The following is a 115,343-nucleotide window of genomic DNA, read 5'->3' on the forward strand; positions in this document are numbered from 1 at the left end:
GTCTTCCTTGAGCTTCATGCGGCGCATCAGCTGGCTGTAGTCACGGCTACCGAGCAGGTCGATGAAGTCGGTGACCAGGCGCTGAGCTTCGCTCATCCAGGGTGTCGAGGCCGGCAGCTGGCGCAATTGCAGCAGCAGGCACTCACCCAGCGATCGGGCGCCGATGCCGGCGGGTTCGAACTGCTGGATGCGGTGCAATACCGCCTCGACCTCATCCAGCTCGATATCGAGCTCCGGGTCGAAGCCGGCGCAGATCTCGTCGAGCGTATCTTCGAGATAGCCTTGCTCGTTGATACTGTCGATCAGGGTGACTGCGATCAGGCGGTCGGTGTCGGACATCGGCGCCAGGTTCAGCTGCCACAACAGGTGGCTTTGCAGGCTCTCGCCGACCGAGGTACGGGTGGTGAAGTCCCACTCGTCGTCGTCATTGCTGGGGAGGCTGCTGGCGCTGGTCTGGTAGATGTCTTCCCAGGCCGTGTCGACCGGCAGCTCGTTGGGGATTCGTTCGGCCCATTCGCCATCTTCCAGGGTTTCCGCGCTGCTGCTGGTGGTTTCCTGGAAACTGTTGTCCTGGACTTCGGCGGCCGGTTTGTTCTCGGCGTTGTCCGCCATCGGGTCGCTGTTGTCGAAGTCGTCGCCGTCTTCCTGACGTTCGAGCATCGGGTTGGATTCCAGCGCTTCCTGGATTTCCTGCTGAAGGTCCAGGGTGGAGAGCTGAAGCAGACGGATGGCCTGTTGCAACTGCGGGGTCATCGTCAGTTGCTGGCCCATTTTTAGGACGAGCGATGGTTTCATGGCAGGGGCTTAATACCTTGTTCGCCGGCGCACATGCGCCATCCACTACGTAGGGCGCTTGGGCGCCGATTTTAAGCAAGTTATATGCCTGAAATTGCAGCGTTTGCCTAGAGCACTGTTACACTTAAGCCCGTCCCGGGCGTGTTCGCCAGTGCTCCGGGCAGGCCCAGGATCAGAGGCGGAACTCGTGGCCCAGGTAGACTTCCTTGACCAACTGGTTGGCCAGGATGGTCTCGGCATCGCCTTCGGCGATCAACTGGCCGTCGTTGACGATGTAGGCGGTCTCGCAGATGTCCAGCGTTTCACGAACGTTGTGGTCGGTGATCAGTACACCGATACCCTTGTTCTTGAGGTGATGGATGATCTGCTTGATGTCGCCCACGGAGATCGGGTCGACGCCGGCAAAAGGTTCGTCCAGCAGGATGAACTTGGGTGCGGTGGCCAGGGCGCGGGCGATTTCGACACGGCGGCGTTCGCCACCGGACAGGCTCATGCCCAGGTTGTCGCGGATGTGGCTGATGTGGAACTCCTGTAGCAGGCTTTCCAGCTCCTTGCGCCGGCCGTCGCGGTCGAGGTCCTTGCGGGTCTCGAGGATGGCCATGATGTTGTCGGCCACCGACAGCTTGCGGAAGATCGAGGCTTCCTGCGGCAGGTAGCCGATACCCGCTTGCGCGCGGCCATGCATGGGCTGGTGGCTGACGTCGAGGCTGTCGATCAGGACGCGGCCCTGATCCGCCTGGACCAGGCCTACGATCATGTAGAAGCAGGTGGTCTTGCCGGCGCCGTTGGGGCCGAGCAAGCCGACGATCTGGCCGCTGTCGATGGACAGGCTGACGTCGCGAACGACCTGCCTGCCCTTGTAGCTCTTGGCCAGGTGCTGGGCTTTGAGGGTTGCCATTTACTCGGCCTTTTTCTTCGGTTGAATGACCATGTCGATGCGCTGACGTGGTGCAGTCACATTGCCACCGCGACCGGCGGTCGCCACCTGAGTCTTGGTGTTGTAGACGATCTTCTCGCCTTCGGTGGTGTTGCCTTCGTTCTCGACCTTGGCGCGGTCGGTGAGGATCACCAAGTCTTTCTGCGCCTGGTACTGGATGGTCACGGCCCAACCTTTCATCTTGTCGGGTTTGGCGGCGCTCTGCTGCTGCTCGAAATAGGCCAGGTTGCCCACCGAGGTGACCACGTCGATGTCGCCGGAGGCGGCGCGGGTCATGGTCACGGTATTGCCTTTGATCATCATCGAACCTTGGGTGATGATCACATCGCCGGTATAGGTGGCCACGCCCTGCTTGTCGTCCAGGTGGGCGTTGTCCGCCTGGATGCGGATCGGCTGGTCACGATCGTTCGGCAGGGCGAAGGCGCTCGCGCTTCCCAGTGCAACGCCCAGGCTGAGCAGAAGGGGGATGGTTTTAACGAGCCTCATACTGTCCTCTTACGTTAGAGAGCAGGTCCATCCTGCCTTCTTTCAAATACGCTTTCATTCCTTTGCCCGTAGTCGTGCCACCGGCGCCGTCGATTCTAACGGCTTGCTCGGTCTGCGCATATTGCTTCTGCGGGAACACGGTCATGCGGGTGCTGGTAATGATGGTGTCGCGTTGCTTTTCATCGGTACGTGCCACGCGCACATCATCGATCAGTTCGACCTCGGTGCCGTCCGGGTTAACCTCGGCGCGTTTGCTCTGCACATGCCACGGGTACTCCGTGCCGCGGTACATGTGCAGGTCGGGCGTGGTCACCAGGGTGACTTCGCTGGCCTTGAGGTGTTCGACCTTGTCGGCGGTCATCTCGTACTGCAGCTTGCCGTCGGGCAGGAACTGCACGCTGTGGGCATTGATCGCGTAATAGTCAATGGCGCTTTCGTCGACCTGGGCGGTGGGCTGCTCGAGGAAGCTTTCCGGGCTGACGTTCCAGTAGCCGACGGCGGCCAGCACTGCGGCAATCACGCCGAACAGCACAACATTACGAAGTTTCTTGCTGAACATGGGCGGCCTTACAGGTAGTTGGCGTTGGCAGCGTCCAGGGTGCCCTGGGCCTGCATGATCAGTTCGCAGAACTCGCGGGCCGCACCTTCACCGCCGCGTGCCTGAGTCACGCCGTGGGCGTGCTGGCGAACGAACGGCGCGGCATTGGCCACCGCCATGCCCAGGCCCACGCGGCGGATTACCGGCAGGTCGGGCAGGTCGTCGCCAAGATAGGCGACCTGTTCATAGCTTAGGTTGAGTTCGGCGAGCAGACCGTCGAGCACCACCAGTTTGTCCTCGCGGCCCTGGAACAGGTGCGGGATGCCCAGGTTCTTCGCTCGGCGCTCGACCACGGGGGTCTTGCGCCCGCTGATGATCGCGGTGGTCACGCCCGAGGCCATGAGCATCTTGATGCCCTGGCCGTCGAGGGTGTTGAAGGTCTTGAACTCGCTGCCGTCCTCGAGGAAGTACAGGCGGCCGTCGGTGAGCACGCCGTCGATGTCGAATACCGCCAGCTTGATAGGTTTGCCGCGTTGCATGAGGTCCTGGTTCATTTACATCACTCCAGCGCGCAGCAGGTCATGCATGTTCAGGGCGCCGGTCGGGCGGTCGTCCCGGTCGACCACCACGAGTGCGCTGATCTTGTGGTCTTCCATGATCTTGAGCGCTTCGGCGGCGAGCATCTCGGCGCGGGCGGTCTTGCCATGCACGGTCATGACTTCGTCGATGAGGGTCTTGTGGATATCGATGCTGCGGTCGAGGCTGCGGCGCAGGTCGCCGTCAGTGAATACGCCGGCGAGCTTGCCGTCGCTTTCCAGGACAACGGTCATGCCCAGGCCCTTGCGGGACATCTCGAGCAGTGCATCCTTGAGCAGCGTGCCGCGTTGCACCTGTGGCAGTTCTTCACCCGCGTGCATCACGTTCTCGACCTTAAGCAGCAGGCGTCGGCCCAGCGCGCCACCCGGGTGCGAGAAAGCGAAATCCTCGGCGGTGAAGCCGCGGGCTTCCAGCAGGGCGATGGCCAGTGCGTCGCCCAGCACCAGTGCGGCGGTGGTGGAGGAGGTGGGGGCCAGGTTGAGCGGGCAGGCTTCCTGGGCAACACGGGCGTCGAGGTTGACTTCGGCCGCTTGCGCCAGAGGCGAGTCCGGGTTGCCGGTAAGGCTGATCATCTGGATACCCAGGCGCTTGATCAGCGGCAGCAGGGTGACGATCTCGGCGGTGCTGCCAGAGTTTGAGAGGGCAAGAATGACATCGTCACGGGTGATCATGCCCATGTCACCGTGGCTGGCCTCGGCCGGGTGCACGAAGAACGAAGGGGTGCCGGTGCTGGCGAGGGTGGCGGCGATCTTGTTGCCGATGTGCCCCGACTTGCCCATGCCGACCACCACGACGCGGCCCTTGCTGGCCAGGATCAGCTCACAAGCCTTGACGAAGTTGCCGTCGATACGGGCCAGCAGGCCCTCTACGGCCTCGAGTTCCAGGCGCAGGGTGCGCTGGGCGGAGTGGATCAGCTCGCTGGATTGGCTCATGTCGAAAACGCAATGCCTGATGAAAAGGCGGCGATTATAGCCGCAATGTGCGAAACGCTCATCCTTCGAATGTCACATATAGCTGTCAGAGCCCTGAATGGAACGTTTGACGCCCTTGGGAAGGGCCTGCCAGCGGTGCTATAGTTCGCCGCTATTCGGCCAGCCAGGGGTGCGTGTGCCTTCACGATGAAGGTGAACGTCCATGAGTGCGAGGCTGCACTAGCAAGGAGTCTAGATGAGTGTGGATAGCGCCTACGCGGTCGAGTTGAAGGGTGTCACCTTCAAGCGCGGTTCGCGCAGCATTTTCAGCAACGTGGACATACGTATTCCCCGCGGCAAGGTCACCGGCATCATGGGGCCTTCGGGGTGCGGCAAGACCACCTTGCTGCGCCTGATGGGCGCGCAGTTGCGCCCGACAGGCGGTGAGGTCTGGGTCAACGGGCAGAACCTGCCCGCGTTGTCGCGCAGCGACCTGTTCGACGCCCGCAAGCACATGGGCGTGCTGTTCCAGAGCGGCGCGCTGTTCACCGACCTCGATGTGTTCGAGAACGTCGCCTTTCCGCTGCGCGTACACACGCAGCTCTCGGACGAGATGATCCGTGACATCGTCCTGATGAAACTGCAGGCGGTGGGGTTGCGTGGCGCCATCGACCTGATGCCCGACGAGCTGTCCGGTGGCATGAAGCGCCGCGTGGCGCTGGCCCGTGCGATCGCCCTCGATCCACAGATCCTCATGTACGACGAACCGTTCGTCGGTCAGGATCCGATTGCCATGGGTGTGCTGGTCCGTCTTATCCGCCTGCTCAACGACGCCCTGGGGATCACCAGTATCGTGGTCTCCCATGACCTGGCGGAAACCGCCAGCATCGCCGACTACATCTATGTGGTGGGTGATGGCCAGGTGCTGGGGCAGGGTACGCCGGATGAGCTGATGGGCTCGGACAACCCACGTATCCGCCAGTTCATGAAGGGTGACCCGGACGGTCCGGTGCCATTCCATTTTCCTGCGCCTGACTATCGCGCCGATCTGCTGGGGGCGCGTTGATGCGCAGAAAATCCTTACTCGAACGTATCCGCCTGTTTGGCCGTTCGGCCATCGACGTGCTCGCGGTGCTGGGGCGTTCGTGCCTATTCCTGGGGCACGCGTTGAGCGGTCGCGGCGGCATTGGCGGTGGCTTCCAGTTGCTGGTCAAGCAGCTCTACTCGGTTGGCGTGCTGTCGTTGGCGATCATTGTCGTGTCCGGCGTGTTCATCGGCATGGTGCTGGCGCTGCAGGGCTACAGCATTCTCACCAAGTACGGCTCGGAGCAGGCCGTGGGGCAGATGGTTGCCCTGACGCTGCTGCGTGAGCTGGGGCCGGTGGTGACCGCCTTGCTGTTCGCCGGGCGTGCGGGTTCCGCGCTGACCGCGGAGATCGGCAACATGAAGTCCACCGAGCAGCTGTCGAGCCTGGAAATGATCGGTGTCGACCCGCTCAAGTACATCGTTGCACCGCGCCTGTGGGCTGGTTTCATCTCGCTGCCGTTGCTCGCGCTGATCTTCAGTGTGGTCGGCATCTGGGGCGGTTCGTGGGTCGCCGTCGATTGGCTGGGCGTCTACGAAGGCTCGTTCTGGGGCAACATGCAGAACAGCGTTTCTTTCAGCGACGACGTGATCAACGGGCTGATCAAGAGCCTGGTGTTCGCCTTCGTCGTTACCTGGATCGCCGTATTCCAGGGGTATGACTGCGAGCCCACTTCAGAAGGGATCAGCCGTGCCACCACCAAGACCGTGGTCTACGCCTCATTGGCAGTACTGGGTCTGGACTTTATTCTGACCGCCTTGATGTTTGGAGATTTCTGATGCAAAACCGCACCCTGGAAATCGGTGTCGGCCTGTTCCTCCTGGCCGGGATCCTGGCGCTGCTGCTGCTGGCCCTGCGTGTCAGCGGGCTGTCGGCCAGCCCGAGCAGCGACACGTACAAAGTTTATGCGTACTTCGACAATATCGCCGGTTTGACGGTCAGAGCCAAAGTGACCATGGCCGGTGTGACCATCGGCAAGGTCACGGCCATCGATCTGGACCGCGATTCGTATACCGGTCGCGTCACCTTGCAGTTGGACAAGCAGGTCGACAACCTGCCGACCGACTCCACGGCCTCGATCCTGACCGCAGGCCTGCTGGGCGAGAAGTACATCGGTATCAGCGTGGGCGGCGAAGACGCGGTTCTCAAGGATGGCAGCACCATTCACGACACCCAGTCGGCGCTGGTGCTGGAAGATCTGATCGGCAAGTTCCTGCTCAATTCCGTGGGCAAGGAACCGAAAGAAGCTCAACCGGCTAATTAAGGAGTTCCCATGATTTCGATCCTGCGACGTGGCCTGCTGGTGCTGTTGGCGGCCTTCCCCCTGCTGGCCCTGGCCGCGCCCGGGCAATCCGCCCGGGATGTCATCCAGGGCACCACCACTCAATTGCTGAGCGACCTCAAAACTAACAAAGAGCAGTACAAGGCCAACCCTGAGGCGTTCTACAAGGCGCTCAACGACAACCTCGGCCCGGTGGTCGATGCCGACGGCATCTCCAAGAGCATCATGACCGTCAAGTATTCGCGCAAGGCCACGCCTGAGCAGATGCAGCGCTTCCAGGAGAACTTCAAGCGCAGCCTGATGCAGTTCTACGGCAACGCGCTGCTGGAGTACAACAACCAGGGCATCGTCGTCGACCCAGCCAAGGCTGAGGATGGCGAGCGCACCAGTGTCGGCATGAAGATCACCGGCACCAACGGCGCGGTCTATCCAGTGCAGTACACCATGGAGAAGATCGGCGGCGAGTGGAAAGTGCGTAACGTCATTGTCAACGGCATCAACATCGGCAAACTGTTCCGCGACCAGTTCCAGGATGCGATGCAGCGCAACGGCAACAGTCTGGACAAGACCATCGATGGTTGGGCTGGCGAAGTGGCCAAGGCCAAGCAGACCGCCGACAACTCGCCGGACAAGGAAGTCAAATGAGCGATGCTGCAGTGAGCATGACCGAGCCTGGCGTCCTGCGCCTGGCCGGCGTGCTGGACTACCGCAGCGGCCCGACCCTGCGCAAGCAGGGCAAGGCGCTGATCATCGCCAGCGGTGAAGCTCGCCTGGTGCTTGACTGCACCGCGGTGGTGAAGTCAAGCAGCGTCGGCTTGTCGCTGCTGCTGGCCTTCATGCGTGACGCCCAGGCGGCCGGCAAGGCCTGCGAAGTGCGCGGCATGCCGGACGACATGCGGGAAATCGCCGAGGTTTATGACCTCGATGAGGTACTGGCGGGCTGATGGCCTGTCGCAAGGTGAGAGCCCCTCGGTCAGTGCGCCCCGTCTTGGGCTTCGCAGGCGAGGGGCTTTTTTGTATGATGGCCGACCCGCGCGCGTTGGGCGCCGATCGAGGTTGAGCATGCAGGCCGTAGAAGTCAAAAGCTTTCTGGAAGAGAAATTGCCGGGAACCCGGGTCGAAGTTGAAGGCGAAGGCTGCAACTTCCAGTTGAACGTGATCAGCGACGAGCTGGCCGGCCTGAGCCCGGTCAAGCGTCAGCAGGCGATCTATGCTCACCTCAATCCGTGGATCTCGAACGGCAGCATTCACGCGGTAACCATGAAATTCTTCAGCAGCGCAGCCTGGGCTGAGCGCACCTGAGCCAACTTGGCGGCGAGAGACGTATGGACAAACTGATTATCACTGGCGGCCCGCGCCTCGACGGCGAAATCCGCATTTCCGGCGCGAAGAACGCCGCATTGCCAATCCTGGCGGCGACCCTGCTGGCCGACGGTCCGGTCACCGTGGGCAACCTGCCACACCTGCATGACATCACCACCATGATCGAGCTGTTCGGTCGCATGGGCATCGAGCCTGTGATCGATGAGAAGCTCGCGGTGGAGATTGACCCGCGCACCATCAAGACCCTGGTGGCCCCGTACGAGCTGGTCAAGACCATGCGCGCCTCGATCCTGGTGCTAGGCCCGATGGTCGCCCGTTTCGGTGAGGCCGAAGTGGCCCTGCCAGGCGGTTGCGCCATTGGCTCGCGCCCAGTCGACCTGCACATCCGTGGCCTGGAAGCCATGGGTGCGAAGATCGAGGTCGAAGGTGGCTACATCAAGGCCAAGGCCCCGGAAGGCGGCCTGCGTGGCGCGCACTTCTTCTTCGATACCGTGAGCGTGACCGGTACCGAGAACATCATGATGGCTGCCGCGCTGGCCAAGGGGCGCAGCGTGCTGCAGAACGCCGCGCGCGAGCCGGAAGTGGTCGACCTGGCCAACTTCATCAATGCCATGGGCGGCAAGGTTCAGGGCGCCGGTACCGACACCATCACCATCGATGGCGTCGAGCGCCTGGCTTCGGCAACCTATCGCGTCATGCCCGACCGTATCGAGACCGGCACCTACCTGGTTGCCGCTGCCGTGACCGGTGGCCGCGTCAAGGTCAAGGATACCGATCCGACCATTCTCGAAGCCGTTCTGGAGAAGCTCAAGGAAGCGGGTGCCGACATCAACACCGGCGAAGACTGGATCGAGCTGGACATGCATGGCAAGCGGCCCAAGGCTGTCAACCTGCGTACCGCGCCGTACCCGGCGTTCCCCACCGACATGCAGGCGCAGTTCATCTCGCTCAACGCCATCGCCGAAGGCACTGGCGCGGTGATCGAGACCATCTTCGAAAACCGTTTCATGCACGTGTACGAGATGCACCGCATGGGCGCACAGATCCAGGTCGAGGGCAACACCGCCATCGTCACTGGCGTCAAGGCGCTCAAGGGCGCTCCAGTGATGGCCACCGACCTGCGCGCTTCCGCCAGCCTGGTGCTGTCGGCCCTGGTCGCTGAAGGTGACACGCTCATCGATCGCATCTACCACATCGACCGTGGTTACGAGTGCATCGAGGAAAAACTGCAGATGCTCGGCGCCAAGATCCGCCGCGTACCGGGCTAGTCTGTGACCGGCGCAGGGACGCGCCAGCCGAATCGTATGCGGTCGGGCCCATGGCCCGGCCGGCTATAGCTGCTTGAGGACCGACGTTTCCCATGTTGACCATCGCGCTATCCAAAGGCCGCATTCTCGACGACACCCTGCCGTTGCTGGCCGAAGCCGGCATCGTCCCCACCGAGAACCCGGACAAGAGCCGCAAGCTGATCATCCCCACCACGCAGGATGACGTACGCCTGCTCATCGTGCGTGCCACCGACGTACCAACTTACGTCGAGCATGGCGCCGCCGACCTCGGTGTGGCCGGCAAGGACGTGCTGATGGAATACGGCGGCCAGGGCCTTTACGAACCGCTGGACCTGCAGATCGCCCAGTGCAAGCTGATGACCGCTGGCGTGACGGGCGCGCCCGAGCCCAAGGGCCGCCTGCGCGTGGCCACCAAGTTCGTCAACGTAGCCAAGCGCTACTACGCCGAGCAGGGCCGCCAGGTCGATATCATCAAGCTGTACGGCTCGATGGAGCTGGCACCATTGATCAACCTCGCCGACAAGATCATCGATGTGGTCGACACCGGCAACACCCTGCGTGCCAACGGCCTCGAGCCGCAAGAACTGATCGCCACGATCAGCTCGCGCCTGGTGGTCAACAAGGCCTCCATGAAGATGCAGCACGCTCGTATCCAGAGCCTGATCGACACCCTGCGCAACGCCGTCGAATCACGACACCGCGGCTGACCTCTGCGCGCGACCTCCGCTGTCGCGCCCGTCTATCCGCGTCATAGCCAATTTTCTCAGGTGCCCGCGCGGATGGACTGGTAGCTTAGGGTGCCTGAGCATTCGCTAATAAATCGAGGCCCTCGCCATGACCGTGTCCACTGCAATTGCCCGTCTCAACGCCGCTGACCAGGATTTCGCCCGACATCTGGATCATCTGCTGAGCTGGGAAAGCGTGTCCGATGACGCGGTCAACCAGCGCGTGCTCGACATCATCAAGGCCGTGCGCGAGCGCGGTGACGCAGCGCTGGTGGAGTTCACCCAGCGTTTCGACGGTGTCGAAGCGACATCCATCGATGACCTGATCCTTGACCGTGCTCGCCTGGAGCTGGCCCTGACCCGCATCACACCGGTTCAGCGCGAAGCCCTGGAGAAGGCCGCCAACCGTGTGCGCATTTACCACGAGCGCCAGAAGCAGGACTCCTGGCAGTACACCGAGGCCGATGGCACCGTGCTGGGCCAGAAGGTCACGCCGCTGGACCGTGCCGGCCTGTACGTGCCGGGCGGCAAGGCGTCGTACCCATCGTCGGTGTTGATGAACGCCATTCCGGCGAAGGTTGCCGGTGTGTCCGAAGTGGTGATGGTGGTTCCGACGCCGCGTGGCGAGGTCAACGAGCTGGTGCTGGCCGCTGCCTGCATCGCCGGGGTTGATCGGGTCTTCACCGTCGGTGGCGCCCAGGCCGTCGCGGCCTTGGCCTATGGCACCGAGAGCGTGCCGCAGGTGGACAAGATCGTCGGCCCGGGCAATATCTATGTCGCCACCGCCAAGCGTCATGTGTTTGGCCAGGTCGGTATCGACATGATCGCCGGCCCGTCGGAGATTCTTGTCGTGTGCGATGGCCAGACCGATCCGGACTGGATCGCCATGGACCTGTTCTCCCAGGCCGAGCACGACGAGGATGCCCAGGCGATCCTGGTCAGCCCGGATGCCGCCTTCCTCGACCGTGTTGCCGCCAGCATCGAGAAACTGCTCCCAACCATGGAGCGTGCCGAGATCATCGAGAAGTCGATCAATGGCCGTGGCGCGCTGATCCAGGTGCGTGACATGCAGCAGGCGATCGAGGTGGCCAACCGCATCGCCCCCGAGCACCTGGAGCTGTCGGTGGCCGATCCGCAGGCCTGGCTGCCACAAATCCGCCATGCTGGCGCGATCTTCATGGGCCGCCACACCAGCGAGGCGCTGGGCGACTACTGCGCCGGCCCCAACCACGTGCTACCGACCTCCGGTACCGCACGGTTCTCTTCGCCGCTGGGTGTGTATGACTTCCAGAAGCGTTCGTCGATCATCTTCTGTTCCGAGCAAGGGGCATCCGAGCTGGGCCACACCGCGTCGGTGCTGGCCCGTGGCGAATCGCTGACTGCCCACGCGCGCAGCGCCGAATACCGCATCCTCAATGAGAAGGGGAACTGAGCATGAGTCGTTTCTGGAGTCCCTTCGTCAAGGACCTCGTCCCTTATGTACCCGGCGAGCAGCCCAAGCTGGCGCGGCTGGTCAAGCTCAATACCAACGAAAACCCTTATGGCCCGTCGCCCAGGGCGCTGCAGGCGATGCAGAGCGAGTTGAACGACAACCTGCGGCTGTATCCGGACCCGAATGGTGACCGGCTCAAGCAGGCGGTCGCCGAGTACTACGGGGTAACGCCGGCGCAGGTATTCGTCGGCAATGGCTCGGACGAGGTACTGGCGCACATCTTCCACGGCCTGTTCCAGCACGACCGTGGGCCGCTGTTGTTCCCGGACATCAGTTACAGTTTCTATCCGGTGTATTGCGGCCTGTACGGCATTGCTTTCGAGCAGGTGGCGCTGGATGAGCAGTTCCAGATCCAGGTCTCGGATTACAGTAAGCCCAATGCCGGGATCATTTTCCCCAACCCCAACGCGCCGACCGGGTGCCTGCTGCCACTTCAGGCGGTGGAGCAGCTGTTGCAGGCTAACCGTGATTCGGTGGTGGTGGTCGATGAGGCCTACATCGATTTCGGTGGCGAGACGGCCATCAGCCTGGTGGATCGTTATGACAACCTGCTGGTAACCCAGACCCTGTCCAAGTCACGCTCGCTCGCGGGGCTGCGGGTGGGGTTGGCGGTGGGGCATCCGGACCTGATCGAGGCGCTGGAGCGGATCAAGAACAGCTTCAACTCCTACCCGCTGGATCGCATGGCGATCGTGGGGGCGGCGGTGGCGTTCGAGGACCGTGAGTATTTCGACGAGACCTGCCGCAAGGTGATCGATAGCCGGGAGGTTTTGGTCGAGGCGTTAACCGCGCGCGGGTTCGAGGTGCTGCCTTCGGCGGCGAACTTCATCTTTGCCCGCCATCCTTCGCAGGATGCGGCGGGGATTGCGGCGCGGCTGCGGGAGCAGGGGGTGATTGTGCGGCACTTCAAGCAGGAACGAATTGCGCAGTTTCTGCGGATTACCATTGGGACGCCGGAGATGAACCAGGCCTTGCTTGATGCGCTTTAAGTTGTGCTTGGTTTGAGCGTTTGACTGAAGGGCGGGTTGGGGCGTATCTGGTTACGTTTCAACTCGCCCTTGTTGTTGTTGTTGTTGTTGTTGTTGTTGTTGTTGTTGTTGTTGGTTTTTCAAGCGGTGAGCATATCCATTTGCTGTAGGGACGTTGACTCACCTTTCCGCCCTTACGGCGGCCTACTTTGGTCTTGGCCAAAGTAGGCAAAGCCGCTCGCTCCATCATACGGCCCCTACGCTGCGCTCCGGGGTCCCTTCGCTCCGGCGCCTTCCGGGCCCGCGCGGCCTACGACTTGCTGCGCAAGTCTACATCTCGCGCCTTCGGCTAACGCCGAAGGGTGCTGCGCACCTGGCCCTCCAGACGCTTGCGCTCAGCCTCCTGAAGTCGCGAAGTTACGGGCGGCGCCTGGGCGGGCGCAGCTGTCGCTAGTTGACTGTTCTTGGCCTTGAGTGCGTATTCGCCGGCAAAGCCGGCTCCTACAGGACGGTGCACATTCCATTGTAGGAGCCGGCTTTGCCGGCGAACCAATGGTACATACACCCCATTCATTACAGAATGACATCTAGCTATCAAACCTCCCGCCCAGCTCGATGCGCCAATAACGTATAAATACAAGGCAACACAAACAACGTGAACAACGTCCCAACCGACATCCCCGTGGCAATCACGGTCCCGATATCGAACCGGCTCACCGCCCCCGCCCCAGTGGCCAGAATCAACGGCACCATGCCGAACACCATGGCCGCCGTGGTCATCAGCACCGGCCGCAAACGTATCGCCGCCGCTTCTTCGATCGCCTCACGAACGCCAAGCCCCTTTTCTTCACGCAGTTGGTTGGCAAACTCGACGATCAAGATCCCATGCTTGGTAATCAACCCGATCAACGTCACCAACCCCACCTGCGTGTAGATATTCATGCTGGAAACCCCAAGGAACAGCGGTACCAGCGCCCCGCAGATGGACAGCGGCACGGTCACCAGGATCACTAGCGGATCCCGGAAGCTTTCAAACTGCGCCGCCAGCACCAGGAAGATCATTGCCAACGCCAAACCGAACGTCACCCACAATGCACTGCCTTCCTGGACGAACTGCCGCGCCGTGCCCGCATAGTCCACCGCGAACCCCTCCGGCGCCTCTTCGCGGGCGATCGCGCGCACGGTTTCCAGCGCCTCGCCCATGCTGACCAGCGGCACCCCCTGGATGATCGCCGAGTTCAACTGCTGGAACTGGTTGAGCTGGCGAGGCCGAGCACGATCGCTGAGGGTGATAAGTGTCGACAGGGGCAATAGCTGACCCTGTTCGTTCTTCACGTAGTAGTTGTTCAGCCAACCCGGCGTGGCGCGATAGGCACGTTCAACCTGGGCGATCACTTTGTAGCTGCGGCCTTCCAGGGTGAAGCGGTTGATCTCCGCCTCGCCCAGCAAGGTGGCCAGAGTTCCGCCGAGGGTGTCCATCGACACGCCCATCTGCGCGGCCTTGGCGCGGTCGATATCGATCATCACCTCAGGTTTGTCGAACGCCAGGTCGATGTCGAGGAAGGCGAACTTGCCGGACGCTTGCGCACGCTCCTTGACCCGCTGGGCCACCTCCAGCAACGCCGTGTAGTCTCCGGCCGTGTTGATAACGAACTGGAAAGGCAAGCCTTCCCCGGTACCGGGCAAGGACGGTAGGTTGAAACCGAAGATCTGCAGGCCGCCGACCTCCTCGAGCTTGGCCTGGACCAACGGCAGCAGTTCCATCTGGGTACGATGCCGCTCGCTCCACGGCTTGAGCAGAAAGCCACCGATGCCGCTCTGCACGCCATTGAAACCGTTGATCTGGAACGACGAATAGTACTCGGGGAAGGTCTTGAACAGCGGTGTGAATTCGTCGGTGTAAGCGTTCAGGTAGTCCAGGTTCGCGGTTTGCGGCGAGTTGCTCATCATGAAGATCACGCCCTGGTCTTCATTGGGCGCCAGTTCGTTCTGGGTGAACTTGAGCAGCACCGGGATCAGGCACAGGATGATCACTGCGAACACCAGTACTACTGGCCGGCTGTTCAAAGTGCCGTGCAACAGGCGCTGGTAGCGCCCCTTCAGCTGTTCGAAGAGCACGTCCAGACGGTGGGCCAGGCCGCTGGGGCTCTGCTCGTGGCGCAGCAGCAGGGCGCACATCATCGGCGACAGCGTCAGGGCCACGACGCCCGAGATGATCACCGCGCCGGCCAACGTCAGCGCGAACTCCTTGAACAACGCGCCGGTCAGCCCGGTGAGAAAGCCGATGGGGGCGTAGACCGCAGCCAGGGTGATGGTCATCGACACCACCGGCAGGGCGATCTCACGGGCGCCTTCCAGCGCCGCTTCGCGGGGTGTCTTGCCCTCTTCGATATGGCGGTGGATGTTCTCCACCACGACGATGGCGTCGTCCACCACCAGGCCGATGGCCAACACCATGGCCAACAGGGTCAGCAGGTTCAGCGAATAACCCATCATCTGCATGAAGAACAGCACGCCGATCATCGACAGCGGGATGGTCACCACCGGGATCAGCACCGAGCGCAGCGCACCGAGGAACAGGAACACCACGACGATGACGATCAGCACCGCCTCGCCGAGGGTCTTGATCACTTCGTTGATGGAGGCCTGGATGAACAGGGTGGCGTCGTAGGCGATGGACACCTTGAGGCCCGCCGGCAACTGTTCTTCGAGTTGCGGCATGATCCGCCGCACTTCCTTGATCACCTGCAGCGGGTTGGCGGCGGGGGTGGCCTTGATACCGATGTACACCGACGGTGTGCCGTCGAACGAGCTGACCGTGTCGTAGTTTTCCGCGCCCATCTCGATGCGCGCCACGTCCCCCAGCAGTACCCGGCTGTCGCCTGTGGTCTTGACCGGCAGGGCGGCGAAAGCCTCGGCCGACTTGAGCTCGGTGGTGGCGTTGACGCTGGTGACCACGTACTGGCCTTTCACTTCGCCGGCAGCGGCGAGGAAGTTGTAGTGGCGCACGGCGTTGGTCACGTCCACCGCCGACAGGCCGAAACCAGCCAGTTTCACCGGGTCGATCCAGATGCGCATGGCGAACAGCTGGTTACCGAGGATCTGCGCCTCGGCCATGCCCGGTAGCGTCGCCAGCTTGGGCTGGATCACCCGTGACAGGTAGTCAGTGATCTGCGGGTTGCTCATTTCGTTGCTGTAGAAGCTGATGTACATCAGCGCCGAGGCGTCGGCCGCCTCCTTGCTCAGCACGGGATCCTCCGAGTCCTGGGGCAGCTTGTTGCGCACCTCGTTAGCCTTGGCCAGCAATTGGGTGAACAGGCGGTCGGTGTCGGCGCCGACGCGTGCGTAGACCGAGATCACCGAGAAGTTCTGCCGGCTCACCGAGGTCATGTAGTCGATACCATCGGCGCTGGCCAGGCTCTGCTGCAGCGGTTGGGTGATGTAGCCCTGGATGGTTTCGGCATTCGCCCCGGGGTAGGCGGTGGTCACTGTGATCAGGGCGTTCTCCATCTGCGGGTACTGGCGGATCTGCAGCTTGCTCCAGGCCTGCGCGCCCAGCAGCAGGATCAGCAGGCTGACCACGCAGGCCAGCACCGGGCGGCGGATGAACGGGTCAGTGAACGCCATGCCTGCCTCCTTCAGTGGGTGCCCGGCTTGAGCGCCTGCTCGCTGCTGATACGGATTGCCGCGCCGGGTGACAGCTTGAGCTGGCCGGCGGTGACCACCTGGTCGCCGGCCTGCAGCCCTTTGCTGACCACCACCCAGCCGTCGCGGCGTTCCCCGGTCTGCACGGTGCGCTGTTCAGCGATCAGCTGGGGCTGGCCCTCGCTGTCGTCCTGCGGCTTGCCATCCTCGCCTTGCTTGCGGCTGACCAGGTACACCGAATTGCCGTACAGGGTGTAGGTGATGGCGTTTTCCGGTACCACCACTTGCGGTTGTGGATCGGGTAGCAGCAACTGGAGGCTGGCGAACATGCCGGGCAGCAGCTTGCCGTCGGGGTTGGCGAGAGTGGCGCGAACCAACAGGTTGCGTGTGCTTTCCTCTACTTTCGGGTTGATCGCGCTGAGGCTGGCCGGGAAGGTCTGGCCGGGGTAGGCGGCAACCTGCACGAGCGCTTGCTGGCCGAGGCTCAGGTGGGGCAGGGCTTGCTCGGGCACGTTGAAGTCGACGTACAGGCTCGACAGGTCCTGAAGGGTGGCGATCACCGTGCCGCTGGCCAGGTAGGCGCCGACGTCCACCTGACGGATGCCGATGGTGCCGCTGAACGGGGCGCTGATGCTCTTCTTCGCCAGCGACGCCTTGAGTTGGTCGACCACCGCCTGGTTGCGCCGGTACTGGGTGGTCAGGCGGTCGAACTCGCCCCGGGAAATCGCCGAGTCGCCAACCAGCTGGCTGCCACGGCCGAAATCGACCTTGGCCAGGCTCAGGTCGGCCTGGGCGGTGCCCAGCAGGGCGGTCTCCTGTTCGCTGTCCAGTTGCAGTAGCAGTTGCCCGGCCTTCACCTGCTGGCCGGACTCAAAGTGCAGGGACTTTACCGTACCGGCCACTTCGAGGCTCAGTTCCACACCCTGGTAGGCCTTCAAGCTGCCGACGGCCGGCAGGCGCTCCTGCCATTGGCGCAGCTCGGCCTGGGCCGCGGCGACGCTGATGGGTGGCTTGGGGGCCGAGAACATTTGAACCTGCTTGTAGATGGAAAAGGCCTTGAAGCCCCCCAGGATCAGCACGATCAGCAGGACGACGGCCAACATGATCAGCATGCGGCGGCGCAGCATAGGTCCGGTTCCCTGGATGCGAGGTGGTTGTTCGTCGCGCACGACCACGGGCGATCCAGCCCACGTGCGATGGGGGAAAGTATTGTCGGTTTTTGCGAAAAGGGGAGGTTCGCCGGCAAGCCGGCTCCTACAGCTGCGGTAGGAGCCGGCTTGCCGGCGAACAGGGGTCAGGCCAGGTGCAGGTGGTTATCCCAGAACCCGGACGGCAGGTTCATCGGTTGCCCGGTCAGTTCCTGCTTGCGGCAATCGTAGAAGCGGCAACGCCCCTGCCCGGAGGTAACGACGAAGCCGTCCTTCACTGCCCCGACCCCCGCGCAATCGGGCATCGGTGCATCGAGCTTCACCGCGCCGCTGTCGAGGTCCCAGATGAACAGCCGGTTGGCCCGCGGCGCGGTCAGCGCCACCAGGCGCAGGTCACTGTGGATGGCGACGCTGGCGGTGTACTGGGCCATCGACTGCAACTGCCGCTCGGGCACAGGGAAGGCCTTGAACGGCTCGCCCGGGCGCTTGATCGCCAGCAGCTCGGCGGTTTCGTCGGAGGCGCCCATGAACTGCTGGCAGGCGGCGATGGTGCCGTCCGTGCCCACCGCCAGGTGGCGCACGCTGTTCATCTGCTGGGCCAGCGTTTCCTTGCTCAGCAGGGTGCCGTCGCGCTGCATCAACACCAGGCTCGGTTCCATGGCGTCGAGGTTCATCTCCACCCGGCTTTCGGCCTCGGTGCGGATGCCGCCGTTGGCCACCACCAGGGTTTCGCCGTCGGGCAGCCAGGCCAGTTCGTGGGGGCCGATGCCATGGGTCGGGAGCTCGCCGCTGTGCACCAGGCGCTCGCCTTCGAAGCGGTAGACACCGAGCACGCCACGACCTGGGTCAGTGGTGTCGTTCTCGGTGGTGTACAACCATTCGCCACTTTTGTGGATTACCGCGTGGCCGTAGAAGTGGCGGTTCGGTTGCGAGGTGATGGTCTGCAGCAGGCGGCCGTCGCGCAAGTCGACCAGGTAGCTTTCGGTACCAGGTCGGCGGGCGACGAACAGGGCGATGGGCTGTTCGGGGTGATTGATGATCGCGTGGCAACGCTGGGCCACCTGGGTGCTGAACACTTCGGTGCCGTCCAGGCGAAAGCCGACGGCATAGTGCCTGCCGTCGCCATCGTCGCGCGCCGAGAGCAGCAGGGGTTCGCTGCCTTTGTTGCGAAACAGGCTCCAGCCGCCCAGAGTGAGGGCGCTGAGCACTACGCTACCGAGTTTCAGGGCCTGGCGTCGCAGCATGATCAGTCACCGTCGTTGGCGTTGAAGCCCAGTTGAATGTTCAGCGCCTTGGCCAGGTCGCCTTCGTGCAGGCGGTGGACGGCGTTGAGATTGTCGTAGATCTGGTTGAGGGTCTGTTGGCCGGCGTCGTCGGCCAGCAGCTCGCCCAAGGTCTTCGGGTTGTCGGCAAGCGACTTGAGCGCTGTTGCGTAGGCGCCGTCGATCTTCTGCACCAGCGGCGCCTGGTCTTTGCCCAGCAGGCCGCGCAGGCCCTGGTTGTCGACCCCGACCCAGACGGTCTGGGCGGCCTTGAGCGAGGCTTCCAGGCTCTTGAGCGAGGAGTGGCTGCGCCAGGCTTCGGCCTGCAGCGGCTGTGGGATGCCCTTGCTCTGGCGGCCCATCGGTGCGCCAAGTTTCTTCTTCAGGGTGTCCAGGGCGGTGACCTGGGCGCGCAGCAGATCGGCGATCGCCTCGTGGGAGTCGGCGTAGCGCTGGTTGGGGAACTTGGTCATCTGCGACAGCATGCCGTCGGTGCTGTTCCAGCTCTTGAGGATCTCCTCGGCCAGGACCTTCTGGTGTTCGCCGATGGCGACCAGCAGCGGGCAGTAGCGTGCCTTCTGCTCTGCGCTGGCGACATCAGGCTTGCTGTCGAAGAGGATGTACTCGTAGGCCGACAGGCCGCGCACCACGACGCTGGCCTTGCCCAGCGATTCTGTATCGACCGGCTTGTCACCGTTGACCAGTTGCTCGACCTGGCGACCGACCAGGTTCTTCTTGTCCGGCCAGAACTGCACCTGCCAGGCGCGGTTGCCTTCGGCCAGCGGGCCGACCAGCAGCGGTTGCAGCTCGGCCCAGGCCTTCTGCGCGTTGAGGAAGTCGGCGCGGGCGGCCTCCAGCGAGCTTTTGCCCTCGCAATAAGCCAGGGCGCTGGCGGCCAGGGCGCGGTCGGCCTCGACCCAGCGGCTGTAGGTCGGCAGGATCACCTGCTTGGCGATGGCGGCCGAGGTCACGGCCTGCGGGTCCTGGGGCGAGCAGGCACCCAGGGCGAGTGCGGCGAGGCTGGTGAACAACAGTTTGGGACGGAACATGCCCGGCTCCTTGCGCGTTTAAAGTGAGTTCAGGAAGGCCAGCAGCGCGGCGCGCTGCTCGGCGTTGAAGGTCAATACCTGGTCGCGTGCCGCCTGGGCTTCGCCGCCATGCCAGAGCACGGCTTCGAGCAGGTTGCGGGCACGGCCGTCATGCAGGAACTGGGTGTGGCCGCTGACCGTCTCGGTCAGGCCGATACCCCACAGCGGTGGGGTGCGCCAGTCCTGGCCGTTGGCGGCGAATTCGGTGCGCTCGTCGGCCAGGCCTGGGCCCATGTCGTGCAGCAGCAGGTCGCTGTAGGGGCGGATTACCTGGTTGGCCAGTTCCGGCTCATGGGCATCTGCGGCGGTGGTGAATTGCGGGGTGTGGCAGCCCTGGCAACCCGCCTGGAAGAACAGGTTCTTGCCGGCCAGCACCTGGGGCGCGTCGACAGCGCGCCTGGCCGGCACACCCAGGTTGCGGGTGTAGAAGGTGACCAGGCGCAGGATGTTGTCGCTGACTTCCTTTTCGCCATCGGCACCATCGCCGTTGGGCGCGGCCAGGCAGTCGATCTGCGCCGGGGTGCAATCGTCGCTCGGTTTGAGCGTGCTGGTCAGGCCCATGTCGCCGGCGAACGCGTGCACGTTCTGCTGATTGACGTTGGGCTGCCCGGCCTTCCAACCGAAACGACCGACCACCGTCTTGCCCAGGGCGTCGTCCCAGACGCGGTTGGCGCGGCCACGGATGCCGTCGCGGTTACGGTCGTCGGGGTCTTCGTTGGCCAGGATGTCGGCCTCGGGAATGGCTTCGAGCAGGCCCAGGCCTATCATCGGTGGCGCCACCCGGGCCGAGAACCGGGTATCGGGGTGCATCGGGCCATAGCCGAGCTGGGTGATCTGCAGCGTGGGGCGGCGCAGTTCGACTTGATGACCGTCCTCGAAAGCCACGGTGTGGTTTTCATAGCTCACGCGCACCTTGCCCTCCGGCGCGACGCCGGGGATGGCCATGTCCTGTAGCTGGGTACCATAGACTGGCTCGGGGACCACGCCCAGGCGCTCGATCTCGCGGGCGAGGTACGGTTGGTCGGGGATCGACAGGCGCACCAGCATCGACACCGCATTGCTGTCACCAGGCTCGGGCGGATGGCCGCGGCCGTCGCGCACGTGGCAGTTCTGGCAGGCGTTGGTGTTGAACAACGGGCCGAGGCCGTCGCGGGCGGTGGTGGTGGAGGGGGCGATCACCCACGGGCTGCGGAAGAAGCTGTTGCCCACGGCGAAGTCCAGGCGCCGCTCGGGCGACAGGTTGGCCGAGGGCAGTGAGAAGGCGTTGCGGTCGTTGCGCTTTACCGTCGCCTTGCCGCCGGAGAGGGCTTCACCGGGCTCGGCCTGGGTGAAACGCGGGGCGTCGTCACAGGCGGCGAGGGTGAGGGCCAGTAGCAGGGGGCTTAGGCGGAGCAAGGACATCGACAATCCTGGGCATGGGCGAAAAACCGGCGTGCAAGCTTATCAGGCCGGTCGTTATTGAATAAGAGCAATTTGCAATTACTCGGATGAAAAGAATGTGAAATGCATACTGCGGATGCGAGACCTCTGTGGGAGCGGCTTCAGCCGCGATGCGGGCAGCGCGGTGCCAGGCACCCGCTTCGCGGGTGATCGCGGCTGAAGCCGCTCCTACAGAGGGCATGTCAGGTCAATGGGCAAATAAAAAAGGCGGCCCGAAGGCCGCCTCTTGTGAACCATGAACGCCGATCAGAACTCGTGATCAGCGGTGTCTGGGTTCAGGTTGTCGATCCCCAGCTTGCCGGCGGCCTGCTCAATCGCGCCGGTCTGCTTGACCAGCGAGGCGATGGCATCGCGCACGATCTGGTTGCCGGCGGTATTGTCGGCGGCGATCAGCTGGTCGTAGTGCTCGCCCTTGAGCGCGTGGTCGACCATCACCTGGATCTTCGCCTCGGTGGCTTCCAGGTCGGCCTTGAGCGTGGCGTCGGTGGCTGGGTCGACCTTGGCCACCAGCGACGACAGGCTCGGGCCGGTCAGCTTGCTGCCGTCGACACGGGTGTACTCGCCCAGGTAGACGTTGCGGATGCCCTTGGCGTCGTAGAAGTGCGAGTAGTGGGTGTTGTCGCTGAAACAGTCCTGCTCGTCTTCCGGCGAGTTGGCTTCCAGCGAGACTTTCATGCGCTCGCCCGCCAGCTCGCCCAGCGACAGGCTGCCCATGCCGAACAGCATCTTGCGCAGGCCATCGTTGACCGGGCCGTTCTCGAGGGTGGCGCGGTAGTTGTCGGCGACGTTCGGCGCCCAGTTGCCGACCATTTCCTCGAGGTCCTTGACCAGCAGCTGGGTGACTGCTTTCAGGTAGGCACGGCGACGGTCGTTGTGCCCGCCGGTGGCGCCCTTGCCTTCCAGGTAGTCGGAGGCCGGGCGGTTGCCCGCGCCTGGGCCGGTGCCGTTGAGGTCCTGGCCCCAGAGCAGGAACTCGATGGCGTGGTAGCCGGTGGCGACGTTGGCCTCGGAACCGCCCAGCTCGTTCAGGCTGGCCAGCTTCTCGGGGGTGATGTCCTTGACGTCGACCTTGTCCTCGCCGACCTGGATCTGGGTGTTGGCGATGATGTTGGCGCTGGCCGCCGGGTTGCCCAGGGCGTGCTCGTAGCTCTTGTCGACGTAGTCGATCAGGCCTTCGTCCAGGGGCCAGGCGTTCACCTGGCCTTCCCAGTCGTCGATGATGGTGTTGCCGAAGCGGAACGCCTCGCTTTGCAGGTAAGGGACGCGGGAAGCGGCCCAGGCCTCCTTGGCGGCCTTCAGGGTCTGGTCGTTGGGGGTGGCCAGGAAGGCGTCGACGGCGGTCTGCAGCTGCTTGGCGGTGCTCAGCGCGTCGCTGTACACGGCGTGGACCATTTCGGCGTAATGCTTGACCACGGCCTTGCCAGCGGCTTCATCGACAGCCCCTGGGGCCGCGGCGGTGGTGCTGGCGGCGGCAGGTGCCTGGGCTTGCGGAGCGGCGGCCTTGTCGTCCTTGCCTTCGCCGCAACCGGCGAGGGCGATGGCGATGGCCAGCAGACTGGCGGAGGCCAGAGGCATTCGAATCATTGTTGGTTTCCTGCGTCGTGTGGTTGGACCGTGCGCCGAGGCACGCGAAACCGTCACATCATGCGAAAGATTTGCATTTGCTGTAAAGGGGCGGGCGTGCATTTCATGCAAACGCCCGTTTGCGGGGCAGGGCCAATATCGACGGGGGTTACAGCACCGAGACCTGGTTACGCTGGGCCTGCTTGAGGAAGGCGGTCAGCTCGCGCGCCGACAACGGTTTGCTGTAATGGTAGCCCTGACCTTCGTGGCAGCCCTGGGCGATGATATAGCTCTCTTGTTCCGCCGTTTCCACGCCCTCGGCGATGACTTGCATGCCCAGGCTCTTGCCCAGCTGGATGATGGCGCGAACGATCGTAGCGTCGTCATCGTCGTCGAGCAGGTCCTGCACGAAACTCTTGTCGATCTTGATCTTGTCCAGCGGCAGCGACTTCAGGTAACTCAGCGAAGAGTAACCGGTGCCAAAGTCGTCGATGGCGATCAAGGCGCCCGAGCGGCGCAGGCTGAGCAGGTGCTGGGCGGCGGTGCTGATGTCTTCCATCAGGCCGGTCTCGGTGACCTCCAGCTCCAGGCTGCGCGGCGGCAGGCGGTAGGCCTGCAACAGGTTGTTGACCACCCGTGGCAGCTCGTTGTGGTGCAACTGCACGGTGGACAGGTTGACCGCCATGCGCAGCTCGCCGAAGCCCAGGTCGTGCCACTCGCGCAGTTGGCGGCAAGCCTGGTCGAGCACCCACTCGCCGATGCTGATGATGTTGCCGTTCTGCTCGGCCAGTGGGATGAACTGGTCAGGCGGTACCATGCCCAGCTCCGGGTGCTGCCAGCGCAGCAGCGCCTCTACCCCGACCACACGGTGGTCGCGGTAGCTGATCTGCGGTTGATAGACGAGGTACAGCTGGTTACGCGGCAGGGCTTCGCGCAGGTCCTTTTCCAGCTCGCGGCGGCGGCGCATCTCGCTGTCGACGCTGGCGATATAGAACTGGTAGCGGTTGCGCGAGCGGGCCTTGGCCAGGGTCATGGTCTGCTCGGCCTTCTGCAGCAGCTTCTCGGTGCTGTCGCCATCCTCGGGGAACAGGGTGATGCCGATGGTGGCGCGCAGGCGGATCTGCTGGTGGTCGAGGTCGAAGGGCGCTTCGAGGTCGTCGAGGATGCTCTGGGCCAGCTCGGCGGCTTCGTAGGGTTGTTCGATATTGGCCTGTACCAGGGCGAACTGGTCACCACCCAGGCGGGCCAGGGCGCCGAGGCGGCCGCTGTGGGCGCGCAGGCGGTCGGCCAGGGCCAGCAGCAATTGGTCACCCACCTGGTAGCTGAACTGCTCGTTGATGCCCTTGAAGTCGTCCAGCCCCACGCAGAGCACCGCGACCCGGCGTTGCAGGCGGCCACCGTCGACGAGGATCTTGTCCAGTTGCTGCTGCAGTTGCTGGCGATTGGGCAGGCCGGTGAGGAAATCGTACTGGGCCATGCGCTGCAGGCTGTTCTCGGCTTCATGGCGCAGGTGGGTATTGCGTTCGATCGAGGCCAGCAGCTGGTTGGCGGTGTTGACCCAGAGGCCCAGCTCGTTGCGTTCGTGGCCCTTGAGCTGCGGGATCTGGTGCTGGCTGGGGCGGTCGGGGTTTATCTGTGTCAGGTGGTCGATGATCTTCGACAGCGGCTTGGTCAGCAGCCAGTGGTACACCAGGTACAGCACCAGGCCCATGGCCAGCGCCCTGAGCACGCCGGAGGTGAAAATGATCACGGCGTTGATCAGGAAATCTTCGCCGTAGGAGGAGGTGTCGAGGGTGATGCTCAGGTCGCCGTAGTACTCGCTGTAGGGGCCGCGGCCGACCAACTGGGTGGTGTAGGTGCGTTCCTGGCCGAGGATGAGGTCGGTCAGCCAGCGCATGGACATGTCCTGCAGCGGCCTGGATTTTTCCGCCAGCATGGTTTCGTTGGGGTGGCCGATGGCGGCCATGCGTACCGACTCGTCCTGGAACAGGCCTTCCATCACCTGCATGCCCATTTCCCGGTCGAGGCTGTACACCGCTTGCGTCGACGGATCGCGGAACATGTCGAGGATGCGCTGTGCATCGTTGTTCACGGCCTGGCGTGTCTTGTAGGCGTCATAGACGATTTGCGCGCAGCTGAGAACGACCCCGACCGCCAACGCCGAGAGCAGCACCACCCTGAGCAACTTGACCGATAAGCTGTTCCGAAATTCCAGCTTCAATGGGGTTTCCTTAATCCATGCGCACGCCATTATTTTGCCATTAGTCATGGCAACAGACTATCGACCGATTACCAATTGCAGGTGCGCCCCGGAAGATGGAGCTGCCCTTGGCTCTGTATCGGTTGAGAAGGCATGCGACTTGAGTGCGCTGCATCAACTTTCCAGACGTTTGATGTTAGCGCGCTCTGCGTCTTGAGCAAGAGCGTCAGGGCAGGGCACAGCGATTTCTGTCGTGCCCACTGCAGGGGCCAGCCTTCCTGGCGATGCAAGGCGCAGCCTTGCCCGTGGGCCTGTTCGCCAACAAGGCTGGCTCCTTCCGGGGCGCAATAAAAAACCCGGCACGGGGCCGGGTCTTTTTGTTCAAGGCTGATTCAATCAGGCCTTGAAGGTCTTGCCTTCGAACTGCTCGGCAACGAACTTCCAGTTGACCAGGTTCCAGAACGCCTCGACGTACTTCGGACGCAGGTTGCGGTAGTCGATGTAGTAGGCGTGCTCCCAGACGTCGCAGGTCAGCAGCGGGGTGTCGCCGCTGGTCAGCGGGCAGCCGGCGCCGATGGTGCTGGCCAGGGCCAGGGAGCCGTCGGCTTTCTTCACCAGCCAGCCCCAGCCGGAACCGAAGGTGCCGACCGACGTCTTGGTGAACTCTTCCTTGAACTTGTCGAAGGAACCGAAGGCGGCGGTGATGGCGTCAGCCAGGGCGCCGGTCGGTTGGCCACCGGCGTTAGGTGCCAGGCAGTTCCAGTAGAAGGTGTGGTTCCAGACTTGAGCGGCGTTGTTGAAGATGCCGCCCGAAGAGCTCTTGACGATCTCTTCCAGGCTCTTGCCTTCGAATTCGGTGCCTGGGACCAGGTTGTTCAGGTTCACGACATAGGTGTTGTGGTGCTTGTCGTGGTGATACTCCAGGGTTTCCTTGGAGATGTGCGGCTGCAGGGCATCGTGGGCGTACGGCAGCGGCGGCAATTCAAAAGCCATGGTGGATCTCCTGATTCAGGTCTGTTTGCGGTTTGCGCAAGGCCGATCACGGGCGGCCCGATGAGCGTCGGCGAGTTTGTACTCTTTGCGACGCAAGGGCTGGATCATAGCACCGGCCCCGATGCATAACCACGCAACATCTATAGGGAATAGAGGTTCCAGAGCGGTTGGCCGGTGCCGACCAGCGGCCGGCACGGATAATCGTAGGAACCGGCTTGCCGGCGAAAGGGCCGCAAGGCAGCCCCGTGTCATCAGTTGAAGATCAACTGCGCCGCCACCGCGAACATCATCACCGCCACCATCAGGTCGAGCATCCGCCAGGTGGCCGGGCGTGCCAGCCAGGGCGCCAGCCATGCCGCGCCGATCGCCAGGGTCGAGAACCACACCAGCGAGGCGCTGGCGGCTCCCGCCACATAGGCGCCGGGCACAGCCTGCTGGGCGCCGAGCGAGCCGATCAGCAACACAGTGTCCAGATACACATGGGGGTTGAGCAGGGTCACTGCCAGGGCGCTGAGCAGCACCGCCCGGCGCGAACGCATGCCCTGGCCTTCCTGGTGTTGAAGGCTTTGTTTAGAAAAGGCGCTGCGCAATGCCTTGGCGCCGTACCAGATCAGGAACACCGCGCCGCCCCAGCGGGCGATGGCCAGCAAGGTCGGGTTGTGCGCCAGCACCGTGGCCAGGCCGAACACGCCGAGGGCTACCAGGATGGCGTCGCAGACGATGCACAGCGCCGCCACCGGCAGGTGATGTTCGCGGCGCAGGCTCTGCGCCAGGACGAAGGCGTTTTGCGCGCCGATGGCCATGATCAGCCCGAAAGCCACCAGCATGCCGTTCACATAGCTTTGCCACATAGCGGGAACACTCCACTGGCGCCGACGAAGCGCCGGCGCTGATTTACCTACAAAGATGTGGCCATTGTGGCGGGTGCGGATGTATAAGAAAAACCAATAAAGCTCATCCGTCATTAGGAATATCGATGTTCGATTACAAGCTGCTCGCCGCCCTGGCCGCGGTGATCGAGCAAGGCGGCTTCGAGCGCGCCGCCCAAGTGCTTGGGTTGTCGCAGTCGGCCATCTCGCAGCGCATCAAACTGCTTGAGGCGCGGGTCGGCCAGCCGGTGCTGGTGCGCGCGACGCCGCCGAGCCCAACCGAAGTCGGCCGCCAGTTGCTCAACCATGTGCAGCAGGTGCGCCTGCTTGAGCGCGACCTGCAGCGCCAGGTGCCGGCGCTGGACGAGGAGGGGATGCCCGAGCGTCTGCGCATCGCCCTCAATGCCGACAGCCTGGCGACCTGGTGGGCGGGCGCGGTGGGGGCTTTCTGCGCCGAGCAGCAGGTGCTGCTCGACCTGGTGGTCGAGGACCAGGATGTCGGTCTCAAGCGCATGCGCGCGGGCGAAGTAGCGGCCTGCCTGTGCGGCAGCGAGCGCCCGGTGGCCGGTGCGCGCAGCCTGCCGTTGGGGGCTATGCGCTATCGTGCCTTGGCCAGCCCGGCGTTCATGGCGCGCTACTTCCCCAAAGGTTTCGATGCCGGGCGCCTGGCCCGCACGCCGGCGATCGTGTTCGGCCCGGATGATTTCCTGCAGCATCGCTACCTGGCTTCGCTGGGTATCCAGGACGGTTTCCTGCACCACCTGTGCCCATCGTCCGAAGGCTTCCTGCGCATGACCGAGGCAGGTCTTGGCTGGGGCCTGGTGCCCGAACGCCAGGTGGCCGAGCAATTGGCGCGGGGGGCGCTGGTGGAAATTTGCAGCGATACCCCCATCGATGTGCCGCTGTACTGGCATCATTGGCGCAATGGCGGGCAACTGCTCGCCCAACTGACCGAACACCTGCGCCAGTCGGCGCGGAATTGGCTGGTGCCCTTGTAGGCACAGCTGGCGTCAACTGCATCTGAAATCTGGCAAGGCGGAGTCTTACATGCGAATTCTGGTCACCGGCGCGAGCGGCTTCATCGGCGGGCGCTTTGCGCGTTTCGCCCTGGAGCAGGGCCTGGAGGTACGGGTCAACGGTCGGCGGGCGGAGGGCGTGGAGCACCTGGTCAAGCGCGGGGCGCAGTTCATTCCCGGCGACCTGGGCGACGCCGAGCTGGCCCGGCGCCTGTGCCAGGGTGTCGACGCCGTGGTGCATTGCGCCGGGGCCGTAGGCAACTGGGGGCGCTACCAGGATTTCCACCAGGGCAACGTGGTGCTTACCGAGAACGTGGTCGAAGGCTGTATCAAGGAGCATGTGCGCCGGCTGGTGCACCTGTCGTCGCCGTCGATCTACTTCAATGGCCGTTCACGCCTGGATATCCGTGAGGACCAGGTGCCGCGACGTTTCCACGACCATTACGCATTGACCAAGCACCTCGCCGAACAGAAGGTGTTCGGTGCCCAGGAGTTCGGCCTCGAAGTGCTGGCGCTGCGCCCGCGATTCGTCACCGGGGCCGGGGACGCGAGCATTTTCCCACGGCTGATGCACATGCAGCGCAAGGGGCGGGTGGCGATCATCGGCAATGGCCTGAACAAGGTCGACTTCACCAGCGTGCACAACCTTAACGAAGCGCTGCTCAGCGCACTGTTCGCCGGGGACGAAGCCCTTGGCCAGGCCTACAACATCAGCAACGGCCAGCCGTTGCCGCTGTGGGACGTGGTGAACTACGTGATGCGCCAGATGCAGCTGCCCCAGGTCACCCGCTATCGTTCCTACGGCATGGCCTACAGTTTGGCCGCGCTCAACGAGGCGGCTTGCCTGCTCTGGCCCGGGCGTCCGCAGCCGACCCTGACGCGCACCGCGATGCAGGTGATGAGCACGGATTTCACCCTCGACATCAGCCGCGCCCGCCAGTACCTGGACTACCGGCCGAAAACCACCGTCTGGGCCGCGCTGGATGAATTTTGCACCTGGTGGAAGGCGCAACCGGGCAATCAGTGAACCTGGCGCCGGGATGATGGTCATCAGTGCGCCGCCCAGGCGGTTTATACTCATGCCTCTTTGCTACTACCGCGGTTGAATGCACCCATGCGTAATGACGCCCACGACGATTTCGACGATGTGCCCGCCCTGCGCGCCGGCACCCCTGATGACGATGAACTGCTGCCCGCTCATGTGGCGCGCAGCCGCCAGAAGGCCGCGCAACCGCGCAGCAATGGCCCTTTGTGGGCATTGCTGGGGGCTTCGTTCATTGCCCTGGCAGGGCTGGGCTGGTGGAGCTTCCAGCAGATCTCGCTGATGGAGCAGCAACTGGTGGCCACCCAGGAAAGCTTCGCCCGCATCAGCGAGGAAGCGGCGGGGCGCTTGCAGGCGATCAGCGGCAAGGTCGATGCCAGCGAATCGAACAGCACCACCGGCAGCGAGGCGCTGAAACTGCAGATCCGCCAGTTGCAGGCCAGCCTGGCCGAGCAGGGCAAGCAGCAGCAAGGCGTCGCCGGGCAAGCCGGTGACCTGGGCAAGCGCCTGGAGCAGGTGCTGGCCGATACCCGTGAGCAGCAGAAGGCGGTGACCGAACTGCAAGGCCAGTTGCAGGCGCAGTTGAAAGCGGTCAATGCCGAACTGGCGACGCTCAAGTCGGGCCAGGTCGACGGTGGCAAGCTGGATGATCAGCTCAAGAACTTGAACAGTGAAGTAGCGGCGCTGAGGAAACAGGGCAACCCGAGCGCCGCCATCGCCAGCCTGGAGCAGGATGTGCTGGTGCTCAAGAGCCAGGTCGACAACCGTCCGGCGCAGGCGTCCGGTGGCGCCTCGGTGCAGGAGTTCGATGCGTTTCGCGGGCAGATGACCCGTAACATCAACACGCTACAGAGCCAGATCCAGAACCTGCAGCAGCAGATCAATGCCCGGCCCTGACCGGTTGTTCGCCGGCAAGCCGGCTCCTACGCAGGAGCCGGCTTGCCGGCGAACAGGGTCTCACTCACATCCGCGGATAATCGATATACCCCACCGGCCCCTTGCCATAGAAGGTTTCCGGATGCGGCGCGTTGAGCGCAGCATCGGCGGCCAGGCGCGCCGGCAGGTCGGGGTTGGCGATGAACGGGATACCGAAGGCCACGGCATCGGCCTTGCCGGCGGCAAGGGCGGCGTTGGCGCTGGCCTTGTCGAAGCGCTCGTTGACGATGTACGGGCCACCGAAGGCCTGCTTGATCAGCGAGCCGATGCTGTCGTCAGCCTCTTTCTCCCGCGAGCAGATGAAGGCGATGCCGCGCTTGCCCAGTTCACGGGCCACATAGGTAAACGTTTCGGCGCGGTCCGCGTCGCCCATGTCATGGGCATCGGCGCGCGGTGCCAAATGCACGCCGACACGGCCTGGGCCCCATACTTCGATCACCGCGTCGGTCACCTCTAGCAACAGCCGGGCACGGTTCTCCAGCGAGCCGCCGTAGCGGTCGCTGCGCTGGTTGGTGCTGCTTTGCAGGAACTGGTCGAGCAGGTAGCCGTTGGCGCCATGGATCTCGACACCGTCGAAGCCCGCCGCCTTGGCGTTCTCGGCGCCGCTGCGGTAGGCCTCGACGATATCGGCGATTTCCTCGGTCTCCAGGGCGCGCGGGGTCGGGTAGTCGCTGAGCGGTCGCACCAGGCTCACATGGCCTTTTGGCTGGATCGCGCTGGGCGCCACCGGCAGCTCGCCGTTCAGGTAGGACGGGTGGGAAATCCGCCCGACATGCCACAGCTGCAGGAAGATGCGCCCGCCGGCCGCGTGGACGGCCTTGGTGACGTTGTGCCAGCCGTGCACCTGCTCGTCGTTCCAGATGCCAGGCGTGTCGGGGTAGCCGACGCCCATGGCGGTGACCGAGGTCGCCTCGCTGAGGATCAGCCCGGCGCTGGCGCGTTGCACGTAGTACTCGGCCATCAGCGCGTTGGGCACGCGGCCCTCGTCGGCGCGGCAGCGGGTCAGCGGGGCCATGATGATGCGGTTGGGCAGGTCGAGGTCGCCCAGGGTGATCGGGTCGAAGAGCGTAGTCATGTGCAAAGCCTCGCTTGAATCAGTGGGATACGGCGGCGTCGCCGCTGTCAGAGCTCTTGGCTCATCTGCTTGAGGAACGCCTGGATGGTGGCCTCGTTGCGTTTGAAGAAATGCCATTGGCCGACCTTCTGGCTGCTGATCAAGCCAGCGCGCTGCAGGGTGGCCAGGTGCGCGGAGACGGTCGACTGCGACAGGCCGCAGCGTTGGTCGATCTGCCCGGCGCAGACACCGTTGTCGGTGCTGTGCTGCTGATCGGGGAACTGCACCGCCGGGTCCTTCAGCCAGGCGAGGATTTCGCGCCGGACCGGGTGGGACAGGGCTTTTATGATTTCGTCGAGATCAATCGGCATGGCGGATTCTCAGGCTGCTTAACGGTATATCGCGATGAGGCGAAATATAAATCGATGGTTCGCGATATACAAATATGAAAGTGTTCTGAGTTGAGGCGTAATCGCTATATCGGGCCGTGACGATGGGGACTGGGCGAGTGCTAGACTGCCGCCATGAACTACCTCGCACACTTGCACCTTGGCGGCGATGCGCCGCAACAATTGCTTGGCAGCCTGTATGGCGATTTCGTCAAGGGCACGCTGGAGGGGCGATTCCCCCCTGTGCTGGAGGCGGCGATCCGGCTGCACCGGCAGATCGACAGCTACACCGACAGCCATCCCTTGGTGCTGGCGGCGCTGGCGCGTTTCCCCCGGGAGCGGCGGCGTTTTGCCGGGATCGTGCTGGACGTGTTCTTCGACCACTGCCTGGCGCGGCATTGGGGCGAGTATGCCGAACAGCCGCTGGCACAGTTCACCGGCGGCTTCTACAAGGTGCTGCTAGCCGAGCCGGAACTGCCAGGCCGGCTGGCGCGGATCGCGCCGTTCATGGCGGCGGATGACTGGCTGGGGGCTTATGGCGACTTCGCCATGCTGGAGCAAGTGTTCCAGGGCATCGCTCGGCGCCTGTCACGGCCGGAAGTGATGACGGGGATGATGGGCGAGGTGGAGCGGTTGTATACGCCGTTGCTGGCGGATTTTCGCGAGTTCTATCCGCAATTGCAGGCGTTCGCCGCGGCGAAGCGCTCCGAATCTCCGGCGAGCTCGTAGGAGCGGCTTCAGCCGCGATCACCGGCAAAGCCGGTGCCATCCCCCATGGTTGGTCACAGTTGCCTTTCAGGCCCGAAAATCAGATTTAACCTCTTTCGTGTAGTCCATTTCCCAAACATACTCCCACCGCCCTTTTTCCGTTGCGGTCGTTCTGGCACGGCTCTAGTCTCGGCGGGTCGCTTGAATCAGCGACCGGCTTTGACAGGCCGACTTCCAAGAGCAACTTCAACTGTTTCGCTTTTCATGGCGGCTGTATGTGGGGCACTTCGTGTGCGCCGGGGTTTTGCTCTTGCTGACCGGTCTGTCAACCCATGTACAGCTGCCACCCTCTTGTTTGACAGCAGACGGTGGTGGTCCCACTCATCAGCAAGAGGTAGTCATGTTAAAAATCGTCCCCGACCCTCCCCACAACCCTCACTCCCTTGAAGACACCCTCATCCAGGCCACCGAGTACGCCCTGTGCGCATTGACCGTGGCCTATCAGGCGGTACTGGCCCAGCCCAGGTCCCCGGCCACAATCCTGATGATGGTGTCGATGCACGAAGTCGAATCGCTGCGCGTGCTGCTCGAGTCGGCGTTGATCCAGGTGCAGATGCCGGCGCAGCCGCGGGTACTGCACTAGGCCCTGGCTAGCCCTGTTCGCCGACAAGCCGGCTCCTACGAAAAACGCCACGCTCCACCTGTAGGAGCCGGCTTGCCGGCGAAAGGGCCCGCCCAGGCCCCCACCACTTCAGGGAGAAAAACAATGACCACAGACGACACCACCCCCAACACCACCGCTGGCAAAACCAAGTTCTACCAAGGCGAAGGCCAGACCGCCCCGTTGTTCTGCATCGAACCCGGCATCCCTTGCCAGCATGCCCGCGAACAGGCCTCGGAACTGATGGGCTGCGTGCGCGACCTGACTATTGCCGGGATCATGGAGGAAAAGCCGCAACTGCTCTGGGCGTCGTACTATCTGAGTGCGCTGGCCAAGGCGCTGATGGATGATGCGGAGCTGGGTATGAGGCATTGAGGCAGGAACGGCTCGGTCTGGGTGTCTTGCAGCCAGTCGGGCTGGGTCGATCATGCAATGCATACATCGTGGGGCGGCAAGTGCCGCCCCTATTGTGCTGTTGTTTAGCCCACTGTGGCTGTGTTCGGATATCGTCTCAGAACTGCGTCGCCGACTGTTTGTGTAGATGCCGGCCAAGACGTCGCAACGGTGGTCAGTCTTGAACTTGCTAGGAATGAGAGTTCGGTCGGAAATTGCCAGATTTTAGCTCAGTACTTCCCGTATATTAACCTGGAAATGCTTGATTTAAATTAAGCATTTCCTTCGTTCATCTAGTTTCTTGGTGCTCGGGTTTTGGTGTGGCTTGGAATCGTTTGTAAAGTGCGGTTTTTAGTTTTCTATAGGGCTTCGGGGCGTCTTCTCTGTTTAAGGGGGAGCTCATGTCGCTTTCGGTTAATGTGCTGGTCACCATTCGAATTGCCAAGTGTTCATGCTCACCAGATTTATCAAGAGAGCTTTCTAGTGTTTCGATAAGATAAGCGCCTCGTGAGCAGGTTTCGTTAAACCTGATCACGTAATAGTCATCTATCGTCATTGCTCCTTCCTTTCGAGTTTCATCAAAGAAGAATTTTAGTGATCTTGATGCTGGCAGGTTCTTTATGAGTGTTGTCAATCTGGCGCGAGGCCCTATTTCGAATGCGTTGCCAATGGGGATTTTCTTATTGAAATATTGTTTATGGAGTATCCAGAGTGGGTTTTTTTTATGAAATATATCTATATAATTTTCATAGGAGTGAAAATCACAGGTCTCGCCAGTCAAGTAATATCCGGCATTCTCCAGTGTTTCCGGGGAGAAGTCGGAAACGCCAAGAAGTTCGGGTTTTTCTACGCAGCCATCGCGCAGAAAAATATCGACAAGTTCAAATAGTTCCATGATTCGCCTCATCGTGCAGGATTCGTTTTCGAAGCATGATGCTTATTCAAGATATCCCTGGTCTTAGCAAGTTCTTCCACTCTATTGGATTTCGGGTTGGCATCGATTCCGGCTTGGGCAGCAGATGCCATTTTCTTGACGTTGCTGGGCTCTTCAAGATACTCAACAATGCACTCGCATGCTTTTTTCCATTCACCAGGCTTCATGTTGCGAGTGGCTGGGTCAACCGGTACAAACTCAATACGCTCACCGGACGCATCGGGAGTCAACCCGATATGTCCTTTTTTGGGGAGGCCAGGGCCTTGGATGTTTACATGGACGCCTCGGTTCATCACATCCCCTCCAGCTGTGTTGCCCGTAACTTTGTGCTCGTTACGTTTGGCTAAGCCTAGCGGGTCGCACCATCCTATTGGGTTAGGTGAGTAAACATAAAGGTTAATACCTCCTGAATACTGAATGATGTCTTGATTTACGAAACGGCCTAGGTGGGGGTCATAGTATCGATAGCGGTTGTAGTGCAGCCCGGTCTCATGATCGTGGTATTGGCCCTGGAAGCGAAGCGGGTTGCTCAGGCCGTGCTGTTTGGCCCACGCCGAGCGCTCCTCCCTCACTTCACCCCACGCCTTGTACTGCCCTGCCCAAGCGATGTGGCCGTGCTCATCGGTCAGCTCCATCGGCGTGCCGAGGTGGTCGCAGTGGTACCAGGCAATCGCGTCGAACGCTTGTGGCTTCACCTCGGTATGCCACAACGGGTCCTGATCGAAGTCATATTCACGCTGACCCCAGTCCGGTTGCTTGTGCAAGCGGATCGGGCTCTTGTGCAGGGCCTGGGCGACCGGCACGAAGCTGCCCGGTTCGTACAGATAGTGCACGGTGCGACCGGTGTCGCCTTCGTCGCGTGGCGGTGAGCTCTCCCAGGCCAGGGTGTCGCCATCCCAGCCAAACAGGGTGAAGCCACAGCCGAGTTCACGTTGGCGCTTGGCCCGTTGCAGCTGGTTCCAGCCGGTGCCCGCTTCCGGGCGGTCCCAGAAGTGCGCCACCGAATGCTTGTGCAAACGCCGGCCCAGGGCGTCGTAGCTGTAGTCGACCTTGAGCTTATCGTCGTTGTAACTGGCCAGCCGGTCGAACAAGTCCCAGGTGAAGTGGGCATGGGCGCCGTTGTGCAGGCGGTGGATCAAATTGCCGCGTTCGTCGTAGCGGTAATGAGTACCCGCGTACTCGCGCAGCAGGTTGTCCATCAGCTTGTTACGCCGTGGATCGGCTTCCAGCGGGCGGTTCAGTTCCTGGGTTTTCTGGTCCAGCAGGTTACCGGCCGGGTCGAAGGCAAAGGTTTCCACGCCCAGGCGGCTGGTGGCCTTGAGCAGGCGACCGACCGGATCGTACTGGTACTCCAGCTGCCCACGACGGCTGTCGTGGATATTGGTCAGCTGGCCGGCGGCGTCATAGCGGTACTGACGCTTGAGCAGCGTGGACTGGCCGTCGTGGCTGCCCAACAACTGTTCCTGCAAGCGCCCGGCCGGGTCCCAGGCCTGGGTCTGCATCAGCTTATTGCCCTGATGCCGCACGGTTTCGCGGTGCAGGTCGTCGCGCTCGTAAGCCAGCATTTCGTGCTGGTCGAGGGTCATGCCGAGCAGGTGGCCGCTGCCGTAGGTCAGCCAGCTGACCTTGTGGCCGTCCGGACGGATCGTTGCAGTGCGCTGGTTGAGGGCGTCGTACTCGTGCTGCCATACCGCAACCATCGGCGTGCCGGTGGCCAAGTAATACTGGTGCTCGCGGGTCAGGTTACCGGCTTCATCGTGGAACCATTGCAGCTTGCTGGCGGCGTTGACGGCCTGGATCAACTGGTCGTTGCCGTCGTAGGCAAAGGTTTCGCTCTGGCTTTGGTTGCCCAGGCGGGCCGTGCGCTCACTCAATCGGCCCATGGGGTCGAAGGTCAGCTCGATACGGCGCTGGCCGACTTGGGTCGAGGCGAGGCGACCGCTGTACGGGTCGTACTGGTAACGGGTGACCAGGCCATCGAAGCCGGTTTCTTGCAGCAGTCGGCCGACCGGGTCGTAGAGGAAGGTGGCCTTGCTGGTGTTCTCGTTTTCCAGCCCGATCAAGCGGCCGAGCTTGTCCCAGCGGTAGTGCAAGGTGTGCTCATTGGCGTCGACGCGTTCGGCAAGCATCCCCGCAGCGGTATAGGACCAGGTGGTGCAGCGGTCGAGCGCGTCGACGTGGGCAGCAGGCGACCTTCGGCGTCGTAGTTGAAACGCTCCTCGGTCTTGTCCGGGTGGGTGACCTTGGCTAGCTGTCCGGCCTGGTACTCATAGGCGGTCTTGTTGTTGGCCGCGTCGGCGAATTCGGTCAGCTGGCCGAAGGCGTTGTACGTCCATTGGCTGGTTTTGCCGGAGCAGTCGGTGTACTCAAGCAACTGCCCGGCATCGTTGTAGGCCAGTGTCTTCTCGTTGCCCAGCGCATCCTTGATCGCCTTGACCAACCCGGCCGGGGTATAGGCGAACTCGGTCTTGTTGCCCAACGGGTCGACGCTCTCGACCAGGTTGCCGCGCTCGTCGTAGTCACGCTGCCACAAGCCCCCCTCGGCATCGCGCAGCTTGATCGGCTGGTCATGATCGTCGTAGGCGTAGTGCACCGTGCTGTGGTCGGCGCGGATGTGCTGCAGCAGGTTGCTGCGTTCATCGTAGGTGTAGCGGTCCTGGCTGCCGTCGGGGTGGACGTGGCGGATGACGTTCTTGCGTTCATCGCGGAATAGCCACTCCTCGCGGCCGTCCGGGTGGATCAGGCGGTAGGTGTAGCCGAGGGCGTCGTAGTAGTGCCAGGTTTCCTGGCCGTGGGCGTCGGTGACATAGGTCAGGCGGATGTTCGGGTCCCAGGCCAAGCGGGTCTCGAAGCTGCCGTCGTCGGCCCACTCGTGGATGGCCTTGGCCTGTGGGCCGCTGCCGTCCCATTCCAGGTTGATGCCGCGCCCGGTGCGGTCGGTGTAGCGGGTCACCAAGTGATGCTGGTACTGGTAGTGCCAGGCGGCGCCGTGCTCGTCCTGGGCGGCGATCAGGTCGCCTTGAGCGTCGTAGTGGTAGCCGCACAGCTGGCGCAGCGGCGTGCCGTCGACCACCTGCCACAGGCCCTGGATATGCCCATGGTCGTCGAGCAGGGTGCCCAGTTGCAGGTGGACTTTTTCGGGGTCGTTGTCGGAGTAGGTGTTGATGTCTGACAGCACCGGGCGGCCGTTGAATTGGTGCTCGTAGTGCAGCATTGCCCCGGCGCCACTGCGCAGCTGGATGTGCGTCAGGTAGAAGCGGTCACCCTGGCGGGCATAGGTTTCGCGGCGGTCCAGGCCACGTAGCACCACCAGTTGCTGCTCGGCGGTGCGTACCAGGCTGAGGTACTCGATCGGATCGTAGTGCGGCTTGCCGACCTTGGGCAGCGGGTAGTCGTGGCTGCGGCCGTCGCTGTCGTGGAACACCACGCCCTTGTCCACGACATCGAGGCAGGTGGTGAACTCGGTGATCCAGCGGACGCCGAGGCTGCCGTCGTCCAGCTTGGCCAGCCGCGAGTTGTACACCCGCGTCCAGTTGACCGGGAACGGCCCGGACAGACTGAAATCCTGATGGGCCAGCGTCTCGTCACCGAGCACATGGCCGATGCTGAAGCCGGTGCAGGCACACGGCCCGTTCTTCGCAGGCTTGGGCTGCTTGTTGGCGCGAACCTGGCTGCGTACCACCTCGGTCGGCCCTTCCGCATGAACATGCCGGGCCTGATGAGTAACGCCGGGGCGGATGGCGACGGCCATGCCTGGGCGGCGCGGGTTGGCCAGCACGGTCTCGAGCAGGCGGGTCAGCAGCCAGGCGATGCTGTTTTCCAGGCCGGCGCTGCCCAGCGCTTCCAGGCGCTGGGGCACGACCTTGGTCAGGTCTTCGAGGGTGCGGATCAGGGGACCCAACAGGGTGTCCAGTTCACCGCTGAAGTGTCGGGCGACGCTGTTGTAACCGTCCTTGAGGCTGCCCTCGGTGGCGTTGGCCAGGGCCGACAGGGCCAGGCGCCAGGCGTCGGTCTCCAGGGCTGAGTCGTACAGCGCCACCTGGGCCATCTGCGCGCGGGCCAGGCGGTGGCTGCTGGCGGCATCCAGGTCGCCACGGGCCGCAGAGTCAATGGTCTTGGCCAGGCTGCTGAACAACAGGCGTGCGGTGTCGGCGGCGGCACTGAGCATCGCCGGCAACTGGGCTAGGGCCTCGCGCACGTAGTGTTCCAGGGCGCCGCGGATATTGGCGTGCAGGTGGCCGTCGATGATCTCCAGGATCACCGCGCCGATGTGCGCGCCGGGGCGGCGGCGCAGGGTCTGGCGGGTCAGCTGCAGCACCGGGCGCAGCACCGTGCGGGCCCGGGATAGGCCAGGCGGATAGGGGACGATACCGATCAGGTTGATGCCCAGGCTGACCCACAGCAGCGGGTCGGGGGAAGGGTTTTCGACCAGTTCGAGGATGTCGATCAGCGCGTCCATGCAGGACAGGGCGTTGGCCATCACCGGCACACTTTCGGCGGCCTGGCGCAGCAGTTGCAGGTCGACCAGGCCGTAGCTGATTTCCTGCAGCCAGTGGTCGACGGACGCGGCGGCGGCGCCGAGGTCTTCGCTGAGGAGGGTGTCGAGGGGAGCGATGGCGATCTGGATTTCGCGCTCGCTGGGCGCGGGCGCGGCGGGTGTAGCAGACAAAGTGAAAGGGCCTTCCTAGGCGGGGGACGTTGAGGTCCCGGGTGGTCCGTGAGGGCGAAATGATACTAAGGCAGGGGCGGTCCGGCCATGGGGGAAACCCTGAGGGGGGTGTGGGAATGCTGAGGGGGCAGCAGGCCTGTGTAGGAGCGGCTTCAGCCGCGATGCAAGCGGCGCGGTGCCTGACACCCGCTTTGCGGGTGATCGCGGCTGAAGCCGCTCCTACAGAGGTCGCGCCGAATCCTGATGCTCAGGCGGCCTTGGCCTGCCGGCGGGGCTCGATCTCCTCGACGCCGAACAACGCCAACTGGATCGCCTGCTGCGCCTGGAACGCCAGCGCGGCGCGTTCTTTGCCCATGCTGCAGATCGGCGGTATCAGGTGGATCACCACCTCGCCCCGGTCATGCCCGAACAGGCGCATCAGGTGCGACACCAGATCGTCCTCGCCAATGAACGGCGCGATCAGGTCGGGCTCGCCCGCGCGCAGGTACTGGATCGCCACCGGCTGCAGCGGCGTGCCCTGGTCGATGGCCCCGGCCAGCAGCCGACCATGGAAGGTGCGCAGGCTGCGGCCATCGGTGGTGGTGCCTTCGGGGAAGATCAGCAGCGGACGAGCCTGCCCCAGCTGGCCAGCGATCTGCTCACGCAGGCGCTGGGCGTCGCCGCCGCCGCGGCGGATGAACAGCGTCCCGGCCTTCTCGGCCAGCCAGCCGGCCACCGGCCAGTGGCGCACCTCGGCCTTGGACAGGAACGACAACGGGGTGAGCATGCCGAGCAGGGGGATGTCGGTCCACGACACGTGGTTGCACACCCACAGCATCGGCCGTTGCGGCAGGGCACCGACCACGCGCACTTCGAAGGGCAGGGCGGCGACCAGGCGCCCCATGAACAGGCGGGTCCAGCGTTGGCGGCGTTCGGTGGAGGCGTTCAGCCCCAGGCGCTCGCCCAGGGCGATGCTGCTGGCCATGGCCAGGCCCAGTACCAGCACCAGGCACAGCCGCAGCAGGCGGGCACTGGCCCGCAGCCGCCGCATCAGACTGCCGCCTTGAAGTGGCGGGCGTAGCGCGGGCAGAGGTCGTCGCGCTTGAGCAGGATGAACACGTCGGCGACCTGGAAGTCCTCGTCCCAGCACGGCTCGCCGCAGATCTTCGCGCCCAGGCGCATGTAGGCCTTGAGCAGCGGCGGCATCTCGGCGATGACGTTGTTCGGCAGGGCCAGGGTGGGCAGCGGGTTCTTCGGCTCGGCGCGCAGGTGCTCGGTGCACAGGTAGCGCTCGCGCAGGCGCTGCATGATCGCGTGGGCCTGCACGCCGCCGTCCTGCATGGGGATGCTGGCGCAGCCCATCAGGTAGCTGTAGCGGCCTTCGTTGAGCACTTCGGCCAGTTCCCCCCAGAGCACGGCGATGGTACCGCCGTTGCGGTAAGCCGGGTCGACGCAGGTGCGGCCCAGTTCGAGGATTGGGCCTTGCAATTGCAGCAAGCCGTGCAGGCTGAACTCCTCTTCGCTGTAGAAGCGCCCCAGGCTGCTGGCGGCCTGGTGGTCGAGCAGGCGGGTGGTGGCGACCAACTGGCCGGTGGCCAGGTCGCGCACGCCGATGTGGCGGCAGTGGATGTCGTAGTCGTCCATGTCCAGGCCGTGTTCGGCGCCCTTGAGCTTGGCCTTGAATTCGGCGCTGAACACCTTGAAGCGCAGGGCCTGTGCTTCCTGCAGGGCCGCGGCGCCGACCAGGCGTTCGGCTTGCAGACGGCGTTCAGTGCTGTTGTCGCCAGAGCGAGCGATCCGAGTCATTGCGAGTCTCCATAAGCCAGCCAAAGGGTTGCGGCCGGTCGGCTTTGTTGTGCAAAGTCAGCCTAGGTACGCGTGGTGTCACCCCTGTGAATCTTTGGTGATGCTTGCGTGACACCCCTCCGCCAGCCCACAAGGAGCGCCCGATGGCCTGGTTGCAACGACTCAACGACCCCCTGCGCCTGCCCTTGGCAACGACTTTGGGCGAAACCTACACGGCCGTGCTCGAACGCCTTGGCGCGGTCGCCCCGTTCGAACTGGCGGTGCTCGGCGGGCGCGCGATGGCCACCCCGGGGCTGGCCTTCCTGCTCGGCTATCAGGCCGCGCTGCGGGTGCTATGGCCCAGCGCGCCGGCCAGCCTGGGCGCGTTGTGCGCCACCGAACGGCGCAGCGTGCGCCCGGCCGACATGCATACGCGGCTCGAGGGGCTGCGCCTGACCGGCAGCAAGGATTTCGTCACGGCCGGCCTGGAAGCTGAATGGTTGCTGGTGGCGGCGCGCAATGAAGGGCAGGGCGAGGCGCCGAGGCTGCAGCTGGCGGTGGTCTATCCGGGGGAGCACGGCGTCACACTTGAAGCCTTGCCGACGCTACCGTTGATGCCCGAGGTCGGCCACGGCCGGTTGTTGCTCAAGGACGCGGCGTGTGAACTGCTGGCCGGCGATGGCTGGGATGCCTACGTCAAACCTTTCCGTTCCCTTGAGGACCTCTATGTGCTCGCCGCCCTGGTGGGCTGGCTGCATGGCGTCGCGCAGGAGTGCGCGTGGCCTCAGGATTTGCGCCTGCGCCTGGTCAGCCTGCTTGCTGGCTGCGCCGAGGGCAGCCGGCAATGCCCCGACAGTGTTGCCTGTCACTTGTTGTTGGGCGGGTTGTTCGCCCAGTTCCAGGGGCTGCGTGGCGAGATCGACAAGGCCCTGGCGGCCGGCCCCGGGCACTGGGCGCAGCTGTGGCAGCGCGACCAGGGTGTGCTGGCGTTGGCCGCCGCCGCCCGCGACAAGCGCCTGGCCAAGGCCTGGACTGCCGCAGGATTGTCATGAATGCCTGAGAGGCTGGGTGATCCTTTGAACCAGGGCCGCAGTGTGGCCCATCGCGGCTGAAGCCGCTCCTACAGGGATCGCGCAAAACCTGTAGGGGGCGGCTTCAACCCCATGCAGGCGATCACCATGAAGGCTCTCTTGTTTGCCCTGGCCATGGCAGCAGGCCCGATCTGGGCCGAGGATTGGCCCACGGCACAGTGGCTGGTCGACGATGCCCGCCTCGATTGGCAGGCTGTCGACAACTACGCTTTCGCGCCACGCGATGCGGCGCGTGGCGGCATTCGTACCGATGCGCTGCTGATCATCCGCGATGGCCGCATCCTGCATGAGCGCTACGCGGCGCCGACCAGCGCCAACACCCCGCACCTGACCTGGTCGGTAAGCAAAAGTGTGCTGGCCACGCTCATGGGGGTGGCCTATGGCGAAGGACGCTTCCACCTGGATGACCCCGCAGCCCGCTACTATCCGGCCTTGCAGGCGTACCCCGGCCCGCGCATCGCCGATTTGCTGCACTGGGCCAGCGGCCTGGCCTGGCAGGAAGACTACGAATACGCGCCGCTGAAGTCGTCGGTCGTGGCCATGCTCTACACCCGAGGCCGTGGCGACATGGCAGGCTTCACCGCAGCGATGCCCGCCGAGAGCCCGCCAGGCAAGCGTTTCCGCTACTCCAGCGGTGATACCAACCTGCTGGCCGCGACCCTGCGCGGCATGCTCGAACCGGGCCGCTACGCCGACTACCCCTGGCAGGCCCTGTTCACGCCGCTGGGCATCACCAGCGCCGTGTGGGAGCGCGATGGGGCTGGCACCTACGTCGGCTCTTCCTACCTGTACCTGAGCGCCCGCGACCTGGCGCGCATCGGCCTACTGATGCAGCGTGAGGGGCGTTGGGCTGAGCGTCGGTTGTTGCCAGCGAGCTGGGTGGCGTTCAACCGAACCCTGTTCACGCTGGCCGAGTCTATCCCCGGCGAGGCCAATCCGGGGGGGCACTGGTGGCTGAACCTGCCGTTGCCTGGCCACCCTGCGCCATGGCCGGATGTGCCGGTCGATACCTTCGCCGCCCTCGGCCATTGGGGTCAGGCACTGTATGTGCTGCCGTCACAGAAGCTGGTGATCGTGCGTTACGCCGATGACCGCGATGGCAGCTTCAGCCACAACGAACTGCTCAAGCGGGTGTTGGCGGCCATGGCCGGGGAGGGGGCATGAAGCAGGCCTCGCTGGTCCTGCTGCTGGCGCTGCTGGGCTGGGGCTGGTATGAGCGCCAGGCGCTGATGGACTTTCCTGGCATCCTCTCGGCCTACTCTGCGAAAGAGTACTGTTCCTGCCGCTTCGTCATGGGCTTCGAGCAAACGTACTGCCGAGGCTATGTGAAGCAGTACCTGGCGCTCAGCCTGCTCGAGGAGGACGCCGCCCGTCGCCAGGTGACCGCCGAGGGCCTGGGTCGGCGCAACCAGGCGGCCTGGCAGGGCGCGCGCGAGGGTTGCCGCTTGCTGCCGTGAAATCGGGCAGGTAAGGTTGACGGCCTTGATTCACAGGATTTCACATGTTCAGAGCGTCCCGTCTGTTGCCCGCACTGCTGCTCGCCCTGTGCCTGCCTGCCCAAGCCAACTGGCACTTGGATGGCGAGTCCTCGCGGCTATCTTTCGTCACCGGCAAGAACGGCAATATCGCTGAGGTGAACCGCTTTTTGGTGCTGCACGGCAAGGTCGACCGCAAGGGCGGCGCCGAGGTGAGCATCGAAATGGACTCGATCAGCAGCGGTATCCCGCTGCGGGACGAGCGCATGCGCGATGGCCTGTTCGAGGTCGAGCGCTTCGCCGAAGGCAAGGTGCAGGCGCAGATCGACCTGCGCCCGATCAACGACCTGGCCAATGGCGCCCAGCTGGAATTGCGCCTGCCGGTGAGCGTCACCCTGCACGGTCAGACCCACGACTACAACACCCTGCTGCTGGCCACCCGCCTGGATGAGCGCCGTTTCCAGGTGGTCACGCTGGAGCCGCTGGTCCTGCGTGCCGCCGATTTCGGGCTGCTGCCAGGCCTGGAAAACCTGCGCAAGCTGGCCGGGCTCAAGTCGATCAACCCGTCGGTGCCGGTGAGCGCGGTACTGATCTTCACCGCCCGCTGATATGCCGGGGCCGGTCTTCCCCTGGCGGGATGGCAACCAGTTCGAGTTGCTGGTCGACGGCCCCGAGTTCTTTCCGTGCATGCTCCTGGCGATCACCCGCGCCGAATTCCAGGTCGACCTGGAGTTGTACCTGGTCGAGGGCGGGGCTTGTGCCGAGGCGGTGGTCGAGGCCCTGGAACAGGCGGCGCGGCGCGGCGTGCGGGTGCGCTGCCTGTTCGACGACTATGGTTCCCTGGCCTTTCCCAGCGTTCTGCGTGAGCGCCTGCTGGCGGCGGGCGTGCACCTGCGCTGGTACAACCGCCTGCGCTGGCGCCGGGGGCTGCGCAACCTCTACCGGGATCATCGCAAGTTGCTGTTGGTGGACGAGCGCTGGGCGGCGGTGGGCGGTACCGGCGTCACCGACGAGTTCTGGACGCCGGGCGAGGCCACCAGCGACTGGCACGAAGTGATGGTGCGCATGGAAGGGCCGGTGGTCACCGACTGGCAACTGCTGTTCGACCGCCAGTGGCACGCCAACCAGCGCCGCACCGCCTGGCGCCCGCCGGAGGGCTTTGGCCTGCCGCGCTTGCCCCAGGTGCCGGCCCAGGGCCAGGGTATGGGCCGGGTGGCCTATGCCGATGCGCGCCAGCACAAGGATATCCTGCACGCCCTGGTGCGCGCGCTGAACAGCGGTCAGCGGCGCATCTGGTTGGCCACCCCGTATTTCCTCCCCACCTTCAGCGTGCGCCGGTCCCTGCGCCGCGCCGCGCAGAAGGGTATCGATGTGCGTCTGCTGCTCACGGGGCCGCGCACTGACCACCCGGCGGTGCGCTATGCCGGCCATCGTTACTACCCGCGCTTGTTGCGTGCCGGGGTGCGGATCTTCGAGTACCAGCCGTGCTTCCTGCACTTGAAGATGGCGGTGGTGGACGACTGGGTGAGCATCGGTTCGTGCAACTTCGATCACTGGAACCTGCGCTTCAACCTCGAAGCCAACGTCGAGGCGCTCGACTCCTCGCTGACCGGCGCCGTGACGGCGAGCTTCGAACGGGACTTCGCCCTCAGCCAGGAGGTCGACCTGGCCCGCTGGCATGCCCGGCCTTTGTGGCGCCGCTTCCAGCAACGCCTGTGGGGCTGGCTCGACCGGGTGGTGGCCAACTGGCTGGACCGGCGCGACTAGCGACTTGCGGCGTATATCGCTTGTCGGTAAAGCGGTCTATCGTGCTGGGATTGTTCCCATGCAACGGAAGGAGTGGATGCGATGACGGCGAAGAAGATTCTCATGCTGGTGGGCGATTACGTCGAGGACTACGAGGCGATGGTACCGTTCCAGGCCCTGCGCATGGTTGGCCACACCGTGCATGCGGTGTGCCCGGAGAAGGTCGCGGGGCAGACCGTGCGCACCGCGATCCATGATTTCGAAGGCGAGCAGACCTACAGCGAGAAGCCCGGGCACAACTTCGCCCTGAACTTCGACTTCGTTCAGGTGCGGGCCGAAAGCTACGATGCACTGCTGATCCCGGGTGGACGGGCACCGGAGTATCTGCGCCTGGATGAGCGGGTGCTGGCGTTGGTCAGGGCCTTCGACAAGGCGGGCAAGCCCATAGCGGCGGTCTGCCACGGCGCGCAATTGTTGGCGGCGGCGGGGGTGCTGGAAGGACGTGAATGCAGTGCCTACCCAGCCTGCGCCCCGGAGGTACGCCTGGCGGGCGGGCGTTTCATTGATATCGCCGTGGACCAGGCCCACGTGGACGGTAACCTGGTTACCGCGCCTGCCTGGCCTGCGCATCCGGCGTGGCTGGCAGCGTTTCTGACGGTGATGGGGAGGATTCCGCGGTGATCGCATAGGGGCGGTGCTGACTTCCCCGTGCTGGGCCGGGCGACAGCGGTGATGGAGAAATACCTGTCGCGCAGGGAAAAGGGCATGGCCTGGAGCGGATGTTAGGGTCTTGATTCAGGCCCGGCTTGACCGAGCGCAACCTCCACATCGATCGAAAAGACCGCCCCGCATGGAAATCCGCCTGCTCCACGGCGCCGCCATCGCGCCTTACCTCGATGACCTCGCTCGTTTGCGCCTGACGGTGTTTCGCGAGTTTCCCTACTTGTATGGCAGCGTTGCCCAGGACGAAGTCGACACCCTGTCTTCCTACACCGAGTCCGGGCGCAGCCTGGTGGTGTTGGCGCTCGACGCAGGCCAGGTGGTGGGCGCGTCCTGCGGCCAGCCGCTGGTCGATGCCGCCGCCGAGCTGCAGCAACCATTCCTGGATCAAGGGCAGGACCCGAACTCGGTCTACTTCTTCGGTGAGTCGGCAGTGCTGCCGGCCTACCGGGGTCGGGGGCTGGGTGTGCGGTTCTTCATCGAACGCGAGTCCTACGCCCACAAGCTTGCCGAGTTCGACTATTGCGCGTTTTGCACGGTCGAGCGCCCTGCCGGGCACCCGCGTCGTCCATTGGACTACAGGCCCTTGCACGGTTTCTGGCGAAACCGCGGCTTTCTGCAGGCGCCGTCTTTGCGCACTTCCCTGCGTTGGCGCGACCTGGACGAGCAGGAGCAGTCCTCCAAGATCTTGTCCTTCTGGCTCAAGGCACTTCCGGTGTGAGGCGCAACCTGGGCGGTCGTTGAGGTGCGGAGAGTGGGCGAAAAAAAACCGCCCCATGAAGGGGCGGTTCCTTTTTTGTGCGAAAGCGCGGTTACTTCACTTCCACTGCCAGGCTTTGGGCGATCTTGCTTTGCCACAGCGCAGGGCCGGTGATGTGCACCGACTCACCCTTGCTGTCCACCGCGACGGTGACCGGCATGTCCTTCACTTCGAACTCGTAGATCGCTTCCATGCCCAGCTCGGCGAAGGCCAGGACCTTCGACTTGCGGATGGCCTGGGCCACCAGGTAGGCGGCGCCGCCGACGGCCATCAGGTACACGGCCTTGTTGTCCTTGATCGCCTCGATGGCGGTAGGGCCGCGCTCGGACTTGCCGATCATGCCCAGCAGGCCGGTCTGCTCGAGGATCTGGCGGGTGAACTTGTCCATGCGGGTGGCGGTGGTCGGGCCGGCAGGGCCTACCACTTCGTCACCGACCGGGTCGACCGGGCCGACGTAGTAGATGAAGCGGCCTTTGAGGTCGACCGGCAGCTCCTCGCCACGGTTGAGCATCTCGACCATGCGCTTGTGCGCGGCGTCGCGGCCGGTGAGCATCTTGCCGTTGAGCAGGATGGTCTCACCCGGTTTCCAGCTGGCGACTTCTTCCGGGGTGATGTCGTCCAGGTTGACGCGGCGGGCGCTCGGGCCGGCTTCCCAGACGATTTCCGGGTAGGCGTCCAGCGACGGCGCTTCCAGCTCGGCCGGGCCGGAACCATCGAGCACGAAGTGGGCGTGACGGGTGGCCGCGCAGTTGGGGATCATGCACACCGGCAACGAGGCGGCGTGGGTCGGGTAGTCCATGATCTTGACATCGAGCACGGTGGTCAGGCCGCCCAGGCCCTGGGCGCCGATGCCCAGCTGGTTGACCTTGTCGAACAGCTCCAGTCGGATCTCTTCCAGGCGGTTCTGCGGGCCACGGGCCTTCAGCTCATGGATGTCGATGGACTCCATCAACACTTCCTTGGCCATCACCGCGGCTTTCTCGGCGGTGCCGCCGATGCCGATGCCCAGCATGCCAGGCGGGCACCAGCCGGCGCCCATGGTCGGGACGGTCTTGAGCACCCAGTCGACGATCGAGTCGGACGGGTTGAGCATGGCCATCTTCGACTTGTTCTCGGAACCACCGCCTTTGGCAGCCACGTCGACTTCGACCTTGTCGCCAGGGACGATCGAGTAGTGGATGACTGCCGGGGTGTTGTCCTTGGTGTTCTTGCGGGCACCGGCCGGGTCGGCCAGGATCGAGGCGCGCAGGACGTTCTCGGGCAGGTTGTAGGCGCGGCGCACACCTTCGTTGATCATGTCGTCGACGCTCAGGGTGGCGCCGTCCCAGCGCACGTCCATACCGACGCGGATGAACACAGTGACGATGCCGGTATCCTGGCAGATCGGGCGGTGGCCGGTGGCGCACATGCGCGAGTTGATCAGGATCTGGGCGATGGAGTCGCGCGCGGCGGGCGACTCTTCACGCAGGTAGGCCTCGTGCATCGCCTGGATGAAGTCGACGGGGTGGTAGTACGAAATGAATTGCAGGGCGTCGGCGACGCTCTGAATCAGGTCGTCTTGCTTGATCACGGTCATGCAGCGCGCTCCTCTTAAAGACGGGAACATTCGAAAAGGCATTCCGACAGTGCACACCTGTATGTCAGGAACGCCTGGCAAGGCGCCGGCTGGTCGGGCCGGCACAAAAAAGGCGCGGCAGTATACCGTGACCCGCCGTGGGAAACACCTGCACGTGGTCTGGACCAAGGTCGGCAGGGCGCGGGCATCCTTCTTGCTGGCGCCGTAGAATGAGAACACCGCTGCCATCGGACGACACCAAACCCGTAGGGGCCGGCTTGTCGGCGAGCCGGTCTGGAAACCGCCCTCACCCTGGAGAACACATGCCTGAACTTTGCGTGGGCGAACACCGTTGGACGGTGTCGAGCGCCAGCAATCTGCTCGACGTGCTCAACGACGCGGGCTACGCCGTGCCCTACAGCTGCCGTGCCGGCAGTTGCCACGCCTGCCTGGTGCGTTGCCTGGATGGGCTGCCCGACGACGCCAAGCCCGAGGCGCTGGCGGTGGACAAGCGCGAGCAAGGCTGGCGGCTGGCCTGCCAGTGTTCGGTCAGCGGCGACCTGCGGGTGGTCTTGTTCGACCCGCAGCGTGACGGGTTGCCCGCATTGGTGCGTGAGTTGGCCTGGTTCGGCGATGTGCTGCGCCTGCGCCTGCAACCTGACAGGCCATTGCGCTACCAGGCCGGGCAGCACCTGGTGTTGTGGTGCGACGATGTCGCTCGGCCCTACTCATTGGCGAGCCTGCCTGGGGAGGAGGACTTCCTGGAGTTCCACATCGATTGCAGCCGTCCCGGTGCATTCTGCGACCGGGCCAGGCAGCTACAGGTGGGCGACGCGATGAGGCTTGGTGAATTGCGCGGTGGCGCATTGCACTATGACCCGGACTGGCACACGCGCCCGCTCTGGCTGCTGGCCGCGGGTACCGGGCTTGCGCCGTTGTGGGGCATCTTGCGCGAGGCGCTGCGCCAGGGGCATCAAGGGGGGATCAGGGTGATGCATGTGGCACGCGATCAGGCAGGGCACTACCTGGCCGAGCCGTTGTTGCACTTGGCGGGTGTGAGGGTCGAGTTGGTGTTGGCGGATCAGTTGGAAGACGCGTTGGCGACGTTGCGGCCGTCTTCACGACAAACGATGGCGCTGGTATGTGGGGCGCCGGGGCGGGTGGAACAGTTTGCGCGGCGGCTGTTCATTGCCGGGGTGCCGCGGAATCAGGTCTTGGCGGATGTCTTCACTGAACATGCCTGATGGCTTTCAGAGCGCCGTGCTGGCCGCTTCGCCGGCAAGCCGGCTCCTACAGGGGAGTATGCAACGTCCGTAGGAGCCGGCGTGCCGGCGAATGCCGGATCAACCGACCAGCGGATCACCCACGTGGAGGATCTTCATGCCGTTGGTGCCGCCGATGGTGTGGTAGCTGTCGCCCTTGGTCAGGATCACCCAGTCACCTTGTTCCACCAGCCCACGCTTGAGCAGTTCGTCGACGGCCGCCTGGCTCACCTTGTCGGCCGGCAGCGAGGCCGGGTCGAAGGCGATCGGGTAGACGCCGCGGAACATCGACGCGCGCGCCTGGGTGGCGCGGTGCGGCGACAGGGCGAAGATCGGCACGTGCGAACGCAGGCGCGACATGATCAGCGGGGTGTAGCCACTTTCAGTGAGGGCGATGATCGCCTTGACGCCTGGGAAGTGGTTGGCGGTGTACATGGCCGCCAAGGCGATGCTCTCGTCGCAGCGCTCGAAGGTGGTGTGCAGGCGGTGGCTGGACTTCTGGTTGGTCGGGTGCTTTTCAGCGCCCATGCAGATGCGCGCCATGGCCTGGACGGCTTCGATCGGGTAGGCACCGGCGGCGCTTTCAGCCGACAGCATTACCGCGTCGGTGTTATCGAGCACGGCGTTGGCCACGTCGGACACTTCGGCGCGGGTCGGCATGGGGTTCTGGATCATCGACTCCATCATCTGGGTCGCCACGATCACCGCCTTGTTGTTGCGACGGGCGTGCTGGATGATCTTCTTCTGGATACCGATCAGCTCGGCGTCGCCGATTTCCACACCCAGGTCGCCACGGGCCACCATCACGGCGTCGGAGGCGGCGATCAGGCCGTCCAGCGTCTCGTCATCGGCCACGGCTTCGGCGCGCTCGATCTTGGCCACCAGCCAGGCGCTACCGCCGGCTTCGTCGCGCAGCTTGCGGGCGTATTCCATGTCCTTGGCGTCACGGGGGAACGATACGGCCAGGTAGTCCAGGTCCATTTCCGCGGCCAGCTTGATGTCGGCCTTGTCTTTTTCGGTCAGGGCCGGTGCGGTCAGGCCGCCACCTTTGCGGTTGATGCCTTTGTGGTCAGACAGCGGGCCACCGACGATCACCACGCAGCGCAGGGCGTCCGCGGTAGCGGTCTCGACGCGCATGACCACGCGGCCGTCGTCGAGCAGCAGCTCGTCACCGACGCCGCAGTCCTTGACCAGGTCGGGGTAGTCGATGCCGACGATGTCCTGGTTGCCTTCGGTCAGCGGGTGGGCGGTGGAGAAGGTGAAGGTGTCACCGACTTTCAGTTCGATGCGCTTGTTGGCGAACTTGGCGATACGGATCTTCGGACCTTGCAGGTCACCCAGCAGCGCGACGTGGCGGCCGTTCTTGGCGGCGATGTCGCGGATCAGGCGGGCGCGGGCCTTGTGCTCGTCCGGCGTGCCGTGGGAGAAGTTCAGACGTGCCACGTCGAGGCCGGCGAGGATCAGCTGTTCGATCACTTCCGGCGAGTTGCTGGCGGGGCCAAGGGTGGCGACGATTTTGGTGCGGCGGATGGACATGCACAGACTCCTATAGTGAAGCGCAGCGAAAGGCTACTCCTGAATCTCGCTGTAGTCATTGTTCCGTTGCACTACCTGTGCACGCGTGTGGGTGGCGTTTGAACGGTCGAGGTATGCTTGCAAATGCCTGTGAAGATTTGTCGAGAAAGGCCGATACACTGCCATCAAAGGAGAATTCCCATGCGCACCCTGATCGTTTTGACCATGGCGGCCAGTGTCGTCGGCTGCACCCGCTGGTCCATGGACCATCACCTGAACAACGCCTACCGCGCTTACGACCGTGGCGACTGCTCGAAAGTGATGCTGGAGCTGTCGCAGGTCGACCGCACCAGCCGCGCCCGCCCGTTCATCCACCCGGAAGTGTCGCTGCTGCGCGGCCAGTGCCTGGAGCGCCAGAAGCTCTTCGTCGATGCGGCGCAGACGTATCAGTACCTGATCCAGCAGTATCCGCGCAACGAATACGCCTACCGTGCCCAGGCGCGCTTGCAGACGCTGGAGAAGCTGGGGCATTTGCGTGGCACGGAAGCGGCGGTGGCCAATCCGGTGAACTCTACACCTTGGCGTTAATGCCAAGGTTTCCATGATTTCATGTAAAGGGTGCCACCGACTGGGCTAATCTGTTAAACATGTTGTATCGATTATCGCCAGTACCTTGTCTTCCTGGCTCCAGGTACAGGAACGCGCTGCGACCATGTTCATCGAACGCCATATCCAACGCCATCAGCTCCCCTGCGTGCTCAAGGTTTTCAACCGCTTCACCGACCAGCAGATCGGTTACCTGGGCAACGCATCCGAAGATGGTCTGATGCTGATCAGCCAGCTACCGGTCCTGGTAGGGCCGGACTTCGAGCTGCAACTGCGCGTACCGCTGGCTGGCGGCGGTCTGCAGTTCATAAACCTCACCGCCAGTTGCCTGTGGTGCCGCGAAGATGAGACCCCCGGGCATTACGATGCCGGGTTCATGTTGCTGCAGGCCCCCCAGGAATATGATGAGTTCGTGCGCTCGTTGCGGGACTTCTTCAGCTTCCGCCCCATGAACGCTTCTGCCTGAACGCTGGCCCAGGCCCCGCACAGCCCGCTAGACTCTGGTCGACCTTGTTACAGGAAGACCCCGTGAGCTCCAGCATCTTCTGGCACGACTATGAAACCACCGGCATCAATCCGCGTTGCGACCGCCCACTGCAAATGGCCGGTGTGCGCACCGATCTCGACCTGAACGAGATCGAGGAGCCGATCAATCTCTACTGCCGCCCTTCGCAGGACATCCTTCCGCACCCGGCCGCCTGCCTGGTGACCTGTATCACGCCGCAACAACTGGCCAGCCAGGGGCTGTGCGAGGCGGAGTTCATGACGCGCGTGCACACCGAGTTGGCGCGCCCCGGTACCTGCGGTGCCGGCTACAACACCTTGCGCTTCGATGATGAAATTACCCGTTACAGTCTCTATCGTAACTTCTTCGACCCCTACGCCCGCGAGTGGCAAGGCGGCAACAGTCGCTGGGACCTGATCGACGTGGTGCGTACCGCCTACGCCTTGCGCCCCGAGGGAATCGTCTGGCCGCAGCAGGACGGGCGCACCAGCTTGCGCCTGGAGTTGCTCAGCAAGGCCAATGGCATCGAGCACGGCCATGCCCACGAAGCGCTTTCCGACGTGCGGGCAACCATCGCCCTGGCCCGCTTGATTCGTGATCGGCAACCGAAGTTGTATGACTGGCTGTTCCAGTTGCGCAGCAAACATAAAGTGATGGAGCAGATTCGTCTGTTGCAGCCTTTGCTGCATGTCTCCGGTCGTTTTTCGGCGGAGCGTAACTATATCGGTGTGGTGTTGCCGTTGGCCTGGCACCCGCGCAATCGCAACGCGCTGATTGTGTGTGACCTGGGTCAGGACAGCGCGCCGTTACTGAAGGAAAGTGCGCAAGTGTTGCGTCAGCGCTTGTACACGCGCCGTGAAGACATGGCCGACGGTGAATTACCGGTGCCGTTGAAGTTGGTGCATATCAATCGTTGCCCGGTCGTGGCCCCGTTATCGGTAATACGTGCCCAAGATCAGCAGCGGCTGGGGATCGATATGTCGACGTTGCAGTCGCATGCTGACCACCTGGCCAATCAGCAGGCGATCTGGCGCGACAAGCTGGATATCATTTATGAAGAAGAAGCCTTTGCCCCGGTGGAGGATCCAGAACAACAGCTGTATGACGGTTTCCTCGGGGATCGTGATCGGCGTTTATGCGAGCAAGTGCGAAGCGTGGATCCAGCTCAACTGGGCCAGGGGCACTGGATGTTCGATGATACGCGCCTGCCGGAATTACTGTTCCGCTACCGTGCGCGCAACTTTGCCGACACGCTTGATGAACAAGAGCTCGCGCGTTGGCATGGGTTCTGTCGGCAACGCCTGAGCGACCCGAAGTGGGGAGCACCCCATACACTCGGCGACTTCGAGGCGGCGTGCCAGAGCAGTTTGGCTAATGCCGACGAGGCCGGGTGTAAGGTGCTGGAGGCTTGGCAGGCCCATGCCGGGCAACTGAAAGTGCAGTTCCAGATCTGAATGCAATGGATAAACAAAAACGCCGGCAAATGCCGGCGTTTTTTATGTCGGAACTGAAGCGCGGTGCGCGAATCAGTCCAGCAGGGTGGCCCAGCTTTCGACGACGTCGCCGCCCCACTTGGCTTTCCACTCTTTCAGGGTCTTGTGGTTGCCGCCCTTGGTTTCAATGACCTCGCCATTGTGCGGGTTCTTGTACTGCTTGACCTTGCGCGCGCGCTTGGTAGTGGTGGTTTTGGCAGTACCGCGTGGCGCTTTGCTCAGTTTGCTTTCCGGATCGAGCAGGGCGATCACGTCGCGCAGGGACTTGGAGTATTCACCCATCAGGGTGCGCAGTTTGCCTTCGAACTCCAGCTCTTTCTTCAGCTTGTCGTCTTGCGACAGGTTGGCCAGGCGAGCTTGAAGTTCCTTGATGGCTTCTTCGGTGGCGCGGTATTCGTTGATCAGGGACATGGAACGTTCCTTAATTCGTGTGTAAAGGGACAGTGAGGGCAATAATAGACAGGCGATACTCGCAAGTAAACAATAAAAAAATATTGAATCAATTAATGATGGCGAGTGATAGCACTACTGTTAGGTTAAGAAAAATTTACATATTCATGCGGGACAGGGTCATCCCCCCGTAGAAAGAAGGGGGATGTCCTGCGTCGGCCGTGGAGTATGGCTGGCCCGCGCAGTGTGTCGATCGATACTGCGTTTTTCCCGGCGGCCCGCTAGAATGGGCCCTTTGCGAAGTTTCTGGAGTCTTTCTCATGCGCACCTATCGACTGGTGATTGCCTGCCCCGACCGTGTCGGCATCGTGGCAAAAGTCAGTAATTTCCTGGCCCTCTACAATGGCTGGATCAACGAGGCCAGCCACCACTCCGACGAACAGAGCGGCTGGTTCTTCATGCGCCATGAGATCCGCGCTGAATCCCTGCCGTTCGGTATCGAGGCTTTCCGCGAGGCCTTCGCGCCGATCGCCGAAGAGTTCTCCATGACCTGGCGTATCACCGATTCCGCGCAGAAGAAGCGCGTGGTGCTGATGGCCAGCCGTGAGTCTCATTGCCTGGCCGACCTGCTGCATCGTTGGCACACCAACGAGCTGGACTGCGAGATCCCTTGCGTGATCTCCAACCACAATGACCTGCGCAGCATGGTCGAGTGGCACGGTATTCCGTTCCACCATGTGCCGGTCGACCCGAAGGACAAGCAGCCGGCATTCGCCGAGGTTTCGCGCCTGGTTCAGGAACACGCGGCCGACGCCGTGGTGCTGGCGCGCTACATGCAGATTCTTCCGCCGCAGCTGTGCCAGGAATACGCGGAAAAGGTCATCAACATCCACCACAGTTTCCTGCCCTCGTTCGTCGGAGCCAAGCCTTACCATCAGGCGGCCCTGCGTGGCGTGAAACTGATCGGCGCGACGTGCCACTACGTCACCGAGGAGCTGGATGCCGGCCCGATCATCGAGCAGGACGTGGTGCGTGTGAGCCACGCCGACAGCATCGAGGACATGGTCCGCTTCGGGCGTGACGTGGAGAAGATGGTCCTGGCCCGCGGCCTGCGCTATCACCTGGAAGACCGTGTGCTGGTCCACGGCAACAAGACCGTCGTGTTCAACTGAGGCGAGAACTGGCCGATGGCAGACCCACGTGACAAGGCCGGTGCCGTGGCGCCGCCAACCGTGGGTGAGGGCTGCCTGGCCCGTTTCGACCCGGATGCATTGAGCGATGAGAATGGCACCGAGTTTCCTGGTGCCTGCGAACTGTGGAATGCGCTCAACCCGCCTGACGGCGCCGCCGCTCCAGCAGTGGACGCGCCAGCAGGCACACGAACACCGGCCCGCCGGCAAGCAGATAGAAATAGTAGGTAACTGCTCGCCAGATCAGGATCGCCGCGGCAGCCGTCGAGCTGCCCACCAGCGGTGTCAGCAGACTTGCCGATGTCAGCTCCGCCGCCCCGGCGCCGCCCGGTAGCAGGCTGAGCTGGCCAGCGCTGAGCGACAGCATCTGCACCAGGAAACTCGGGATCCACGCGAGGTCCGCTCCCAATCCCTTCACGACCAGGTACAGCACGCTGTAGCGCAGGCCCCAGTGCGCGCAGGTAAGGGCGAACACCAGCGCCAGGTCCCGCCTGGGCAGCCGCCAGGTGCTGGCCAGGGCGCGGATGAAGCGCAGCACCTTGCGTGCCCAGCGTCGCCGGCGCGATGCCGCCACGCCCAGTTGCTGCAGCAAGCGGCCGTTGCCACGCATCACTCGGTGTCTATGGCGCAGTAGCACGATAATCCCCGCCAACACCGTGCATAACAGCAAGGCGCTGCCCAGCAGCATGCTTTCCTGGCTATGGCCGAGGTTGTGAAGCAGGGCATAGCCGGCAATCGCCAGCATGGCGCAGAAGAAGAACACCAAGTCGTTCAACTGGTCCATGGCGAATACCGCGCCGCTGCGTGACGGGGCGATGCGCTCGCGTGACAGCAGTGCAATCAATGCCAGTGGCCCACCACTGCCGCCCGGGGTGGTGCAGATGGCAAATTCGGTCGCCATGACCACGCCCAGGCTGCGTATTCGCCCGACCTGCGCGGCTTGATCGCCGAGCAGCAGGCGCAGGCGAGTGGCATTGATGATCCAGCACAGGACGATCATGCCCAGCAACAGCGCCAGTAGCCCTGGCGCGAATGCCTGTAGGCGGGCCAGCAGCTCGCTGCCACCCAGTACTACCGGCACCAGTGCTGCCGTCAGCAGTGCCAGGGCCAGCCAGCCAAGGCGATTCAAGGGTTAACCTGGCGATCCAGCCAGGCGCTCTTGGTCAGCGGTTCACGGCCCTGCTCCAGAAGCTGGTGCAAGGTGTCGAGCCAATAGTTGCGCGAGCTTGAGTGGAGCATATCGACCGGATGCAGGCCCAGACGCAGGGTGTTGGCGTCGCGCCAGCGTCGGCATTGCCATTCGCTGACCATTCTCGACAGGCTTCGGCGCCAGGCGCTACGGGCGCTCCAGACCAGCCCGGGGGCTTCGAAGGCGGTGAAGTCGGGTAGGCGGTATAAGTGCCGGGGTGTGCTGGTGTAGCGCAGTGGCAACTGGCGCAGGGCGCGCCGGGTCCCTTCGCTCATCAGCCAGGCCGGCGCGACAAAACCGGCTAGCGGCCAACCTTGCCGTTCGAACACGGTCATCCCTGCCTCCAGCCTCTGGAGGGCGGCGGCCTGGTCAAGCCCATGGAACTCGCCCTCGTGGGTATAGAGGCGGCGCATGAAGTATTCGCCAGGCCCCCTGGGGGGCGGGCCGTCGTCGGCGTGGTAGTAACCGTGCAGTGCCAGTTCATCGCCGCGTGTCAGGCGGCGCTCGAGGAGGCGACAGAAGGTCGGTGAGCGGATCAACGGGTTTCGGTGGTGAAAGTCCGGTACCACCAACCAAGTCATGGGGACGCCACCCAGATGGTCGATGGATTGCACGAAGGCTTGATAAGCCGGCCAGGTTTCCGGCGCGATATCGTGCAGCACCAACATCAGGCTGCGCGCGCCTGCATGATGCTCAGCCATGGGCGCGTACTGGCGGCGGATGGCCAAGCACCGCTTGGTAGTGCAGCAGCAAGCCACTGACAACCGTGTCCCAGCTGTAGTGATGTTCGACATGGCGGCGGGCCTGTGCACCCAAGCTGCGGACATCGGCTTCGAACATTTCCTGTACCGCCCTGGCCATGGCTTGGCCGTCACTGGGGCGGCACAGTCGACCGCACTGTTCGTTGACGATTTCGCCAAACGCGCCGGCGCGCACGGCCACCACGGGCGTGGCGCTGGCCATGGCTTCGAGGATGACCAGGCCAAAGGTTTCCTGGTCTCCCGCGTGCACCAGCAGGTCGGCGCTGGCAAGCAGCCGGGCGACTTCGGGTGGTGGACAGAAATGGTCGATCACGCTGACGTTGTCCGGCACATTGACCGGCATGCTCGAGCCCACCAGCAGCAGGTGATAGTGGCGCCCGAGTGTACGCATGCATTCAAGCAGCACCGGCAGGTTCTTTTCCCGCGAGCCTCGTCCGGCGAACACCAGCAGGCGGCGGGTGTCGGGGATGCCCAGTTCGGCGCGCAGGCCTGGGTCGCAGCGCCTGGGATGGAACAGTTCGAGGTCCACGCCCAGGCGCTGCACATGCACATCATCGATACCAAGCCTGCGCAGCTTGTCGGCCATCACCTGGCTGGGGGCCAGGACCCGGTCGAAATGGCCGTAGAGCTTGCTCACATAAGCCTCGACATTGGGCATGAACCAGTTGCCCATGCGTTTGCTCACCAGCAATGGCAGGTCGGAGTGATAGAAACCGATCACCGGCACATCCAGCTTGCGCCGGGCCTCCAGGGCTGCCCAGGCGGTAAGGTAGGGATCACCCACTTCGATCAGGTCGGGACGCAAGCCCCGTAGCACATTGCACCAGGGGGCCAGGCGCAGCGGAAAACGATAGCCGTTGCCGAAGGGCAGGGGTGGGGCAGGGACATGGTAGACACCATTGTCATGGCCGGGGCTGGCACCGGGGATCAGCAGGCTGTGGCGTACGCCAGGCATGGCGTCAAGGCGGCGATGTTTGGCATCAAGATAGGTTCGCACGCCGCCGCTGGCTGGGGCGTAGAACATGGTGATGTCGGCGATGTGCACGATCTGCATCCCTCCGGGATCGTCCTCGGGTCTGTCATCGATCGGTATGGGCCGAAGATGACTCGCCTGAAGGTTGACCTTCTTGAAGGATAGTTTGTTCGATCGGGTTGTGGTGCTGCCCCTGAGGGGGCCAGCCTTGCCGGTTTCGCAGCAAGGCTGGCGTGGGGTCAGATGCGGAAACTGCCCACCAGTTGCTTCAGGCGCCCGGCCTGTTGCTCCAGGTCCGAGCACGCGCGCAGGGTGGCCTGCAGGTTCTCGACCCCTTCCTGGTTAAGCATGTTGATCTCGTTGATGTCCATGTTGATCGAATCGACCACGGCGGTCTGCTCCTCGGTGGCGGTGGCCACCGACTGGTTCATGCCGTCGATTTCGCCGATGCGCTGGGTGACGCTGCCCAGGCGTTCGCCGGCCTGGTTGGCGATGTCCATGCTGTCCTGGCTGTGGCGTTGGCTCTGCCCCATGGTGTCGACCGATTCGCGGGCCCCTACCTGCAGCTCCTCGATCATCTTCTGCACCTGTTGCGCTGACTCCTGGGTGCGGTGGGCGAGGTTGCGCACCTCGTCCGCCACTACGGCGAAACCACGCCCGGCTTCGCCGGCGCGAGCGGCCTCGATCGCGGCATTCAGTGCCAGCAGGTTGGTCTGCTGGGAGATGCTGGTGATCACTTCGAGGATCTGGCCGATGTTGACGGTCTTGTTGTTGAGCGTCTCGATATGCTCGCTCGACGTGACGATCAAATCCGACAGGCGATTCATCGCATCGATGTTGCGTTGCACCACCTGCTGGCCTTCCTCCGCCAGCAAGCGGGCGGAACTGGCATGTTGCGAGGCTTGGGCGGCGTTGCCGGCGATTTCCTGGGCGGCGGCACCGAGCTGGTTGATGGCGGCGGCGACGCTGTTGGTGCGGTTGGACTGTTCGTCGGAGTTGCTCATCGACGAGTTGGAGGCGCTGATCACCCGCAGGGCCACTTCGTTGACCTGCTCGGTGGCCGACGAGACTTCGCGGATCGAGCCGTGGATTCGCTCGACGAAGCGGTTGAAGGCGGTCCCGAGGATGCCGAACTCGTCGTGGTTGTGGATCTCCAGGCGACGGGTCAGGTCGCCTTCGCCCTCGGCGATGTTCGCCATGGCGCGGGTCATGGTGTGCAGTGGCTGCATCAGCACGCGGATCAGCAGGCCAAGCAGGGCGATGATGATCACCACCGCCACCAGGGTGGCGATCACCGCCGAGGTACGGAAGGTGCTGAGCATCGAGAAGGCCTTTTCCTTGTCTACCGACAGGCCGATGTACCAGTTGGCCGAAGGCAGGCCCTTGACCGGGGTGAAGGTGAGCAGGCGGGTCTGGCCGTTGAGCTCGACCTCGGTCAGGTCACCGGACAGGCGCGGGGTGTTCTGCGGGAACAGGTCCGACAGTGACTTCATCACCAGGTTCTTGTCCGGGTGCACCAGGATCTTGCCCTGGTCGTTGACCAGGAAGGCATAGCCCATGCCGCCGAAGTTCAGCGCGTTGATGATCTCCACCAGGCCGTCCAGGGCCAGGTCGCCGCCGACCACGCCGACCGAACGCGAGGCGGTGTTGACGATCGAGATGACCATCTTGTTGGTGGCCATGTCGATGTACGGTTCGGTGAGCATCGGCCCACTGGCGTTCAGGCCGTCCTTGTACCAAGGGCGTACACGCGGGTCATAGCCGTCAGGCATCTTGGTGTCCGGGCGTACGATGAAGGTACCGTCTGGTTGGCCCAGGTAGATGGTCAGGAAGCTCGAGGTCAGGGCGTTCTGGCCGAGCAGGGCGCCGGCGTTCTGTGGGTTCTGGGCGAGGTTCTGGGCGACGTTCTCGACCAGCTTGATACGCCCTTCGAACAGGTTACGGATATTGGTGGACGTGGACTCGCCCATTTCAGCCAGGTAGTTCTCCAGGTTGGCGCGAATGGCATTACGCTGGAGATAGTCGTTGTAGAGGGTGAACAGGCTGAAGGCGAGGATCACGATCAGTGATGCCGCCAGAAGAATCTTGTGGCTGAAACGAAGGCTTTTATTCATGACGTGATGCGTCCGCTAAGGTTTTTTTATCGGGTCGTTCGCACAAAGCACGGCTGGAAAACAGTGCAACAATTCCCGTGGGTCCTTTTCGGGTTGTTACTGTCTTTCTGGGAAGAATCATTTTGAAATATCGGCAGTCAGGTGGCAGAACTTGAGTAGGGGATGAAACAAGATGTCAGATTCTTCGCAAATGGTTGTAGGTGCTGACCCTGATGGTCGGCCCGTGTCACAGGCCATGCGCCTGGCCAATCGCCATGGTTTGGTGGCGGGGGCGACCGGTACCGGCAAGACCGTCACCTTGCAGCACCTGGCCGAGCTGTTCAGCGAGGCTGGTGTCGCCGTGTTCGCCGCGGATGTGAAGGGCGACCTGTGTGGCCTGGGCGCAAGCGGCATGCCGCAGGGCAAGGTGGCCGAGCGGATCGCCGGGATGCCGTGGTTGAACCACAGGCCTCAGGCGTATCCGGTTACCTTGTGGGATGTCGCCGGGCAATCCGGGCACCCCTTGCGTACCACCTTGAGCGACATGGGCCCCTTGCTGCTGGGTAACCTGCTGGAGTTGACCGACAGTCAGCAGGCCGCGCTGTACGCAGCCTTCAAGGTGGCCGACCGTGAAGGGCTGCTGTTGCTGGATTTGAAAGACCTCAAAGCGTTGCTCGCGCACCTGAAGGACAACCCCCAATTGCTGGGCGAGGACAGCGCGCTGATGACCAGTGCCTCTACTCAAGCCTTGCTGCGCCGGTTGGCGACCCTGGAGCAACAGGGCGCCGAGGCGTTGTTCGGCGAGCCGGCCCTGCAACTTGAGGACCTGCTGCGGGCCGACGGTGACGGTCGCGGGCGCATCCACCTGCTTGACGCCAGCCGCCTGGTGCACGACGCGCCCAAGGTGTATGCGACCTTCCTGCTCTGGCTGCTGGCCGAGTTGTTCGAACAGTTGCCTGAGCGTGGTGATGCCGACAAGCCGGTGCTGGCACTGTTCTTCGACGAGGCGCACTTGCTGTTCAACGGTACCCCCAAGGCTTTGCAGGACCGCCTGGAGCAAGTGGTGCGGCTGATCCGCTCCAAAGGCGTGGGGGTGTATTTTGTCACCCAGTCGCCCGGGGACCTGCCCGATGCTGTGCTGGCCCAGTTGGGGCTGCGCATCCAGCATGGCCTGCGGGCTTTCACGGCCAAGGAGCAGAAGTCGCTGCGCGCCGTGGCCGATGGTTTCCGCCCCAACCCGGCATTCGACAGCCTGGCGGTGCTGACCGAGCTGGGGATCGGTGAAGCGCTGGTGGGCACGCTGGAGGAGAAAGGCACGCCTGCGATGGTTCAGCGGGTACTGATCGCGCCGCCCCAGTCACGGATCGGGCCGCTGAGCGCCGCCGAGCGTAGTGCGTTGATCGGCGCCTCGCCTCTGGCGGGGCGTTATGACAAACCGATCGATCGGGAATCGGCTTACGAAATGCTCACCCAGCGCAAAGGCGAGCCGGTGGAGCCGGCGCCGCAACCCAAAGCGGATGAAGACAGTTTTGCCGACAAGGCCGGGGAGTTTCTGCAAAGTGCGGCAGGGCAGGCGATCAAGTCGGCGGTGCGCCAGGCGGCCAATCAGTTGGGGCGGCAGTTGGTGCGTGGTTTGATGGGGTCGTTGCTGGGCGGGAAGAAGCGCTAGCTTCAGGGCTGTGCGCACGATCCGGTAGGGGCCGGCTTGCCGGCGAACAAGATGGCAAAAAATGAAAAAGGCGCCTCGAGGCGCCTTTTTCATTTCGGTGCAATCACTCAGCCGATGGCTTTCGACGCCAGCCAGAACAGGCCGGCCGCCAGGCCCATCGAGGCCGGCAGGGTGAGGACCCAGGCCAGCAGGATGGTCTTCACCGTGCCACCCTGCAGGCCGCTCTTGTTGGCGACCATGGTGCCGGCCACGCCCGAGGAGAGCACGTGGGTGGTGGACACCGGCAGGCTGAAGATATTGGCCATGCCGATGGCACAGGCGGCGGTGATCTGCGCCGACATGCCCTGGGCATAGGTCATGCCCTGCTTGCCGATCTTCTCGCCGACGGTCAGCACCACACGCTTCCAGCCGACCATGGTGCCCAGGCCCAGAGCCAGGGCGACGGCAACGATCACCCAGAACGGCGCGTACTCGGTGGTGGCGGTCAGGTCCTTGCGCAGCTTCTCCAGGTCGGCCTTTTCACGGGCTTCCAGGCCTGGCAGCTTGCCGACCTTCTTCGCCGTGTCGTCCAGGCACAGCAGGTAGCGGCGCACTTCGACGCGCTTCTCGGCGCTCAGGGCGCGGTAGTCGGTCACGCCGGCGAGTGAGGACTGTAGGGCGGCGATGGTCGGTTCGGTCTGCTGCGGGTTGCAGCTGAACTGCTCCGGCAGGTCGCTGGATTGCGCCTTGCCCAGTGCCAGGAACTCGCCGAGGGTGGCGGCGTTGCGCTGGTAGAACTGGCTCAGGTGCATCGTAGCGTCGCGGGTGCGCTCGATCTGGTAGGTGGTGCTGTTCAGGTCGAGGACGAACTTGGCCGGGACGATACCGATCAGTACCAGCATGATCAGGCCGATGCCTTTCTGGCCGTCGTTGGAGCCGTGCACGAAGCTCACGCCCATGGCCGAAATCACCAGCACCAGGCGGTTCCAGAACGGTGGGTGTTTCTTGTCGTCGAGCTTGCGGCGCTGTTCGGGCGTCTTGTGCATCTTCGACAGCGGGCGCCACCACTTCAGGCCGAGCAGCACCAGGGCGGCAACGGCAAAGCCAGCCATGGGCGAGAGTACCAGCGACGTGGCGATGTCGATCGCCTTCTGCCAGTTCACGCCATCGCCCAGTGGGATGTCGCTGATCAGTGCATTGGCCAGGCCGACACCGAGGATCGAGCCGATCAGGGTGTGCGAACTGGAAGCCGGGATGCCGAAGTACCAGGTGCCCAGGTTCCAGGTGATGGCCGCGGCCAGCAGCGAGAAGACCATGGCCAGGCCGTGCCCGGTGTTCACATTGATCAGCAGTTCGACCGGCAGCAGGTGGACGATGGCGTATGCCACCCCGACACCGCCGAGCAAAACCCCGAGGAAGTTGAACACACCGGAGAAGAACACGGCCAGGTGCGGTGGCATGGCTTTGGTATAGATGACAGTGGCTACCGCGTTGGCGGTGTCATGAAAGCCATTGATGAACTCGAATGCGAGGACGAAGGTCAAAGCAAGCGTCAGGCTCACGATAACCCAGGCATCCAGTCCGCTGAATAAATCGATCATGAAGGTTTTCTGGCGGTCTTAGGGGGGCGGGATTATGCCAGAAAACCATGGCAATCGATGCACCCGCCGCTGACCGATGGCAGGCAGGCATCTGTTGCAGGCGGTGAAGCTGGCAATATGATGGTGGGCGAAAATGCGCGTAAAATTCGGCAATTTCTAGAAAAATCAGAGATTTAATGCGTAGGTTGATTGTGATTCATGTTTCAAACGTTTGTATGAAATTTGTGTGAATCCATTTCATCAAGGCTGTTTCGACCACGCTCAACGCGCCAGGGCGATCGCCGATGGCGCGATGGCATCATGCAGGTTCATCACCTTCAGTGCGCAGTTCCTTCTCCATCTTTTCCAGTTCCTGGGCAAAGGCCTGGTCACGGACAGTGGCGCGTTTACGCCAGGGTTTGCGTTCTGGTTCGGGTTGCGCGGCATAGGTGGTGACTTCGCCACCGTAAACATCCTTGTAACGTTCGGCCTGGCGCTCGAGTTCCGCGCGCAGTTCTTCTTTCGTCACAGTAATACCTGAATAGGTTGAAGTTTGGCGCTGGCGTTGAAGGGCACAATTAATGTGGGGGCGCACCGCCAGCGCGAAATGATTCGTCGCGAGGACACGGGGTGGGGAGTGATGGGCAACCTGGAAAGTGCCTTTGATCACCACCGGACAAGCCATGCCTGAGGCAAGGGTCCTTAAGGTCGGAAAGCGACGAAGGTGGGTCGATTGGATCCGTCATAGTGCGATTGGATAATCAACGGAGTCGATTATAGCAATCGCCAAGTCGAAGACTATCGTTCTTTACTTGTTACTGACAAGGTCACTGAAGTTGTCAATGACTGTCGTGGGCAATCGTCCCTTCGGTCGTCAGGAAGTTCAAACGCCTTGACGCGTGGAAGTTTACTTCGAGCGGCTGAAATGAAAACGGCCTCGCTGGAGGGCGAGGCCGTTGCCTGGGACTTCTGCGGTGGGTACCTGACCAGTCTCTCCAAAGAAGCCACATGTGGCAGGGGAAAGGTATAAGCAAAAGTGTCAGCGGTCAATTGCGATTATCGGCCGTTCGTTCGATAATCGCACAAACCAGCGTTTTTTTGAGGCACGTCCATGAGCGAAGAAACCAACGGCCCCTTGGCGAACGAACCTGTAAAGGGCGCGACGCCTGCCATGGCACCCCCGATCGTGGCTTCGGCGGCCAAGCGTATCCAGGCGTTCACCGGCGATCCGGACTTCATGACCTCCCTGGCCCGCGGCCTGGCGGTGATCCAAGCCTTCCAGGAGCGCAAGCGGCACCTGACCATCGCCCAGATCAGCCATCGCACGGAGATCCCCCGCGCGGCCGTGCGCCGTTGCCTGCACACCTTGATCAAGCTGGGCTATGCGACCACCGATGGCCGTACCTACTCGCTGCTGCCCAAGGTACTGACGCTGGGCCATGCCTACCTGTCCTCGACCCCGCTGGCGGTTTCGGCCCAACCCTACCTGGACCGGATCAGCGATCAGCTCCACGAGGCGGCCAACATGGCCACCCTCGAAGGTGACGACATCCTTTACATAGCGCGTTCGGCTACGGTGGAACGGCTGATTTCGGTGGACCTCTCGGTGGGCGGGCGGCTGCCGGCCTACTGCACGTCGATGGGGCGCATTCTTCTGGCGGCGCTCGACGACGCCAGCCTTCACGAATACTTGGAGCGCGCCGACCTCAAGGCCCGTACCAGTCGTACCCTGCACGATCCGGAGTCGTTGTTCGCGTGTATCCAGCAGGTGCGTCAGCAGGGTTGGTGCGTGGTCGACCAGGAACTGGAACAAGGGCTGCGTTCGATTGCAGTGCCGATCTACGATGCCTCCGGGCAGGTACTGGCGGCGCTGAATGTCAGTACCCATGTTGGGCGGGTCAGCCGCAGTGAGCTGGAGCAGCGTTTCCTGCCGATCCTGCTGGCGGCCAGCCGGGATCTTTGTCATCAGTTGTTTGGTTGACTCACCGAGTCTGACGGGCATGCAAAAAAACTGTAGGAGCAACTTTAGCCGCGATGCAGGCATCGCTGTGCCTGGCACCCGATTCGCGGGTGATCGCGGCTGAAGCCGCTCCTACAGGTAAGTTATGCAGTACCTGAATCGAACAGCCCGCCTGCTTTCCTGTTCGATAAACGCACAATCTCGTTTGCAGCGAATTGCGCAGCTCACGCCTGCTGATTAATGTCTGTCCACGAGTCGGCTTTGCCGACCCGACAATAACAACAGGCCAAAAGGGCTCCCCATGAAAACGCCTCTATTGTTGTCGCGGCCGCACCCGCGCACGGTGCCACTGCTTTCAGGCTGATCCAGCGCCTGTATATCCGAGAAGTTTCCTGCCCCTGCGTTTTACTTTTACGCAGTCGCCTGCCTGCGCCTCTCTCCTGGATAACAATAATGAACAAACCGCAATCCACCGTCGGCCACTGCCTCGACGTCCAGTCGTTCATCAATGACCAGCCTCTGTCGCGTTATCAGTGGCGGGTGGTCATCCTGTGCTTTCTGATTGTCTTTCTCGATGGCCTCGACACTGCGGCCATGGGCTTCATCGCCCCGGCCTTGTCCCAGGAGTGGGGGATCGACCGCGCCAGCCTTGGCCCGGTGATGAGCGCCGCGCTGATCGGCATGGTGTTTGGCGCGCTGGGTTCCGGCCCGCTGGCCGATCGCTTCGGGCGCAAGGGCGTGCTGGTGGCGGCAGTGCTGGTGTTTGGTGGTTTCAGCCTGGCTTCGGCCTACGCCAGCAATGTCGATCAGTTGTTGGTACTGCGCTTTCTCACGGGCCTCGGCCTGGGCGCGGGCATGCCCAATGCCACCACGTTGCTCTCCGAGTACACGCCGGAGCGTCTCAAGTCGCTGCTGGTGACCAGCATGTTCTGTGGTTTCAATCTGGGCATGGCCGGTGGCGGTTTCATGTCCGCCAAGCTGATCCCGGCCTATGGCTGGCACAGCCTGCTGGTGATCGGCGGGGTGCTGCCCTTGCTGTTGGCGCTGGTGCTGTTGGCCTGGCTGCCGGAATCGGCGCGTTTCCTGGTGGTGCGCAACCGCAGTGTGGACAGGATTCGCAAGACCCTGGCACCCATTGCGCCGACGGTGGTCGCGCAAGCGTCGAGTTTCAGCGTGCCGGAGCAGAAAGCCGTTGCCACGCGTAATGTATTTGCCGTGATCTTCTCTGGAGCCTATGGCTTGGGCACCGTGCTGTTGTGGCTGACTTACTTCATGGGCCTGGTGATTGTCTACCTGCTGACCAGTTGGTTGCCCACTTTGATGCGCGACAGCGGGGCGAGCATGGAGCAGGCCGCGTTCATCGGGGCGTTGTTCCAGTTTGGGGGCGTGCTCAGCGCGGTGGTGGTGGGCTGGGCGATGGACCGCTTTAATCCGCACAAGGTGATCGGCCTGTTCTACCTGTTGGCCGGCGTGTTCGCCTACGCGGTGGGGCAGAGCCTGGGCAACATCACCCTGTTGGCGACCCTGGTGCTGATCGCTGGCATGTGCGTCAACGGTGCGCAATCGGCCATGCCTTCACTGGCGGCGCGGTTCTACCCGACCCAAGGGCGCGCCACCGGGGTGTCATGGATGCTCGGGATCGGGCGGTTCGGTGCGATTCTGGGGGCCTGGAGCGGGGCGACGTTGCTTGGTTTGGGGTGGAGTTTCGAGCAGGTGCTGACGGCGTTGCTGGTGCCAGCGGTATTGGCGACGGTAGGGGTGGTATTGAAGGGGCTGGTGAGCCACGCAGACGCGACCTGACTTGGCGCTGCCCACCCTGTAGGAGCCGGCTTTGCCGGCGAACCAGGCAATGCGGTGGTTGGCACCGGCCTTGCCGGTGTTCGCCGGCAAGCCGGCTCCTTGAGTGCATGCTGATCAAGGCAATAAATGTTCGATAATCGAACGATAGTGCGATTATCGGATTGTAACGCTGCCCGCATTCTCCTTAATCTGAGCCCATCGCAGCGATGCATGGGCCCGCTGCTCACTGACCCGACTCGTCCTGACCAGGAGTCTCCAATGGCAGCAATCCTCTCGCTTCACGAGGCCGTGAAGCAGTTCATCCAGGATGGCGACAGCGTCGCCCTCGAAGGCTTCACCCACCTGATCCCGACCGCCGCGGGCCACGAGATCATCCGCCAGGGCAAGCGCGACCTGACCCTGGTGCGCATGACCCCAGACCTAATCTATGACCAACTGATCGGTGCCGGCTGTGCGCGCAAGTTGATCTTCTCCTGGGGCGGCAACCCGGGTGTCGGCTCGCTGCACCGCCTGCGCGATGCTGTCGAGAAGCAGTGGCCGCATGCGATCGAGATCGAAGAGCACAGCCATGCCGACCTGGCCAACGCCTATGTCGCCGGTGCCTCCGGGCTGCCGTTCGCGGTGCTGCGTGCCTACGCCGGCTCCGACCTGCCCAAGGTCAACCCGTTGATCAAGAGTGTCACCTGCCCATTCACCGGCGAAGTGCTCGCCGCCGTGCCTTCGGTGCGCCCGGACGTCACCGTGATCCACGCGCAGAAGGCCGACCGCAAGGGCAATGTGCTGCTGTGGGGCATCCTGGGTGTGCAGAAGGAAGCGGCCCTGGCGGCCAAGCGCTGCATCGTTACCGTCGAAGAGATCGTCGATGACCTCAATGCACCGATGAACGCTTGCGTGCTGCCGACCTGGGCACTCAGCGCGGTGTGCCTGGTGCCCGGTGGCGCCCATCCGTCCTACGCCCATGGCTACTATGAGCGCGACAACCGCTTCTACCAGGCCTGGGACCCGATCGCCCGCAACCGCGAGACGTTCAGCACCTGGGTCGATACCTATATCCGTGGCACCCAGGACTTCACCGAATTCCAGGCCAGGTTGGCCAGCACCGCGGAGGCCGCGCAATGAGCTACTCCACTTCCGAAATGATGACCGTCGCCGCCGCCCGTCGCCTGCGCAACGGCGCCGTCTGCTTCGTCGGCATCGGCCTGCCGTCCAAGGCTGCCAACCTGGCGCGCCTGACCTCGTCGCCCGATGTGGTGCTGATCTACGAGTCCGGCCCGATCGGTGCCAAGCCCAGCGTGCTGCCGCTGTCGATCGGCGACGGCGAACTGGCCGAGACCGCCGACACCGTGGTGCCGACCGGGGAGATCTTCCGCTACTGGCTGCAGGGTGGGCGTATCGATGTCGGTTTCCTCGGCGCCGCCCAGGTCGACCGCTTTGGCAACATCAACACCACCGTGGTCGGCGACTATCACGCGCCGAAGACCCGCCTGCCGGGTGCTGGCGGCGCGCCGGAGATCGCTGGCTCCGCCAAGCAGGTGCTGATCATCCTCAAGCAGTCGCCACGGGCCTTCGTCGACAAGCTCGATTTCATCACCTCGGTCGGCCATGGCGAAGGCGGCGATTCGCGCAAGCGCCTGGGCCTGCCGGGGCAGGGGCCGGTCGGCATCATCACTGACCTGTGCATCATGGAGCCGGAAGCGGGGACCCACGAGTTCGTGGTCACCGCGATCCATCCGGGCGTGACCCGTGAGCAGATCATCGCCGCTACCGGCTGGCCCATCCGCTTCGCCGACGACGTGCAGGAAACCGCTGCACCGAGTGAAGTCGAACTGTCCGCCCTGCGTGACCTTGAAGCCCGCACCGCCGCGGCCCATGGCCAGACGGCAGGAGAAGCCTGATGCGTGACGTTTTCATCTGCGACGCCATCCGCACCCCCATCGGCCGCTTTGGCGGCGCCCTGGCCGGGGTGCGTGCCGACGACCTGGCGGCGGTTCCGCTCAAGGCGCTGATCGAGCGCAACCCAAGCGTGCAGTGGGATCAGCTCGACGAGGTGTTCTTCGGTTGCGCCAACCAGGCCGGCGAGGACAACCGCAACGTCGCGCGCATGGCGCTGTTGCTGGCCGGCCTGCCGGAGAGCATTCCCGGGGTGACCCTCAACCGCTTGTGTGCCTCGGGCATGGATGCCATCGGCACGGCGTTTCGCGCCATCGCCAGCGGCGAGATGGAGCTGGCCATCGCGGGCGGTGTCGAGTCGATGTCCCGTGCGCCATTCGTCATGGGCAAGGCCGAGAGCGGCTACTCGCGCAACATGAAGCTTGAGGACACCACTATCGGTTGGCGCTTCATCAACCCGTCGATGAAAGCCCAGTACGGCGTGGACTCGATGCCCGAGACCGCCGACAACGTCGCCGACGACTACAAAATCTCGCGTGCCGACCAGGACGCCTTTGCCCTGCGTAGCCAGCAGAAGGCGGCCGTCGCGCAGGCTGCGGGGTTCTTTGCCGAGGAAATCGTGCCTGTGCGCATCGCCCACAAGAAAGGCGAAACCGTGGTCGAGCGCGACGAGCACCTGCGCCCGGACACCACGCTGGAGGCGTTGAACAAGCTCAGGCCGGTGAATGGCCCGGACAAGACCGTCACCGCCGGCAATGCCTCGGGGGTCAACGATGGGGCGGCGGCGTTGATCCTCGCGTCGGCCGAGGCCGTGAAAAAGCATGGCTTGACCCCGCGCGCCAGGGTGTTGGGCATGGCCAGCGCTGGTGTGGCACCACGGGTGATGGGCATCGGCCCGGTGCCGGCGGTGCGCAAGCTGACCGAGCGGTTGGGCGTGGCGGTGGTGGATTTCGATGTCATCGAGTTGAACGAAGCCTTCGCCAGCCAGGGCCTGGCGGTGCTGCGCGAATTGGGCGTGGCCGACGATGCGCCACAGGTGAACCCCAACGGTGGCGCGATCGCTCTGGGGCATCCGCTGGGGATGAGCGGGGCGCGGTTGGTGCTGACAGCATTGCACCAGTTGGAAAAGAGCGGTGGCCGCAAGGGTTTGGCAACCATGTGCGTCGGGGTTGGCCAAGGGTTGGCGCTGGCCATCGAGCGAGTCTGATCCTGAACAAGGCCGCTTCCACACAGGGATCGGTGGCTTGAAGTGGAACGAGATTGTTACTGGGTATGTCTAGACTTTGCAGTGCCCCCCAGGAGTAAAAACACCATGACTTCCAGCTACTACACCGGCGAAGAGCGCAGCAAACGCATCTTCGCCATCGTCGGCGCCTCGTCGGGCAACCTGGTGGAATGGTTCGACTTCTATGTCTATGCCTTCTGCGCGATCTATTTCGCCCCGGCCTTCTTCCCCTCCGACGACCCCACCGTGCAGTTGCTCAACACCGCCGGGGTGTTCGCCGCCGGCTTCCTGATGCGCCCCATCGGTGGCTGGATCTTCGGCCGCCTGGCCGACCGCCACGGGCGCAAGAACTCGCTGATGACCTCGGTGCTGATGATGTGCTTCGGCTCGCTGATCATCGCCTGCCTGCCCACCTACGCCAGTATCGGCGCCTGGGCGCCGGCACTGTTGCTGCTGGCACGGTTGATTCAGGGGTTGTCGGTGGGTGGTGAATACGGCACTACCGCGACGTACATGAGCGAAGTGGCCCTGCGTGGCCAGCGCGGTTTTTTCGCCTCGTTCCAGTACGTCACCCTGATCGGCGGCCAGTTGCTGGCGGTGCTGGTGGTGGTGATTCTGCAACAGCTGCTGACCGAGGAAGAACTGCGTGCCTACGGCTGGCGCATCCCCTTCGTGGTCGGCGCCATCGCCGCGTTGATCTCGCTGATGCTACGCCGCTCGCTGAAAGAGACCAGCAGCGCCGAGAACCGTCAGGACAAGGACGCCGGCAGCATCGGCGGCCTGTTCCGTCACCACACCGCTGCCTTCATCACGGTGCTCGGCTACACCGCCGGTGGTTCGCTGATCTTCTACACCTTCACCACCTACATGCAGAAGTACCTGGTCAACACGGCCGGGATGAACGCCAAGAGCGCCAGCTTCGTGATGACCGGCGCGCTGTTCCTGTTCATGATTCTGCAGCCGGTGTTCGGCATGCTCTCGGACCGAATCGGCCGGCGCAACTCGATGCTGCTGTTCGGCGCCCTGGGCACGATTTTCACCGTGCCGCTGCTGATGGCGCTGAAGACCGTCACCAGCCCATTCATGGCCTTCGTGCTGGTGACCCTGGCGCTGTGCATCGTCAGTTTCTACACCTCCATCAGCGGCCTGGTGAAGGCCGAAATGTTCCCGCCGCAGGTGCGCGCCCTGGGGGTCGGGCTGGCCTACGCGGTGGCCAACGCGGTGTTTGGCGGTTCGGCCGAGTACGTGGCCCTGGGCTTGAAAACCATGGGCATGGAGAACACCTTCTACTGGTACGTGACCGCCATGATGGCGATAGCCTTCCTGTTCAGCCTGCGCCTGCCGAAGCAGGCGGCGTACCTGCACCATGATCATTAAGGACATTGCATGAGCAACCAGCTGTTCGATGCCTACTTCACCGCGCCGGCCATGCGCGAGGTCTTCTCCGATCGCGGGCGGTTGCAAGGCATGCTCGACTTCGAAGCCGCCCTGGCCCGTGCCGAGGCGGCCGCAGGGTTGGTGCCGCACACGGCGGTGATGGCCATCGAGGCGGCCTGCAAGGCCGAGCGCTACGATGTGCAGGCCCTGGCGCAGGCCATCGCCATCGCCGGCAACTCGGCGATCCCGCTGGTCAAGGCGCTGGGCAAGGTGGTCGCCAGCGGCGTGCCTGAAGCCGAGCGCTACGTGCACCTGGGCGCCACCAGCCAGGATGCGATGGACAGCGGCCTGGTACTGCAATTGCGCGATGCCTTGGCGCTGATAGAAAGCGACCTCGCCAAGTTGTCCGACACCCTGGCCCGTCAGGCATTGCAGCATGCCGACACGCCGCTGGTGGGGCGTACCTGGTTGCAGCACGCCACACCGGTGACGCTGGGTATGAAACTGGCTGGCGTGCTCGGCGCCCTGACTCGCCATCGCCAGCGCCTCAAGGAACTGCGTCCGCGCCTGCTGGTACTGCAGTTCGGCGGTGCCTCTGGCAGCCTGGCGGCATTGGGCAGCAAGGCCCTGCCGGTGGCCGAGGCGCTGGCCGAACAGTTGAAACTGACCGTGCCCGAGCAACCTTGGCACACCCAGCGTGACCGCCTGGTGGAGTTCGCGGCGGCGCTGGGCCTGATCGCCGGCAGCCTGGGCAAGTTCGGCCGCGATGTCAGCCTGTTGATGCAGACCGAGGCGGGCGAGCTGTTCGAGCCTTCCGCGCCAGGCAAGGGTGGTTCCTCGACCATGCCGCACAAGCGCAACCCGGTGGGGGCGGCGGTGCTGATCGGCGCCGCCACCCGCGTGCCAGGGCTGGTCTCGACGCTGTTCGCCGCCATGCCCCAGGAGCACGAGCGCAGCCTGGGCTTGTGGCACGCTGAGTGGGAAACCTTGCCGGAGATCTGTTGCCTGGTCTCCGGCGCCCTGCGCCAGGCCCAGGTGATCGCCGAGGGCATGGAGGTGGATACCGCGCGCATGCGCAGCAACCTCGACCTCACCCAGGGCCTGGTGCTGGCCGAAGCGGTCAGTATTGTCCTGGCCCAGCGCCTGGGGCGCGACCGTGCCCATCACCTGCTGGAGCAGTGCTGCCAGCGTGCGGTGGCCGAACAACGCCACCTGCGTGCCGTGCTCGGCGACGAACCGCAGGTCAGCGCCGAGTTGTCCGCCGATGAACTCGACCGCTTGCTCGACCCCACTCATTACCTTGGGCAGGCCCGCGTCTGGGTGGCGCGCGCCGTGGCCGAACATCAACGATTCACATTCTGAAGGAGACCGCTGTGGCGCACCTGCAACTGGCCGATGGCGAACTGCATTACCAACTCGAAGGCCCAGCCGATGCCCCGGTGTTGGTGCTGTCCAACTCGCTGGGCACCGACCTGGGCATGTGGGACACACAGATTCCGGCCTGGACCGAGCATTTCCGGGTGCTGCGCTACGACACCCGTGGCCATGGCGCTTCCCTGGTCAGCAAGGGGCCGTACCGCATCGAGCAACTGGGCCACGACGTGCTCGCGCTGCTCGATGGGTTGGATATCCAGAAGGCGCATTTCATCGGCCTGTCCATGGGCGGGCTGATCGGCCAGTGGCTGGGCATCAATGCCGGCGCGCGCCTGCTCAGCCTGACCCTGTGCAACAGCGCGGCGAAGATCGCCAACGACGAGGTGTGGAACACCCGTATCGACACCGTGCTCAAGGGCGGCCAGCAGGCCATGCATGACTTGCGTGACGCGTCCATCGCCCGCTGGTTCACTCCGGCCTTCGCCGCCGCCGAACCTGCGATCGCCCAGCGCATCACCGAGATGCTGGCGCACACCTCTCCCGCCGGCTATGCGGCCAACTGTGCCGCAGTGCGGGATGCCGACTTTCGCGACCAGCTCAACCATATTCAGGTGCCAACCCTGATCGTTGCGGGCACCGCCGATGCGGTCACCACCCCCGAGCATGGCCGTTTCATGCAGGCCGGTATCCTCGGTGCCGAGTACGTCGAATTCCCGGCGGCGCATCTGTCCAACGTCGAGGTTGGTACGCCGTTCAGCCGCCGTGTGCTCGACTTCCTGTTGAGCCGATGAGGAGCCGCACGTGGACGAGAAACAACGCTACGAAGCGGGCATGAAGGTGCGCCGCGCGGTGCTGGGCGATGCCCATGTCGACCGCAGCCTGGAGAAGCTCAACGACTTCAATGGCGAGTTCCAGGAGATGATCACCCGCCATGCCTGGGGTGACATCTGGACCCGCCCTGGGTTGCCCCGGCATACCCGCAGCCTGATCACCATCGCCATGCTGATCGGCATGAACCGCAATGACGAACTCAAGTTGCACCTGCGCGCGGCCGCCAACAATGGCGTGACGCGCGAAGAGATCAAGGAAGTGATCATGCAGAGCGCGATCTACTGCGGGATCCCCGCCGCCAATGCCACGTTCCATCTGGCGGAGTCGGTGTGGGATGAGCTGGGCGTCGAGTCGCGCGATTGATTGACCCGCCGGCCTGAAACGAAACGAGGCCGCTGCCAGTTGAATGGCAGCGGCCTCGTTGCGTGATGCGGTGGTGTGGGCACCACCGCTCAGGCGGGCTTACTCAGCCAGCTTGTAGGCGATGATGTAGTCGCCCATGCGGGTGCCCAGGGAGCCGTGGCCGCCAGCGGTCACCAGCACGTACTGCTTACCGTTCTTGCCGGTGTAGGTCATCGGCGTGGCTTGGCCGCCTGCCGGCAGGCGGCCTTTCCACAGCTCCTGGCCGTTCTTCACGTCATAGGCGCGCAGGTACTGGTCAAGGGTGCCGCTGAGGAAGCCGACGCCACCGGCGGTGACGATCGAACCGCCCATGCTGGGCACACCCACCGGCATGCCGATTGGCACCGGGGTGCTGTCACGGGTGGTGCCGTTCTTGTGCTTCCACACGATTTTGTTGGTGAACAGGTCGATGGCTGCCACATAACCCCAGGCTGGCGCCTGGCACGGGATGCCGATCGGCGACATGAACGGGTGCATGGTCACCGCGTACGGCGCGCCGGCGTTGGGTTGCACGCCGCTGGTCTCGCTTTCGCGCTTGCTGCCCTCGGCCACCTGCTCGCGGGGAATCATCTTCGATACGAAGGCCATGTAGTTCGGCGAGGTGAACAGCAGTTGGCGCACCGGGTCGACCGACACGCTACCCCAGTTGAACACGCCGACGTTGCCGGGGTAGACCAGGCTGCCCTGCTCGGACGGCGGGGTGTACTGGCCTTCGTAGCGCAGGCCGCGGAACTGGATGCGGCAGAGCATCTGGTCGAACGGCGTGGCGCCCCACATGGCCTGTTCGGTCAGTTCCGGGCCGAGCAGGTTGAGGTCGGAACGGGCTTGAGTGGGCGAGGTGTGGTCGCCCTTGACAGCGCCTTGCGGTACCGGGATCTCGCGGATCGGCACGATCGGGGTGCCGTCGCGGCGGTCGAGCACGTACAGGCTGCCTTGCTTGGTCGGCACGATGACCGCCGGCTTGACGCCGTCATCGGTCTTCAGGTGGACCAGGGTGGGCTGGCTGCCGACGTCCATGTCCCACAGGTCGTGGTGGGTGAACTGGTAGTTCCAGCGCGCCTTGCCGGTGGCCAGGTCCAGGGCGACGATGCCGGCGCTGTATTTTTCGGCGCCCGGGGTGCGGTCGGCGCCCCACTGGTCCGGCGTCTGGTTGCCCAGCGGCAGGTAGATCATGCCGAGGTCTTCATCGACACTGGCGATCGACCACATGTTGGCCGAGTTGCGGCTGTACAGCTTGCCGTCGGCCAGGGGCTTGGTGTCGTCCGGGTTGTTGCTGTCCCAGTTCCACACCAGGTGGCCGTCGTGCACGTCGTAGGCGCGGATCACGCCGGACGGCTCGTTGGTCGACTCGTTGTCGGTGACGTGGCCACCAATGATCACCAGGCTGCGGGTGATCGCGGCCGGCGAGGTGGAGTAATAGCCACCGGCGGTGAACGGGCCGATGCCGCGGGTCAGGTCGATCACGCCCTGGTTGGCGAAGCCTTCGCAAACCTTGCCGTTGTCGGCGTTGATGGCGATCAGGCGGGCGTCGGCGGTGGGCAGGTAGAGGCGGCGCGGGCAGGCCTGGGCCACGGCCTGGCCGGCATCGGATACCTTCGGTGCCGGGCTGCCGTCACGGCTGACGTAGTTGTTCTCGTCGTAGTACGAGACGCCGCGGCAGGTCATGTGGGCGAAGCCCTTGAAGGTGCCGGTGGGGCTCTTGACCTGCGGGTCGTAGCGCCAGATCTCAGCGCCGGTATCCGGGTCCAGGGCCAGCAGCCGGCTGTGGGCGGTGCAGGCGTAGAGCATGCCGTTGACCTTCAGCGGGGTGTTCTGGTTGGTCAGCTCCACCGGGTCGTTGTCGGTCGGCAGGTCGCCGGTGCGGATGCGCCAGGCTTCTTCCAGGCGGTAGGCGTTCTGTGGGGTGATCTGGCGCAGCGGCGAGTAGCGGTCGCCATGCTCGGTGCGGCCATAGGCCTGCCATTCACCGTCCGGCATGGCCGGCGCGGCGCTGCCCATCTCGCTGTCGTCGCGGCTGAACGCGCCACGGATTTCGCCCGGGTGGGTGAACTGGCTGGCGATCGCGGTCGCGCCGGAGGCCACCACGGCCACGCTGAGCAGGGCGGTGTTGAGCTTCGAAGCCGGGCCTTGCAGCGGGCGACGGGCCCACGGCAGCAGCAGGATCACGCCGATGGCGAACCAGATGGCCAGGCGCGGCACCAGTTGCCACCAGTCCAGGCCGACTTCCCACAGCGCCCACACGGTGCTGCCCAGCAGCACCAGGCCATACAGGCCCAGGGCAATGCGGCGCTTGGCCAGCAGCAGGATGCCGGACAGGGCAAAGCCGATCCCGGCGATCAGGTAGTAAAGCGAACCGCCCAACTGGCTCAGCTTGATGCCGCCGGCCAGCAGGGCAAGGCCCATCAGCAACAGCAGCACGCCCATCAGGCGCGGTAGCCAGCGGGTTCCATTCTTGGCACCGTCAGTGCTCATCGTATGTTCTCCGTAGTGTGGAAGGGTCGGGTTAGAAAGTGCTCTGGATCTTCAGGCCACCGATCAGCGCGTCGTCGATGTGCGACACGCCGCCCGGGTGGCGGATGTACTGCAGGTTCGGGCGCACCGTGAGCCAGTCGGCCAGGTGGATGCCGTAGTAGAGTTCGGCGCTGTACTCGGTGTCCTGCACGGGCAGGAAGCCTGGGTTGTCGTAGTCGTCCAGGCCGTTGGCCTGGTTGATGAGGCGGGCGTTCTTGCGGTAGCCGGGGTTGACGTGCACGCGGGCCAGGGCGAAGCCGATGTCGTCCTTGGCGCGGGCATCGAACGGCCCTTTGTAAACCACACCTGCCTGAACATAGTTGTCGATGGCATTGGTCTTCTTGTCGTGCACCGTGGCGTTGGCGAACAGGCTCAGGCCGCGGGATTGGTCGCTGGCCAGCGAGGTCACCTGCTGCTGGGCGCCCAACCACAGGCCGTGCTTGCTTGAGCTGCTGCGGTAGGCGGCGCCGCTGATGGCGGCCGGCGTGCCGTGGCTGTCCTTGAGTACATCCTGTGCCTTGGCATTACTGTAGTAGTAGCCGGCGCGATATTCCCCTTTCAGGCCATTGACCTGCGGGCTCCAGACCAGTTCGATCGGCATCACCGCGCCTTGGGTGCCGCTGCCGCTGAGCTTGAAGCCGTTGTTGCTTTCGAGGTTGGAAGGGTTCTGCTCGAACACGCCGACCTGGGCGTAGAGCTCGTCGTTCAGGTTGTAGCGCACGCGCAGGGCCCACTGGCTGACTGGCCAGTTGTACCAGATGCCACCTACCCAGTTACCCACCTGCGAGCCGCAGAACGCCAGGTTCTGGAAGTCGCAGGGGAAGCTGTTGAAGTCCTCGCCCTCACCGAAACGGCCGAATTTCACGTCCAGTGCGCCATCGAAGTACTTCTGCTTGATCCACATCTGGGTCAGCCGCCAGGTTTGGCCACGGCCCCAGACTTCCTGGGCCGAGGTGAAGCCGCCGACGCGCGGGTCGTTGATGCGGTCGTTGCTGATGTTGTCGCCATGGCGCTCGGTGACGGTCAGCTGGACTTCGGTGTCCTGCCAACCAAGGATCTTCTGCAGGTCCATGTTCACGCCGAAGGTGAACTGGTCGCTGTAGCGCGCGGCGCGGTCATGGCTGTAGCCGCCGTGCAGGTTGCTGCCCATCTCGCCGGTGTAGCCGAGGGTGAAGTCGTAGCCTTTTTCCAGCAGCTCGCTGCGGGTACCGCCCCAGTCGCCGAGCATCCAGGGGGAATCCTTGGCGAACATCTCGTTGGCGCTGGTGGTGGGGGAGAGGCCGCCGAGCAAGGTGGCGAGGGCGAGGCCGGAGTAACGGGTCTTGGGCAGTTGGAACATGAGATAGCGCTATCTTTTGATTGTTGAAGAAACGGCAAGCGCAGCGAAGCGCAGGTCCTCGAAGGAGAAAAAGCTGCGAAGGGTGTTCGATGAAGCGATTCAGCTTGCGGCGGGGAGGATATAGGGGAAGTTGTAAGAAAAAAAGACAAAATGTCGCAGGGGATTGTTGCTTCTGTGGTAACAGTCACTGGCGCGTCGGGCAAGGGCTGCCATTCCCTGGTCAGCCCTTGCCGTTCCGGTCGTCACTGGCCGACCCTGCGTTTCGCCCGGTCGATCACATCCTTCCAGGTGTCGTTTTCATCCTCCGCTACCGTGAACCAGGGGTAGGCCTGCACGCGTTGTTCGTAATTCGCCCATTCACCGTCAACTTCTTCGCCTGCCGCTCGCACGACTTTGCATTCCCGGCCTAATGCATCGTAGACGTGGGTATCGGCATAGATGCCTTGGTTCTTCTTGCGGGCGCTGTCGTTGCTCACCCAGTGCCAGTCGTTGAGGTAGAAGGGTAGCCAGACGCGTACGGGTTGCCCCTTGTTGTCGAACTCGGTCTTGCCGGTCACCGCCCAGCGGACATCCGCGTGTTCGATCAGTGCGTTGCCATGGGTGTCCGTCTTGAGCCCACCTGTGTCGGAATCGAAAACAAAGGCTTCACCGCTCGGATTACGGATAGCGCTCTGCAGCAGTTCTCCGCCGCCGCTCAACACCACTTGTACCCGCACTTGCTGCTCTGGATCGTTGTCATAGCGATCGGTCTGAATTTGAATGACGTGGGGTGGCGCACGGCCTTCCATCGCGGGCTTCGCAACAATACCATCGCGTTGCAGGCGTTCGGCGTCGCGCTCCCATTCCCGTTCGCTGCAGCGTTGATCGGAGCGGCTGCCGTCCGCCAGCGGCTTCAGGGGCATCCAGCTGTCGGCGATGACCGTGAAGGCCTGCGCCACGGGTACGTTCTTGCTGTCGTTCAGTGCCACGGCGTCTTCGACGGTGAGTGGTGGCTCGAATGCTCGATCAGGGTCGTAGCCGACATTTTCCGGCTTAGTGTCGCCGGGCGCGGTCTCGGTGCCGTAAAAACGCATATGGCGGACTCGCCCCAGCGTATCCAGCTCGACTTTGCTGGTGTTGTCGTTTGCATCGAGCATTTCGGTTGGGGTCAGGAACCGCCAGTCAAAGGTTTTCACTTCACTGCTCAGGCCCGCCGCGTCGGTCACCTTGTTCACGGCAATGTCATGCGCGGTATACGCCAACTGAACAGGGCCGGTGACGGTGTTTTCCTGAACGTTTTTCGGCAGCCAGAAATGCGCTTCGTCGTGATAGAGGGAAATGCCGTGGTGTCCGGCATAGGCTCCTACGATCATGGGTTCAAAGGGGATGCCAGGGGCGCCCAGGCCTCCTGGGTCATGAGGATCATCCAGTTCCGCTGCGTCCGCGGGCCGGCTCAGGGCGATATAGCCACCTCGCTTGAGCAAGTCCACAAGCAACTCCGTCTGTACTCGGCTGGCAAGTATCGATCGCACACCTTCCAGCCATTTGCGCGCGGGGGGGAGGGCGGTGGGGGCCTGGTCGAGCGACTCGCAACCGGCCAGGACAGAGCGCCAGAACACGACCTCGGGCATTGTATTGGCCAGCGCGAGATAGAGCGGGAGAAGGCCATCTTCAGGTGCGTTTTCCGGCTTGGCGTACCAGAGCATTACCTTCGGCAGGTGCGCGTCCGGTACACGGTTCTCCTTGCGCAACGCATCCTGCAATCCTTCGGGAAGTTCTTCGGCAGCGGCCTTCTTCAGTTTCTGGCACAAGTCGTCAACTGAAATGATTTGCTTCAGGGCGTTGCGAAGCACTTGGCAGGCCTCTGTATCCAGCGGCCTGCTCATCAGGTAGGACATCAGCACTTCATACAGCACATGCTCTTCTGGAGTCGCCAGGCGCTTGTGCACGCGGGCCAAGACGGCCAGCTCGGTTCGGGGCGAACCTAGCGCGTCCTCGACAAGTTTGAGCAGGGGGCGTTCGAACGCCGGTTCCAGGGCATCCAGCGAGGCCTGGTCCAACATCGCCGTGCGGGTATAGGCCACCAGCGGCGGAATCGAGGGGGTGGCGGAAACACCACTGCCGTCGGCCTTTCGCCAGAGGACTTTCTGATAGCCGGTGAGGGTGAAACTGTCGGCGTACTCCGATGGCAAGTCTGGCCATTTCTCGATCGAGTATCCGCTTTTGGGAATGTCGGAACTGGGGATGAGCACGGCATCCGAGCGCGTCGAGCCTGGAAGCCCGATCGCCCAGTCACCGTTTGCCGTCAGGTTGTGCACGGTGGCACGGGTAAGGTTTATCCAGCAGTCATATTGCTGGTCATCGCAACTGGCGGTGATCAGCCCCACGGGCAGTGCTCGCGGGTATATGCGCCGCGCCGTATCCTCCTCGTCCAGCGCGGCAGGAGACAGCAGCCGGGGGTAGTTGATGGCGGCCCTCTGCAGAACATTCCCGTACTCGTCCTGTTCGAGGACGATGGCTTGGGTTACCACCGGGTCTTCGGTGATGCGTTCGCAGGCGAAGGTCAGTACCTCCGCGGGGCTCACCAATGCAGCCGGGCGCTCGGCATCGGCGGTGTCGTGCATGCGTACTTGAAGGCGATTGGTGACAACGCTATAGGGCTTGGCGGCCCGCTCGCTGCCGTCTTCACCATACACTTCGATGCGCCGCACCTGGCCGCGTACGGCGCGATACAGCCAAGGGCGTATCGAAGGCGTTGGCTCCAAGGGCTGTTCACTGCCACCGGCCCAGTGGGTGAAGCGAACCGGCTCCTGGGGGAAGTGTGCGTCCATGTCGACAAAGGCACCTTGCGTGACAAGATCGCGTGCCTCGATCCCGGTATGGAACCAGGTGCAGGTGCGGCTTGGCGGTGACAAGTCTGCCGACGCCAGCTGTGCCTGTTCGTTGGTGTCGCGCTGGATCAGCCGAGAGAAACCGGCAAACTCACGCTCCTGGCCATCCCATACGCCACCGAGGTAAGTCGTTTCGCTGCCAAAGCTGAGCTTCGTGATTTCGTTGATCGTCGTCACCCGACTGACTGTGTGCACAGGGAAGGGCAGATAACTCACGGGCGTCCGCCCGGTGCGGGCGCGCACGTCAGCCTTTTCGTCGAGCCAGGCCTGCGCCGAGCTGCGATAGTGCAGATGGGTGCTGGTGCCGGCATTGTCGGACACCTTGGCCAGCAACCAGGGACGATGGTCGTTGAAACGGTACAGCCAGCTTTGCGGTTGGTTACCTGCGCCGCCGCGCAGTCGGGTCAGCAGCAGGTCCGCCGTGCCCTGCCCAAGTATGTCGGCAACCTGCAATTGGCAGGTTGCATCCAGTTTCACGCCCCCCGGGGCGGGAATGAAAACGCCTTTGGCATATTGGTTGCCGCACTGGCTGACGAACACCTGGATGCCATCCGGCGACATATAGAGGATATCCGTGGTGCCGGAGCCGTCGGTGTCGGCCAGGAAAACCCTCGCGGCATTGAAGTCGTCGACTGCAAATCCTTCGATCCTCAGCGCGTTGTCGAATTTGCCATGGCCCAGCGACGGCCACAGGGTCACGCTATCGCCGGTGATTCTCACCAGGTGTTGCTGGCCGCTACCTGCCGGGTCGGCGAAGGCGACCAATTGATGTTCGGACTCCTCCAGCGACGGCAACGGTTCGCTGCCTTGATACTCTTCGTTCAGCGCGGCCAGCCAGCCTTTGGTTCCGTTGGCCGGGTAAAGACGCACGGTCCGGGGGCCCAGGGCCTTCAACAGGATGACGTCGTTCTGGCTGTTACCGGTGAGGTCTGCCATGCGCGCCAATGGATGCGCATATTCCCCCGGCAACCCTGCCAACGGCACCAGTCTCCCCCAGGTGCCGTCCGGTGCCAGCGTGAAGCTGCCTTGCAGGCCGCCGGCGATGACCAGCCACTCCGGCTGACCATCGCTGTCCAGGTCGCTCAAGGTGCCGTTGGTGCCTGCGAGGGGAAATGCCAGGGGCGAGGCCCTGCCCCAAGTGACAAGGTCTTCTCCGGCGGGGTTTTCCAGGCGTAGCGGTTCCCGGTAGTGCCAGGCCCCGTTGTCGAGGTACAGCATGCCCGGTATGCCCTCGCCATACAGGTCGGCCATCTGCCAGTTGGGTTGCCAGAAACCGTCCAGGGTCGGCAGGGGGGCCCATTCTTCGCTCTTGGCCGCGCTCGCCTGATGGTCCCTGATGCTTCGCCCTGGGCGGGTCATCCAGAATTCCAGAGGCGGCATGCGAAGCCGTGGATCGTGGGTGATCTGTTCGGCGGACTCCAGGAGGCTGGTCACAGGGCTGCTGTCGTACCTCAGGTGCAGGCGCCCGACCAGCACCGGGGTGGGGTCGGCGTCGCCTTCCATGCGTTGGGTGCGATGCCAGAGCAGTACATCCCGGCACAGGCGGCGCAGGCGTACGTTGAAGCCATAGCGCCAGAACGAGTGGCGATCCTCACGCACTGGCCACTTCTCGACTGTGCTGTGCGGTGGCGGTGTGTCTGGATCGGCGCCGCGCTCTCCATAGTCGAACTGCGTGAACGTCAGGAATGCTTCCTCATCGAAGGCGCCCGCCGGTACCAGCAGCGCCGTCGAAGGGCTGATGTTCATGGCGTGAACCGAATCCGGGTAGACGTTGACTACATGCGGATGAGCCTGCAGCTCTTGCGGGTCGCAACCTTCATCGTCTTCATTGCGGTAGCGGTAGACCACATGCTCGCCATGCGCGGACACGGTCTCTTCGATGTACCAGCCCGCGACGCGCTTGGGGGACGACCCGGCCTCTTGCAGGCGCGCCGATGGCGACCAGCCATAGAGCGACAAGCTGTTGTCCGGCAACCCGTGCAACCAGAACCCCGGGTGAGTCGGATCGGCCGTGGGCACCCAGTGCTCCAGGCGGTCGGTGAGGTTGAAGGCCCGTGCGCGCCACGCGGTGCCGGTGTACTCACCGACAATGCCGGAGCGCTTGAGCAGCGCATCGTTGTCTGGTTCACCGATTTTCAGTATTTCCTCGCCCGATGGCCCGGCCATGCGGTCGGTACCGTCGTACTTCGGGAAGCCGAACCGGGTCATCACGAACACGGCTGGCAACGGGCAATCCCACCCAGCGCCGAACGCACTGTTGCCACCGCCGGAGGAGTAGTGCAGGGCCAGCGCGGCCGACAGGTTGCGCCCGGTGGGGGACGGTAGCGGCAGTTGCCAGCCGGCACTGCCGTCGGGGCCGCCGGCAGACAGCATGCCACCGCCCACCGAGACCGTGCCGCCGCCCTTTGGAAGGGTCGGCGGCGTGTAGAAGGGCGTACGGCTTTCCTCTGGAACCGAAGCAGACTGTTCAGGCACAGGGCACCTCCAAGGCAATGGCATCCAGAAGACGACGTTGCCTGGATTCTATGGAGCGGCCCGGATTTGCAAAACTGGTAGAAATGCCAGGTGAGCCCCCCTGTGATTGCATGCTAGCCCCCGTAGGAGCCGGCTTGCCGGCGAATATAGGCAACGCGCTGCATGGCACCGGCTGTGCCGGTGCTCGCCGGCAAGCCGGCTCCTACGGGCGCGCGTTCCGTCCGGTCAGAACGTCGTGCGCAACCCTACCTCGACACTACGCCCCGGCGCTGGCGCGATATCCCGCAGGATCGAGCTGGCATACCGCACCGTCTGGTCCGTCAGGTTCTCCCCGCGCACGAACGCCAGCCACTGGCTCTGGCCGATGTCGAAGCGGTAGCCGACGCTGGCGCCCAGGGTGGTGTAACCCTCGGTGCTGGTCTCGTTGGCCGGTTTGCGGTGCTGCGCAGAGGCATGTTGCACGTCGACCCGCGCTTGCCACCGATCCAGCGCCCACACCAGCCCGCTGTTCAGGCGCAGCGGCGCGATGCGTGGCAGCGGCTCGCCGCTGTCGAGGTTCTTGGCCCGGGTGTAGTCGCCGGACAGTTCCAGGGCGAAGCTGCCATAGCGGTTTTCCAGTAGCTGCCAGCGGTCCTGGGCCTCGATGCCGTAGAAGCGCGCGCGCACGCCCTGGTAGGCGTACTCGGGGAACTCGCCGTGGTCATGGCCATGATCATGATCATGATCATGGTCGTGATCGTGATCGTGGTCTTCATCGCCATGGTCGTGATCATGGCCGCCACGCAGGTTGCCGGTGCCGATCAAGCCGATGTAATTGCGGAAGTGGCTGTAGAACACACCGACGCTGCCCTTGTGCGTACCGTTGTCGAACCGCAGGGCCAGGTCGCCGGAGATCGCCTTCTCTTTGTTCAGGTTCGGGTCGCCCACTTCGTAGGCGCCGGTGGCCACGTGGGCGCCGTTGGCATACAGCTCGTAGAAGGTCGGCGCGCGTTCGGTGTAACCCACGTTGGCCGCCAGTGCCCACACCGAATCGAGCGAGTACACCGCGCCGGACGAGAGGCTGAAGGCGTTGAAGCTGCTGGCGTTGTCGGCCCCGGCGAAGGTCTCGTTGCCCTTGGCGTCCGGGTCGATGCGGGTGTGCTCAAGACGCGCGCCCAGGCTCAGGTTCAAGCGCTCGGTGGCCTGCCATTGCTCAAGCAGGAACAGCGCCAGGCTGTCGGTGTCGGTGTGCGGGACGAACGCTTCCTCGCCCAGGGCGGAGAACTCGTTGCGGCTGACCTGGGCGCCGATCACGCCCTCGACCGGACCGAGCGGCTGGTGGCGGGCCTCGATGCGTGCTTCGTAGCCCTTGTTCTTGAAGGTGGTGTGCACCTCGCCGCTTTCGATTTCGCGATGCTGGTAATCGGTGTAGCCGGCATCGACCTTGACCGAGCTGAAGGGGCCTTCAAGGTCACGCAGTTCCGAGGCGAAACCGTAGTGATCCTGCTGCATGTCCAGGCGCACGCCGGGCTCGGCCACAGAACCGTAGTTGCTGTCGTAGCGGCTGTAGGACAGGCCGGTGTAGCCATGCTCCCAGTGGTAGGAACCGCCGATCGCGCCGCCGTCCTGGCGCCCGTCGCTGTTCTTCAGGCGATGCTTGCTGCCGGGTTCGTCGGCGTCGCGGACCTTCGAGCTGCGGGCATAGCCGGGGATGCGCAGGTCGTTGAACTGGCGGCTGTTGGCGTCCAGGTGCAGGGCGAACGCGCCATTGCCGGCCTCCAGCTTGCCGGCGCTGCTGCGGGTGGTGTCGGCGCCGCCGTAGCGCAGTTCACCCGCGCCGTGGATACCGTCGATGGGCGAGTCGGGGATGCGGTTGTCGAAGGTGTTCACCACGCCGCCGATGGCATTGCCACCGTACAGCAGGGCGGCCGGGCCGCGAACGATCTCGACTCGATCGACGTTGACCGGGTCCAACGGCACGGCGTGGTCATACGACAGCGATGAGGCATCGAGCGCGCCAACGCCATTGCGCAAGATGCGGATGCGGTCGCCATCCAGGCCGCGGATCACCGGGCGGCTGGCGCCGGGGCCGAACCAGGTGGAGGCGACGCCGGGCTGTTTGTTGAGGGTCTCGCCGAGGCTGCCGTGCTGCTGTTGCAGCAGGTCGTCGCCTTCGAGGACGGTGCTCGGGGCGGCCAGTTGGGCATTGCCCAGTGGGTTGGCGGTGATGACCTGAGGTTGCAGTTCAACGGCCTGGCTGGGTGTGGAGGCCAGCCAGAGCGCGGCGGCGAGGGGGGAGAGGCGCAGAGGGGAGCACAGCATGGGGGGTGACGTTCCTTGGCAGATAACGTTGTTGTTACTTTATAACGTATCTATTTCAGCATAATGCTTTCCGTGGCCGCCAGTGGTTTTCGCTTGCCGGCGCGGATTTATCCGCGAGGCGGTCGCCTCTGGTTTGTGGTGCCTGCGCGATCGAGCGCCGCGCGCGGCGCATCGCGGATGAATCCGCTCCTACACTTGTGTAATGTGCGCACCTTACCGAACCTGGAGCACTGGCATGAGCACGGCCCAACACAACGCGCTGCACGGCAAGACCCTGGAGCAGATCCTCACCGAGCTGGTGGCGCACTACCAATGGCAGGGCCTGGCCGAGCGCATCGACATCCGTTGCTTCAAGAGCGACCCGACCATCAAGTCGAGCCTGACTTTCCTGCGCAAGACGCCTTGGGCGCGGGAAAAGGTCGAGCTGCTGTACGTGAAGCTGCAGCGCAAAGGCTGATGCCGCGCCGCCCCTGGCTGACGTTGGCGGCCGCCCTGGGCTGGACGGGGCTGACGATCCAGCTGTACCTGGTGCTGCTGGCGCGTTGGCAGGAGCAGGCCAGCCTGGTGGGCGGGCTGGTCAACCTGTTCTGCTATTTCACCGTGCTGAGCAACACCCTGGTGGCCACGGTGCTGAGCCATGCCGCGTTCGGCCGCGAGTCGGCGGCCAGGCGGTTTTTCCTCTCGGCGCCGGTCAGTACATGCGTGGCCGCCAGCATCGTGCTGGTGGCGCTGGCCTACAGCCTGCTGCTGCGGCACCTGTGGCAGCCCGAGGGCTGGCAGTGGCTGGCGGACGAACTGCTGCACGACGTGATGCCGGTGCTGTTCGTGTTGTACTGGTGGTTCGAGGTGCCCAAGGGGCGATTGCGGCTTTGGCACCTGGCGGCGTGGGCGTTGTACCCGGCGTTGTACTTTGGGTTCGTCTTGCTGCGTGGCCATGAGATCGGGGTGTATCCGTACCCGTTCGTCGATGTGGCGCGGTTGGGGTATGGGCAGGTGCTGCTCAATGCCCTGGCGGTGCTGGTGGGATTCTGGGGGATCGGGCTGGTGTTGCTGGGGCTGGATCGCTGGCGGCGCCTCGCCCACCTGTAGGAGCCAGCCTTGCTGGCCAACCGCTGCAACCGCGGCGTCCGGTTCGCCAGCAAGGCTGGCTCCTACAGGTGAGGGAGGTGTTTACTCGTCGTCAGCGGTGCCATCCGCTCGCCAGTAAGCGGCGGCCTTGAGGGCATCTTCCGGCACGCCTTTCTCCAGTAGCAATGCCTTGGCCTGACGGGTCAGCGCCTTCTCCAGCGCTACCCAGCCATACAAGCGGCCTTGTGGCAGCGCCAGGTGGCGCACCCGCTCCAGCAGGTTTTCCTCGTGCCGGCGCACCCAGATCACCTCGACCTGCGCCTTGCTCAACAGCGGTTGGCGTTCCTGCTCGTCCTCGACCTGGATTACCGCCAGCACCTGGCGGCCCGCCGGCAATTCTTCCAGGCGCCGGGCTATCGCCGGGATCGCCGTTTCATCACCGATCAACAGGTAGCTGTCGAAGATATCCGGCACCACCATCGAGGCGCGTGGGCCGGCGATGTCCAGGGTCTGTCCGGGCACCGCTTGTGCGGCCCAGGTAGAGGCAGGGCCATCGCCATGCAGGACGAAATCGATATCCAGCTCGTTACCCGCCAGGTCGATGCGCCGCGGCGTGTACTCGCGCATGGTCGGCCGGGCGCCGCCGTCGCGGCCAAGGCTACGGGCGTCGATGGCCAACTGCTCTTCAGGCGTGGCGGCGAACAGCAGCTTGATATGGTCGTCACTGCCGACGCTGGTAAAGCCCGCCAGTTCCGGCCCGCCGAGGGTGATCCGGCGCATGCGCGGGGTAAGGTCGGTGACCCGCAGCACCTGCAGGCGGCGTTGGCGGATTTCATGGTTGACGCGGTGGATGGTGTCGCTCATGGGGTGTTCTCCGTAACGGTCGCGGCCGGCCCGGAGGCGATGGCCTTGGCGGTGTCGTTGAGCAGGGTGCGGACCCGCTCGATCTCTTCGGGCGTCCAGCGGCCGCTGTGCATATGCAGGGCGTGGCGCAGGTTGCCAACGGCTTCGTGGATTTCCGGTGGGCGGTCATGGCCGCGCAGGGCGCGTTTGCTGACCTCGATGCGCATGCGCACACCGTCGAGGGCCACGGCCTGCTCGGCGAGGGCCGCGCGGCCGGCCTCGGTGATGGCGTAGAGGCGCTTGCTGCCCTGGATCTGGCCGGTGATCAGCTCGGCCTCCTCGAGGTAGCTGAGGGTCGGGTAGATCACCCCGGGGCTGGGGCTGTAGCTGCCGTCGAACAGGTTTTCGACCTGGCGGATCAGGTCGTAGCCGTGGCCGGGCTGGTCGGCCAGCATCGACAGCATCAGCAGTTTCAGGTCGCCGGGGGCGAATACCCGCGGGCCGCGCTCGCCCCGGCCGGGGCGGCGTTCGAAGGGATCGTGGGGGGCGTGGTCGCGCATGATAGGGGGTCTGCCTGTTTAGATATATCGCAAGATATTACTCAAGATATATCTAAAGACAAGCCCTAAAATGCGGATGATTATCATCTAAAAAGTTGTTGAGTCTTGCAGGAGCCAGCTTGCTGGCGAACCGCGCCCCACTACGTTCCAAGGCATGCACGGTTCGCCGGCAAGCCGGCATCTACAGGGGCATGGCTCAAGGTTGTGCCGCTGCGACCTGCGGTGCCTTGCAGGCATTGGTGTTACCGGGCTCCAGGTAGGGCATGAGGATTGGCGCCATGCCCTTGAGCACCTGTACCGGCAATGCCGAGGTAAAGGTGAAGGCTTCGGCAGTGCGGCCCGGGACGAAGGCGGTGAGGGTGCCGAAGTGGTTGTCGCCCAGGTAGAACACGAAGGTCGCGGTACGGTTCAGCGAGCGCGAACCGATCAGCCGGCCGCCGGCGCCGAAGCTCTCGATGCGGTTGTCGCCGGTACCGGTCTTGCCCCCCATCACCAGCGGCGTGCCGTCGTGCAGCTTGAAGCTGCCGGAGATGCGCCGCGCGGTACCGGCGTCGACCACTTGCGACATGGCGCCCTTGAGCGCACGAGCGACCTCGACCGGAAGGATTCGCTGGCCACGGTCCGGGTCGCTGATCAGCTGGGTTTCATACGGTGTGCCCTGGGCGAAGTGCAGGGTATCGATGCGCAGCGTTGGTAGGCGCACGCCGTCGTTCTGGATGATCCCGACCAGTTCGGACAGCGCGGCGGGGCGGTCGCCGGAACTGCCGATGGCGGTGGCCAGCGACGGCACCAGGTGGTCGAACGGGTAGCCCACGCGCTTCCAGCGCTGGTGGATGTCGGTGAACGCCTCGATCTCGACCATGGTACGGATGCGGCTGTCGCGAGCGCCCTGGTGGCGGCTCTTGAACAGCCAGCTATACACCTCCTGGCGCTCGAAGCGGCTGGCGTTGAGGGTATCCTTGAGCGAAGCGCCGGGGTTCTTCAGCAGGTAGCCGAGCATCCACAGGTCCAACGGGTGGACCTTGGCGATATAGCCCTGGTCGGGCAGGTCGTACTTGCCTGGGCCGTAGGCCTCGTACATCTCCACCAGGCGGCTGTCGGTGAGCTTGGCCATGGCCAGCTTGTCGCCCTTGCTGTGGGCGCGCACGAAGGCATTGAAGGTCTCCTGGCCGGCCTCGGGGAACAGGTAGCGATGCACGGCGGCCAGGCGCTGCGGGGTCACGCGCAGGCTGTCGAGGAAAGTGTCCAGCCGTTGCTGCGAGGTCTTGCGCTGGTACTTCTTCCAGAACCGCATCATGTAGTTGGTACCTTCGCGATCGGCGAAGCGGGCCAGGTACTCCTGGCGTCGCGGGTCACTGTCATCCCTGAGCAGCGGTTCGCGGTTGAACGGCTGCTGGTAGGTGACATAGCGCACCAGGTCGCGCATCAGGCGGATGAAGGGCAGGTTGATCGACTCGCGCAGGGCATCCTTGAGCGTCGGGTTGCGGTTGTTGTCTTCCTTGCGGAAGTTGTTGAACACATGCATGCCACCACCGGTGAAGAACGCCTCGCCAGTGTTGGCCGAGTACTTGCGCTCCAGCGCCGCGTCGAGCATGGCGTCCAGGCTCTGGTTCTTGGTGTTCTGCATCAGCCATTCCAGCGACCACTGGGTGATGCGGTCGAGTTCGGCCACTGGCACCTTCTTCAGTTCGGCGGCGGGTTTGCCGGCGTACTTGTCGTGCAGCTCGGCGATGATTTCCAGGTAGGTGGTGAGCACCCGCAGCTTGGCGGTGGAGCCCAGCTCCAGCTTGCTGCCTTCGTTGATGTCAAAGGGCTGGTTGGTGCTGTCGGTCTGCACCCGCACCCGCGAGCCATCGGCGGTGCGCTCGAACAGGGTAAAGCTGTAGCTCACCTGGTCGGTGGTCTTGCTGGTCAGCAGGCGTTCGCCGATCAAGCCCATCTGCGCGGCGAACGCCGGGTCGGCGAGGTTCTTCAGGTACTGGCTGACTTGCACGTTCAGGTCCGCCTGCAACGTGCTGGTGGCTGACAGGTCAAGGCGGTCGAGGTCGTACAGCGGGCGGTTGAGCATCGCCGCCATGCGGTTGCGCGCCAGGCTGATGCCCTTGTTGGTGATGATCGGCACGATGGTCGGCTGGGCCACCCAGTCGCGGTAGATCGCCTTGCTGGCCAGCGCCGCGTCGGCCAGGGGGCGGTCGATGATGCTGTTGGCGGCCAGCACGCGGATATGCGAGTCGGTGAGCTCGGCCAGTTCGATCCGGCCCTTGGACAGGTAATGCGAAGGGCGGCGCTGGGCGATCATCAGCGACAGGACCTGGCGCAGGGCCAGGCCACGCTCGGCCATGCTCTTCTCGTCGGTCGTGGTGGCCACCAGCGCCTGGTTGACCTGGTCGAAATCGGCGCCGTACCACACCCGCAGGCCTTCGGCCATGCCATGCACCTCGCCATGCCCCGGCACCGCCGACAGCGGCACGCTGTTGAGGTAGTCGCGCACGATGCGTTCACGCGCCTCGGTGGTATCCGGCCCGCCCTGGTAGGCGCGCACGCTGGCGGAGATCATCTGGCGGATCTTCTCGGCGCCGGACACGGTCAGCCCGTCGGGCGAGTGGCGATACTTCTCCAGTTGTGTCGCCAGGGTGCTGCCACCGGCCGACTGGCCAGGCAGCGCCAGGTACTTGGCCACCTGGCTGTAGGCGGCCTTGGCGAAGCGCGGCCAGTCCACCGCCGGGTTGTTCTGCGGGTCCTTCGGGTCGAGCAACTCGCGGTTCTCGATGAACAGCAAGCTGTTGACCATCACCGGCGGGATCGCGGCGAAGTTCGGGTACAGGTGCTGGGGGTAGTTGTACTGGTAGAGCATGTCGCCACGGCAGTCGGTGATCGACAGGCCGGCCTGGATCTTCTCCACATAGGGCACGAACAGCCCATGGTCGACATAGTTCATCAGCGCGGGTGAGAAGCGCACCTGCTGGTTGATCAGGTAGTCGCGCTTGAGCAGGCGCGGCAGGAACTCGCCCAGCGCGCTGTAGCCCAGGCGCTTGTCGAAAGGGCCGTCGCCGGGGTAGACGATGGCGTCGCTCGGGCCGGGTTCCAGCTGGTAGGTGAGGGTGCTGGCCAGCTTGCTGAACTCGCGGGCCTGCAGGCGCGAGGTCTGGATTTCGTCCCAGGCGGCGAAGCCCACGGCCACCATGGCCACGATCAGGATGAGCAGGATCAGCCGCCACCACAGGCGGCGCTGGCGGGGGGATTTTTGCGATGGGGCTTCAGCCTGGGGTGCCTTGGGTGCTTCCGTTCTGGTTGGTTCCGATTGCCACAGTGCGCCCATAGTCTTGAGTCCGGCCAGGTATTTTCGTCTTGCTTGTCTGAAGCTTAGACAATGGCCGCAGTTGGTGAAAAATTTGTAGGAAGACTCGAAAAAGCAGTGCAGACATGCGCCTTTGGTGTGACTTCCATTCTTCGGCAATGTTGCTATGGTATCGGCCCCATTCCTGCGAACGGGTGGGGCGAGATGAAGATACCACTCCGTTCGAGGCCTTTTGCCCGAGGAATATCGCCAAATTTCCTGTTGTATATAGTGAAAAGCCCTGCAAATGGCTTCCTATACTGCTCGGCCCCTTCGCCCTGCCGGCGCCTGACACGCACGGTGGGCGGGCTGGCCCACAAGGTCGCCCGGCAAGACGACGCCCCGCCTATCGGCGTGGCCGGTGCCGCACGAAGGTCAAATCCAATAACAAAATGAGGTTGTATTGCTATGCCAGTCGGCAACCATCCTGCCCATGGCGAGTCCGCCCAGGGCGGCCCGCTCAAGCGTGAACTGGGCGAACGGCACATCCGTCTGATGGCCCTCGGTGCCTGTATCGGCGTCGGCCTGTTCCTTGGTTCGGCCAAGGCCATCGAAATGGCCGGCCCCGCCATCATGCTCTCCTACATCATCGGTGGCCTGGCCATCCTGGTGATCATGCGCGCGCTCGGCGAAATGGCCGTGCACAACCCGGTCGCCGGCTCCTTCAGCCGCTATGCGCAAGACTACCTCGGCCCGCTGGCGGGCTTTCTCACCGGCTGGAACTACTGGTTCCTGTGGCTGGTGACCTGCGTCGCCGAGATCACCGCGGTGGCCATCTACATGGGCATCTGGTTCCCCGACGTGCCGCGCTGGATCTGGGCGCTGATGGCCTTGGGCAGCATGGGCGCGATCAACCTGATCGCGGTCAAGGCGTTCGGCGAGTTCGAGTTCTGGTTCGCCCTGATCAAGATCGTCACCATCATCGCCATGGTGCTCGGGGGCATCGGCATCATCGCCTTCGGCTTCGGTAACGACGGCGTGGCCATGGGCGTCTCCAACCTGTGGAGCAACGGTGGCTTCATGCCCAATGGCGTGACCGGCGTGCTGATGTCGCTGCAGATGGTGATGTTCGCCTACCTGGGCGTGGAGATGATCGGCCTGACCGCCGGCGAAGCGCGCAACCCGCAGAAGACCATCCCCCAGGCCATCGGCTCGGTGTTCTGGCGCATCCTGCTGTTCTACGTGGGCGCGTTGTTCGTGATCCTGTCGATCTACCCCTGGAGCGAGATCGGCAGCCAGGGCAGCCCGTTCGTGATGACTTTCGAGCGCCTGGGGATCAAGACCGCCGCGGGCATCATCAACTTCGTGGTGATCACCGCTGCGCTGTCGTCGTGCAACGGTGGCATCTTCAGCACCGGGCGCATGCTCTACAGCCTGGCGCAGAATGGCCAGGCCCCGGCGGCCTTCGCCCGCACCTCGAAGAGCGGCGTGCCGCGCAATGCACTGCTGCTGTCGATTGGCGCGCTGCTGCTGGGCGTGCTGGCCAATTACCTGGTGCCGGAGAAGGTGTTCGTCTGGGTGACCTCGATCGCCACCTTCGGCGCGATCTGGACCTGGGTGATGATCCTGCTGGCGCAGCTGAAGTTCCGCGCCGGGTTGTCCACCGCCGAGCGCAATGCACTGAAGTACCGCATGTGGCTGTGGCCGCTGAGCTCGTACCTGGCGCTGGCGTTCCTGGTGCTGGTGGTGGGCCTGATGGCGTACTTCCCGGACACCCGCGTGGCCCTGTACATCGGCCCGGCGTTCCTGGTGCTGCTGACGGCGCTGTACTACACCTTCCGCCTGGCGCCTAAAGAGGCCGAGGGTGCGGTGAGTACCGCCTCCTGATGAACGAAGCCCCGGCCAGTGCCGGGGCTTTGTTTTTGCGGTGGAGTGATCGTGGCGCAACCACGGGTTCCCTTGCATCGGCATTCATTCGGCCAAGATCCAACCGTCTACTGGCATTTTTGTCAGTAGCTGATCTTCCATGCCCGGCCTAAGGTAGCAGCAGGGCGATGCGAAAGAGCATGGTCGACTCGCAGCCGGACAGCTTTCCTCACGGACTATCGCTTTCTTTTTTTGCCAACTTCCGGTGTGCGTTCATTGCATGCATCGCGCTCGCCCTCGGGCGTTCGTCAAGTACCCGATAATGTTCAAGGAAGACGCATGACCGTTTCGCGATGCTGGCCTGATGCGGGAACAAGGACCTTGGTGGTCCTGGCAATTTTGCTGATCAGCACAGCGTTGCGGCTGCACCATGTCACGCTGCCCGTCATCTGGCTGGATGAAGCGTTCAGTGCGTTAATCAGCCACTTGCCTCCTGAGCAGATCCTGTTTCACACCGCCCGGGATGTTCACCCGCCTCTGTATTACCTGATCCTGCATTACTGGATGCAAGGGTTCGGCGATGCTCCCCTGGCGCTGCGCAGTTTCAGCGTTTGCGCGGGAGTTGCCACCGTCGGTATCGGCATGTTGTTGGCGCGACAGTTGGCGTCATGGCGAGCCGCAGTGATAGCAGGGTTGTTACTGGCGTTTTTTCCCATCGGTATACGCTACAGCCAGGAAGTGCGGATGTATGCGTTACTGGGGCTGTTGCTCATGACGGCCCTGTACACACTTTGGCAATGGGTCAACAGGCAAAACATCATCTATTTGATGGCCTACTGTCTGTTGATGGTTGCCGCCATGTATACCCACTATTTATCGATCTTATGCGTGATGGCCAACTGGCTCTACCTGTCGTTGACCAAAGACACGCACGGCAGGCTGCATGTGCTGTCTCGCGCATGGTGGGTCGGGCACCTGGTCATGATCATTATCTACCTGCCTTGGCTGCCGATGCTGTATCAGCAGATGGGGCATCGCGAACTGGTCGGTTGGATTGCCAACTTCCCCACTTCCCTCATGAGTATTGCGCAATCGTTCTGGAGAGCTTTTACCCTAAGTGTCGTCTCCCGGTATTCAGATGTTCTGAGCCTATTGCTGGCGCTTTTCATTGCGATGGCTTCATTGCGTGTACTACGACGTGTCGTGAAACCAGGCCAGCCGAGCGTCCTGCTGCTCAGCTACTGCTTTATCCCCATACTCGTGCTTTGGCTAGCTTCGTACGGCATGCCGCTGTACATCAATCGTTATCTATATTTCGCGTTCTTGGGACTACCGCTTGTCCTGGCGATCGCCATGGACACTCTGCGAAAGCGGGCGTTGCTCCTATCGGTCGCCGCTTGCCTGTCCCTCGAACTGGTCGGCTTGGCTGTTTTTTACGATTATCAGGCCAAGCCAGGCGGTGATCTGGGCACCGTTATGGCGCACGTGAATGAACAGTGGCGACCGGGGGATGCACTGCTGGGTGATCGCAGGAGGTCATACTTGTCGATCGAGTACTACAATGCCACCGGCCGTCCGGCATTTTTCTACACGAAGATTCAACCCGATACGAGCGGCCAGGCAGCAAAGACCTACGGTACATTGACGCTGTTCTACCAACGGTCGAATGAACTCTACGTCGCCACGCCACAGGTGCTTGCCAAGCGCTACAAGCGGCTGTGGCGGGTGACCGAGCCATCCTCGGTGTACACACCCGACATGCCGACCGATGGCTGGGTAAAAGTAGATGAGTTCACCGAAGGCTCGTTCAAGGCAGTGCTTTATACGGTGCCTTGACCAGCCAGTCGGTGGTGTGGTGTTGCTGAAAGACCATTGAAAATCGGGTGGCCGGCTTCAGGCCGCTTGTGGCTCGAAACTGTCCGCTCGTGCCATTTGCCACATGCGCGAATAGAACTGTCCGTTGACCTCACCGGTGAGCAACTCCCCCGGTTTGAGGAACACATGCATCTGCGAGAACAGCTTGATCTCGGTCGCCGAGATACGCCGCACCAGGTGCTTGGCCTCCAGTTGCGCCGGATGTTCCAGGCCCGCCGCGGCCAACATCTCGGCCAAGGCGCGCAGAGTGTTGTGGTGGAAGTTGAACACCCGCTGGGCCTTGTCCGGCACCACCAGCGCGCGCTGGCGCAGGGCATCCTGGGTGGCCACCCCGGTCGGGCACTTGTTGGTGTGGCAGCTCTGCGACTGGATGCAGCCGATGGCGAACATGAAGCCACGCGCCGAGTTGGCCCAGTCGGCGCCGATGGCCAGCACGCTGGCGATGTCGAAGGCGCTGACGATCTTGCCGCTGGCCCCCAGCTTGATTTTGTCGCGCAGGTTCAGGCCCACCAGGGTGTTGTGCACGAACAACAGGCCCTCGCGCAGCGGCACGCCGATATGGTCGGTGAACTCCACCGGCGCGGCGCCGGTGCCGCCTTCCTTGCCGTCGACGACGATGAAGTCAGGCAGGATGCCGGTCTCCAGCATGGCCTTGGCGATACCCATGAACTCCCACGGGTGCCCCAGGCAGAACTTGAAGCCCACCGGCTTGCCGCCGGACAGCTCGCGCAGTTGGGCAATGAACCGCATCATTTCGATCGGCGTGGAGAAGGCACTGTGACGGGAAGGTGAAATGCAGTCCTCGCCCATCATCACGCCACGGGTTTCGGCGATTTCCCGGGTGACCTTGTGCTTGGGCAGGATGCCGCCATGGCCGGGTTTCGCGCCCTGGCTCATCTTGATTTCGATCATGCGCACCTGAGGGGTGCGCGCCTGGGCGGCGAAGCGCTCGGGGTCGAAGCGCCCGTCGGGGGTACGGCAACCAAAGTAGCCGCTGCCCAGCTCCCACACCAGGTCGCCGCCGTGTTCACGGTGGTAGGGGCTGATGCTGCCTTCACCGGTGTCGTGGTGGAAGTTGCCCAGCTTGGCGCCCTGGTTGAGGGCGCGGATGGCGTTGGCGCTGAGCGAACCGAAGCTCATCGCCGAGATATTGAAGATCGAGGCCGAGTACGGCTGGGTGCACTGCGGGCCGCCGACGCTGACGCGGAAACTTGCCGGGTCGGCCAGCGGCGCCGGGCGCATGGAGTGGCCGATGAATTCGAAGCCCGACTCGTACACGTCGATCAGCGTGCCGAAGGGCTTGTCCGAGGCTTCGTTCTTGGCCCGGGCGTACACCAGCGAACGCTGGGCGCGGGAGAAGGGCAGGGCGTCGCTGTCGGCTTCCAGCAGGTACTGGCGGATTTCCGGGCGGATGCCTTCGACCAGGTAGCGGATATTGCCGAGGATCGGGTAGTTGCGGCGTACCGCGTGGCGCTGTTGCAGCAGGTCGAACACGCCGATCAGGCTGAGCACCCCGGTGGCCAGGGTGAAGGGCCACAGCCAGTCGTGCTCGAGGAATGGCAGGCTGGCGAGGGTGAACAGCACGCAGGCGGCGAAGAAGGCGTAGCGACTGAGAAGTGACAGGCTCATGCGGGGTCCTTGCGAATGGCTCGGTCAGGCTCAGGGCCTGGCAAGGCCCGACCATAGCCCGGTTGGGCGAGGCTTTGCCAGTGTCGGGGCGGGCGTGAATATGAAAATTCGGGTATCGAAAATCATTCGCAATATAGTATGTTATAAAGTATCAATTCGATCCCGAGGAGGCTTGACCATGAAAGCAGACATCCATCCCGCCTACCGTCCCGTGCTGTTCCACGACACTGCCGCCGATGTGTACTTCCTGATGGGTTCGACCGTCGACACCGATCGCACGCAGGTGCACAGCGATGGCCAGACCTACCCCTATGTGGCATTGGATGTGTCCAGCGCCTCGCACCCGGTGTACACCGGGCAGCAGCGTAAAACCACGGTGGAGGGGCGGGTGGCTGGATTCAACAAGCGCTTTGCTGGCTTTCAGGTGTAGGAGCCGCTCGGGTATCGCGGTGCCTGGCACCCGCTGCGCGGGTGATCGCGGCTGAAGCCGCTCCTACGGGGGCGGCGCCTGGCGCAACAGGTGTTGATGCCATCTCGCGTGCTCGGTGGCTGGCGCCTCGATCAGGTACTGATATCGGCCCGCCACCCGGCTGGCCACCGCCACTCCATCCCGATAAAGCAAGCGGTTGCCTCCCACCGCCGGTACCTTGGTGCCCGGCAACAGGCTCCCGACCAGGTTCAACGGGTCGCAGGCACTGACCACCACCAGCGCGCCATCCGCTTCCCGCCTGCGCACCTGCCGCAACAACCCCACCGCCTCCGGCAACGCGAACTGCTCGCCGGCCAACCCGGCGATAAAGCGCCCACCACGAATCTCGCCACGTGCTTCGAGCCGGTGATAACAGTGCAACAGCTCACGCCAGGGCGGCAGCACATCGCTTTCACGCTCCAGCAGACGCCAGCACACCACCCCATAGCGACGCAGCAGGCTGCGCGCCACCTGTTCAAGGCGCTGACCCTCGTCCACGGTGCCTGTACCCCGACGCAACAAGGCCCAGCGCCCGGCGTGCGCCATGCTGCTGGACACGGGCGGGTGCCCGCGACGGCTGTTGCGCGGGCTGCGCTTGGCCGCTGGGGTGATCAGGCTACGCAGGCCGCTGAAACCATCGGCGCTGGCCAGCCCGGCACCGACCAGCTCCTGCAGGGCGGCTTCAAGCTCACTGGGCAGCAAGTGCGCCTCGTGGGTCAGTTCGTCGAAGAACAGTGCGCCATGCTCCTGCAGGGTCTGCAGTACTCGCCGCGCCCGTGAACCCAGTTGTTCGGGATCGGCTGCCGGGGCCAGGCTGCGCCACAGCCCGAGGTGCTCGCGCGGCAACAGCACAAGTGGCGTGCTGGCCAGGGTGCTGGCCGCAGCCGTGGCCGCCAGCCGGCTCCATGCCCACTGACCGCTACGGCAGGCATCGTCCAGCCAGTGCGGGCTGTAGTCCTTGATCCGCGCCGGCAGCAGTTCGGCTTCCCAGGTACCAGCGGCGCACGGGTAGCCCTGCAGTTGGCCCAGCACTTCATCGACCGCCTGGGGACCGCGCAGGCGGGTTTCACCCGCCAGGTGCTGCCAGTCGAACAGAAACCGCATGAAGTCCTGCAGGCTCACCGGCTCGATTTCCCGGCGCAGGCGCTTGACCGTGTAGCGGTGGATACGTGCCAGCAGGTGCCGCTCGCACCATTGCAGTTCGCCTTGGCCTGGGCTGAAGTGGCCGCGCAACACGTAGCCTTCGCTTTCCAGGCGAGCCAGGGCCTGCTCGCAGTCGCCGGATGCCAGCTCCAGAGGTGAGCTGACCTGTGCCAGGATCAGCGGGCCGAAACCGCTCAGGCGCGCGCGCAGCAGTTCGGTCAAGGCGTTGTCTGGCGCATGCGTCAGCTCGAAGCCTGGGAGCAGGGGTAGGCTTGGAATGAGCTGGGCTTCGGGATACAGCGCCATGAGCAAGCTCTGACGCTCGCGGGCGAACCACAGATGTTGCAATCGGCAGGCGCGTCCGCTCTTGGAGAGTGCATCCAGACGGGCGTCCCACCCAGGGTTGGCCTGTACCTCGGTTTGGCTGATGACCCCCAGGCTCATCAGCGCCTCATGCATTTCATCGGCATTGGCCGGTTGCGGCCAGGCTTCGGCCTGCACGGCGGCAATGGCGTCGGCGTCCAACGCGCCCAGGTCGTCGCTGCTGTTCACGTCATTCCAGCGTCGATTGAGCACCGCCTGGGTGCGCCGTTCTTCCAGCGGGGCGTCGTCGAGGAAGGTGTACGGGCGAGCGTTGAGAATGGCCGAGGCCAGCGGCGAGGGGGCCGGCAGGTCGCGGCTGAGCAGACGCACCTGGCCGGCCTCCATGCGCCGTAGCAGGGCCAGCCAGCCGTCGCTGTCCATGGCCTCGTGCAGGCAGTCGTCGAGGGTCTGTTCGACCAGTGGGTGATCGGGGATCTGCCGCTCGCCGACGATGTTCTCCAGGCAGGCGATCTGGTCGGGGAACACCGCAGCCACCAGGTCCTCGCTCTTCATCCGCTGGATCTGCGGCGCCACCTTGCGCCCGCCCACGTAGCGCGGCAAGGCCAGGGCCACCGCCGCGCTCCAACGCCAGCGCACACCGAACAGCGGGGCGTCGAGCAGGGCCTGGACCAGGATCGGTTCTGCCGTGCGGCTGTTCAGGTAGCGCCATACCTCATCCAGCGCGAAGCTGTGGCTGGTGGACAGCGACAGCACAATGGCGTCCTCGCTGGCCGCCGCCTGCAGTTCGAAGTTGAAGGTGCGGCAGAAGCGCTTGCGCAAGGCCAGGCCCCAGGCGCGATTGATCCGGCTGCCGTAGGGCGAGTGGATGATCAGTTGGGTGCCGCCGGACTCGTCGAAGAAGCGCTCCATTACCAGGGTTTGCTGCGAGGGCAGGGCGCCCAGCACCTGCCAGGTGCGGCCCAGGTAGTCGAGCAGTTGGCGGGCACAGTCTTCGTCCAGCGCATAGTCGGCTTGCAACCAGGCGAGCACCTGGTCGAGATTGCCGTGTTGCAGTTGCGCGTCGATCCGCGCCTGCAGGCGTGCGACCGCGGCGGACAGCTCGTCGCTGCGCCCAGGTGCCTCCCCCAGCCAGAACGGGATGGTTGGGGGCAGGCCATGGGCATCCTCCACCCGCACCCGCCCAGGCTCGACCCGCAGAATGCGGTAGGAGGCATTGCCCAGCTGGAAGATATCGCCCGCGATGCTTTCAATCGCGAAGTCCTCGTTGACGCTGCCGATGTTCAGCGCCTGGGGCTCCAGCAGTACCGCATAGTCGGCGGTCTCGGGAATGGTGCCGCCGCTGGTCAGCGCGGTCAGCTGGCTGCCTCGGCGCCCGCGCAGCATACCGCTCACCGCGTCGCGGTGCAGGTAGGCGCTGCGCACGCCCTGGCGCCCGTTGTAGCCTTCGGCGAGCATGCGCAGCAGGGCTTGATAATGGCGTTCGTCGAGGTTGGTATATGGCGTGGCCTGGCGCAGCAGGTCGAACAGCGCCGCCTCGGCCCAAGGCTGATTGCTGACTTCGGCGACGATCTGCTGGGCCAGTACATCCAGTGGCGCCTGCGGGACATGCAGCGCGTCCAGTTCACCCTGGCGCACGCAGTCGAGCAGCGCCACGCACTCGATCAGGTCGTCGCGTGAGGTGGGGAACAGGCGCCCCTTGGGCACGCCGTCGACCTGGTGGCCGGAGCGTCCGACCCGTTGCAGCAGCGCGGCGATCGAACCGGGCGAGGCGATTTGGCAGACCAGGTCGACCTCGCCGATATCGATACCCAGCTCCAGCGAGGCGGTGGCCACAAGCACCTGCAATTCACCGGCCTTGAGCCGTTGTTCGGCGGCCAGGCGATGTTCCTTGGCCAGGCTGCCTTGGTGCGCGGCCACGGCGTCGTTGCCCAGGCGCTCACCAAGATGGCGGGTCAGGCGCTCGGCCAGGCGCCGAGTGTTGACGAACACCAGGGTGGTGCGGTGCTCGCGGGCGAGGGTGGCGAGGCGGTCGTAGACCAGGCCCCAGACGTCAGTGGCCATCACCGCGCCGAGCGGCACGGGCGGCACCTCCAGGGCTAGGTCGCGGTGACGGACATGGCCAATATCGACGATGGCGCAGGGGCGATCGTGCCCGACCAGGAACTCGGCCACGCGCTTCACCGGGCGCTGGGTGGCGGACAGGCCGATGCGCCGCAATGGCCGCCCGGCCAAGGCCTGCAGGCGTTCCAGGCTCAACGCCAGGTGGCAGCCGCGTTTGTTGCCGGCCAGGGCGTGGATCTCGTCGACGATCACCGTATGCACGCTGGCCAGGCCTTGGCGGCCGGACTCAGAGCCCAGGAGCACGTACAGCGACTCCGGCGTGGTCACCAGGATGTGCGGCGCCCGCTTGCGCATGGCGGCGCGTTCCTTCTGCGGGGTGTCGCCGGTGCGCACGGCGGTGGTGATGCGTGGCACCTTCAGCCCAAGCCGCTCGAGGCTCCCGGCGATGCCTGCGAGTGGCGCCTCGAGGTTCAGGTGGATGTCGTTGGACAGCGCCTTGAGTGGCGAGACGTACACCACTTGGGTTTGCGTTGGCAGTTCCCCATCGTTCGCCAGGCCCTGGCGGAACAGTTCGTCGAGCACGGCGAGGAAAGCGCTCAGGGTCTTGCCCGAGCCGGTCGGCGCGGCAAGCAGCATCGACTGGCCAGCGTGGATCAACGGCCAGGCGCCGGCCTGGGCGTCGGTGACCGTGGTGAAGCGCTGGCGGAACCAGGTGGCGACGGCCGGGTGGAACAGCTCGAGCACCGGGTGCGGATGGGCTGGCAAGTTCATGCGTTGGTTATGGCGGGGCGAGGGCGGATTGGCAAGGGGCCGTTCGTCTGCCTGTTCCGGCCCCTTCGCGGGTGATGTGCGTTATCCTCTGCGCCCTCGTTCGGAAAAGAGCCCCTCATGCCCAAGACTATCCGCATCGCCGCCGCCCTGTTGATCGACCCGCAAGGCCGCACCCTGCTGGTGCGCAAGCGCGGCACCCAGGCGTTCATGCAGCCGGGCGGCAAGATCGATGCGGGCGAGTCGCCCGCCCAGGCGCTGGTGCGAGAGCTGCACGAAGAACTCGGGCTGCGGGTCGACCCTGGCCAGGCCGTGCATCTGGGCAGCTTCAGCGCACCCGCGGCGAACGAGCCCGGTTTCCTCGTCCAGGCCGAACTGTTCCGCGTTGACAGCGCCGAGGCCGTCACCCCAGCGGCGGAAATCGAGGAAGTGCGGTGGCTGGCCGTGAACCAGGCATCCGACCTGAACCTGGCGCCGCTGACCCGGGACCTGATCCTGCCGCTCTGGCGCGAGGGCCTCAACGCACCGCGCTGACCCCGTCCAGGGTGGCGAACGAAGTATCCTTGGCGGTCAGCAGGAAGTCGCGCATGTACGGCGCATCGAGCATGTCGGTGCGCACTGCTGCGTAGAGCGTGGCGAACAGCCCCTTCTCGCCCAGGCGCTTGCCTTTCACGTAGCCTCGCGAGCTGTACTCATGCAGCGCCCAGTGCGGCATGCCGCATACACCACGGCCGCTGGCCACCAGTTGCATCATCATCACGGTCAGTTCCGAGGTGCGCACTGCCGCAGGCTCGATGTCGGCCGGCTCCAGGAAGCGGGTGAAGATGTCCAGGCGGTCGCGCTCCACCGGGTAGGTGATCAGGGTCTGGTCGAGCAGGTCCTGGGGCACGATGTACGGTTTGCCGGCCAGCGGGTGCTGGTTGGCCACGGCGAGCATGGCTTCGTAGGTGAACAGGGGGACGTAGGTGATGCCGGCCAGGTCCACTGGGTCGGAGGTCACCACCAGGTCGAGGTCGCCGCGGGCCAGGGCCGGCAGCGGCGCGAAGGCGAAGCCTGAGGCCAGGTCCAGCTCCACTTCCGGCCAGGCGTCACGGAACTGGTCGATGGTTGGCATCAGCCACTGGAAGCAGCTATGGCACTCGATGGCCATGTGCAGGCGCCCGGCGGTACCGCCGGCCAGGCGCGCGATATCGCGCTCGGCGCCGCGCAGCAGCGGCAATGTGGCATCGGCCAGTTGCAGCAGGCGCAGCCCGGCGCTGGTGAAGCGGATGGGTTTGGTCTTGCGTACGAACAACGGCAGGCCCAGTCGCTCTTCGAGCTCCTTGAACTGGTGCGACAATGCCGACTGCGTCAGATGCAGCCGCTCCGCGGCCTCCACCAGGCTGTCGGCTTCGCGCAGGGCGTGAAGGGTTTTCAAGTGGCGTATTTCCAGCACGGTGAAACTCCAACGTTATTCAGGCGCAGGCTGATCAAAGATGTTGAGTTTCCCTCATGTTGATGGTGGATGTCGATGCATCACGCAAGGGGCCCGGGCCGGGCCCCTTGCGGTCGATCAGAAGAGCGTCGCGAAGTGCTTGCGAGCGATGGGCCGCGTCAGCTCACCTCGCCAGATCTGCTCGACGTGGGTGTCCTGCCATTCCCGCCCCAGGCGCCGTTGAGGGATGGTCTTCAAGTGTGCTTTGACGAACGCCTCGAAAGAGGGATTCGCCTTGTCGAAGTGGAAATGGGCATACCACAGTGGACGTGGCGAGGCTTCCCGGGTGTCGAGTACCACGAATTCCTGGAGGAAGTCTCGGCGGCCATCGCTGGTCCGTCGCAGCTCTACCAGTGCGCCCTCCTTCTCGATCCGGACCAGGCCCGCTTCGTGCAGATAATCAAGCTGTCCGCCATTCGGTTGGTGAGTACCCATGATGTAGCCGACGCGCAGTGCCTTGCCATGCCGCGTCGACTCCCGTGCCATGTCGCGCAACCGTTGTACCAGGCTGTCGTCGTGCGCCTGCTCGGCGATGCGCGAGGCGAGGTTTTCCAGGTCGGTGGCCTTGAACTGCATGAGATCGTCAAGGCTCGCGCCGTCCATGCCTTGGTTGGCGTGCTGCTGTACCTTGCCTCGATACGCTTGCAGTTCGTCCAGTTGACGTCTGGCCTCGGTGCGCAACTCCTTCAGGGATACGCCACTACCAGCGGTGGGAGCCGTGTCTGGATTGGTCAGGGTGAATTTCCCCGAGCGATCCTGATGATAGAGTTCGGTTCGCCCGTTGACGCCGGTGATGCGGTACACGTTGGGGCTTTGCTGGTCGGGTTCACCGATCAGCAGGCGGTTGTCGGTGGTCTCGAATACGCGGGGCTGTTGGGTACCTTTCCTGCTGGACAGCGGCGCTGGCTTGGTTTTATTGAGCAGCAGCCCTTTGAAATGCGCTTCATAGGCCGTCAATGATGTCTCCAGGCGCTGCGCGGCAGCGGGCTCGATGTACGTTGCATAGCTATCGAGCCAATATTTCAACTGATGGCGAAAACGTTCGGAATGCTGTAGCGACGTCGTCATGATGGCGACACGTTGTGCGGCGGAGGCTTTTGTTTCACCCAGCTGATGCAGGGCATACAGTGCGCGGTCCAGTGTTGCTCTCGGTTCCTTCATCAACAATTGCAGGCGGATGCCGGCGCCGCTCAAGGCCTGGCCCGGTTTGACCAACAACGCAGTCAGTTGGCCGACAGCCATGTAGTTCAGGACGGGATCGGTAAAAGCGCTCAGGGTGCCGTCGATGGTGTTCAGCAAGTCCCGATGTTCGCCCGCCTGTCGTACCTGCTTGCGCCAAGTGCGTAGATGGGTGACTTGCTCGCGGATATCGTCTACAGCCGCCAGTGCGTTCAGTCGGGCCTGGTTCATGTTGGCCCTCAGCGTGGACAACTGCTGGGTTTTGATCTGGAACTGCTTGTCATCGAGGTCCGGCGTGAGTTCGACGGATTTTTGCTGAAGACGTAGCTTGAGATGATCGACTTCATCCATCGCGAGGGTGAGTTGGGTACTGGCTTCTCTGCTGAGGCGTTGACGACCATTGCAAATGAGTATGGCCAGGTCGTTCGCCTGATCTTGCGCCCTTTTGCGAATCCGCCCGGCGGCAACCTGCTGGAATGCCTGGCAATCACGGTGAATGCGTTCTGCGTCGGCGAGGGTGCTTTTCAGCGAAGCCTTCAGTGGCGCGTCGAGCTTTCCCTGTTGTTCCAAGGCGCGCTTCATTTGCTGATTGAGCTCGTTGGCACGAGGTTGCAGTACTTGCAGGTCGCGGGTAATGCTGTCGCGCAGGCGGTTGTGCTGGCGATAGGCATGGTCTCGCCACCAGCGTGGCAGGCGTTCGCGTATCGCGGCGGGCCAGAGGGGGTCGAGCGTATCGGCGACACGGCCAAGTGCTTGTCCGCCACCGCTGCCTGCCCCCTGGCGGTGTACACCATAGAGCGCGAAGTGCGTATCCCACTGGCCGTGCTCGTCTTGAGCAATGGCGCGTTTCCACTTGTGGCGGGTGTTGCCATCCAACTGCCAGGTGTGGGCGGTCGTGTCCCAGCTCACTTTGTAGGTTTGCTTGCCGACCAGGATGAAGTTGCCTTCGGTATGCCGATAGATGCCTCGGTATTTGCCATGGGTGGCCGGTTGCAGTCCCTCCAGTGACAGTGGCTGCTCATACTCCAGCCCGGTGAAACGGTCGAGGCTGCGTTGAGGCAATGAATTCTCGCGCAGGTGTACGGTCCCGTTACTCAGTTCACGGATACGGCGCATCCTCGCCGCTCGACGCAGGGACGCGGTATTGAGGCCAATACCGACGCCGAGAGCGTCCATTGCGACATCGACCAGCGAGACGATCAAGTCGTTGATAGCTTGCAGGACGTCACTGGGCGAGCCTTTGGAAAGCGCTTTCACCACCTCGGTGGCACTGACGAATGCGTCGTAGGCGCTGATCGGTAGCCCCAGGAACGGGATCGCCCCCAGGGCGATCTTGAACCCTATCAGCACGCCAGCGCTCTGCCCGGCCAAATGCTCGAAGAACAGGTCCAGGTTGGAGCGCGACGTCGCGCGATGTTCCATCACCAGGCGCCCTCGATGGGCCTCGAGCAGGTGGGCGGCCAGTGAGGTGGTGGCGGGCCAGGCGGTACCTACACCTATCATGCGGTCGAAATGGCGAATGCGCGCTTCGCGCAGCCGTGTGCGATGGGCGCCAGGGTTTCCGCTCAGTGCCCGGCTGACGAGGTAGTCGTCGCGTTCATCGAACAGCGCCAGCCGCGCTTGTTCGAGACTGTCGTACTGGCGCAGCCCGTGGGTCGGGTGATCGGGACGATAGAGCAAGGTGACCTTGCTGGCGCGGTCCTCGATGAACGTCACCCCCGACAGTGTCGTGGATTGCTCGTCGGTATCCTTGCCGCCAGCCGTCAACTGGGCGGGCAACAATTGAATGTCATGGCCGTCGGCCTGGAAGGCCGATCGGCTGTCGGCATCGATTGCCACGCAAAGGATCGCGTGACCGACGCTATCCAAGTCCCCTCGTTGGTGATACAGCAGGTTTTGCAACTTCAGCATCAAACGGTGTGGGGCGATCAGGCACTCTCGGCGGTAGGCATGGGCATATTCCGACTCAGTGGGGTCGCTGAAGGCGGCATGGAGCGCCGATTCGTAGCGCCCAGCGAGGTCCAGGCGGTGTGCCAGGCCTAGCAAGTATTTGCGATCGAGGCCTTTCTCGATGGACTGCCCTGGCGGCTGCCCATCGGCGCGCTTGGGTTTGACGAAATTCAGGCGTTCCAGCATGGTGCTGTCGATGTTTTGCAACAGCAGGCCTTCAAGCGTGACCTCCTCGGTCTCCAGGCTTGCGGTCAGCACTGGTCGGGTCGGTGTTCCTGGAGCGCCACTGCCGACGACCGGATGATTGCGCCAACTTGTCGATAGCGGGAGTTGCAGAAGAATCCGGCCACCGTCGAAACCATCGAAATCCTGTCTCAGGGTTTTCGACACCCATTTCTGGCAGAACGCCTCGCGCTCCGGCAGGTCGCGATCCATCAGCGCCTGGCTGTCGCGCAAGGCTGCCAAGTAGTCAGTGGCCATGGTCTTGAAGGCGGTGCGCACCTCTTCGGTCATCTTGGCGAAGGCGGTTGGTGAGCTGCCTAACCTGCTTGCAAGCTGTTGCTCCTCTTTCAGGTGGGAGAGCGCCGCCTCCCGCGCGCCCTGCCAGGACACCTGCAGGTGTAGGCCCAGGGTCTGTCTTGCCTGCGGTAGTTCAACCGCCGCGGCGTCGAGCCCCTTCTCGTTCTGCAGGGTCTGCCAGGCTTGGCGCGCATGCGCCAGTTGTGCGTCCAGTGCATGGGCAAGGCTGTCGCCGACGATGGGCTCGATGCGAAGCGACAGTTCTGGGCCGTGCTGGCCCAGATAATCAGCGAGCGCGGCCTGGTCGTCACACTGCAACAGCCCCCCAGGCCCACCGACCCAGTAAATGGCGAAGGGTTGGCGGGTGTCAGGGGTGTCCTGGGGCGTACGCCTGGCGATGACCACGACCTCGTGCAGTGCCTGTTCGCGTGTGCTGCCTGCCAGGTCGCCAGGCGTCGAGCACAATACGGCGGAAGCCGTCAGCACGCTGTCATCATGTGGCTTGAATAGTGATTCGACCAATGCGAGCACGCCAGCCGTCAGTTCGCCCAGCAACCGTTTCATTCGGGCATGGGCAAGCAAAGCTTGGCTGTGAGCAGTCACCAGAGCGGGAGGCGCTGTGACCGGGCGGGCGTCGGAGTGCCATTTCGCCGAGGCCAGGATGGCATCGATCTGGACCTGAGCGGCATCACGCGCCTTGAGCAGAATACCTTGTTGTCGCTGGCACTCCTCGAGGTCTTGCGGGGAAAGCTGTGCCAACTTCTCCAGTTGTTGAGCGACAAGCCGGACGCGCGTTGACCAGGGTACCTCCATGCCAAGTGGCGCCAGCTCGAACAGCGAGCGACCAGGGTGGTCGTCGTCTTCGGTGGATTCAAGGGCAAATGGCATGGCGAAAACCGTTGGATGGCGCCATTCGCCATGGAGTCGATCAGCCAGCGCCAATGCTGCGGCGGCGTCGCCAAGGCCTGCACCGGGGTCATGGCCGAGTGTTGCCAGCAGGCTGTTCTCCAGGTGTTCGAAGACAGTGTCGAAACCTTCGTCGATCGAGCTCAGTGACGTGTAGATGATTTGCCCGCAAGCCCCCCCAAGCTTGGATTCCAGAGCCTGGCGTGACGCGTGATGGCTGAGGGTTTCGCTGCTACCGGGGGAGTAAAGGGTCAGTGCCGGTTCGCCTTCGATACTGAAGATCAGCGCTCCGGGCTCGCAGGTGGGGGTTTCGATGAACAGTTGGCGATTGTCCAGCCGCAGCGACTCAGGATTGTCCATGACGCCGAGTACAGGGTGTAGCTCCGCCGCCGAGGGATCACTGGCGAAGGCGATATCGACGGTGGCTTCGAAGTGGCGTCGGTACTGGGCGCGAGCTTGTTCCTTGCGGCTCTTTGGCGTTCCTTTGGCACGCTCCCCCCAATAGCTGCTCCAGCGCTGTCGAACAAGGCTTGAGAGATTCAGAGCGGCCAGACGTTCCAGCAACTTGCTGGGTGGCTGGGGCAGCGCCCCAGGTTTACCCGTGAAGCGTGCGTGAAGGTCAATCATGGGGTGGGCGGCGTGGTGTTGGGCCCAGGCAGTCAATGCAACGAGATCGACAGGTTGTGGCGGCTGCGTCGTTTCAAGTAACAGGGCGACTTGCTTGGGGTCTATATCCAGCGTTTCCTTCAGCCAAGCGCCAATGACCTGGCGAACGCCAGGCGCCTGACTCAGCAGTGCATTGAATGTCCGTCGCAGGTCCTCGCACGTTTTGCGCGCTCGATGCACAACAGGGATGTCCGGCGGCACGGCATTCAATGCTTGGGGCATCAGTGCAAAGGGAGGGAGGGGGTGTGTCTGCTCGTCCATCGGTCGGTCCTTCTTGAAAGTTGTCGAATAGGGCAACGTCATTGAAGGGAACGATGGCGCTTGTTGGGGTGTAATTAGTTATCGTGCCTGGCCATTCGGCAGGATTCATCAAACTGTCACGGTTTTGTGGCAGCGCGCTGGCATGAAAGTCATCAGTCTCGCGCTCTACTGGGGATCTGCATTCTGGTGTTTCTTTCATGCGGGCGTTTTTACTTTTCTTCTTTCTACTGGTCAGCGTGCCGGCGAGCTTCGCCGAGGGACGCTGTGACGTCCATGTGCCGGTGCAACGGGCCGAGCTGGGCGAGCTGAGCCTGGTCTACCAGAGCGTCGGCGCGCCCCGCGACCCTACGCTGCTGTTGGTGATGGGGCTGGGCGGGCAATTGATCCACTGGCCGGATGACGTGGTCGAGGCCTTGTGCCGCCAGGGCTTTCGAGTGATCCGCTACGACAACCGCGATGTCGGCCTGTCGCGCTGGAACCAGCTACCGGCCTCGGCCAACCTGACCATCGAACTGCTGCGCTACAAGCTGGGACTGCCGGTGTCGGCGCCCTACACGTTGACCGACATGGCCAGTGATGGGGTGCGCCTGATGGATGCCTTGGAGATCCGCCAGTTCCACGTGCTGGGGGTGAGCATGGGCGGGATGATCGCCCAGCACATTGCGGCAATGGCCCCGGAACGAGTGCGCAGCCTGACGCTGGTGATGTCCAGTTCGGGCGCGGCTGGCTTGCCGGCACCCAACCCGGCGTTGGTGCAGTTGCTGGCGCGGCGCGGCGCGCCGAGCCGCGAGGTGGCCATTGAGCAGCAGGCTGATCTGCTGGCGGCGCTGGGCAGTCCGCAAGTGCCTGACGACCGCGCAGCCTTGTTGGAGCAGGCGGCGGTATCCTATGACCGTGCGTTCAATCCGGATGGGGTGAAGCGGCAGATCATGGCGATCCTGGCCGAACCGAGCCGAGTCGAATTGCTCAACCAGCTGCGGGTACCGACGCTGGTGGTTCATGGCACGGCCGATCCGCTGCTACCGGTAATGCACGGGGTGCACCTGGCGGCGCATATCCAGGGTAGCCAGTTGCGGTTGATCCCAGGCTTGGCGCATCGTTTCCAGGAGCCGTTCAAGGCGCCGTTGCTCGGGGCAGTCCTGCCCTACCTGCAGGCGCATCGGCAGGATGTCACGCACATCGCCCGGCTTTAGAACGTCGCCTCGTTGGCAAGTCGGCTTTCATGGCACAGAACTCGATCCATCGACTTGACATGACCTCTGTAGGAGCGGCTTTAGCCGCGATCACCCGCAAGTCGAGTGCCGCTCATCGCAATTCCCGCATCGCGGCTGAAGCCGCTCCTACAGGGGATTGCTGGCTTCAGTGCATCCTCACCCAGACACTCACCAGCACCGTCGCCGCCAGCAGCCAGGCCACGGTGGCCAGCGCCAGCGATACCTCCAGGCGTAGCCGGTCGACCAGCACGTACAAGGTCGCCAGATAGACGAAGTAGGGAATGATCGACCACATCCCGAACAGGATGGTGGCCTTAAGGTCCTCGAGCGACCGCCCCTTGCCGACAATGTAGTGGGCGATCAGGGCGAAAGTGGGAAACAGCGGCACCAGGCCGGCAATGTAGTAGTTGCGGGTCTTCGACAGGATCGCCAGAAGCACCACCACGCCGGCGCCCAGGGCCGCTTTGAATACCAGGTCCACGTTTGATTTCCAGGTTGAGATTGCCGATCAGCCGAGCCCGTACTTCTTCACTTTGTCGAACAGCGTGGTCTTGGCCATGCCCAGCTCCTGGCTGGCCTGGCTGAGGTTGCCGCCGGTGCGTTGCAGGGCGTCGCCGAGCAGGTTGCGCTCGAACGCCTCGACCGCCTCGGCGAACCCCAGGCCTTGGCTGGCACCGCCGCTCGGGCTTTTCTTGAATGCCGGCAGGCCGAGGGCGTGGCGCTCGGCGACGTTGCGCAGCTCGCGCACATTGCCCGGCCAGTCGTGAGCCATCAGCCGCGACAGGGTCTGGCTGTCGATCTCCGGCGTCTCGCGGTCGAAGCGCAATGCCGACTGCTGCAGGAAGTGCTCGAACAGTTGCAGGATGTCTTCGCGGCGCTCGCGCAGTGGTGGCAGTTCCAGCGTCACCACGTTGAGGCGGTAGTACAAGTCGCTACGGAATTGGCCGCTCTGGCCGAGCGTGGCGAGGTCTGACTTGGTGGCGGCGATCACCCGGCAGTCCACCGGGATGCTCTGGTTCGAGCCCAGGCGCTCCAGGGTGCGCTCCTGCAGCACGCGCAGCAGCTTGATCTGCAGGTTGATCGGCATGCTCTCGACCTCATCGAGGAACAGTGTGCCGCCATTGGCGTGCTCGATCTTGCCGATACGGCGCTTGCCGGCACCGGTGAAGGCGTTGGCCTCGTGGCCGAAGATCTCGCTTTCGAACAAGTTCTCCGGCAGGCCGCCGCAGTTCAGCGCCACGAACGGTTGGCCCTGGCGTCGGCTGAAATCGTGCAGGCAGCGGGCGACCAGTTCCTTGCCAGTGCCGGTCTCGCCCTCTATCAGCACGTTGGCCGAGGTGTCGGCGACGTTGGCGATCAGTTCACGCAGGTGCTCCATGGCCGGCGAACGGCCGATGATCCGGCCCTCCAGGCTGCTCTGCTCGGCCAGCTGGCGGCGCAGGGCGAACACCTCGCGGGACAGCCCGCGTTGTTCCAGGGCACGGCGCACCACGTCGACCAGGCGCTCGGGCGAGAAGGGTTTCTCCATGAAGTCGTAGGCGCCGTTGCGCATGGCGCCGACCGCCATGTCGATATCACCATGGCCGGTGATCAGTACCACCGGCAGGCTGCGGTCGCGGGCCTTGAGGCGATTGAGCAGCTCCAGGCCGTCAATGCCGGGCAGGCGGATATCGCTGACCACGATACCGGCGAAATCGTCGCCGATGCGTTCGAGCGCCTGCTCCGCGCTGCCGACACCCTCGCAGGCGATGTCTTCCAGGGCCAGCGCCTGCTGGCAGCCGAGCAGCACATGCGGGTCGTCTTCGACGATCAGTACGGTGAGAGGTGCTTGGTTCATAGGGGCTCAGCCAATTCGCTAGGGGGCGTGACCAGGGGCAGGGCGAGAACAAAGGCCGTGCCACCGACGGTGGGGTGTTCGACGCTCAGTGTACCCTTGGCGGCGGTGGCCAGGCTCGCCGACAGGGTCAGGCCCAGGCCCAGGCCGTGCTCGCCCGGTTTGGTGGTGAAGAAGGGTTCGAACAGGTGCTTGCGCGCCTCGAGATCGATGCCATGGCCATTGTCGCGCACCCGCAGGCGGTACTTGTCGCCTTGCCGCTCGCCTTCGAGCCACAGTTGCGGCAGTGGTTGGGTGGCCATGGCGTCGAGGGCATTGCCGATCAGGTTGACCAGGATCTGCTCCAGACGAGTCTGGTCGATGGCCAGTTGCTGGTCGTCGAACTCGCGGTGCAATTGCAACTGGCAGGCGCTTATTCGGTTGCCCAGCACCTGTAGTGTGGCTTCCACGGCTTTTTCCAGCGAGGCTTGGCCGCTGTCGTCGCCACGCCGGGCGAAGGAGCGCAGGCTGGCGGTGATGCGGCCCATGCGGTCGATCAGGTCGTTCATGGTGCGCAGGTTGGCGCTGGCGGTTTCCAGCGCGCCGCGCTCGAGGAAGCGCACGGTGTTGCCTGACAGCGTACGCAGTGCCGCCAATGGCTGGTTGAGCTCGTGGGCGATGCTGGTGGACATCTGCCCGATAGCCGCCAGCTTGCCGGCCTGGACCAGTTCGTCCTGGGCGTGACGTAACGTTTGCTCGGCATGCCGGCGTTCGCGGATCTGGCCTTTCAGGCGCTCGTTGCTGGCGCGCAGGTCGGCAGTGCGTTCGGTGATCTTGCGTTCCAGTTGACTGTTGGCTTCTTCCAAGGCTTCGCGCGCGGCCAGGCGGGTGGCGATCACCTTGCGCCGTTCGTTCCAGGCAATACCCAGGATCGCCAGCAAGGCGAAAGCCACCCCCACCAGGATGCCCTGCACCATGGATTCGCGGCGCAGGTCTTGCAATGGGGTGAGCAGGGTGAAGTGCCAGGGCGTGTCGGACAGACGTCGGGTCTGGGCGAGATAAGCGACCTCGCGCTGCTTGCCCTGGACGGTTTCGCTGTTGGCCGGGAAGGTGAGTTTCTCCACGCCGTCGGCGAGGGTTTCGCGGGCCAGTGGCTGCAGCTCGTTGAGCGGCCACCAGTAGTACTGCAGGCTGCGCGCCAGGCGTTCCTTGATCTGCGGCGTGAGCGGGCGCACCGACTTGAGGCGCCGCGCCGGGTCGCTGGAGAGGATGATGATGCCGTTCTCGTCACTGACGAAGGCTTCCAGGCGGGCGCGTTGCCAGCGCTCCTCGAGGGTGTCCAGGCGCACCTTGATCACCGCCACGCCGATGATCTTGCCGTGCTCCTCCAGCCCGTGGGCCAGGTAGTAGCCGGCCTCACCGGTGGTGCTGCCGATGCCGTAAAAGCGCCCGGGCTCACCGCGCACGGCGTCCTGGAAGTAGGCGCGGAACGACAAGTCCTCGCCCAGGAACGAGTCGGCATCGCGCCAGTTGCTGGTGGCCTGCACCCGCCCATTGGTGTCGAGGACGAAGATCGCTCGGCTGCGGCTGCGCCGGTTCAGGCCTTCGAGGTATTCGTTGACCGTCTGGCGGTAGTTGCCATCCGGGTCGGTAAGCAGTTGCGAGACGCTGTCTTCCAGCTCAAGCAGGCTGGGCAGGTAGGTGTACTTGCTGATCTCGCTTTCGACCGTGCGCGCGTGCAGCTCCAGCTGTCGCTCACCGGTTTCGCTGAGGGTGCGGATGCCATTGTTCTCGCTGATCAGAAAGCCGGCCAGGCCCAGTCCGACCATCAGCAGGATGACCAGGGGTGGCAGCAGCAATTGGCGGATCAGGCGGGATTTCACGGTGGGCTGGGCAGGGCGAAGGAGCGAAGGGTCGCATTTCATCACAGTGGCCTTGTCACGACCAGCATCCGCTGCCTGGCGACGAGCCGGGCAGCGTCACTGTGGCCGACTTAGTGTTGCAGGATCTTGCTCAGGAAGTGCTGGGTACGCTCGTGACGGGCATTCGGGTTGCCGAAGAAGTCCTCCTTCTGGCAATCCTCGATGATGTTGCCCTTGTCCATGAAGATCACCCGGTTGGCGACCTTGCGGGCGAAGCCCATTTCGTGGGTTACGCACATCATGGTCATGCCCTCGTGGGCCAACTCGACCATCACGTCCAGTACTTCGTTGACCATTTCCGGGTCCAGCGCCGAGGTCGGCTCGTCGAACAGCATGACGATCGGGTCCATCGACAGCGCGCGGGCGATGGCCACGCGCTGCTGCTGGCCACCGGACAGCTGGCCGGGATGCTTCTTGGCGTGGGCGCCCAGGCCCACACGGTCGAGCAGGGCCAGGCCTTTCTTGGTGGCTTCCGCCTCGCTACGGCCAAGGACCTTGCGCTGGGCGATGGTCAGGTTCTCGGTGATCGACAGGTGCGGGAACAGCTCGAAGTGCTGGAATACCATGCCCACCCGCGAGCGCAGCTTGGGCAGGTTGGTCTTCGGGTCGGCGATGGAGGTGCCATCGACCACGATGTCGCCCTTCTGGAACGGTTCCAGCGCGTTGACGCACTTGATCAGCGTGGACTTGCCCGAGCCCGACGGGCCGCAGACCACCACCACTTCACCTTTCTTGACCTCGGTGCTGCAGTCGGTCAGCACCTGGAAGTCCCCGTACCACTTGTTGACGTTCTTGATGGAAATCATACGGTGATCCTTTTTTGCAGGCGCTTGACCAGCCAGGAAGCGGAGAAGCTGATGAGGAAGTAGACGACACCGGCGAAGATCAGGAACTCATGGGAGCGTCCGATGATGTCGCCGTTGGAGCGAGCCGAGTTGAGGAAGTCGATCAGGCCCACGGTGTAGACCAGTGAGGTGTCCTGGAACAGGATGATGCTCTGCTGCAGCAGCAGCGGGGTCATCTTGCGGAACGCCTGGGGCAGGATGATCAGGCGCATGCACTGGCCATAGCTCATGCCCAGGGCTTGTGCCGCGCCCATCTGGCCCTTGGAGATTGACTGCACGCCGGCGCGGACGATTTCGCAGAAGTACGCCGCTTCGAACATCATGAACGCCACGACGCAGGAGGTGAAAGCGCCCACGGGTGTGTCTTCGCCGGTGATCCAGCGCAGCACGAACGGCACCGCCAGGTAGAACCAGGTGATCACCAGCAGCAGCGGGATGGAGCGGAAGTAGTTGACGTAGGCACCGGCGACATTGGCCAGCAGCTTGTTCGACGACAGGCGCATCAGGGCCAGGATGGTACCCAGGGCAATGCCGCCGACCACGCCCATGACCATCAGTTGCAGGGTCAGGACCATGCCGTCCCACAGGGCGGGCAGGGCCGGGATGATTTCACTGAAATCCATGTCCATTTACTTGCCTCCCACGGAAATCAGGCCCGGTACAGCGACTTTCTTCTCGACCATGCGCATGAGCAGCATCAGGCCCATGTTCAGGGTGAAGTAGATCAGGGTAGCCAGAGTGAATGCTTCGAACAGGTTGGCCGAGAATTCGGCGGTCTGCTTGGTCTGTGCCAGCAGCTCCATCAGGCCGATCAACGAAGCCACCGAGGAGTTCTTGAACACGTTCAGAAATTCCGAGGTGAGCGGCGGAATGATGATCCGGTAGGCCTGGGGCAGCAGCACGTTCATGTAGATCTGCGGCAGGCTGAAGCCCATCGCGCGCCCGGCCGACTCCTGGCCGCGAGGCAGCGCCTGGATGCCGGTGCGTACCTGTTCGCAGACACGGGCGGCGGTGAACAGGCCCAGGCAGATGACCACGCTGATCAGCGCCGAGGTGGTCGGGTTGAGGTCCTGCTTGAACCACTCCTGGAGGCCTTCAGGCAGCAGGTCCGGTACCAGGAAGTACCACATGAACAGCTGCACCAGCAGCGGTACGTTGCGGAATAGCTCGACGTAGGCGGTGGCAATCCCTGACACCAGACGGTTGGGCACGGTGCGCATCACGCCGAGGAGCGACCCCAGCAGCAACGCGATGATCCAGGCGGAGATGGCGATGGCGATAGTCCAGCCCAGACCGGTGATGTACCAGTCCAGGTAGGTTTCGCTGCCCACGCCGGTGGACTTGAAGAACACGCCCCAGTCCCAGTTGTAATTCATCGGGATTTCCCCTCAGACGATTGTTTCACGGGCACCTCAATACATCCGGGGGCGTTCGAGGCCCTCGGATGTAAAGGTTAGACACTAACTAAGTGGCCTGTTGGATGGATTCGCGCGGATGCGCTTCAGGCCACTATCTGAAGGTCAGGACTTCTTCTCGTCCGCGGCCTTGTCGGTCGGTTCGGCGATCAGCTTCTTCAGTTCGTCGCTCATCGGGAACTGCAGGT

The 115,343-nt window shown here is 63.7% G+C and carries 93 protein-coding genes and 2 pseudogenes (2 of these 95 only partly in view); 46 read left to right on the forward strand and 49 right to left on the reverse strand.

Translation table 11 applies throughout. The annotated features are described in order from the left end of the window. The 6 genes from IM733_RS24505 to IM733_RS24530 all read right to left on the reverse strand — a co-directional run. Positions 1 to 795 carry the 5' portion of an RNA polymerase factor sigma-54 gene (locus tag IM733_RS24505; protein WP_248918840.1) on the reverse strand. It extends 702 nt beyond the left edge of the window, so the window shows 795 of its 1,497 coding nt (coding positions 1-795); the start codon lies at positions 793 to 795; its stop codon lies off the left edge, out of view. Positions 796 to 967: 172 nt separating this feature from the next. Then, a complete protein-coding gene (gene lptB, locus IM733_RS24510) occupies positions 968 to 1,693 on the reverse strand; it encodes an LPS export ABC transporter ATP-binding protein (RefSeq protein WP_011532417.1) in 726 nt (241 codons plus the stop codon). After that, on the reverse strand, positions 1,694 to 2,218 hold the full coding sequence (gene lptA / locus IM733_RS24515) for a lipopolysaccharide transport periplasmic protein LptA (protein ID WP_248918841.1): 525 nt from the start codon (positions 2,216 to 2,218) through the stop codon (positions 1,694 to 1,696). Next, the gene (gene lptC, locus IM733_RS24520; RefSeq protein ID WP_248918842.1) at positions 2,205 to 2,777 is read right to left on the reverse strand and encodes an LPS export ABC transporter periplasmic protein LptC; all 573 of its coding nucleotides are present in this window, start codon (positions 2,775 to 2,777) and stop codon (positions 2,205 to 2,207) included. The genes lptA and lptC overlap by 14 nt, the downstream gene beginning before the upstream one ends. Positions 2,778 to 2,785: 8 nt before the next feature. Further along, the gene (locus IM733_RS24525; RefSeq protein ID WP_248918843.1) at positions 2,786 to 3,310 is read right to left on the reverse strand and encodes a KdsC family phosphatase; all 525 of its coding nucleotides are present in this window, start codon (positions 3,308 to 3,310) and stop codon (positions 2,786 to 2,788) included. Further along, a complete protein-coding gene (locus IM733_RS24530) occupies positions 3,311 to 4,285 on the reverse strand; it encodes a KpsF/GutQ family sugar-phosphate isomerase (protein ID WP_248918844.1) in 975 nt (324 codons plus the stop codon). It abuts the gene before it with no gap. A 235-nt stretch (positions 4,286 to 4,520) separates the two neighbouring features. On the opposite strand from IM733_RS24530, the gene IM733_RS24535 reads away from it, so the two are divergent. The 10 genes from IM733_RS24535 to hisC all read left to right on the forward strand — a co-directional run bounded on the left by IM733_RS24535 (position 4,521) and on the right by hisC (position 12,448). Continuing rightward, entirely contained in the window at positions 4,521 to 5,330 is an 810-nt protein-coding gene (locus IM733_RS24535; RefSeq protein ID WP_011532422.1) for an ATP-binding cassette domain-containing protein, read from the forward strand. Then, entirely contained in the window at positions 5,330 to 6,127 is a 798-nt protein-coding gene (gene mlaE / locus IM733_RS24540) for a lipid asymmetry maintenance ABC transporter permease subunit MlaE (protein ID WP_011532423.1), read from the forward strand. Before IM733_RS24535 ends, mlaE begins: the two co-directional genes overlap by 1 nt. Beyond that, positions 6,127 to 6,612, forward strand: a complete 486-nt coding sequence (gene mlaD, locus IM733_RS24545) for an outer membrane lipid asymmetry maintenance protein MlaD (protein ID WP_248918845.1) — start codon at positions 6,127 to 6,129, stop codon at positions 6,610 to 6,612. Before mlaE ends, mlaD begins: the two co-directional genes overlap by 1 nt. Positions 6,613 to 6,621: 9 nt before the next feature. Next, positions 6,622 to 7,275, forward strand: coding sequence for an MlaC/ttg2D family ABC transporter substrate-binding protein (locus IM733_RS24550; protein ID WP_248918846.1), 654 nt, complete (start codon positions 6,622 to 6,624; stop codon positions 7,273 to 7,275). Further along, positions 7,272 to 7,574 carry an STAS domain-containing protein gene (locus tag IM733_RS24555; RefSeq protein WP_248918847.1) on the forward strand — a complete coding sequence of 101 codons (303 nt, stop codon included), beginning with the start codon at positions 7,272 to 7,274 and terminating at the stop codon, positions 7,572 to 7,574. The genes IM733_RS24550 and IM733_RS24555 overlap by 4 nt, the downstream gene beginning before the upstream one ends. A gap of 118 nt (positions 7,575 to 7,692) precedes the next feature. After that, on the forward strand, positions 7,693 to 7,932 hold the full coding sequence (locus IM733_RS24560) for a BolA family protein (RefSeq protein ID WP_011532427.1): 240 nt from the start codon (positions 7,693 to 7,695) through the stop codon (positions 7,930 to 7,932). 23 nt (positions 7,933 to 7,955) lie between these two features. Next, positions 7,956 to 9,221 (forward strand): UDP-N-acetylglucosamine 1-carboxyvinyltransferase, encoded by a 1,266-nt coding sequence (gene murA / locus IM733_RS24565; RefSeq protein ID WP_248918848.1) that lies wholly within the window; start codon positions 7,956 to 7,958, stop codon positions 9,219 to 9,221. A gap of 92 nt (positions 9,222 to 9,313) precedes the next feature. Continuing rightward, positions 9,314 to 9,949 carry an ATP phosphoribosyltransferase gene (gene hisG / locus IM733_RS24570; RefSeq protein WP_011532429.1) on the forward strand — a complete coding sequence of 212 codons (636 nt, stop codon included), beginning with the start codon at positions 9,314 to 9,316 and terminating at the stop codon, positions 9,947 to 9,949. A 127-nt stretch (positions 9,950 to 10,076) separates the two neighbouring features. Continuing rightward, on the forward strand, positions 10,077 to 11,399 hold the full coding sequence (gene hisD / locus IM733_RS24575; RefSeq protein ID WP_248918849.1) for a histidinol dehydrogenase: 1,323 nt from the start codon (positions 10,077 to 10,079) through the stop codon (positions 11,397 to 11,399). Positions 11,400 to 11,401: 2 nt separating this feature from the next. Next, complete coding sequence (gene hisC / locus IM733_RS24580; protein ID WP_248918850.1) at positions 11,402 to 12,448, forward strand: histidinol-phosphate transaminase; 1,047 nt, start codon at positions 11,402 to 11,404, stop codon at positions 12,446 to 12,448. Between the two features lie 573 nt (positions 12,449 to 13,021). On the opposite strand, the gene IM733_RS24585 is transcribed toward hisC, so the two are convergent. The 9 genes from IM733_RS24585 to IM733_RS24625 form a co-directional block, all read right to left on the reverse strand. Next, positions 13,022 to 16,054, reverse strand: a complete 3,033-nt coding sequence (locus IM733_RS24585) for a multidrug efflux RND transporter permease subunit (RefSeq protein WP_248918851.1) — start codon at positions 16,052 to 16,054, stop codon at positions 13,022 to 13,024. Between the two features lie 11 nt (positions 16,055 to 16,065). Further along, positions 16,066 to 17,199 carry an efflux RND transporter periplasmic adaptor subunit gene (locus tag IM733_RS24590; protein ID WP_248918852.1) on the reverse strand — a complete coding sequence of 378 codons (1,134 nt, stop codon included), beginning with the start codon at positions 17,197 to 17,199 and terminating at the stop codon, positions 16,066 to 16,068. 167 nt (positions 17,200 to 17,366) lie between these two features. Further along, positions 17,367 to 18,464 carry a DUF1513 domain-containing protein gene (locus IM733_RS24595; protein ID WP_248918853.1) on the reverse strand — a complete coding sequence of 366 codons (1,098 nt, stop codon included), beginning with the start codon at positions 18,462 to 18,464 and terminating at the stop codon, positions 17,367 to 17,369. 2 nt (positions 18,465 to 18,466) lie between these two features. Continuing rightward, the gene (locus IM733_RS24600; RefSeq protein WP_248918854.1) at positions 18,467 to 19,531 is read right to left on the reverse strand and encodes an imelysin family protein; all 1,065 of its coding nucleotides are present in this window, start codon (positions 19,529 to 19,531) and stop codon (positions 18,467 to 18,469) included. Positions 19,532 to 19,549: 18 nt separating this feature from the next. Further along, a complete protein-coding gene (locus IM733_RS24605; RefSeq protein ID WP_248918855.1) occupies positions 19,550 to 20,977 on the reverse strand; it encodes a di-heme oxidoredictase family protein in 1,428 nt (475 codons plus the stop codon). A gap of 279 nt (positions 20,978 to 21,256) precedes the next feature. Then, the gene (locus tag IM733_RS24610) at positions 21,257 to 22,594 is read right to left on the reverse strand and encodes an imelysin family protein (protein ID WP_248918856.1); all 1,338 of its coding nucleotides are present in this window, start codon (positions 22,592 to 22,594) and stop codon (positions 21,257 to 21,259) included. A gap of 148 nt (positions 22,595 to 22,742) precedes the next feature. Continuing rightward, complete coding sequence (locus IM733_RS24615; RefSeq protein WP_248918857.1) at positions 22,743 to 24,794, reverse strand: putative bifunctional diguanylate cyclase/phosphodiesterase; 2,052 nt, start codon at positions 24,792 to 24,794, stop codon at positions 22,743 to 22,745. 375 nt (positions 24,795 to 25,169) lie between these two features. Further along, the gene (locus IM733_RS24620) at positions 25,170 to 25,766 is read right to left on the reverse strand and encodes a superoxide dismutase (protein ID WP_248918858.1); all 597 of its coding nucleotides are present in this window, start codon (positions 25,764 to 25,766) and stop codon (positions 25,170 to 25,172) included. Between the two features lie 251 nt (positions 25,767 to 26,017). Then, the gene (locus IM733_RS24625) at positions 26,018 to 26,617 is read right to left on the reverse strand and encodes a LysE/ArgO family amino acid transporter (protein WP_248918859.1); all 600 of its coding nucleotides are present in this window, start codon (positions 26,615 to 26,617) and stop codon (positions 26,018 to 26,020) included. 119 nt (positions 26,618 to 26,736) lie between these two features. Between IM733_RS24625 and IM733_RS24630 the strand changes: the two genes are divergently transcribed. From IM733_RS24630 to IM733_RS24640, 3 genes are all read left to right on the forward strand, one after another. Then, on the forward strand, positions 26,737 to 27,633 hold the full coding sequence (locus IM733_RS24630) for a LysR family transcriptional regulator ArgP (protein ID WP_248921233.1): 897 nt from the start codon (positions 26,737 to 26,739) through the stop codon (positions 27,631 to 27,633). 49 nt (positions 27,634 to 27,682) lie between these two features. Then, a complete protein-coding gene (locus IM733_RS24635) occupies positions 27,683 to 28,678 on the forward strand; it encodes an NAD-dependent epimerase/dehydratase family protein (RefSeq protein WP_248918860.1) in 996 nt (331 codons plus the stop codon). A gap of 87 nt (positions 28,679 to 28,765) precedes the next feature. Next, positions 28,766 to 29,590, forward strand: coding sequence for an ATPase (locus IM733_RS24640; protein WP_248918861.1), 825 nt, complete (start codon positions 28,766 to 28,768; stop codon positions 29,588 to 29,590). A gap of 64 nt (positions 29,591 to 29,654) precedes the next feature. Here the strand turns inward: IM733_RS24640 and IM733_RS24645 are convergent, their stop codons facing one another. Both IM733_RS24645 and IM733_RS24650 read right to left on the reverse strand, forming a co-directional pair. After that, positions 29,655 to 30,704, reverse strand: coding sequence for an alkene reductase (locus IM733_RS24645; protein ID WP_248918862.1), 1,050 nt, complete (start codon positions 30,702 to 30,704; stop codon positions 29,655 to 29,657). A 47-nt stretch (positions 30,705 to 30,751) separates the two neighbouring features. Further along, positions 30,752 to 31,054 carry an ArsR/SmtB family transcription factor gene (locus IM733_RS24650; protein WP_011532447.1) on the reverse strand — a complete coding sequence of 101 codons (303 nt, stop codon included), beginning with the start codon at positions 31,052 to 31,054 and terminating at the stop codon, positions 30,752 to 30,754. Between the two features lie 153 nt (positions 31,055 to 31,207). Between IM733_RS24650 and IM733_RS24655 the strand changes: the two genes are divergently transcribed. The 3 genes from IM733_RS24655 (at position 31,208) to IM733_RS24665 (ending at position 32,816) form a co-directional block, all read left to right on the forward strand. Continuing rightward, entirely contained in the window at positions 31,208 to 31,801 is a 594-nt protein-coding gene (locus IM733_RS24655) for an ACP phosphodiesterase (RefSeq protein ID WP_248918863.1), read from the forward strand. A gap of 379 nt (positions 31,802 to 32,180) precedes the next feature. Continuing rightward, the gene (locus tag IM733_RS24660; RefSeq protein ID WP_248918864.1) at positions 32,181 to 32,423 is read left to right on the forward strand and encodes a hypothetical protein; all 243 of its coding nucleotides are present in this window, start codon (positions 32,181 to 32,183) and stop codon (positions 32,421 to 32,423) included. 123 nt (positions 32,424 to 32,546) lie between these two features. Continuing rightward, positions 32,547 to 32,816, forward strand: a complete 270-nt coding sequence (locus IM733_RS24665; RefSeq protein ID WP_248918865.1) for a DUF3077 domain-containing protein — start codon at positions 32,547 to 32,549, stop codon at positions 32,814 to 32,816. 307 nt (positions 32,817 to 33,123) lie between these two features. Here IM733_RS24665 and IM733_RS24670 read toward each other — a convergent pair whose 3' ends face one another. The 4 genes and pseudogenes from IM733_RS24670 to olsB form a co-directional block, all read right to left on the reverse strand. After that, a complete protein-coding gene (locus tag IM733_RS24670) occupies positions 33,124 to 33,729 on the reverse strand; it encodes a hypothetical protein (RefSeq protein ID WP_248918866.1) in 606 nt (201 codons plus the stop codon). Positions 33,730 to 33,737: 8 nt separating this feature from the next. Continuing rightward, positions 33,738 to 38,437, reverse strand: a pseudogene (locus IM733_RS24675) (RHS repeat-associated core domain-containing protein). A gap of 247 nt (positions 38,438 to 38,684) precedes the next feature. After that, complete coding sequence (locus tag IM733_RS24680; RefSeq protein ID WP_248918867.1) at positions 38,685 to 39,467, reverse strand: lysophospholipid acyltransferase family protein; 783 nt, start codon at positions 39,465 to 39,467, stop codon at positions 38,685 to 38,687. After that, positions 39,467 to 40,222 (reverse strand): L-ornithine N(alpha)-acyltransferase, encoded by a 756-nt coding sequence (gene olsB / locus IM733_RS24685; protein WP_248918868.1) that lies wholly within the window; start codon positions 40,220 to 40,222, stop codon positions 39,467 to 39,469. Before olsB ends, IM733_RS24680 begins: the two co-directional genes overlap by 1 nt. A gap of 143 nt (positions 40,223 to 40,365) precedes the next feature. On the opposite strand from olsB, the gene IM733_RS24690 reads away from it, so the two are divergent. The 7 genes from IM733_RS24690 (at position 40,366) to IM733_RS24720 (ending at position 45,954) form a co-directional block, all read left to right on the forward strand. Further along, on the forward strand, positions 40,366 to 41,253 hold the full coding sequence (locus IM733_RS24690; protein WP_248918869.1) for an acyl-CoA dehydrogenase: 888 nt from the start codon (positions 40,366 to 40,368) through the stop codon (positions 41,251 to 41,253). Between the two features lie 126 nt (positions 41,254 to 41,379). Then, positions 41,380 to 42,456 (forward strand): serine hydrolase domain-containing protein, encoded by a 1,077-nt coding sequence (locus tag IM733_RS24695; protein ID WP_248918870.1) that lies wholly within the window; start codon positions 41,380 to 41,382, stop codon positions 42,454 to 42,456. Next, positions 42,453 to 42,749 (forward strand): amidase, encoded by a 297-nt coding sequence (locus IM733_RS24700; RefSeq protein WP_248918871.1) that lies wholly within the window; start codon positions 42,453 to 42,455, stop codon positions 42,747 to 42,749. The genes IM733_RS24695 and IM733_RS24700 overlap by 4 nt, the downstream gene beginning before the upstream one ends. A 44-nt stretch (positions 42,750 to 42,793) precedes the next feature. Continuing rightward, positions 42,794 to 43,375: a YceI family protein gene (locus IM733_RS24705; protein ID WP_248918872.1), complete on the forward strand. Its 582-nt coding sequence runs from the start codon at positions 42,794 to 42,796 to the stop codon at positions 43,373 to 43,375. A gap of 1 nt (position 43,376) precedes the next feature. After that, a complete protein-coding gene (locus IM733_RS24710; RefSeq protein ID WP_248918873.1) occupies positions 43,377 to 44,534 on the forward strand; it encodes a phospholipase D-like domain-containing protein in 1,158 nt (385 codons plus the stop codon). 81 nt (positions 44,535 to 44,615) lie between these two features. Next, on the forward strand, positions 44,616 to 45,194 hold the full coding sequence (locus IM733_RS24715) for a DJ-1/PfpI family protein (protein WP_248918874.1): 579 nt from the start codon (positions 44,616 to 44,618) through the stop codon (positions 45,192 to 45,194). Between the two features lie 169 nt (positions 45,195 to 45,363). After that, positions 45,364 to 45,954: a GNAT family N-acetyltransferase gene (locus IM733_RS24720; protein WP_248918875.1), complete on the forward strand. Its 591-nt coding sequence runs from the start codon at positions 45,364 to 45,366 to the stop codon at positions 45,952 to 45,954. A 91-nt stretch (positions 45,955 to 46,045) separates the two neighbouring features. On the opposite strand, the gene IM733_RS24725 is transcribed toward IM733_RS24720, so the two are convergent. Then, entirely contained in the window at positions 46,046 to 47,569 is a 1,524-nt protein-coding gene (locus tag IM733_RS24725; RefSeq protein WP_248918876.1) for a fumarate hydratase, read from the reverse strand. A gap of 302 nt (positions 47,570 to 47,871) precedes the next feature. On the opposite strand from IM733_RS24725, the gene IM733_RS24730 reads away from it, so the two are divergent. Beyond that, a complete protein-coding gene (locus IM733_RS24730; RefSeq protein ID WP_248918877.1) occupies positions 47,872 to 48,792 on the forward strand; it encodes an iron-sulfur-binding ferredoxin reductase in 921 nt (306 codons plus the stop codon). A 99-nt stretch (positions 48,793 to 48,891) separates the two neighbouring features. Here IM733_RS24730 and pyk read toward each other — a convergent pair whose 3' ends face one another. After that, positions 48,892 to 50,346 (reverse strand): pyruvate kinase, encoded by a 1,455-nt coding sequence (gene pyk, locus IM733_RS24735; protein ID WP_011532465.1) that lies wholly within the window; start codon positions 50,344 to 50,346, stop codon positions 48,892 to 48,894. Positions 50,347 to 50,526: 180 nt separating this feature from the next. On the opposite strand from pyk, the gene IM733_RS24740 reads away from it, so the two are divergent. The 3 genes from IM733_RS24740 (at position 50,527) to sbcB (ending at position 52,890) form a co-directional block, all read left to right on the forward strand. Then, complete coding sequence (locus IM733_RS24740; protein WP_248918878.1) at positions 50,527 to 50,913, forward strand: tetratricopeptide repeat protein; 387 nt, start codon at positions 50,527 to 50,529, stop codon at positions 50,911 to 50,913. A 124-nt stretch (positions 50,914 to 51,037) separates the two neighbouring features. Then, the gene (locus tag IM733_RS24745; RefSeq protein WP_248918879.1) at positions 51,038 to 51,397 is read left to right on the forward strand and encodes a PilZ domain-containing protein; all 360 of its coding nucleotides are present in this window, start codon (positions 51,038 to 51,040) and stop codon (positions 51,395 to 51,397) included. Between the two features lie 62 nt (positions 51,398 to 51,459). After that, a complete protein-coding gene (gene sbcB, locus IM733_RS24750) occupies positions 51,460 to 52,890 on the forward strand; it encodes an exodeoxyribonuclease I (protein WP_248918880.1) in 1,431 nt (476 codons plus the stop codon). Between the two features lie 72 nt (positions 52,891 to 52,962). Here the strand turns inward: sbcB and mvaT are convergent, their stop codons facing one another. After that, complete coding sequence (gene mvaT, locus IM733_RS24755; protein WP_213659777.1) at positions 52,963 to 53,340, reverse strand: histone-like nucleoid-structuring protein MvaT; 378 nt, start codon at positions 53,338 to 53,340, stop codon at positions 52,963 to 52,965. A gap of 299 nt (positions 53,341 to 53,639) precedes the next feature. On the opposite strand from mvaT, the gene purU reads away from it, so the two are divergent. Together purU and IM733_RS25885 are read left to right on the forward strand one after the other, a co-directional pair. Then, entirely contained in the window at positions 53,640 to 54,491 is an 852-nt protein-coding gene (gene purU / locus IM733_RS24760) for a formyltetrahydrofolate deformylase (RefSeq protein ID WP_248918881.1), read from the forward strand. 15 nt (positions 54,492 to 54,506) lie between these two features. Next, entirely contained in the window at positions 54,507 to 54,740 is a 234-nt protein-coding gene (locus IM733_RS25885; RefSeq protein ID WP_432760384.1) for a hypothetical protein, read from the forward strand. Here IM733_RS25885 and IM733_RS24765 read toward each other — a convergent pair. From IM733_RS24765 to IM733_RS25895, 5 genes and pseudogenes are all read right to left on the reverse strand, one after another. Further along, positions 54,646 to 55,638, reverse strand: coding sequence for a lysylphosphatidylglycerol synthase transmembrane domain-containing protein (locus IM733_RS24765; protein ID WP_248918882.1), 993 nt, complete (start codon positions 55,636 to 55,638; stop codon positions 54,646 to 54,648). The two genes, IM733_RS25885 and IM733_RS24765, sit on opposite strands and share 95 nt — an antisense overlap. Further along, positions 55,635 to 56,399, reverse strand: coding sequence for a DUF2334 domain-containing protein (locus IM733_RS24770; RefSeq protein ID WP_248918883.1), 765 nt, complete (start codon positions 56,397 to 56,399; stop codon positions 55,635 to 55,637). The genes IM733_RS24765 and IM733_RS24770 overlap by 4 nt, the downstream gene beginning before the upstream one ends. Next, complete coding sequence (locus IM733_RS24775) at positions 56,392 to 57,513, reverse strand: glycosyltransferase family 4 protein (RefSeq protein ID WP_248918884.1); 1,122 nt, start codon at positions 57,511 to 57,513, stop codon at positions 56,392 to 56,394. Before IM733_RS24775 ends, IM733_RS24770 begins: the two co-directional genes overlap by 8 nt. A gap of 158 nt (positions 57,514 to 57,671) precedes the next feature. Further along, on the reverse strand, positions 57,672 to 58,436 hold the full coding sequence (locus tag IM733_RS25890; protein WP_373694313.1) for a methyl-accepting chemotaxis protein: 765 nt from the start codon (positions 58,434 to 58,436) through the stop codon (positions 57,672 to 57,674). A 93-nt stretch (positions 58,437 to 58,529) separates the two neighbouring features. Beyond that, a pseudogene (locus IM733_RS25895) lies at positions 58,530 to 59,546 on the reverse strand (HAMP domain-containing protein); the annotation flags it as partial. A gap of 172 nt (positions 59,547 to 59,718) precedes the next feature. On the opposite strand from IM733_RS25895, the gene IM733_RS24785 reads away from it, so the two are divergent. Next, a complete protein-coding gene (locus tag IM733_RS24785; protein ID WP_248918886.1) occupies positions 59,719 to 61,194 on the forward strand; it encodes a helicase HerA-like domain-containing protein in 1,476 nt (491 codons plus the stop codon). A gap of 107 nt (positions 61,195 to 61,301) precedes the next feature. Here the strand turns inward: IM733_RS24785 and IM733_RS24790 are convergent, their stop codons facing one another. Next, positions 61,302 to 62,774, reverse strand: coding sequence for an inorganic phosphate transporter (locus tag IM733_RS24790; protein WP_011532474.1), 1,473 nt, complete (start codon positions 62,772 to 62,774; stop codon positions 61,302 to 61,304). Between the two features lie 298 nt (positions 62,775 to 63,072). Continuing rightward, positions 63,073 to 63,282 carry a hypothetical protein gene (locus IM733_RS24795; protein ID WP_011532475.1) on the reverse strand — a complete coding sequence of 70 codons (210 nt, stop codon included), beginning with the start codon at positions 63,280 to 63,282 and terminating at the stop codon, positions 63,073 to 63,075. Between the two features lie 582 nt (positions 63,283 to 63,864). Between IM733_RS24795 and pcaR the strand changes: the two genes are divergently transcribed. The 9 genes from pcaR to pcaC all read left to right on the forward strand — a co-directional run bounded on the left by pcaR (position 63,865) and on the right by pcaC (position 73,573). After that, on the forward strand, positions 63,865 to 64,734 hold the full coding sequence (gene pcaR, locus IM733_RS24800; protein WP_248918887.1) for a pca regulon transcriptional regulator PcaR: 870 nt from the start codon (positions 63,865 to 63,867) through the stop codon (positions 64,732 to 64,734). Positions 64,735 to 65,166: 432 nt separating this feature from the next. After that, complete coding sequence (locus IM733_RS24805; protein WP_248918888.1) at positions 65,167 to 66,513, forward strand: MFS transporter; 1,347 nt, start codon at positions 65,167 to 65,169, stop codon at positions 66,511 to 66,513. Positions 66,514 to 66,771: 258 nt separating this feature from the next. Beyond that, positions 66,772 to 67,632 carry a CoA transferase subunit A gene (locus IM733_RS24810; protein ID WP_248918889.1) on the forward strand — a complete coding sequence of 287 codons (861 nt, stop codon included), beginning with the start codon at positions 66,772 to 66,774 and terminating at the stop codon, positions 67,630 to 67,632. Further along, a complete protein-coding gene (locus IM733_RS24815; RefSeq protein WP_248918890.1) occupies positions 67,629 to 68,408 on the forward strand; it encodes a CoA-transferase subunit beta in 780 nt (259 codons plus the stop codon). Before IM733_RS24810 ends, IM733_RS24815 begins: the two co-directional genes overlap by 4 nt. Then, positions 68,405 to 69,610 carry a 3-oxoadipyl-CoA thiolase gene (gene pcaF, locus IM733_RS24820; RefSeq protein ID WP_248921234.1) on the forward strand — a complete coding sequence of 402 codons (1,206 nt, stop codon included), beginning with the start codon at positions 68,405 to 68,407 and terminating at the stop codon, positions 69,608 to 69,610. The genes IM733_RS24815 and pcaF overlap by 4 nt, the downstream gene beginning before the upstream one ends. A gap of 105 nt (positions 69,611 to 69,715) precedes the next feature. Next, positions 69,716 to 71,005, forward strand: coding sequence for an MFS family transporter (locus IM733_RS24825; protein ID WP_248918891.1), 1,290 nt, complete (start codon positions 69,716 to 69,718; stop codon positions 71,003 to 71,005). Between the two features lie 9 nt (positions 71,006 to 71,014). Further along, positions 71,015 to 72,367 carry a 3-carboxy-cis,cis-muconate cycloisomerase gene (locus tag IM733_RS24830; protein ID WP_248918892.1) on the forward strand — a complete coding sequence of 451 codons (1,353 nt, stop codon included), beginning with the start codon at positions 71,015 to 71,017 and terminating at the stop codon, positions 72,365 to 72,367. An 11-nt stretch (positions 72,368 to 72,378) separates the two neighbouring features. After that, positions 72,379 to 73,170 carry a 3-oxoadipate enol-lactonase gene (gene pcaD / locus IM733_RS24835; RefSeq protein WP_248918893.1) on the forward strand — a complete coding sequence of 264 codons (792 nt, stop codon included), beginning with the start codon at positions 72,379 to 72,381 and terminating at the stop codon, positions 73,168 to 73,170. Between the two features lie 10 nt (positions 73,171 to 73,180). After that, entirely contained in the window at positions 73,181 to 73,573 is a 393-nt protein-coding gene (gene pcaC, locus IM733_RS24840) for a 4-carboxymuconolactone decarboxylase (RefSeq protein ID WP_248918894.1), read from the forward strand. A 99-nt stretch (positions 73,574 to 73,672) separates the two neighbouring features. On the opposite strand, the gene IM733_RS24845 is transcribed toward pcaC, so the two are convergent. The 4 genes from IM733_RS24845 to IM733_RS24860 all read right to left on the reverse strand — a co-directional run bounded on the left by IM733_RS24845 (position 73,673) and on the right by IM733_RS24860 (position 85,108). Next, positions 73,673 to 76,084, reverse strand: coding sequence for a glucose/quinate/shikimate family membrane-bound PQQ-dependent dehydrogenase (locus IM733_RS24845; protein WP_248918895.1), 2,412 nt, complete (start codon positions 76,082 to 76,084; stop codon positions 73,673 to 73,675). A 31-nt stretch (positions 76,085 to 76,115) separates the two neighbouring features. Continuing rightward, a complete protein-coding gene (locus IM733_RS24850) occupies positions 76,116 to 77,462 on the reverse strand; it encodes a carbohydrate porin (RefSeq protein ID WP_248918896.1) in 1,347 nt (448 codons plus the stop codon). 242 nt (positions 77,463 to 77,704) lie between these two features. Next, positions 77,705 to 82,807: a SpvB/TcaC N-terminal domain-containing protein gene (locus IM733_RS24855; protein WP_248918897.1), complete on the reverse strand. Its 5,103-nt coding sequence runs from the start codon at positions 82,805 to 82,807 to the stop codon at positions 77,705 to 77,707. A 225-nt stretch (positions 82,808 to 83,032) separates the two neighbouring features. Further along, positions 83,033 to 85,108, reverse strand: coding sequence for a TonB-dependent receptor (locus IM733_RS24860; RefSeq protein WP_248918898.1), 2,076 nt, complete (start codon positions 85,106 to 85,108; stop codon positions 83,033 to 83,035). Positions 85,109 to 85,343: 235 nt separating this feature from the next. Between IM733_RS24860 and IM733_RS24865 the strand changes: the two genes are divergently transcribed. Beyond that, entirely contained in the window at positions 85,344 to 85,565 is a 222-nt protein-coding gene (locus tag IM733_RS24865; RefSeq protein ID WP_248918899.1) for a VF530 family DNA-binding protein, read from the forward strand. Then, positions 85,565 to 86,197 (forward strand): Pr6Pr family membrane protein, encoded by a 633-nt coding sequence (locus IM733_RS24870; RefSeq protein ID WP_248918900.1) that lies wholly within the window; start codon positions 85,565 to 85,567, stop codon positions 86,195 to 86,197. Before IM733_RS24865 ends, IM733_RS24870 begins: the two co-directional genes overlap by 1 nt. A gap of 81 nt (positions 86,198 to 86,278) precedes the next feature. On the opposite strand, the gene IM733_RS24875 is transcribed toward IM733_RS24870, so the two are convergent. The 3 genes from IM733_RS24875 to IM733_RS24885 all read right to left on the reverse strand — a co-directional run bounded on the left by IM733_RS24875 (position 86,279) and on the right by IM733_RS24885 (position 90,898). Next, the gene (locus IM733_RS24875) at positions 86,279 to 87,040 is read right to left on the reverse strand and encodes a siderophore-interacting protein (RefSeq protein ID WP_248918901.1); all 762 of its coding nucleotides are present in this window, start codon (positions 87,038 to 87,040) and stop codon (positions 86,279 to 86,281) included. Continuing rightward, the gene (locus IM733_RS24880; RefSeq protein ID WP_248918902.1) at positions 87,037 to 87,579 is read right to left on the reverse strand and encodes a PadR family transcriptional regulator; all 543 of its coding nucleotides are present in this window, start codon (positions 87,577 to 87,579) and stop codon (positions 87,037 to 87,039) included. The genes IM733_RS24875 and IM733_RS24880 overlap by 4 nt, the downstream gene beginning before the upstream one ends. Before the next feature lie 196 nt (positions 87,580 to 87,775). Continuing rightward, positions 87,776 to 90,898: a transglycosylase domain-containing protein gene (locus IM733_RS24885; protein WP_248918903.1), complete on the reverse strand. Its 3,123-nt coding sequence runs from the start codon at positions 90,896 to 90,898 to the stop codon at positions 87,776 to 87,778. 426 nt (positions 90,899 to 91,324) lie between these two features. Here IM733_RS24885 and IM733_RS24890 point away from each other — a divergent pair, with 426 nt between their 5' ends. Together IM733_RS24890 and IM733_RS24895 are read left to right on the forward strand one after the other, a co-directional pair. Then, complete coding sequence (locus IM733_RS24890) at positions 91,325 to 92,743, forward strand: amino acid permease (RefSeq protein WP_248918904.1); 1,419 nt, start codon at positions 91,325 to 91,327, stop codon at positions 92,741 to 92,743. A 318-nt stretch (positions 92,744 to 93,061) separates the two neighbouring features. After that, positions 93,062 to 94,558, forward strand: a complete 1,497-nt coding sequence (locus tag IM733_RS24895; protein WP_248918905.1) for a glycosyltransferase family 39 protein — start codon at positions 93,062 to 93,064, stop codon at positions 94,556 to 94,558. Between the two features lie 57 nt (positions 94,559 to 94,615). On the opposite strand, the gene IM733_RS24900 is transcribed toward IM733_RS24895, so the two are convergent. Continuing rightward, a complete protein-coding gene (locus tag IM733_RS24900; protein ID WP_248918906.1) occupies positions 94,616 to 96,226 on the reverse strand; it encodes an FMN-binding glutamate synthase family protein in 1,611 nt (536 codons plus the stop codon). Positions 96,227 to 96,404: 178 nt separating this feature from the next. On the opposite strand from IM733_RS24900, the gene IM733_RS24905 reads away from it, so the two are divergent. Continuing rightward, on the forward strand, positions 96,405 to 96,656 hold the full coding sequence (locus IM733_RS24905; protein ID WP_248918907.1) for a type B 50S ribosomal protein L31: 252 nt from the start codon (positions 96,405 to 96,407) through the stop codon (positions 96,654 to 96,656). Between the two features lie 63 nt (positions 96,657 to 96,719). On the opposite strand, the gene IM733_RS24910 is transcribed toward IM733_RS24905, so the two are convergent. After that, complete coding sequence (locus IM733_RS24910; RefSeq protein ID WP_248918908.1) at positions 96,720 to 100,994, reverse strand: DEAD/DEAH box helicase; 4,275 nt, start codon at positions 100,992 to 100,994, stop codon at positions 96,720 to 96,722. Positions 100,995 to 101,111: 117 nt separating this feature from the next. Here IM733_RS24910 and IM733_RS24915 point away from each other — a divergent pair, with 117 nt between their 5' ends. Further along, positions 101,112 to 101,525, forward strand: a complete 414-nt coding sequence (locus IM733_RS24915; protein WP_248918909.1) for an NUDIX hydrolase — start codon at positions 101,112 to 101,114, stop codon at positions 101,523 to 101,525. On the opposite strand, the gene metR is transcribed toward IM733_RS24915, so the two are convergent. Both metR and IM733_RS24925 read right to left on the reverse strand, forming a co-directional pair. Continuing rightward, positions 101,509 to 102,426: a transcriptional regulator MetR gene (metR, locus tag IM733_RS24920; RefSeq protein WP_217867001.1), complete on the reverse strand. Its 918-nt coding sequence runs from the start codon at positions 102,424 to 102,426 to the stop codon at positions 101,509 to 101,511. The two genes, IM733_RS24915 and metR, sit on opposite strands and share 17 nt — an antisense overlap. Positions 102,427 to 102,543: 117 nt before the next feature. Next, positions 102,544 to 107,946, reverse strand: a complete 5,403-nt coding sequence (locus tag IM733_RS24925; RefSeq protein WP_248918910.1) for an apolipoprotein A1/A4/E family protein — start codon at positions 107,944 to 107,946, stop codon at positions 102,544 to 102,546. 197 nt (positions 107,947 to 108,143) lie between these two features. Here IM733_RS24925 and IM733_RS24930 point away from each other — a divergent pair, with 197 nt between their 5' ends. Next, complete coding sequence (locus IM733_RS24930) at positions 108,144 to 109,139, forward strand: alpha/beta fold hydrolase (protein WP_248918911.1); 996 nt, start codon at positions 108,144 to 108,146, stop codon at positions 109,137 to 109,139. 166 nt (positions 109,140 to 109,305) lie between these two features. On the opposite strand, the gene IM733_RS24935 is transcribed toward IM733_RS24930, so the two are convergent. From IM733_RS24935 to IM733_RS24965, 7 genes are all read right to left on the reverse strand, one after another. Continuing rightward, positions 109,306 to 109,641 carry a GlpM family protein gene (locus tag IM733_RS24935; RefSeq protein ID WP_248918912.1) on the reverse strand — a complete coding sequence of 112 codons (336 nt, stop codon included), beginning with the start codon at positions 109,639 to 109,641 and terminating at the stop codon, positions 109,306 to 109,308. Positions 109,642 to 109,668: 27 nt separating this feature from the next. Continuing rightward, entirely contained in the window at positions 109,669 to 110,997 is a 1,329-nt protein-coding gene (locus IM733_RS24940; RefSeq protein WP_213659803.1) for a sigma-54-dependent transcriptional regulator, read from the reverse strand. Continuing rightward, positions 110,994 to 112,898, reverse strand: a complete 1,905-nt coding sequence (locus IM733_RS24945) for a sensor histidine kinase (protein WP_248918913.1) — start codon at positions 112,896 to 112,898, stop codon at positions 110,994 to 110,996. The genes IM733_RS24940 and IM733_RS24945 overlap by 4 nt, the downstream gene beginning before the upstream one ends. A 68-nt stretch (positions 112,899 to 112,966) precedes the next feature. Continuing rightward, complete coding sequence (locus IM733_RS24950) at positions 112,967 to 113,701, reverse strand: amino acid ABC transporter ATP-binding protein (RefSeq protein ID WP_011532505.1); 735 nt, start codon at positions 113,699 to 113,701, stop codon at positions 112,967 to 112,969. After that, positions 113,698 to 114,369, reverse strand: a complete 672-nt coding sequence (locus IM733_RS24955; RefSeq protein WP_203647768.1) for an amino acid ABC transporter permease — start codon at positions 114,367 to 114,369, stop codon at positions 113,698 to 113,700. Before IM733_RS24955 ends, IM733_RS24950 begins: the two co-directional genes overlap by 4 nt. Beyond that, entirely contained in the window at positions 114,370 to 115,116 is a 747-nt protein-coding gene (locus tag IM733_RS24960) for an amino acid ABC transporter permease (RefSeq protein ID WP_248918914.1), read from the reverse strand. A gap of 144 nt (positions 115,117 to 115,260) precedes the next feature. After that, on the reverse strand, positions 115,261 to 115,343 hold the 3' portion of the coding sequence (locus tag IM733_RS24965; RefSeq protein WP_248918915.1) for a glutamate/aspartate ABC transporter substrate-binding protein. Its footprint extends 835 nt past the window's final position; 83 of the gene's 918 nt are visible here — the last part of the coding sequence; the start codon falls outside the window, past its right edge; the stop codon is at positions 115,261 to 115,263.

It is taken from the genome of Pseudomonas entomophila, from assembly GCF_023277925.1.
GTDB lineage: Bacteria > Pseudomonadota > Gammaproteobacteria > Pseudomonadales > Pseudomonadaceae > Aquipseudomonas > Aquipseudomonas entomophila_D.

What these genes read in the sequence shown, in the direction of transcription:
- IM733_RS24600 (WP_248918854.1), bottom strand. Translation starts at nt 19,531, where the DNA reads ATGTTCCGTCCCAAACTGTTGTTCACCAGCCTCGCCGCACTCGCCCTG.
- IM733_RS24670 (WP_248918866.1), bottom strand. Translation starts at nt 33,729, where the DNA reads ATGGAACTATTTGAACTTGTCGATATTTTTCTGCGCGATGGCTGCGTA.
- IM733_RS24560 (WP_011532427.1), top strand. Translation starts at nt 7,693, where the DNA reads ATGCAGGCCGTAGAAGTCAAAAGCTTTCTGGAAGAGAAATTGCCGGGA.
- hisC (WP_248918850.1), top strand. Translation starts at nt 11,402, where the DNA reads ATGAGTCGTTTCTGGAGTCCCTTCGTCAAGGACCTCGTCCCTTATGTA.
- IM733_RS24610 (WP_248918856.1), bottom strand. Translation starts at nt 22,594, where the DNA reads ATGATTCGAATGCCTCTGGCCTCCGCCAGTCTGCTGGCCATCGCCATC.
- IM733_RS24745 (WP_248918879.1), top strand. Translation starts at nt 51,038, where the DNA reads ATGTTCATCGAACGCCATATCCAACGCCATCAGCTCCCCTGCGTGCTC.
- murA (WP_248918848.1), top strand. Translation starts at nt 7,956, where the DNA reads ATGGACAAACTGATTATCACTGGCGGCCCGCGCCTCGACGGCGAAATC.
- pyk (WP_011532465.1), bottom strand. Translation starts at nt 50,346, where the DNA reads ATGTCCATCCGCCGCACCAAAATCGTCGCCACCCTTGGCCCCGCCAGC.
- IM733_RS24530 (WP_248918844.1), bottom strand. Translation starts at nt 4,285, where the DNA reads ATGAGCCAATCCAGCGAGCTGATCCACTCCGCCCAGCGCACCCTGCGC.
- IM733_RS24535 (WP_011532422.1), top strand. Translation starts at nt 4,521, where the DNA reads ATGAGTGTGGATAGCGCCTACGCGGTCGAGTTGAAGGGTGTCACCTTC.
- IM733_RS24945 (WP_248918913.1), bottom strand. Translation starts at nt 112,898, where the DNA reads ATGAAATGCGACCCTTCGCTCCTTCGCCCTGCCCAGCCCACCGTGAAA.
- purU (WP_248918881.1), top strand. Translation starts at nt 53,640, where the DNA reads ATGCGCACCTATCGACTGGTGATTGCCTGCCCCGACCGTGTCGGCATC.
- IM733_RS24890 (WP_248918904.1), top strand. Translation starts at nt 91,325, where the DNA reads ATGCCAGTCGGCAACCATCCTGCCCATGGCGAGTCCGCCCAGGGCGGC.
- mlaD (WP_248918845.1), top strand. Translation starts at nt 6,127, where the DNA reads ATGCAAAACCGCACCCTGGAAATCGGTGTCGGCCTGTTCCTCCTGGCC.
- IM733_RS24585 (WP_248918851.1), bottom strand. Translation starts at nt 16,054, where the DNA reads ATGGCGTTCACTGACCCGTTCATCCGCCGCCCGGTGCTGGCCTGCGTG.
- IM733_RS24680 (WP_248918867.1), bottom strand. Translation starts at nt 39,467, where the DNA reads ATGCGGCGGCTGCGGGCCAGTGCCCGCCTGCTGCGGCTGTGCCTGGTG.
- IM733_RS24845 (WP_248918895.1), bottom strand. Translation starts at nt 76,084, where the DNA reads ATGAGCACTGACGGTGCCAAGAATGGAACCCGCTGGCTACCGCGCCTG.
- mvaT (WP_213659777.1), bottom strand. Translation starts at nt 53,340, where the DNA reads ATGTCCCTGATCAACGAATACCGCGCCACCGAAGAAGCCATCAAGGAA.
- IM733_RS24700 (WP_248918871.1), top strand. Translation starts at nt 42,453, where the DNA reads ATGAAGCAGGCCTCGCTGGTCCTGCTGCTGGCGCTGCTGGGCTGGGGC.
- IM733_RS24595 (WP_248918853.1), bottom strand. Translation starts at nt 18,464, where the DNA reads ATGCTGCGACGCCAGGCCCTGAAACTCGGTAGCGTAGTGCTCAGCGCC.
- pcaR (WP_248918887.1), top strand. Translation starts at nt 63,865, where the DNA reads ATGAGCGAAGAAACCAACGGCCCCTTGGCGAACGAACCTGTAAAGGGC.
- IM733_RS24850 (WP_248918896.1), bottom strand. Translation starts at nt 77,462, where the DNA reads ATGTTCCAACTGCCCAAGACCCGTTACTCCGGCCTCGCCCTCGCCACC.
- IM733_RS24785 (WP_248918886.1), top strand. Translation starts at nt 59,719, where the DNA reads ATGTCAGATTCTTCGCAAATGGTTGTAGGTGCTGACCCTGATGGTCGG.
- IM733_RS24710 (WP_248918873.1), top strand. Translation starts at nt 43,377, where the DNA reads ATGCCGGGGCCGGTCTTCCCCTGGCGGGATGGCAACCAGTTCGAGTTG.
- IM733_RS24625 (WP_248918859.1), bottom strand. Translation starts at nt 26,617, where the DNA reads ATGTGGCAAAGCTATGTGAACGGCATGCTGGTGGCTTTCGGGCTGATC.
- IM733_RS24930 (WP_248918911.1), top strand. Translation starts at nt 108,144, where the DNA reads ATGCGGGCGTTTTTACTTTTCTTCTTTCTACTGGTCAGCGTGCCGGCG.
- IM733_RS24590 (WP_248918852.1), bottom strand. Translation starts at nt 17,199, where the DNA reads ATGCTGCGCCGCCGCATGCTGATCATGTTGGCCGTCGTCCTGCTGATC.
- IM733_RS24815 (WP_248918890.1), top strand. Translation starts at nt 67,629, where the DNA reads ATGAGCTACTCCACTTCCGAAATGATGACCGTCGCCGCCGCCCGTCGC.
- mlaE (WP_011532423.1), top strand. Translation starts at nt 5,330, where the DNA reads ATGCGCAGAAAATCCTTACTCGAACGTATCCGCCTGTTTGGCCGTTCG.
- IM733_RS24895 (WP_248918905.1), top strand. Translation starts at nt 93,062, where the DNA reads ATGACCGTTTCGCGATGCTGGCCTGATGCGGGAACAAGGACCTTGGTG.
- IM733_RS24910 (WP_248918908.1), bottom strand. Translation starts at nt 100,994, where the DNA reads ATGAACTTGCCAGCCCATCCGCACCCGGTGCTCGAGCTGTTCCACCCG.
- lptB (WP_011532417.1), bottom strand. Translation starts at nt 1,693, where the DNA reads ATGGCAACCCTCAAAGCCCAGCACCTGGCCAAGAGCTACAAGGGCAGG.
- IM733_RS24790 (WP_011532474.1), bottom strand. Translation starts at nt 62,774, where the DNA reads ATGATCGATTTATTCAGCGGACTGGATGCCTGGGTTATCGTGAGCCTG.
- hisD (WP_248918849.1), top strand. Translation starts at nt 10,077, where the DNA reads ATGACCGTGTCCACTGCAATTGCCCGTCTCAACGCCGCTGACCAGGAT.
- IM733_RS24880 (WP_248918902.1), bottom strand. Translation starts at nt 87,579, where the DNA reads ATGCGCGACCACGCCCCCCACGATCCCTTCGAACGCCGCCCCGGCCGG.
- IM733_RS24915 (WP_248918909.1), top strand. Translation starts at nt 101,112, where the DNA reads ATGCCCAAGACTATCCGCATCGCCGCCGCCCTGTTGATCGACCCGCAA.
- IM733_RS24940 (WP_213659803.1), bottom strand. Translation starts at nt 110,997, where the DNA reads ATGAACCAAGCACCTCTCACCGTACTGATCGTCGAAGACGACCCGCAT.
- IM733_RS25885 (WP_432760384.1), top strand. Translation starts at nt 54,507, where the DNA reads ATGGCAGACCCACGTGACAAGGCCGGTGCCGTGGCGCCGCCAACCGTG.
- lptC (WP_248918842.1), bottom strand. Translation starts at nt 2,777, where the DNA reads ATGTTCAGCAAGAAACTTCGTAATGTTGTGCTGTTCGGCGTGATTGCC.
- lptA (WP_248918841.1), bottom strand. Translation starts at nt 2,218, where the DNA reads ATGAGGCTCGTTAAAACCATCCCCCTTCTGCTCAGCCTGGGCGTTGCA.
- IM733_RS24725 (WP_248918876.1), bottom strand. Translation starts at nt 47,569, where the DNA reads ATGACCGTGATCAAGCAAGACGACCTGATTCAGAGCGTCGCCGACGCC.
- IM733_RS24885 (WP_248918903.1), bottom strand. Translation starts at nt 90,898, where the DNA reads ATGGGCGCACTGTGGCAATCGGAACCAACCAGAACGGAAGCACCCAAG.
- IM733_RS24550 (WP_248918846.1), top strand. Translation starts at nt 6,622, where the DNA reads ATGATTTCGATCCTGCGACGTGGCCTGCTGGTGCTGTTGGCGGCCTTC.
- IM733_RS24715 (WP_248918874.1), top strand. Translation starts at nt 44,616, where the DNA reads ATGACGGCGAAGAAGATTCTCATGCTGGTGGGCGATTACGTCGAGGAC.
- IM733_RS24900 (WP_248918906.1), bottom strand. Translation starts at nt 96,226, where the DNA reads ATGAGCCTGTCACTTCTCAGTCGCTACGCCTTCTTCGCCGCCTGCGTG.
- IM733_RS24525 (WP_248918843.1), bottom strand. Translation starts at nt 3,310, where the DNA reads ATGAACCAGGACCTCATGCAACGCGGCAAACCTATCAAGCTGGCGGTA.
- IM733_RS24705 (WP_248918872.1), top strand. Translation starts at nt 42,794, where the DNA reads ATGTTCAGAGCGTCCCGTCTGTTGCCCGCACTGCTGCTCGCCCTGTGC.
- IM733_RS24620 (WP_248918858.1), bottom strand. Translation starts at nt 25,766, where the DNA reads ATGGCTTTTGAATTGCCGCCGCTGCCGTACGCCCACGATGCCCTGCAG.
- IM733_RS24775 (WP_248918884.1), bottom strand. Translation starts at nt 57,513, where the DNA reads ATGCAGATCGTGCACATCGCCGACATCACCATGTTCTACGCCCCAGCC.
- IM733_RS24825 (WP_248918891.1), top strand. Translation starts at nt 69,716, where the DNA reads ATGACTTCCAGCTACTACACCGGCGAAGAGCGCAGCAAACGCATCTTC.
- IM733_RS24635 (WP_248918860.1), top strand. Translation starts at nt 27,683, where the DNA reads ATGCGAATTCTGGTCACCGGCGCGAGCGGCTTCATCGGCGGGCGCTTT.
- IM733_RS24955 (WP_203647768.1), bottom strand. Translation starts at nt 114,369, where the DNA reads ATGGACATGGATTTCAGTGAAATCATCCCGGCCCTGCCCGCCCTGTGG.
- IM733_RS24640 (WP_248918861.1), top strand. Translation starts at nt 28,766, where the DNA reads ATGCGTAATGACGCCCACGACGATTTCGACGATGTGCCCGCCCTGCGC.
- IM733_RS24650 (WP_011532447.1), bottom strand. Translation starts at nt 31,054, where the DNA reads ATGCCGATTGATCTCGACGAAATCATAAAAGCCCTGTCCCACCCGGTC.
- IM733_RS24730 (WP_248918877.1), top strand. Translation starts at nt 47,872, where the DNA reads ATGCCTGAACTTTGCGTGGGCGAACACCGTTGGACGGTGTCGAGCGCC.
- IM733_RS24660 (WP_248918864.1), top strand. Translation starts at nt 32,181, where the DNA reads ATGTTAAAAATCGTCCCCGACCCTCCCCACAACCCTCACTCCCTTGAA.
- IM733_RS24960 (WP_248918914.1), bottom strand. Translation starts at nt 115,116, where the DNA reads ATGAATTACAACTGGGACTGGGGCGTGTTCTTCAAGTCCACCGGCGTG.
- IM733_RS24805 (WP_248918888.1), top strand. Translation starts at nt 65,167, where the DNA reads ATGAACAAACCGCAATCCACCGTCGGCCACTGCCTCGACGTCCAGTCG.
- IM733_RS24860 (WP_248918898.1), bottom strand. Translation starts at nt 85,108, where the DNA reads ATGCTGTGCTCCCCTCTGCGCCTCTCCCCCCTCGCCGCCGCGCTCTGG.
- hisG (WP_011532429.1), top strand. Translation starts at nt 9,314, where the DNA reads ATGTTGACCATCGCGCTATCCAAAGGCCGCATTCTCGACGACACCCTG.
- IM733_RS24690 (WP_248918869.1), top strand. Translation starts at nt 40,366, where the DNA reads ATGGCCTGGTTGCAACGACTCAACGACCCCCTGCGCCTGCCCTTGGCA.
- IM733_RS24830 (WP_248918892.1), top strand. Translation starts at nt 71,015, where the DNA reads ATGAGCAACCAGCTGTTCGATGCCTACTTCACCGCGCCGGCCATGCGC.
- IM733_RS24925 (WP_248918910.1), bottom strand. Translation starts at nt 107,946, where the DNA reads ATGGACGAGCAGACACACCCCCTCCCTCCCTTTGCACTGATGCCCCAA.
- IM733_RS24645 (WP_248918862.1), bottom strand. Translation starts at nt 30,704, where the DNA reads ATGACTACGCTCTTCGACCCGATCACCCTGGGCGACCTCGACCTGCCC.
- IM733_RS24555 (WP_248918847.1), top strand. Translation starts at nt 7,272, where the DNA reads ATGAGCGATGCTGCAGTGAGCATGACCGAGCCTGGCGTCCTGCGCCTG.
- IM733_RS24655 (WP_248918863.1), top strand. Translation starts at nt 31,208, where the DNA reads ATGAACTACCTCGCACACTTGCACCTTGGCGGCGATGCGCCGCAACAA.
- IM733_RS24665 (WP_248918865.1), top strand. Translation starts at nt 32,547, where the DNA reads ATGACCACAGACGACACCACCCCCAACACCACCGCTGGCAAAACCAAG.
- IM733_RS24810 (WP_248918889.1), top strand. Translation starts at nt 66,772, where the DNA reads ATGGCAGCAATCCTCTCGCTTCACGAGGCCGTGAAGCAGTTCATCCAG.
- IM733_RS24865 (WP_248918899.1), top strand. Translation starts at nt 85,344, where the DNA reads ATGAGCACGGCCCAACACAACGCGCTGCACGGCAAGACCCTGGAGCAG.
- IM733_RS24905 (WP_248918907.1), top strand. Translation starts at nt 96,405, where the DNA reads ATGAAAGCAGACATCCATCCCGCCTACCGTCCCGTGCTGTTCCACGAC.
- IM733_RS24740 (WP_248918878.1), top strand. Translation starts at nt 50,527, where the DNA reads ATGCGCACCCTGATCGTTTTGACCATGGCGGCCAGTGTCGTCGGCTGC.
- IM733_RS24950 (WP_011532505.1), bottom strand. Translation starts at nt 113,701, where the DNA reads ATGATTTCCATCAAGAACGTCAACAAGTGGTACGGGGACTTCCAGGTG.
- IM733_RS24875 (WP_248918901.1), bottom strand. Translation starts at nt 87,040, where the DNA reads ATGAGCGACACCATCCACCGCGTCAACCATGAAATCCGCCAACGCCGC.
- IM733_RS24720 (WP_248918875.1), top strand. Translation starts at nt 45,364, where the DNA reads ATGGAAATCCGCCTGCTCCACGGCGCCGCCATCGCGCCTTACCTCGAT.
- IM733_RS24695 (WP_248918870.1), top strand. Translation starts at nt 41,380, where the DNA reads ATGAAGGCTCTCTTGTTTGCCCTGGCCATGGCAGCAGGCCCGATCTGG.
- IM733_RS24870 (WP_248918900.1), top strand. Translation starts at nt 85,565, where the DNA reads ATGCCGCGCCGCCCCTGGCTGACGTTGGCGGCCGCCCTGGGCTGGACG.
- IM733_RS24770 (WP_248918883.1), bottom strand. Translation starts at nt 56,399, where the DNA reads ATGGCTGAGCATCATGCAGGCGCGCGCAGCCTGATGTTGGTGCTGCAC.
- IM733_RS25890 (WP_373694313.1), bottom strand. Translation starts at nt 58,436, where the DNA reads ATGAGCAACTCCGACGAACAGTCCAACCGCACCAACAGCGTCGCCGCC.
- olsB (WP_248918868.1), bottom strand. Translation starts at nt 40,222, where the DNA reads ATGACTCGGATCGCTCGCTCTGGCGACAACAGCACTGAACGCCGTCTG.